General features: G+C 71.7%; 85 protein-coding genes. 50 read left to right on the top strand and 35 right to left on the bottom strand.

Going from position 1 to position 91,476, the window contains the following annotated elements:
• Positions 1-109: 109 nt before the first annotated feature.
• Positions 110-595: a peroxiredoxin gene (locus tag ACFWU3_RS09990; RefSeq protein WP_384433882.1), complete on the bottom strand. Its 486-nt coding sequence runs from the start codon at positions 593-595 to the stop codon at positions 110-112.
• 550 nt (positions 596-1,145) lie between these two features.
• Entirely contained in the window at positions 1,146-2,546 is a 1,401-nt protein-coding gene (locus tag ACFWU3_RS09985; RefSeq protein ID WP_384433879.1) for a hypothetical protein, read from the bottom strand.
• 113 nt (positions 2,547-2,659) lie between these two features.
• Here ACFWU3_RS09985 and ACFWU3_RS09980 point away from each other — a divergent pair, with 113 nt between their 5' ends.
• The gene (locus ACFWU3_RS09980) at positions 2,660-3,898 is read left to right on the top strand and encodes a molybdopterin-dependent oxidoreductase (protein WP_384433876.1); all 1,239 of its coding nucleotides are present in this window, start codon (positions 2,660-2,662) and stop codon (positions 3,896-3,898) included.
• A gap of 322 nt (positions 3,899-4,220) precedes the next feature.
• Here the strand turns inward: ACFWU3_RS09980 and ACFWU3_RS09975 are convergent, their stop codons facing one another.
• Genes ACFWU3_RS09975 through ACFWU3_RS09965 form a run of 3 tightly spaced genes read right to left on the bottom strand, consistent with a single transcriptional unit; the run spans position 4,221 to position 6,411 of the window.
• Positions 4,221-4,982 carry a class I SAM-dependent methyltransferase gene (locus ACFWU3_RS09975; RefSeq protein ID WP_384433873.1) on the bottom strand — a complete coding sequence of 254 codons (762 nt, stop codon included), beginning with the start codon at positions 4,980-4,982 and terminating at the stop codon, positions 4,221-4,223.
• Positions 4,979-5,701 (bottom strand): DUF2064 domain-containing protein, encoded by a 723-nt coding sequence (locus ACFWU3_RS09970; protein WP_384433871.1) that lies wholly within the window; start codon positions 5,699-5,701, stop codon positions 4,979-4,981. Before ACFWU3_RS09970 ends, ACFWU3_RS09975 begins: the two co-directional genes overlap by 4 nt.
• The gene (locus ACFWU3_RS09965) at positions 5,698-6,411 is read right to left on the bottom strand and encodes a glycosyltransferase family 2 protein (protein ID WP_384433868.1); all 714 of its coding nucleotides are present in this window, start codon (positions 6,409-6,411) and stop codon (positions 5,698-5,700) included. The genes ACFWU3_RS09970 and ACFWU3_RS09965 overlap by 4 nt, the downstream gene beginning before the upstream one ends.
• Positions 6,412-6,522: 111 nt before the next feature.
• On the opposite strand from ACFWU3_RS09965, the gene ACFWU3_RS09960 reads away from it, so the two are divergent.
• Both ACFWU3_RS09960 and ACFWU3_RS09955 read left to right on the top strand, forming a co-directional pair.
• Entirely contained in the window at positions 6,523-7,329 is an 807-nt protein-coding gene (locus ACFWU3_RS09960) for a response regulator transcription factor (protein WP_384433865.1), read from the top strand.
• A 2-nt stretch (positions 7,330-7,331) separates the two neighbouring features.
• Positions 7,332-8,441, top strand: coding sequence for a sensor histidine kinase (locus ACFWU3_RS09955; protein WP_384433862.1), 1,110 nt, complete (start codon positions 7,332-7,334; stop codon positions 8,439-8,441).
• A gap of 21 nt (positions 8,442-8,462) precedes the next feature.
• Here ACFWU3_RS09955 and ACFWU3_RS09950 read toward each other — a convergent pair whose 3' ends face one another.
• Complete coding sequence (locus ACFWU3_RS09950) at positions 8,463-9,464, bottom strand: NAD-dependent epimerase/dehydratase family protein (protein ID WP_384433859.1); 1,002 nt, start codon at positions 9,462-9,464, stop codon at positions 8,463-8,465.
• A 284-nt stretch (positions 9,465-9,748) separates the two neighbouring features.
• Here ACFWU3_RS09950 and ACFWU3_RS09945 point away from each other — a divergent pair, with 284 nt between their 5' ends.
• Entirely contained in the window at positions 9,749-10,168 is a 420-nt protein-coding gene (locus ACFWU3_RS09945) for a hypothetical protein (protein WP_384433856.1), read from the top strand.
• 49 nt (positions 10,169-10,217) lie between these two features.
• Here the strand turns inward: ACFWU3_RS09945 and ACFWU3_RS09940 are convergent, their stop codons facing one another.
• The 9 genes from ACFWU3_RS09940 to ACFWU3_RS09900 all read right to left on the bottom strand — a co-directional run bounded on the left by ACFWU3_RS09940 (position 10,218) and on the right by ACFWU3_RS09900 (position 18,841).
• Positions 10,218-11,027 (bottom strand): helix-turn-helix domain-containing protein, encoded by an 810-nt coding sequence (locus tag ACFWU3_RS09940; protein ID WP_384433853.1) that lies wholly within the window; start codon positions 11,025-11,027, stop codon positions 10,218-10,220.
• A 45-nt stretch (positions 11,028-11,072) separates the two neighbouring features.
• Positions 11,073-11,492 (bottom strand): SsgA family sporulation/cell division regulator, encoded by a 420-nt coding sequence (locus ACFWU3_RS09935; protein ID WP_384433850.1) that lies wholly within the window; start codon positions 11,490-11,492, stop codon positions 11,073-11,075.
• Positions 11,493-11,785: 293 nt separating this feature from the next.
• The gene (locus ACFWU3_RS09930) at positions 11,786-12,847 is read right to left on the bottom strand and encodes a phosphatidylinositol-specific phospholipase C domain-containing protein (RefSeq protein WP_384433847.1); all 1,062 of its coding nucleotides are present in this window, start codon (positions 12,845-12,847) and stop codon (positions 11,786-11,788) included.
• A 179-nt stretch (positions 12,848-13,026) separates the two neighbouring features.
• Positions 13,027-14,223: an MAB_1171c family putative transporter gene (locus ACFWU3_RS09925; RefSeq protein WP_384433844.1), complete on the bottom strand. Its 1,197-nt coding sequence runs from the start codon at positions 14,221-14,223 to the stop codon at positions 13,027-13,029.
• Positions 14,224-14,228: 5 nt separating this feature from the next.
• Complete coding sequence (locus tag ACFWU3_RS09920) at positions 14,229-14,774, bottom strand: hypothetical protein (protein ID WP_384433841.1); 546 nt, start codon at positions 14,772-14,774, stop codon at positions 14,229-14,231.
• 121 nt (positions 14,775-14,895) lie between these two features.
• On the bottom strand, positions 14,896-16,347 hold the full coding sequence (locus ACFWU3_RS09915; RefSeq protein ID WP_384433838.1) for an FAD-dependent monooxygenase: 1,452 nt from the start codon (positions 16,345-16,347) through the stop codon (positions 14,896-14,898).
• Positions 16,344-17,528, bottom strand: coding sequence for an MAB_1171c family putative transporter (locus ACFWU3_RS09910; protein WP_384433835.1), 1,185 nt, complete (start codon positions 17,526-17,528; stop codon positions 16,344-16,346). Before ACFWU3_RS09910 ends, ACFWU3_RS09915 begins: the two co-directional genes overlap by 4 nt.
• A gap of 94 nt (positions 17,529-17,622) precedes the next feature.
• On the bottom strand, positions 17,623-18,150 hold the full coding sequence (locus ACFWU3_RS09905; protein WP_384433832.1) for a toxin-antitoxin system, toxin component: 528 nt from the start codon (positions 18,148-18,150) through the stop codon (positions 17,623-17,625).
• 91 nt (positions 18,151-18,241) lie between these two features.
• Entirely contained in the window at positions 18,242-18,841 is a 600-nt protein-coding gene (locus tag ACFWU3_RS09900; RefSeq protein WP_384433829.1) for an XRE family transcriptional regulator, read from the bottom strand.
• Between the two features lie 203 nt (positions 18,842-19,044).
• Between ACFWU3_RS09900 and ACFWU3_RS09895 the strand changes: the two genes are divergently transcribed.
• From ACFWU3_RS09895 to ACFWU3_RS09885, 3 genes are all read left to right on the top strand, one after another.
• Positions 19,045-19,488 (top strand): hypothetical protein, encoded by a 444-nt coding sequence (locus ACFWU3_RS09895; RefSeq protein WP_384433826.1) that lies wholly within the window; start codon positions 19,045-19,047, stop codon positions 19,486-19,488.
• A complete protein-coding gene (locus ACFWU3_RS09890) occupies positions 19,485-20,033 on the top strand; it encodes a hypothetical protein (protein WP_384433823.1) in 549 nt (182 codons plus the stop codon). The genes ACFWU3_RS09895 and ACFWU3_RS09890 overlap by 4 nt, the downstream gene beginning before the upstream one ends.
• A 117-nt stretch (positions 20,034-20,150) precedes the next feature.
• On the top strand, positions 20,151-21,689 hold the full coding sequence (locus ACFWU3_RS09885) for an ATP-dependent DNA ligase (RefSeq protein WP_384433820.1): 1,539 nt from the start codon (positions 20,151-20,153) through the stop codon (positions 21,687-21,689).
• A 9-nt stretch (positions 21,690-21,698) separates the two neighbouring features.
• Here ACFWU3_RS09885 and ACFWU3_RS09880 read toward each other — a convergent pair whose 3' ends face one another.
• Entirely contained in the window at positions 21,699-22,205 is a 507-nt protein-coding gene (locus ACFWU3_RS09880) for an FBP domain-containing protein (protein ID WP_384433817.1), read from the bottom strand.
• Between the two features lie 96 nt (positions 22,206-22,301).
• Between ACFWU3_RS09880 and ACFWU3_RS09875 the strand changes: the two genes are divergently transcribed.
• A complete protein-coding gene (locus ACFWU3_RS09875) occupies positions 22,302-22,607 on the top strand; it encodes a 4a-hydroxytetrahydrobiopterin dehydratase (protein ID WP_384433814.1) in 306 nt (101 codons plus the stop codon).
• A gap of 190 nt (positions 22,608-22,797) precedes the next feature.
• Here the strand turns inward: ACFWU3_RS09875 and ACFWU3_RS09870 are convergent, their stop codons facing one another.
• On the bottom strand, positions 22,798-23,259 hold the full coding sequence (locus ACFWU3_RS09870; protein ID WP_384433811.1) for a hypothetical protein: 462 nt from the start codon (positions 23,257-23,259) through the stop codon (positions 22,798-22,800).
• Positions 23,256-23,708, bottom strand: a complete 453-nt coding sequence (locus tag ACFWU3_RS09865; RefSeq protein ID WP_384433808.1) for a hypothetical protein — start codon at positions 23,706-23,708, stop codon at positions 23,256-23,258. Before ACFWU3_RS09865 ends, ACFWU3_RS09870 begins: the two co-directional genes overlap by 4 nt.
• A 66-nt stretch (positions 23,709-23,774) precedes the next feature.
• Here ACFWU3_RS09865 and ACFWU3_RS09860 point away from each other — a divergent pair, with 66 nt between their 5' ends.
• Positions 23,775-24,731, top strand: a complete 957-nt coding sequence (locus ACFWU3_RS09860) for a helix-turn-helix transcriptional regulator (protein ID WP_384433805.1) — start codon at positions 23,775-23,777, stop codon at positions 24,729-24,731.
• 43 nt (positions 24,732-24,774) lie between these two features.
• Here ACFWU3_RS09860 and ACFWU3_RS09855 read toward each other — a convergent pair whose 3' ends face one another.
• Entirely contained in the window at positions 24,775-25,611 is an 837-nt protein-coding gene (locus ACFWU3_RS09855) for an NAD(P)H-binding protein (protein WP_384433802.1), read from the bottom strand.
• 80 nt (positions 25,612-25,691) lie between these two features.
• Here ACFWU3_RS09855 and ACFWU3_RS09850 point away from each other — a divergent pair, with 80 nt between their 5' ends.
• Complete coding sequence (locus ACFWU3_RS09850; protein ID WP_384433799.1) at positions 25,692-26,633, top strand: cupin domain-containing protein; 942 nt, start codon at positions 25,692-25,694, stop codon at positions 26,631-26,633.
• Between the two features lie 47 nt (positions 26,634-26,680).
• A complete protein-coding gene (locus ACFWU3_RS09845) occupies positions 26,681-27,547 on the top strand; it encodes a class I SAM-dependent methyltransferase (RefSeq protein WP_384433796.1) in 867 nt (288 codons plus the stop codon).
• A gap of 15 nt (positions 27,548-27,562) precedes the next feature.
• On the opposite strand, the gene ACFWU3_RS09840 is transcribed toward ACFWU3_RS09845, so the two are convergent.
• The 3 genes from ACFWU3_RS09840 to ACFWU3_RS09830 all read right to left on the bottom strand — a co-directional run bounded on the left by ACFWU3_RS09840 (position 27,563) and on the right by ACFWU3_RS09830 (position 29,634).
• Entirely contained in the window at positions 27,563-28,018 is a 456-nt protein-coding gene (locus tag ACFWU3_RS09840; protein ID WP_384433793.1) for an RICIN domain-containing protein, read from the bottom strand.
• A 138-nt stretch (positions 28,019-28,156) separates the two neighbouring features.
• Positions 28,157-28,567 carry a hypothetical protein gene (locus ACFWU3_RS09835; protein ID WP_384433790.1) on the bottom strand — a complete coding sequence of 137 codons (411 nt, stop codon included), beginning with the start codon at positions 28,565-28,567 and terminating at the stop codon, positions 28,157-28,159.
• A gap of 233 nt (positions 28,568-28,800) precedes the next feature.
• Complete coding sequence (locus ACFWU3_RS09830; protein ID WP_384433787.1) at positions 28,801-29,634, bottom strand: aldo/keto reductase; 834 nt, start codon at positions 29,632-29,634, stop codon at positions 28,801-28,803.
• A 270-nt stretch (positions 29,635-29,904) separates the two neighbouring features.
• Here ACFWU3_RS09830 and pqqA point away from each other — a divergent pair, with 270 nt between their 5' ends.
• The 3 genes from pqqA to ACFWU3_RS09815 are packed head-to-tail and all read left to right on the top strand — an operon-like array spanning position 29,905 to position 31,183.
• Positions 29,905-30,015: a pyrroloquinoline quinone precursor peptide PqqA gene (pqqA, locus tag ACFWU3_RS09825; protein WP_384433784.1), complete on the top strand. Its 111-nt coding sequence runs from the start codon at positions 29,905-29,907 to the stop codon at positions 30,013-30,015.
• Between the two features lie 10 nt (positions 30,016-30,025).
• Complete coding sequence (locus tag ACFWU3_RS09820; protein WP_384433781.1) at positions 30,026-30,370, top strand: hypothetical protein; 345 nt, start codon at positions 30,026-30,028, stop codon at positions 30,368-30,370.
• Between the two features lie 30 nt (positions 30,371-30,400).
• A complete protein-coding gene (locus tag ACFWU3_RS09815) occupies positions 30,401-31,183 on the top strand; it encodes a Tat pathway signal sequence domain protein (protein WP_384433778.1) in 783 nt (260 codons plus the stop codon).
• Positions 31,184-31,373: 190 nt separating this feature from the next.
• Here ACFWU3_RS09815 and ACFWU3_RS09810 read toward each other — a convergent pair whose 3' ends face one another.
• Together ACFWU3_RS09810 and ACFWU3_RS09805 are read right to left on the bottom strand one after the other, a co-directional pair.
• Entirely contained in the window at positions 31,374-33,173 is a 1,800-nt protein-coding gene (locus tag ACFWU3_RS09810) for an AMP-dependent synthetase/ligase (protein ID WP_384434295.1), read from the bottom strand.
• 399 nt (positions 33,174-33,572) lie between these two features.
• Positions 33,573-34,472 (bottom strand): LysR substrate-binding domain-containing protein, encoded by a 900-nt coding sequence (locus ACFWU3_RS09805; protein WP_384433775.1) that lies wholly within the window; start codon positions 34,470-34,472, stop codon positions 33,573-33,575.
• Between the two features lie 128 nt (positions 34,473-34,600).
• Between ACFWU3_RS09805 and ACFWU3_RS09800 the strand changes: the two genes are divergently transcribed.
• Positions 34,601-35,635 carry a bile acid:sodium symporter family protein gene (locus ACFWU3_RS09800; RefSeq protein ID WP_384433773.1) on the top strand — a complete coding sequence of 345 codons (1,035 nt, stop codon included), beginning with the start codon at positions 34,601-34,603 and terminating at the stop codon, positions 35,633-35,635.
• Positions 35,636-35,764: 129 nt separating this feature from the next.
• Positions 35,765-36,157, top strand: coding sequence for a (2Fe-2S) ferredoxin domain-containing protein (locus ACFWU3_RS09795; protein WP_384433770.1), 393 nt, complete (start codon positions 35,765-35,767; stop codon positions 36,155-36,157).
• Between the two features lie 358 nt (positions 36,158-36,515).
• On the opposite strand, the gene fdhD is transcribed toward ACFWU3_RS09795, so the two are convergent.
• Genes fdhD through ACFWU3_RS09770 form a run of 5 tightly spaced genes read right to left on the bottom strand, consistent with a single transcriptional unit; the run spans position 36,516 to position 42,955 of the window.
• On the bottom strand, positions 36,516-37,355 hold the full coding sequence (gene fdhD / locus ACFWU3_RS09790; RefSeq protein WP_327686695.1) for a formate dehydrogenase accessory sulfurtransferase FdhD: 840 nt from the start codon (positions 37,353-37,355) through the stop codon (positions 36,516-36,518).
• A gap of 5 nt (positions 37,356-37,360) precedes the next feature.
• Positions 37,361-38,221, bottom strand: coding sequence for a 2Fe-2S iron-sulfur cluster-binding protein (locus ACFWU3_RS09785; RefSeq protein WP_384433767.1), 861 nt, complete (start codon positions 38,219-38,221; stop codon positions 37,361-37,363).
• On the bottom strand, positions 38,218-40,056 hold the full coding sequence (locus tag ACFWU3_RS09780) for an NAD(P)H-dependent oxidoreductase subunit E (RefSeq protein WP_384433764.1): 1,839 nt from the start codon (positions 40,054-40,056) through the stop codon (positions 38,218-38,220). Before ACFWU3_RS09780 ends, ACFWU3_RS09785 begins: the two co-directional genes overlap by 4 nt.
• A complete protein-coding gene (locus ACFWU3_RS09775; RefSeq protein ID WP_384433761.1) occupies positions 40,047-41,975 on the bottom strand; it encodes a molybdopterin oxidoreductase family protein in 1,929 nt (642 codons plus the stop codon). The genes ACFWU3_RS09780 and ACFWU3_RS09775 overlap by 10 nt, the downstream gene beginning before the upstream one ends.
• Positions 41,972-42,955: a 2-dehydropantoate 2-reductase gene (locus tag ACFWU3_RS09770; RefSeq protein WP_384433759.1), complete on the bottom strand. Its 984-nt coding sequence runs from the start codon at positions 42,953-42,955 to the stop codon at positions 41,972-41,974. Before ACFWU3_RS09770 ends, ACFWU3_RS09775 begins: the two co-directional genes overlap by 4 nt.
• A gap of 226 nt (positions 42,956-43,181) precedes the next feature.
• Here ACFWU3_RS09770 and ACFWU3_RS09765 point away from each other — a divergent pair, with 226 nt between their 5' ends.
• The 3 genes from ACFWU3_RS09765 (at position 43,182) to ACFWU3_RS09755 (ending at position 45,532) form a co-directional block, all read left to right on the top strand.
• On the top strand, positions 43,182-44,129 hold the full coding sequence (locus ACFWU3_RS09765; RefSeq protein ID WP_384433756.1) for a beta-ketoacyl-ACP synthase III: 948 nt from the start codon (positions 43,182-43,184) through the stop codon (positions 44,127-44,129).
• Positions 44,130-44,217: 88 nt separating this feature from the next.
• Entirely contained in the window at positions 44,218-44,706 is a 489-nt protein-coding gene (locus ACFWU3_RS09760) for an NUDIX domain-containing protein (RefSeq protein WP_384433753.1), read from the top strand.
• 148 nt (positions 44,707-44,854) lie between these two features.
• Complete coding sequence (locus ACFWU3_RS09755; RefSeq protein WP_384433751.1) at positions 44,855-45,532, top strand: GntR family transcriptional regulator; 678 nt, start codon at positions 44,855-44,857, stop codon at positions 45,530-45,532.
• 175 nt (positions 45,533-45,707) lie between these two features.
• Here the strand turns inward: ACFWU3_RS09755 and ACFWU3_RS09750 are convergent, their stop codons facing one another.
• On the bottom strand, positions 45,708-46,991 hold the full coding sequence (locus tag ACFWU3_RS09750) for an MFS transporter (RefSeq protein ID WP_384433748.1): 1,284 nt from the start codon (positions 46,989-46,991) through the stop codon (positions 45,708-45,710).
• Positions 46,988-47,527 carry a helix-turn-helix domain-containing protein gene (locus ACFWU3_RS09745; RefSeq protein WP_384433745.1) on the bottom strand — a complete coding sequence of 180 codons (540 nt, stop codon included), beginning with the start codon at positions 47,525-47,527 and terminating at the stop codon, positions 46,988-46,990. Before ACFWU3_RS09745 ends, ACFWU3_RS09750 begins: the two co-directional genes overlap by 4 nt.
• Positions 47,528-47,738: 211 nt before the next feature.
• On the opposite strand from ACFWU3_RS09745, the gene ACFWU3_RS09740 reads away from it, so the two are divergent.
• The 16 genes from ACFWU3_RS09740 to ACFWU3_RS09665 all read left to right on the top strand — a co-directional run bounded on the left by ACFWU3_RS09740 (position 47,739) and on the right by ACFWU3_RS09665 (position 68,136).
• Positions 47,739-48,920, top strand: a complete 1,182-nt coding sequence (locus tag ACFWU3_RS09740) for an ROK family protein (protein WP_384434292.1) — start codon at positions 47,739-47,741, stop codon at positions 48,918-48,920.
• Between the two features lie 230 nt (positions 48,921-49,150).
• Positions 49,151-50,674, top strand: a complete 1,524-nt coding sequence (locus ACFWU3_RS09735) for a sugar ABC transporter ATP-binding protein (RefSeq protein ID WP_384433742.1) — start codon at positions 49,151-49,153, stop codon at positions 50,672-50,674.
• Positions 50,671-51,702, top strand: coding sequence for an ABC transporter permease (locus tag ACFWU3_RS09730; protein WP_384433739.1), 1,032 nt, complete (start codon positions 50,671-50,673; stop codon positions 51,700-51,702). The genes ACFWU3_RS09735 and ACFWU3_RS09730 overlap by 4 nt, the downstream gene beginning before the upstream one ends.
• 74 nt (positions 51,703-51,776) lie before the next feature.
• Positions 51,777-52,823: a substrate-binding domain-containing protein gene (locus ACFWU3_RS09725; protein ID WP_384433736.1), complete on the top strand. Its 1,047-nt coding sequence runs from the start codon at positions 51,777-51,779 to the stop codon at positions 52,821-52,823.
• A gap of 46 nt (positions 52,824-52,869) precedes the next feature.
• The gene (locus ACFWU3_RS09720) at positions 52,870-54,072 is read left to right on the top strand and encodes a Gfo/Idh/MocA family protein (protein WP_384433733.1); all 1,203 of its coding nucleotides are present in this window, start codon (positions 52,870-52,872) and stop codon (positions 54,070-54,072) included.
• A gap of 9 nt (positions 54,073-54,081) precedes the next feature.
• Positions 54,082-55,086 (top strand): sugar phosphate isomerase/epimerase family protein, encoded by a 1,005-nt coding sequence (locus ACFWU3_RS09715; protein WP_384433730.1) that lies wholly within the window; start codon positions 54,082-54,084, stop codon positions 55,084-55,086.
• A 285-nt stretch (positions 55,087-55,371) separates the two neighbouring features.
• Complete coding sequence (locus ACFWU3_RS09710) at positions 55,372-59,070, top strand: ThuA domain-containing protein (RefSeq protein WP_384433727.1); 3,699 nt, start codon at positions 55,372-55,374, stop codon at positions 59,068-59,070.
• An 85-nt stretch (positions 59,071-59,155) separates the two neighbouring features.
• Positions 59,156-60,274, top strand: a complete 1,119-nt coding sequence (locus ACFWU3_RS09705) for an inositol-3-phosphate synthase (protein WP_384433725.1) — start codon at positions 59,156-59,158, stop codon at positions 60,272-60,274.
• Positions 60,271-61,305, top strand: coding sequence for an SCO3242 family prenyltransferase (locus ACFWU3_RS09700; protein WP_384433722.1), 1,035 nt, complete (start codon positions 60,271-60,273; stop codon positions 61,303-61,305). The genes ACFWU3_RS09705 and ACFWU3_RS09700 overlap by 4 nt, the downstream gene beginning before the upstream one ends.
• Positions 61,302-62,168: a sugar phosphate isomerase/epimerase family protein gene (locus ACFWU3_RS09695; RefSeq protein WP_384433718.1), complete on the top strand. Its 867-nt coding sequence runs from the start codon at positions 61,302-61,304 to the stop codon at positions 62,166-62,168. Before ACFWU3_RS09700 ends, ACFWU3_RS09695 begins: the two co-directional genes overlap by 4 nt.
• Positions 62,162-62,785, top strand: a complete 624-nt coding sequence (locus tag ACFWU3_RS09690) for an EboA domain-containing protein (RefSeq protein ID WP_384433716.1) — start codon at positions 62,162-62,164, stop codon at positions 62,783-62,785. Before ACFWU3_RS09695 ends, ACFWU3_RS09690 begins: the two co-directional genes overlap by 7 nt.
• Positions 62,785-63,633, top strand: coding sequence for a TatD family hydrolase (locus tag ACFWU3_RS09685; RefSeq protein WP_384433713.1), 849 nt, complete (start codon positions 62,785-62,787; stop codon positions 63,631-63,633). Before ACFWU3_RS09690 ends, ACFWU3_RS09685 begins: the two co-directional genes overlap by 1 nt.
• A gap of 12 nt (positions 63,634-63,645) precedes the next feature.
• Entirely contained in the window at positions 63,646-64,815 is a 1,170-nt protein-coding gene (gene eboE, locus ACFWU3_RS09680; RefSeq protein WP_384433711.1) for a metabolite traffic protein EboE, read from the top strand.
• Positions 64,812-66,206, top strand: a complete 1,395-nt coding sequence (locus tag ACFWU3_RS09675; protein WP_384433708.1) for an alkaline phosphatase family protein — start codon at positions 64,812-64,814, stop codon at positions 66,204-66,206. The genes eboE and ACFWU3_RS09675 overlap by 4 nt, the downstream gene beginning before the upstream one ends.
• A 33-nt stretch (positions 66,207-66,239) precedes the next feature.
• Complete coding sequence (locus tag ACFWU3_RS09670; RefSeq protein WP_384433705.1) at positions 66,240-67,292, top strand: sugar phosphate isomerase/epimerase family protein; 1,053 nt, start codon at positions 66,240-66,242, stop codon at positions 67,290-67,292.
• 184 nt (positions 67,293-67,476) lie between these two features.
• The gene (locus ACFWU3_RS09665; protein WP_313943121.1) at positions 67,477-68,136 is read left to right on the top strand and encodes an HAD family acid phosphatase; all 660 of its coding nucleotides are present in this window, start codon (positions 67,477-67,479) and stop codon (positions 68,134-68,136) included.
• Between the two features lie 158 nt (positions 68,137-68,294).
• On the opposite strand, the gene ACFWU3_RS09660 is transcribed toward ACFWU3_RS09665, so the two are convergent.
• The gene (locus tag ACFWU3_RS09660) at positions 68,295-71,123 is read right to left on the bottom strand and encodes an AAA family ATPase (protein ID WP_384433702.1); all 2,829 of its coding nucleotides are present in this window, start codon (positions 71,121-71,123) and stop codon (positions 68,295-68,297) included.
• Positions 71,124-71,297: 174 nt separating this feature from the next.
• On the opposite strand from ACFWU3_RS09660, the gene ACFWU3_RS09655 reads away from it, so the two are divergent.
• The 3 genes from ACFWU3_RS09655 to ACFWU3_RS09645 all read left to right on the top strand — a co-directional run bounded on the left by ACFWU3_RS09655 (position 71,298) and on the right by ACFWU3_RS09645 (position 74,900).
• Positions 71,298-71,966 carry a response regulator transcription factor gene (locus tag ACFWU3_RS09655; protein WP_384433699.1) on the top strand — a complete coding sequence of 223 codons (669 nt, stop codon included), beginning with the start codon at positions 71,298-71,300 and terminating at the stop codon, positions 71,964-71,966.
• Between the two features lie 133 nt (positions 71,967-72,099).
• Positions 72,100-72,837 carry a DUF4255 domain-containing protein gene (locus ACFWU3_RS09650; RefSeq protein WP_384433696.1) on the top strand — a complete coding sequence of 246 codons (738 nt, stop codon included), beginning with the start codon at positions 72,100-72,102 and terminating at the stop codon, positions 72,835-72,837.
• Positions 72,834-74,900, top strand: coding sequence for an ATP-binding protein (locus ACFWU3_RS09645; protein WP_384433694.1), 2,067 nt, complete (start codon positions 72,834-72,836; stop codon positions 74,898-74,900). Before ACFWU3_RS09650 ends, ACFWU3_RS09645 begins: the two co-directional genes overlap by 4 nt.
• Before the next feature lie 84 nt (positions 74,901-74,984).
• On the opposite strand, the gene ACFWU3_RS09640 is transcribed toward ACFWU3_RS09645, so the two are convergent.
• Together ACFWU3_RS09640 and ACFWU3_RS09635 are read right to left on the bottom strand one after the other, a co-directional pair.
• Positions 74,985-76,406 (bottom strand): hydrolase, encoded by a 1,422-nt coding sequence (locus ACFWU3_RS09640; protein WP_384433691.1) that lies wholly within the window; start codon positions 76,404-76,406, stop codon positions 74,985-74,987.
• 110 nt (positions 76,407-76,516) lie between these two features.
• Entirely contained in the window at positions 76,517-77,401 is an 885-nt protein-coding gene (locus ACFWU3_RS09635) for a DUF4157 domain-containing protein (protein WP_384433688.1), read from the bottom strand.
• Positions 77,402-77,635: 234 nt separating this feature from the next.
• Here ACFWU3_RS09635 and ACFWU3_RS09630 point away from each other — a divergent pair, with 234 nt between their 5' ends.
• The 4 genes from ACFWU3_RS09630 (at position 77,636) to ACFWU3_RS09615 (ending at position 80,384) form a co-directional block, all read left to right on the top strand.
• Positions 77,636-79,216, top strand: coding sequence for a phage tail sheath subtilisin-like domain-containing protein (locus tag ACFWU3_RS09630; protein WP_384433685.1), 1,581 nt, complete (start codon positions 77,636-77,638; stop codon positions 79,214-79,216).
• A 66-nt stretch (positions 79,217-79,282) separates the two neighbouring features.
• Positions 79,283-79,726 carry a phage tail protein gene (locus tag ACFWU3_RS09625; RefSeq protein ID WP_313943113.1) on the top strand — a complete coding sequence of 148 codons (444 nt, stop codon included), beginning with the start codon at positions 79,283-79,285 and terminating at the stop codon, positions 79,724-79,726.
• Positions 79,726-80,229, top strand: coding sequence for a hypothetical protein (locus tag ACFWU3_RS09620; RefSeq protein WP_384433682.1), 504 nt, complete (start codon positions 79,726-79,728; stop codon positions 80,227-80,229). Before ACFWU3_RS09625 ends, ACFWU3_RS09620 begins: the two co-directional genes overlap by 1 nt.
• Positions 80,226-80,384, top strand: coding sequence for a DUF6760 family protein (locus tag ACFWU3_RS09615; protein WP_313943111.1), 159 nt, complete (start codon positions 80,226-80,228; stop codon positions 80,382-80,384). The genes ACFWU3_RS09620 and ACFWU3_RS09615 overlap by 4 nt, the downstream gene beginning before the upstream one ends.
• 977 nt (positions 80,385-81,361) lie before the next feature.
• On the opposite strand, the gene ACFWU3_RS09610 is transcribed toward ACFWU3_RS09615, so the two are convergent.
• Complete coding sequence (locus tag ACFWU3_RS09610; RefSeq protein WP_384433679.1) at positions 81,362-81,643, bottom strand: hypothetical protein; 282 nt, start codon at positions 81,641-81,643, stop codon at positions 81,362-81,364.
• A gap of 1,789 nt (positions 81,644-83,432) precedes the next feature.
• Here ACFWU3_RS09610 and ACFWU3_RS09605 point away from each other — a divergent pair.
• From ACFWU3_RS09605 to ACFWU3_RS09570, 8 genes are all read left to right on the top strand, one after another.
• Positions 83,433-83,810 (top strand): hypothetical protein, encoded by a 378-nt coding sequence (locus ACFWU3_RS09605; RefSeq protein ID WP_384433676.1) that lies wholly within the window; start codon positions 83,433-83,435, stop codon positions 83,808-83,810.
• Positions 83,811-83,876: 66 nt separating this feature from the next.
• Positions 83,877-84,302, top strand: coding sequence for a phage tail protein (locus ACFWU3_RS09600; protein WP_313943107.1), 426 nt, complete (start codon positions 83,877-83,879; stop codon positions 84,300-84,302).
• 15 nt (positions 84,303-84,317) lie between these two features.
• Positions 84,318-85,040: a peptidase M23 gene (locus ACFWU3_RS09595; RefSeq protein ID WP_384433673.1), complete on the top strand. Its 723-nt coding sequence runs from the start codon at positions 84,318-84,320 to the stop codon at positions 85,038-85,040.
• The gene (locus ACFWU3_RS09590) at positions 85,040-86,902 is read left to right on the top strand and encodes a VgrG-related protein (protein WP_384433670.1); all 1,863 of its coding nucleotides are present in this window, start codon (positions 85,040-85,042) and stop codon (positions 86,900-86,902) included. Before ACFWU3_RS09595 ends, ACFWU3_RS09590 begins: the two co-directional genes overlap by 1 nt.
• A complete protein-coding gene (locus ACFWU3_RS09585; protein WP_313943105.1) occupies positions 86,902-87,327 on the top strand; it encodes a GPW/gp25 family protein in 426 nt (141 codons plus the stop codon). Before ACFWU3_RS09590 ends, ACFWU3_RS09585 begins: the two co-directional genes overlap by 1 nt.
• Positions 87,327-89,285 carry a putative baseplate assembly protein gene (locus ACFWU3_RS09580; protein ID WP_384433667.1) on the top strand — a complete coding sequence of 653 codons (1,959 nt, stop codon included), beginning with the start codon at positions 87,327-87,329 and terminating at the stop codon, positions 89,283-89,285. The genes ACFWU3_RS09585 and ACFWU3_RS09580 overlap by 1 nt, the downstream gene beginning before the upstream one ends.
• Complete coding sequence (locus tag ACFWU3_RS09575) at positions 89,282-89,839, top strand: phage tail protein (RefSeq protein ID WP_384433664.1); 558 nt, start codon at positions 89,282-89,284, stop codon at positions 89,837-89,839. The genes ACFWU3_RS09580 and ACFWU3_RS09575 overlap by 4 nt, the downstream gene beginning before the upstream one ends.
• A complete protein-coding gene (locus tag ACFWU3_RS09570; protein WP_384433661.1) occupies positions 89,836-91,293 on the top strand; it encodes an NADase-type glycan-binding domain-containing protein in 1,458 nt (485 codons plus the stop codon). Before ACFWU3_RS09575 ends, ACFWU3_RS09570 begins: the two co-directional genes overlap by 4 nt.
• Positions 91,294-91,476 lie beyond the last annotated feature (183 nt).

Here is a 91,476-nt window from a genome sequence, read left to right as displayed (position 1 = left end):
CGGGCTACCCGCCCCCCCCCTCACCCGGGGGGGGGTGGGGGGCCCCCGGCCCCCCCCTCGCCCACGGACTACGCGACGACGACACGCAGCGCGGTGCCGTCCGCGTCGACTACGCCTCCTGGAGCGCGACGAGCTGCGCGGCCAGCGTCTCCTTCGACTGGAACGTCGCGCCGAGCAGGGCGACATGCTTCCAGTGCAGGGTCCCGTCCCCGGCGACGACGAACACCGCGCGCCGCAGCCCGATCCCCGGGGCCGCGACCCCGAACGCCCTGGAGACGGCCCGGTCGGTGTCCGCGAGCAGCGGCATCCGCAGCCCGTGCTTGCGCGCGAACGCCTCGTGGCTGTCCACCCCCTGGGGGCTGATCCCCCACACCTCGGCGCCGCACTCCGTGAACGACTCCAGACCGCTGGAGTACGAACACAGCTGCTTGGTGCAGACGGTGGTGTCGTCCCCGGGGTAGAACGCGAGCACGAGCGGCCGCCCCCGCACGGCGGAGAGCGAGAACTCACGCCGCTCGAAGGCGCCGTCCACGAGCACGCCTCCGGGGAGGGTGAAGTCGGGGACGGGCTTGCCGGGTTCAGGTGACGCTGCCAAGGGAACTCCTGCGGCTACGGGTACGGACGGAGGGGGTACGTGCTGCGCGGCGGCCCCTGGCGCCCCCCGGGGGCGGACCGCACACCCAGACAGTCCACGCCGACGAGGGGTCCGGATGGAAGACCAGGCGGCGATCGTGGCCGGGTTGCAATCGAAGACCGTCGGCAGCGCCGATGAGGTGGAACGCCAGCCGGGCGCCATCGGGGAACAACTCCCGTAACGCGTCGGCCGGTACGTCCCGGTCGTCGGCAAGCGTACTGACGTCCACGAAGAAGGCCGTGAACCCCTCGCCCACGCGCTCACGCAGCGCATGAGCGAGGGCGGGCAGGGTGCTCCGCGCCAGCCGCCCGCTCACGGCGATCCACACCTGAGGCCCGTCCGTGGCCAGTACCCGTACCCGTACCGTCGCTCGCATGTGCGCCCCCAGTACCCGGGTGATCCGCGCACCGCCGGTGGGCGCGCCGTCACCGTTGTCTTCGGAGCGGAAAGGGCATCGGATTGCTCGGGCCGCCGACCTTTCCCCACGCCGGTCCCGCGCCTCCGCCTCCGGTCACCAGCCGGTCAGCAGCAGGTGGTTGAGCAGCAGGGCCGGCAGCGCCTGGGCGACGAGCCAGCCGCGGGGACGAGGGAGGAACGCACAGGCCGGCAGCAGCCACAGGGCGAAGGGGAGCCAGATGCGTTCCGTCTCGGCCTTGCTCATTCCGGACAGGTCGGCGACCAGCAGGGCGAGGACGGCGGCGGCCACGAGGAACGCGAGACGGGCGTCGGCGAAAGGGGCGCCGGGCTGGGTGAACGCACCGCCGCGGCGCCGGAGGAGCAGGGCGCCGGTCCGCCGCAGACCCGCCGCCGTCGCCAGACCGGTGATGAGCACCGCGCACGCCAGGTTGCCCCACACCCAGTAGCCGTAGGGACGGATGCCGCCGGCGCCCTGGTAGTAGCGCGTGACCAGCATGTCGTACGCCTCCCACCAGGAGAACCCGGCGAGCGTGAACGCGGCCGGGACCACCGCCAGTCCCGCCAGCAGCGCCACCGGCAGTCCGGGGCGCTCCCGGATTCCGCGCCGGCCGAGCACCAGCACCGCCGCCGCGATCAGGGCGAAGAGCGTGAGGCCGTACGAAAGACAGCAGGTCAGACCGAACAGCAGACCCGACGCCGCCGCCCGCAGCACCGAGCGCCTCGTGACCGCCAGCGCCAGCAGCGCCACCGCCCACGCCGCCACCGCCGCGAAGTACGCGTCGGCCGAGGTGCCCATCCACACCGCGGCCGGGGCGAGGACGAGGAACGGCGCGGCCCTGCGAGCGAGTGACTCGTCGGCCAGGGCGCGGATCGTCACCAGCACGGCCACGCAGGCCGTCGCCCCGACGGTGATGCACCACACCCCGGCCCAGGTCCCGCCGCCCAGCCCGACACGGTCGAGCAGCACGAAGGTGAGCGTGGCGCCGGGCGGGTGGCCGGCGACGTGGGCGGGCCAGTTGTCGGGGGAGCCGATCAGGATGTGCGAGGTGAAGCCCCGCAGGGCCGCCGGGATGTCGTGGAAACGGTCGACGACCCGGAGGTACTCGTGGCGGGTGGTGAGCCGGGCGGCGATGCCCCGGTGCCACCCGTCGATCAGCGCGAGGGCGAAGATCCAGGCCGTCGCCGTGGCCCACGTCAGGGGGAGCAGCGCCCGCCAGGGCAGACGGGCCGCGAGCGTAGGGCCGTACGCCACGGTGGCGATCGCCACGAGGACGGCCGCCGGTGTGCCTGGGCCGACGTGGGGTCCCCAGGACGCCAGCAGCGGGGGCCAGTTGACGAGCAGCGTCCCGCTGGTCCCCTGGATGTGGTGGCCGACCAGAGCCGCCGCGGTCACGAGCAGCACGGCGGCCCCGGCGGCGTACAGGTCACGGCGGCGGCCGCGGGCCGCGGCGGAGCGTGCGGCGTCGGGCTCGGCGGGGGGCGGGGTGTGGATCACACCGGCACGCTAGGCCGCGAGACCGCTCCAGGGACCGCCGTCCGGGCCGATGTCAGCGTTTCGTCATGGGTCGCGCACCCGTTCGCGGGGTGGTCCCGGCCTACCGTCGGGACATGCCCGCCCCCGACGCCCCACGGCTTCCCTCCTCGCCCGGCTTCTGGCGCAGCCCTCTGCGCGGCCCCTGGTTCACCTCGGTGCTGGGCCTCGTCCTGCTCGTCGGCATCACCGTGCTGTTCGTGACGGGCCTGGTCTCGTACGCCGCGTACAACCCGGATCTGTCGCCGGTGAACGACACGACGCCCGACAAGGGCATCCTCGGCTTCTACCTCTTCTCCTGGCCGACGGACCCGCACTGGCTGTACCGGCTCAACCAGGGCGTCCACGTCACCCTCGGCATCACGGTGATCCCCGTCCTGCTCGCCAAGCTGTGGTCCGTGGTGCCGAGGCTGTTCGCGCTGCCGCCGGCCCGCTCGCTCGCCCACGCCCTCGAACGGATCTCGCTGCTGCTCCTGGTGGGCGGGGCGCTGTTCGAGTTCGTGACCGGTGTGCTCAACGTCCAGCTCGACTACGTCTTCCCCGGCTCCTTCTATCCGCTGCACTTCTACGGAGCGTGGGTCTTCTTCGCCGCGTTCATCGCCCACGCGCTGCTGAAGACGCCCACGGCGCTGCGCAATCTGCGGCACCTGCGGGAGGAGAAGAACGACCTGGTGTCTCCGCGCCCGGCCGAGCCGACCGTCTCCCGGCGGGGCGCTCTGTGGTTCGTCGGGGGCGGCTCGCTGCTGCTGTTCGCGACGACCGTGGGACAGAACTTCGACGGCCTGCCGCGGCGCACCGCCCTCCTCGCACCGCACGGCGGCGCCGACCCCGGCAGCGGCCCGAACGGCTTCCAGATCAACAAGACCGCGCGGTACGCCGGGATCGTCGCGACGGAGACCCACGAGGACGCGTGGCGACTCGTCGTGACGGGACGCTCGGGCACCGTCCGCCTCAGCCGTGACCGGCTGCTCCAGCTCCCGCTGCACAGCGCCGCGTTGCCCATCGCCTGCGTCGAGGGCTGGTCGACCTCGGACCAGTGGTGGCGCGGGGTACGGCTGCGCGACCTCGCGGCGCTCGTCGGTCACGACGGCGACCCGCCCGACGTGTTCGTCGAGTCCCTCCAGCGCAGCGGCGCCTTCCGGCGGGCCGCCCTGCGTGCCAACCAGGTGGCCGACCCGCGTTCCCTGCTCGCCCTGTACGTCAACGGCGAGCAGCTCTCGCCCGACCACGGCTACCCGGCGCGCATCATCGTGCCCGCGGCTCCCGGTGTGCTGAACACCAAGTGGGTGGCCCGGATGACGTTCGGAGACCTCTGATGCTTCCGCCGTTTCGGCGCGTTCCCCTCGGCAGCCCCGTACAACTGCTGCTGCTCACCTGCTCGTTCGCCCTCGCCGCCTATGCGGGTGTGCGGCTGCTCGCGGACGACTGGCTGGGCGTCGCCCTCTGGTTCGTGGGAGCGGCGCTGCTGCACGATCTCGTGCTGCTGCCCCTGTACTCGGTCGCCGACCGGGCACTCGTCCGAAGGCTCGGGGCCTTCCGGCGCCGGGAGTGGGTCCCGTACGTGCGCGTACCGGCGGCCCTCTCCGGGCTGCTTCTGCTCGTGTGGTTCCCGCTGATCAGCGGGACGGCGGAGGCACGCTACCGGTCCGCCACCGGGCTTCCCCCGGACGTGTTCCTCGCCCGCTGGCTCCTGATCACGGCCGTCCTCTTCGGCGGCTCGGCGCTGCTCCTGGTGCTGCGGCCGTGGTTGCGCAGGGAGACGAAGCACCGTCCGCCGGCCGTCCACTGACCGGTCGGCTCCCAGCCCTGTGCGTACCGGAGCAGCGCGCGTGTGCCGAGCCGCGCCCAGGGAAACAGGGTGTCGGTTCCGGCGGTGTCGCCGACGCCGACGACCTGCACCCGGGCGCGTTCGTCGATGTCCGACGGGACGGTCTCGGCGATCAGCAGACCGCCGGGGCGCAGGAGTCCGGCCATCCGGTCCAGCAGGGCGATCGGGTCGCCGCCGATGCCGACGTTGCCGTCCATGAGCAGAGCCGTGCCCCAGCGGCCCGCACCGGGCAGCGGCTCGAAGACCGAGCGCCGCAGGGCCTGACCGCCGAGCCGCACGGTGTTTTCGACGGCGGCCTCGCTGACGTCGATACCGAGGACGGCCCGTCCCCGGGCGGCGAGTTCGGCCACCAGCCGCCCGGGCCCGCACCCCACATCGAGCACGGCTTCCTCGCACCGGTCCAGCACGCTCCGGTCGACGGCGTCGGCGCGGGCGCACCAGCGTTCCACTTCCAGCGGCAGCAGCGATCCGTCGGCGCGGCGCAGGAACAGCGGGCCGCGGCCGGCGCGCAGGGCGGCGGCGTAGGGGTCGGCGGTCGCCCAGGGGAGGGCGGTGGCGGGAGGCGCGCTCATCGGGGTGGCGCCGGTCGCGGGTGCGGGTGCGGGGCCGGCTCGGAGCCGGCGTCCGGTCGGCCGTACGGTGCGGACTCCGACCCCGTGATCGCTGTTCCTGTCGGGGCCGACGCGACTGCCACGCACCGCGCCAGCCGGGCCGCGAACCGGCCGTGCGGGGCCAGCGCGGCGACGGCTTGCGCGTCGGCGGCCGTATCGACGTCCCGCAGGCACGGGAGGTCGCGCACCCGCAGCCCGGCGGCGACGAGCCGGTCCCGTTGGACCGCCCCCGTCTCGGCGGTCGACATCGGCACGCCCCGCAGCAGGGCGGGATCGGGGCGCGCCAGGCCGAGGGCCCAGAAGCCGCCGTCCTGGGCCGGGCCGAAGTGGGCGTCGCAGTCGGTGAAATCGACGCTGAGCAGCTCGGGCGTCACCTGCGGGGTGTCCATGCCGATGAGCAGCGCCGGACCGCCGCAGCCGGCGAAAGCCTCCGCCAGCCGCTCGTCGAGCCCGCCCGCACACTGCGGTACGACATCGAAACCGGCAGGCAGCCAGGGGCCGGGGGAGCCGTCGAGGACGAGGACGCGCCGGGAGGCGGGCGTGGCCGCCACGGTGTGCAGGGTGTCGGCGAGGGCCGCCTCGGCCAGCTCCGCCGCCTCCTGCGGTGTGAACGGCGGAGTCAGCCGGGTCTTGACCCGTCCCGGCCGCGGCTCCTTGGCGATGACGAGGAGTGTGGTCAACGGACGGTTCCTCCTGGAGATGCGACGCCGCCCGAGTGCACGGGGGTCTCGCCCAGCACGCGGCTCATGTCCCGTACGGCCTGCCAGGTCCCGCGCCAGGTGCCGGTCACCTTCGAGGCTCCGGTGCGCGGCAGGTACGGCACGTCGTGCTCGGCGATCCGCCAGCCGGCGTCGGACGCGCGGACGACCATCTGGAGCGGATAGCCGCTGCGCCGGTCGGTGAGACCGAGGGCGAGCAACGGCTCCCGGCGGGCGGCGCGCAGCGGGCCGAGATCGTGCAGACGCAGTCCGGTGCGGCGGCGCAGTATCCGGGAGAGCGCGAGGTTGCCCGCCCGGGCGTGCGCGGGCCAGGCGCCCCGGCCCTGCGGACGCCGTCGGCCGAGCACCAGGTCCGCCTCGCCGTCGCGTACTTCGCGGACGAAGGGGACGAGGAGCGACGGGTCGAGGGAGGCGTCGCAGTCGCAGAAGCACACCACGTCGGCGGTGGCGGCGGTCAACCCGGTGTGGCAGGCGGCGCCGAAGCCCCGGCGCGGCTCGTGCACGACGGTGGCGCCGCACGCGCGGGCGACGGCGGCCGAGCCGTCGGTGGAACCGTTGTCGACGACGATGGCGCGCCAGCCCGGTGGAATCCGTTCGAGCACCCAGGGAAGGGCCTCGGCCTCGTTCAGGCAGGGCAGCACCACATCGACGTCCGAAGGTGTTGTGGTCACGGCTTCACCCTACGAACGCGAACCGGGCATACCGGACTCCCGCTCCTTACGAAACGCGGACGTCGGAGGCCGGCGTGCCGTTCACCGGCGCCGCGGTGCCAGGCTGGGGGCATGCAGCAACAGCCGTACGAGTCCCAGGGCACGCAGGCAAACGACGGGTCCACTGGGGCGCGGGCAGTCGACGAGTCCGTGGGGGCGCAGGCCGCCGACCGGGCCTCCCGGGTCCTCGGTGGGTCCCTCCGGGTCCTGGTCGTCGACGACGATCCGACCGTCGCCGAGGTCGTCGCCGGGTATCTGGACCGCGCCGGTTATGTCGTCGACCGCGCCGACGACGGTCCGACGGCCCTCATCCGCGCCGCCTCGCACCGGCCGGACCTGGTGGTGCTCGACCTGATGCTGCCCGGTATGGACGGCCTGGAGGTCTGCCGGAGGATCCGCGACCGGGGCCCCGTGCCGGTCATCATGCTCACCGCCCGCGGTGACGAGGACGACCGCATCCTGGGGCTGGAGGTCGGCGCCGACGACTACGTCACCAAGCCCTTCAGCCCCCGCGAACTGGTGCTGCGCGTCGAGTCGGTGCTGCGCCGCAGCGGGCCAGCGGCCGGACAGCGGCTGGGGGCGGCCGGCCTGACCGTCGACCCCGCGGCCCGCCGCGCCACCAGGAACGGAACCGAACTCGCCCTCACTCTCCGGGAGTTCGATCTGCTCTGCTTCTTCCTGCGCAACCCCGGGCGGGCCTTCAGCCGCGAGGACCTGATGCGCGAGGTGTGGGGCTGGGACTTCGGCGACCTGTCGACCGTCACCGTCCACATCCGACGGCTGCGCGGCAAGGTCGAGACCGACCAGGCCCGGCCCCGTCTGATCCAGACCGTGTGGGGCGTGGGCTACCGCTTCGACCCCGCCGCCGAGGAGAACTGACCGTGCGCGACACCCTGCTCATCGCCCTGTACGCCTTCGCCGGTGCCGCGGCCACCGGTCTTGCCGGAGCGGGCCTCCTGCGCCTGATCCGGCGCCGCTCGCTCACCGCCTCGCTCGCCGTCGTCGCGGCGGTCGGCGTCGTCGCGATGCTCGCGGGCACACTCGCCGTCGCCTGGGCGATGTTCCTGTCGCCGCACGACCTGACCGTCGTCACGACCGTCGTCGCGATGGCGGCCGTCGTCTCCCTCGCCACCGCGCTGCTGCTGGGCCGCTGGGTCGTCGCCCGCAGCCACGAACTCGCCGTGGCCGCACGCTCGTTCGGCGACGGAGGAGACTTCGCGGCCCCCGACGGCCCGGCGACCGCCGAACTGGAGTCCCTGAGCCGCGAACTCGCGGCCACCAGCGCCCGGCTCGCCCGGTCCCGTGAGCGGGAACGCGCCCTGGAGGCTTCCCGGCGCGAACTCGTCGCCTGGATCTCGCACGACCTGCGCACCCCGCTGGCCGGTCTGCGCGCCATGTCGGAGGCCCTGGAGGACGGCGTCGCCGCCGACCCCGACCGCTATCTGAAGCAGATGCGTACCGAGGTCGAACGCCTCAACGACATGGTCGGGGACCTCTTCGAACTCTCCCGCATCCAGGCCGGGACCCTGCCCCTGATGCCCACCCGGATCTCCCTGTACGACCTGGTCGGCGACGCGCTGGCCGGAGTCGACCCGCTCGCGCGGCAGCACGGCGTACGGCTGGTCGGCGGCCGCATCGAGCCGGTACCGGTGGAGGTGGACGGCAAGGAGATGAGCCGGGTCCTGGGCAACCTCCTGGTCAACGCCATCCGCCGGACCCCGGCCGACGGCACGGTCGCGGTCTCGGTGGAACGTTCCCCCGAGGGCGTGGTGCTGTCGGTGTCGGACGGCTGCGGCGGCATCCCCGAGGAGGATCTGCCGCGCGTCTTCGACACCGGCTGGCGCGGCACCCACGCACGGACGCCCCCGGCCGGCGCGGGCCTGGGCCTTGCCATCGTCCGGGGGATCGTGGAGGCGCATCAGGGCCGGGCCGGCGTACGCAACATCCCCGGCGGCTGCCGCTTCGAGGTCGTGCTGCCCGCCGCCTCCTGACACGGACGATCCCGCCGGGCCCTACGCCTGCCGCATCCCGGCCCGTGCGAACTCCGCCATGCCATCCGCGAATCCGACCTCCGGCCTCCACCCCAGCTCGTCCCGCAGCCGCGAGGAGTCAGCGGTGATGTGCCGGACGTCGCCGAGCCGGTACTCCCCGGTGACGACCGGCTCGGGCCCGCCATGGGCGGCGGCCAGCGCCCGCGCCATCTCGCCGACGGTGTGCGGGTCACCGCTGCCGGTGTTGTACACGGCGAGAGCCCCGGGGGCGGTCTCCGCCTCCAACGCCACCAGGTTGGCCGCGGCCACGTCCCGGACATGCACGAAGTCCCGCCGCTGCCGCCCGTCCTCGAACACACGCGGAGCCTCGCCCCGGGCGAGTGCCGAGCGGAAGAAGGAGGCGACACCGGCGTACGGGGTGTCGCGCGGCATTCCCGGCCCGTAGACGTTGTGATACCGCAACGCCACAGCCGATCCGCCGGTACAGCGGGCCCAGACGGCGGCCAGATGCTCCTGGGCGAGCTTGGTCGTCGCGTACACGTTCCGCGGATCGGCCGGGGCGTCCTCCCCGACCAGCCCGGGGGAGAGACCTTCCCCGCACACCGGGCAGGTGGGCTCGAACCGCCCCGCGTCGAGATCGGCGACATCCCGCGCCCCGGGCCGTACGACTCCGTGCAGCGGGCACACGTACCGCCCTTCCCCGTACACGACCATCGACCCGGCGAGCACGAGCCGCCGTACACCGGCCTCGGCCATGCCGGCGAGCAGCACGGCGGTGCCGAGGTCGTTGCGCGACACGTACTCGGCGGCGTCGGCGACCCCGTTGCCGAGCCCGACCATCGCGGCCTGATGACACACGGCATCCACCCCGCCGAGCGCCCGCCCGACGGCCGCGGGATCCCGCACATCGGCTCCGGGATCCGCTCTGACGTCGAACACGACAGGCTCGTGCCCCCGCTCCCGGAGAGCATCGACGACATGGGACCCGATGAACCCGGCACCGCCGGTGACCAGTACACGCATACGGCCACGCTAGCTCCGCCGGGACGGTGCGCCGGGGTGCGGCGGCCGTACGTCATGACTCCGTAAGACGGGGACGCGGGTCGCTCCCACTGGGGTCCCCTGCCTGCGTCGCCCTTCCACCCCTGGCGGTGACCTGAGCAGACGGCGCGCACCATTACCCCCGACGTAATCGACCACCCCCGCCCCCGCCCGGCACCCTTGCGGTACCGGAACTCGGGCGGCGCACTCCGTCCGAGCTCCGGGTCCCCCGCAGGCCCTACGACCTCGATGGAGGCTGATTCGTCATGTCCGCAACTCTGCTCGCCGGTATCTCCCGCACCACCGAACCGCGGACCATGCTGCGCCGGTTCCTCGCGCTCGACGCCCTGGTGACCGGGGTCAACGGGCTGGCGTACGCCGTGGCTTCCGGACCCCTCGGGCGATTGCTCGGGGTCGACGCCGGGGTGGTGCTGGGGCTCGGGGTTTTTCTCGTCGTCTACGGGGGCGGGGTCGGGTATCTCGCCTCGCGGCCGCAGCCACCGGCCGCCGCCGTGACGTTCGTCGTCGAGGCCAACCTCGCGTGGGCGGTCCTCAGCATCGCCGCGCTCGCCCTCTGGCTGGAGCCCAGCACCGCCGGTGCCGTGTGGATCCCGTTGCAGGCGATGACCGTCGCCGCCTTCGCCGTACTCCAGTGGTCCGCCCTGCGTGTCATGTCCAGGGACTGACGGCCAGGGACTGACGGCCGGCACCTGACGGCCAGGAACTGATCAGCCCTCAGGGCGTCAGGGACTGGAGATACTTCACCGTCGCCGGGTCCGCCGGGAGCAGGGTTTCGATGGCCAGTTCCGCGACCGTCACGTCCATCGGGGTGTTGAACGTGGAGATCGTGGACACGAACGACAGAACGCGGCCCTCGTGCTCGATCCGCAGCGGCAGGGCCAACACAGGCGCGGGCGCCGGGTCGGCCGGGGGCGGCTCGGTGGCGGGTGGGTCCGGAACGGGGTAGGCCGCGACCTCGTCGTAGAGCTCGCGCAGTTCCGTGGAGCGGGCCAGGGCGATCTGGCGTTCCATCTGGGCCAGCAGATGGCCGCGCCACTCCCGCAGATTGCGGATCTTCGGGGCCAGCCCTTCGGGGTGGAGCGTGATCCGCATGGCGTTCAACGGGGGCGTGAGCAGGTGCTCGGGGAGGCCGTCCAGCAGCATCGCGATGCCGCGGTTCGCCGCGACCACGGTGTAGGTGCCGTCCACGATGATCGCCGGATAGGGCTCGTATCCGTGCAGCAGCTGTTCCAGCCCTTCGCGCAGGGCCGCGAGCGACGGGTCGTCAAGAGAGGTCTCGGCGTACCGGGGCGCGTAACCGGCCGCCAGCAGAAGGGCGTTGCGCTCCCGTACGGGCACCTCCAGGTGTTCCGCGAGGCGCAGGATCATCTCTTCGCTCGGGCGCGAGCGGCCCGTCTCGATGAAGCTGATGTGGCGGGCCGAGGAGTCGGCGCGCAGGGCCAGCTCCAGCTGGCTCACCCGGCGGCGCTCCCGCCAGCCGCGCAGCAGTGGTCCTACTCCTGTGCCGGGCGCAACAGTTGCCATACCGGAACCGTAGTACGGCGGACGGGCGGGAGGCGGGCGCCTCCGTCAGCCGCGCGCCTCGCCCAGCAGGGACGCCAGCCCGCTGTCGATGTCGATGGTCCGCGTCTCCAGCTCGGCGGGCACGGTCGCGTACGAGTGCAGTAAGAAGTGACGCAGCCGGCCGGTCGCGAACCGCAGCAGCGCCACCCCCTCGGGAGAGCGCAGCTCGACCATCGTCTGGGTGCGTCCGCACGGCCAGACGTGCACATCGCCCGTGCCGGACGGGGTGTGCAGGCCGGCGTCCAGCAGACCGCGGGCAAAGGTCCAGGTCACCGTGGTGCCGCTGAGGGAGACCGCCGCGGGGAAGACCATCCGGACGGCCAGTGGATCATCGGCGCGGTAGGTCAGGGTGACCGGCAGGGGGGCGGGCTGCGGGGCGTCGCTGATGAGGTGGGCCGGCACGGACTGTTCGACGGTCGGGAACATCGGCATCGCTCCTCTGCGGGTGCTGCGGCTGGTGGCTGTTCAGCTCCTCATGCCTCTACGACGCAGCGGGGGTCCCTGCCACTTCTCGACACCGGCACTGTCCAATGTGACCTGTGTCACATGACGTGAGGGTGGAGCGGCCGGGCAAGGAGAAGCCCCGGCCAGACGGGGGTTCTGGCCGGGGCGGCAAAGGGGCGGTGGGCACGTCCGTGCGCGCATCCGCTTGTAGATGAACGGTAAACCATCGTAGACGGTTCCCGCACGTGGTTCCGCTGAGACGGGAGTGACGTCTGTTACTGCGCTCCGGCCCGCGGTACCACCGTCGCGAGGACGGAGGGCAGGGGGTACCAGTCGGCCGACACCACGCTCGCGCCGCGTCCCGCCAGCAGGCCGACCCGGTCACGCGCCTGTGTCTCGGTCGGGTTCGTGCCGTCGATGGCGGGCGCCACGTTGTGCGCGTCCGTCATCACGACGAGATACCTGTTGCGCTGGTACCAGGCCGTGTCGATGGTCCCGCCGGAGTAGGTCCCCGCGTCCCCGTCGAAGAGGACGAACCACGGACGGATGGTCGTGTCCGCGTACCGCGTGCGCGGATCGCCGGCGGCCGCGCCGTGCACCGCCGGGAAAGCGGCCGCGTCGCGCAGCCGGCCCGCCGCCGCGAGGGACCTGAGGTGCGTCGCGTACTCGCGGTCGGTCCACAGGGTGTCGAGCGGGTTGCTCTCCTCCACCGTGCCGGGAATCAGCTCGATCACGAACTTGCCCGCGAGCGCGGACCGCGTCGGCCAGCCGTTCGTCCGCACCGCGGTGTCGAGGTCCGGCTGTCCGCCCGCGAGGTCCGCCGGCCGGTACAGCGCGTCACCGAGCCGGGCCGTGAGGAGGGCGTCGAGGGCGGCGGGGCCGCGCCCGTTCTGCCCCTGGAAGCCGTCCTTCATCTCGATCTTGACGAGGATGGGACGGTGGCCCGGGTGGGCGTCGTGCCAGGCCCTCATGTCGGACAGGCACCCGCCGAGGTCCTGGTTTCTCGCCTTGGTCCGCAGCTGGGCCGCCGTCGCGGCGTTCTCGCAGTTGTTGTCGTTGCCGAGCGGGTTGCTGTGCGAGACCCGCCAGGAGCGCCCGAACACATTGGTCCACACGTCGAGTTCGAGCATGCCGGCGCCGGAGTCGAGCGCATCCGCGAAGTACCCGTACTTGGTCTTCTCGTACGCGTTGTGCACACCGACCCAGGTCGCCGAGGAGTACGGCAGCTGCCCCGGGTCCGCCGCCCGGTCCGTGGCCGCCCGGGCCGGTGCGAGAGCGACGCCGAGCAGACCGGCCGCGACCGCTGTCGTCACGGCCGCGCGCGAGAGCTTCCCCATGGTGGGTTCCCTGCCTCTGTGTCGGTGGCGTCGACGACGCCGGTTCGATCAAGTCGAGGGAAGGTTAGGGGAGTTGAGTGAACCGTGGGGAGACTGGACTCGGCCGTTGAAGGCGTTGAAGGCGTTGAAGGCATGGAAAGCGGGGATCGGGGGAGCGGCGAGGGCGAGGCCCCTCGGCCTCACCGCGAACCGGTCCCCGCCGGTGCGGCGTGCCGGCCCGCCTCCGCCACATACGGGGACCGCAGCGCGCGGGAGAGCTGTACGAGGCGCTCGCGCCCCGGACTCAGCGCCGCCGTCAGGGCGTCGGCGCCGGCCGGTCCACGCTCGGCCGCCTCCGGTTCCGTGCCGCGGCGGCGCTCCTCCACCGCGGCCACCACCATCGCGGCGACGCCCACCACATGGGCCTGCCCGGCCGGTACACCACTGCCGGTCGCCGTCTCGTACGCCCGCTGCCGTACGAGATCGTCCAGATGCGGCTGGAGCCTCAGGAGCTCGTCGTGGATGGCGGTCTCGCGGACGGTCAGGCGCAGTTCGGGATCCGACCACCAGGCGACCTGCGGCAGAGGGGTGTGGTCGCCGGGGGTGGAACGCAACTGCCGCCACAGCGCGCCGAGTCGGGTGTAGCTGATCCACGCCCGGCACACGTCGCTGACCTGCGGCCCCAGCAGCGGAAGCAGGAAACCGACGGTCGTGATCAGTCCGCCGGCGGCGGCCATCGGCGGTGCCACCGTCGTACTGAGGGCGTCCCAGTCGTGCCCCGCCCACCGGGCGAAGACCGCGGTCAGTTTGGTGAGACCGAAGAACAGATTGAACAGGAACCCGACGACGAGCACGATGAGCCCCAGGCGGAGCCACTGACCGACCTCACGCGCCCAGCGCAGACACATGGCGGTGGTCACCGCGGCGGACACGATGTGCGCCGCGAGATAGATCACGATCATCTCGCGGACGAAGGGGGTGTTCGCGTAGTACGTGTCCAGGTCCCGCAGCCGCTCGACCGGGGCGTCCCCCAGGGCGAAGAGCACGGGCAGTGCGACGACGGCCGCCGCGTACGCGGTGATCCAGATGTACGAACTGCGCCGGACCACCTCCTGCGGGCCGCCTCGCCAGTTGACGATGAGCACCAGGCACGCGCAGCTGAAGGCGCACATGATGCAGTAGACGAGCGGGCCCGAGAAGTTCGGGGTGTCGGTCAGCCGGTTGACCGCGGTGATGGTGGGCGGGGCGGCGAAGAAGAAGCAGATGGCCGCCGTGAAGAGCAGGAAGTGGACAGAACGCACCAGCGGATCGCGCCAACCGCGCCACAGGGACGGCAGTTTGGTGATGAACGCGATGCCCAGCGCGATGGCCGGAAGGTAGTAGTCGGAGTTCCTCATGGGGGTCAGGTCCGGCGTCGGCCGAGCGACTGCTGGATGCGCTCCGCCAGTTCGTTGCGCGGCGCGGCGGTGGCCGTGCCCTCCAGCCAGCCCCGCAGATGGGTCCCGAGCTCCAGCCCGAAGGTCTCCGCCTCGGTCTCCTCCGCCTGCCGGAAGTCCGTCCGCGCCGCCAGGTTCTGCACGGTGGCATCGATGTCGGCGCCGTCCGTGACGAGGCGCGCCGCGACCGACGTGCCCCCCTCGCCGTGCCCCGTGCGACTCCCGTGCCCGGCCATCATGTGCCACACCTCGTGGCCGAAGATGACCAGTTGGTGGAAGGGCCGGGTGTTGGCCTGGACGCAGATGATGTCCCGGTCGGCCATGTCCAGGTACAGCCCGCTGGCCGTCTCCGGCGGAAAGTCCACCAGGCGGTGGATCACCGGTCTGCCGCGCCGTTTGCCGAGTTGGGCGCACATGGCGGCGAACACCTCGTCGGGTTCGGACGGCCGGGCCTGCTCCAGTGCGCGCGCCAGGTCGTTGCGGAGCTCGCGCATGGCGCTCTTTCGGCTCACTTCACTCCCCCCGGTTGAGAGTTGTCGTCGGGACGGCGGCGGTGCGGCGAACGCCCGCGTGAGACCACACGGTACCGACCCGGTCCGGCCCCTCGCAGCAGCCTGGCGAACCGGGTCCCGGTCACGGGGCCCCCGGCGCGGGAGAGGGGTCCGCGCCGGTGTCGCCGGACGTGAGGATGGCGAGCTCCTCGGCCGTCAGCGGCGGTCCCTCCAGCCGGGGGCGCTGCGGTCCGCGCAGCGCCGCCAGCAGCACACCGGGCGTCACCAGCCGGCCGAGCCCGGCCTGCAGAGTCATCACGTCCGAGACCGCCTTGGCCATGTAGTAGGAACCGGTGGACGTCTCGGCCAGCCGGTTCACATACCGGCTCAGCAGTCTGTCGAGGGAATGCGGCCGCCGGCCCCGGGAGCCGGGGAAGAAGATGTCCTGCCCCGTCGCCAGTGCCCAGGCCACGCCGGCGGGGCGGGCGACGGCCCGCTGGGCCCGGCGGGCGAAGCCGGGCGCCGCGACCCCCGAGCGCCTCAGCTCGCCGCGCAGCGCGAGCGCGCCCAGCGCCGCGACCGACATGCCGTGTCCGTAGACGGGGTTGAGGGCGGTCAGGGCGTCACCGAGCGCCACATAGCCCTCGGGGGCGTTGCGGAGCCTTTCGAAGAGCCGGCGCCGGTTCACGGTGCTGCGGGTCACCGCGATCTCGCTCAACGGCTCCGCGTGTGCGAGGAGTTCGCCCACCAGTGGGTGCCGGACGCTCTTGGCGAAGTCCACATACGCCGACTCGTCGTCGGTGGGCTGTCCGCCCCGGGTGCCCGAGAGGCTCACCAGCCACTGCTGGTTCTCGATCGGGATGATCGTGGCGACCTGGCCGGGCCGGGGCAGCCGCGGGTCCGCCTGGATGCTGATGATCGGGCAGTTCTCGCTGCCCTTGGGGGCGCGGTAGAAGCGGCTCGCGTACACGACGCCCGCGTCGACGGTGAGTTCTCGCACGGGGCCGGCTCCCAGCTCCCCGAGCCACTGCGGACCGCGGGAGGCACGGCCGCCCGCGTCGACGACCAGGGTGGCCGCCAGCCGCTGTTCGGTCCCGTCGGCCAGCCGCAGGCGTACGCCGTCGACTCTGCTCGTGTCACCGGTCAGGCCCAGCAGTTCGGCCCGGGAGATCACCTGGATGCGCTCGTCGCGCAGCACCCGCTCGCGAACCGCCCAGTCCAGCAGGTCGCGGCTGCACCCCATGACGTAGTGGGACTCCGGCCAGCGGCGGTACCAGCCCTCCGGCGACAGGGTGACCACACCGGAGGGCAGGGGTATGCGCCGCGCTCCGGCGTCCAGCAGCCCGCCCGTCACGCCCGGGACGAGTGCCTCGATGGCGTCGGCGCCACCGGACCACAGCATGTGCGCATGGCGCGCCTGCGGGAGTCCTTTGCGGGGCTCCGGTCCGCTCGGCAGCACATCGCGTTCCACGATGGTGACGTCGTCCACGAACGCCCGGCAAGCGGCCGCGGCCAGCAGTCCGGCGAGTCCTCCTCCGACAATGACCGCCCTGCGGGGCGTGCCGGTCCGGGTGGGTCTGGAGGGTTCACTCATGGGCTGCTGCTTCCGGACAGTGCCGTGCGGCGGCACGCTTCGTGGACGAGTGGCGAGCGGCGCAGCGCACGGGACATCTGCACAAGATCGTCCGCCCGTGTGGAAGGTTGCACGCTTTCCGCGCCTTCGGCAAGGGTTGTCCGCCCCGGATCCGCCGTCTGCGCCTTGCCGGCGACCGCGATCATGGCGGCGTCGGCGACGATCCTCGCCTGGGTGGGGGAGTGCCCCTGTGCCAGTGCGGAATCGGTGATGTCGCGGTGCAGGGCCCGGTCGAAGTACGGTCGCAGATGGATGATGGCGTCGTGGATGGCGGCTTCGCGCTGCGTCAGCCGCAGTTCCAGTGAGGCCCACCGTCCGATGGCCACCCCGGGTGAGCCGTAGCCCGTCGTGCCGCCCAACTCGTACGCCAGTGGGCCGAGTTGCCGGAATCGGGCAGCCGTACGCCAACTGATGCCGAGACGCTGCCCCAGGTGGGGCAGGACGAAGCCGATGCCGATCAGCACGGCCGACACCGATGCGATGGGGCGGGCCACATGGGTGCTCAGGCTGTCCCAGTCGTGCCCGGCCCACCGCGCGCCGATCGCGCTGAACTTGGCCGCGTCGTACCCCAGGTTGAGCAGGTAGCCGACGACGATCAGCACCAGACCCGCCCGCAGTACGCCACCGACGCGGAGCGACCATCGCCAGCACAGGACCGTCACGACCACGGCCGCGACGGTGTGCGCCAGCAGATACAGGACGATCATCTCGCGGATGAACGGGGTGTTCGCGTAGTAGGTGTCCAGGTCCCGCAGCCGCTCGACCGGTGCGTCCCCGAGCAGGAACAGGCCGTTGAGCGACACGATCACGGCGCCGTAGCCGATGAGGCACAGACGGCAGGCGCGCATCGTCCGCGGGGTCGGACCGGTGCGCCAGATCAGGACGAGGACGACACAGGCACCGCTGAACGCGCTCAGCACGCTGTACACCAGCGGCGCCGCGAGGTTCGGGACGCCGGTGACGCGGTTGACCGCGGCGATCACCGGCACCGCCCCCAGCAGGAACACCAGGCCCGCCACGAGCAGCAGTCCGCAGACCGCCCTCAGGAGCACGTCCTGCGGATTGCGCCGCAGGGCCGGCAGCTTCAGCAGGAGTGCGGCGAAGACGAACGACGCCGGGATCGTCATGCTCAGATCGCCCATGTGCCACCGCCGTGCACCGCAGGCGGTGTCCGTGTCGCGCCCGGTGTACGGTGCCGGCCCGCGGTCGTGTTCGTGACGGTTCGCTCCCCGTCGTTCACCGTCGTCCCTGGACGCCGTGGCGGCCCAAGGACGCCTGGAGCCGGCCGGCCAGGCCCTCCGGAGCCGCGCCGCCGGGATGCCCCTCCAGCCACGGACGGAGTTCGGCCCCCAGCATGATGCCGAACAACTCCGCCGCCCTCTCCTCCTTGTCGGCGAAGTCCGTCCGGGCGGCGGCACGCACGATGACCTCCTGGAGATCCCTCCCCTCGGTGACGGACCGTGCCGCGGCGGAAGCGCCCGCGTGTCCGACTCCGTGACCGGCGTGCATGTGCCAGATCTCGTGGCCCAGGATGACGAGTTGATGCTGCGGCGCGGCGGCCTCCTCGACCGCGATCAGGTCGTGGTCGCCCCGGTCCGCCCAGATCCCGCTCACCGTTCCCGGAGGGAACGCGACGAATCGCAGGCGGAGTTCGCGCTGCCGGTGGGAGCTCAGCGTCGCCGCGAGCTCCTCGAACAGGCGCGCCGGATCGGCGGGAACGGGCAGCTCCAGGCTCGTGGACAACAGCGCGCATAACCGGCGCATCTCCCTGGCTCTGCCGCCCACAGCCCACTCCCCGCTCGAAGCCCGCCCCGGCGTGGGCCCACGTCCGGCCCCCGCTCTGCACAGGGCAACGCTACTGGCCCTTGCTGTCGCGTTCGAAGAGGGCGTCCAGAGTCTCCCAGAGCAACCGCCTGCTGTCGTCGGACAGACCCTTCAACTTGCCCGACCGCAGAGCGATCTCCTGGATGTCGTGACTGGCCATCAGAGCCGTGAGCGGGTGCAGTTCCCGCAGGTCCTTCAGGACCGACTGGAGGGCCCGGTCGAGCGCCGGGACCGCCTCGGTCGTCAGGAACCCGGTGGGGACGCCGAAGAACTTCTCGATGCTGAAGGCGTGTTGGAGGCCCGGCTTGCCGGTTCCCTTGGCCAGCGGCGTCAGCGACTGCCGGGACGCGCCGAACGACGCGGCGATCTCGGGAAGTGAGTACTCCTTGCCGTCGCCGGGCCGCGGCCGGGTCTCCCGGAGGAATCTGAACCGCTGGCTCACCCGTTCGCCGAGCTCCACCTCGTCGATGGACTCGCCGTTCAGGAGCGCCGAGACCGTCTCCTCGGGGATGCCGGTCTCGAACGACAGCGCCGCCACGTCGAGGACGTCCTCGCGGCGCAGCCCCGCTTCGTCGGCGATCGCGTGAATCGTCCTCAGGGTCTCGCCCAGCGCGGCGCGTGCATCACTCACCGGTGCGTCTCCCTGGGTCCGAGGGCTGATCCGTGCGATACGGCGGCTGCGCCCGGAGAATATCCGCTCCGGACGCGAGCGAGCCACCGGGGATGACAGAAATTATTACCCAGCAGGGTAAGAGAAGTTGACATTCGTGTGCCGTGGATACGAGGATCACGCTGCAGAGTGCAGTCCCAAGTGCTGTCGGCGTGAGGGGGGACATGCCCACACTCAGACACTTGGCCGAGGAATGCTCGGAGCTTCAACTGCGGTTCGTCGAGCGACACGGGGCGCTGCGGGCGGCGACCGAGGTGAGAAGCCTGGTCACTGTCGGGCAGGACGAACTGCTCGCGGTGCGGAGCGATTTCTCGCATTCTGCGGGCGCCCTCGTGATCCTCAGGATCACCGAGCCGGCGCTCGAGGGGGCCACCGCCTCGGCCGTCGACCGGATGCTGTGCGATCTCGCGCAGCACAGGGCGGCCGGGCTGGTGGTGGCCGTTGCCTCGCACGGCCCACGGGTCTGCCCCGCAGCGACCCGCAGCTTCGCCGGCCGTATGGGCGTCCCGCTGCTCACGACCACCGCCGAGCCCGCCGCCTGGGAGAGCGTGAAGAACGGCATCCGCGCATGCCGTGCCCGCGCGGGCACGGCGAAGCCGCCCGCATGACCTTCCGCCACGCGACCGTGCTGGGATCCGCGGGCGACGCACCGCGGGTCTCGGACGAACTGCGCGCGGCGGGCGTGGAGGTCGGCACCTGGATCCTGCCGGAGGAACTGGACGGGGACGCGGCGGCGGCGATCGCCCGGAAGGCAGGCAGGGGCGGGGAGTGGGCGGACCGGCTGGCCGGGACGGAGATCACCGTCACCGTGTGCCGCAATCCGGAGATCCTCGCGCGGGCCGTCGTCCCCTATGTACTGCCGCAGCTGCCCATCGGGTCCGTCTGGCTCCAGGTGGGCCGGACCAGCGACGACGAGCGGGAATGCCTCGCGGACGCGGCCGCCGACCATGAGATCGGATTCCTGTGCCCCCGGCCGTGGGGCGAGCCTGCCCGGGGTCCGTCCGCCCGACGGACCGTCCCCCGGCTCCTCGCCTGCGAGCCCTTCCTGTCCGCGGGCCGGGCAGGTGAACCGGGAGACCTGCCGCCGTCCGGGGAGCAGCCGTGGGTGCCCGGCGCGGCGTCCGGCCGGGAGCCCGCGCTCCGGCGGGCCTGACCCGCTGCCTGCGCGCCGGCCCCGGGAGCCGTTCCTGCGCCCGGCCGTGTGCCCGGGCGCAGGAACGGCTGCCCTTCTGCGCGTGCGTCCCGCGCCCCTTCGGGGCACCATGGCCGCATGCTGCTGGCTCGAGTCGCCAACGTGTCCAGGGACGTGGCCGCCACCTCCGCACGCTCACGGAAGATCGCTCTCCTCGCCGAGCTGTTCGCGGACGCCCGGCCCGAGCATGTCGCGCTCGTGATCTCGTACCTGTCCGGGCGGGTCCCGCAGGGCCGTATCGGCATCGGCTGGAGCGTGCTCAAGGAGCGGCCCGCGCCCGCGGAGACCGCCGCGCTCACCGTTCCCGGGACCGATGCGGCACTCACCGCGCTCGCCGGCCTGCAGGGCGCCGGTTCCCAGAACGAGCGGAAGCGCCTCGTACGCGATCTGATGGCGGCCGCCACAGCCGAGGAGCAGCAGTTCCTGACACGCCTGCTGACGGGCGAGGTGCGGCAGGGCGCGCTGGACGCCGTGGCTCTGGAGGCCGTCGCCAAGGCGGCGGGCGCGCCCGCCGAGGACGTACGCAGGGCGGTGATGCTGGACGGGTCGCTGCCACGCGTCGCCGGCGCGCTGTTCGCCGACGGGCCGGCGGCGCTCGCGGAGTTCCGGCTGCGCGTCGGCAGCCCCGTGCAGCCGATGCTCGCCCACACGGCGAAGTCGGTCACCGAGGCCGTCATGACCCTCGGCGTGCCCTGTGTGGTCGAGGAGAAGCTCGACGGCATCCGCGTCCAGGTGCACCGCAGCGGTGACCGGATCAGGATCTACACCCGCTCGCTGGACGACATCACCGACCGGCTGCCCGAAGTCGTGGACGCGGCACGGGACATGACCGGTGATCGGTTCATCCTCGACGGCGAGGTGATCGCGCTCGACGGGGACGGCCGCCCCTCCTCCTTCCAGGAGATCGCCTCCCGCGTCGGCTCGCGGCTCGACGTCGAGGCGGCCCGCGCCACACTGCCCCTCTCTCCTGTCTTCTTCGACGTACTGGCGGCCGACGGCGAGGAGACGCTCGACCTCCCCGGAGGCGAGCGGCACACCGTCCTCGCCCGCCTCGTGCCGGAGCCCATGCGGGTCCGCCGGCAGGTCGTCGCCGACCCCGGTGACGCCGAACAGGTAGCCGCCGCCGAGGAGTTCTTCGCCGAGACGCTGCGCCGCGGTCATGAAGGCGTCCTGGTCAAGGCGCTCGACGCCGCCTACGTCGCGGGCCGGCGCGGCCGCTCATGGCTGAAGGTCAAGCCCGTCCACACCCTCGACCTCGTCGTCCTGGCCGCCGAATGGGGCCACGGCCGCCGCACGGGCCTGCTGTCCAACCTCCACCTCGGCGCCCGCGCCTCCGACGGCACCCACGTCATGCTCGGCAAGACCTTCAAGGGGCTGACCGACGAGATGCTGCGCTGGCAGACGGACCGGCTCCGTGAACTCGCCGTCGAGGACGACGGGTTCACCGTCCGGGTCCGTCCCGAACTGGTCGTGGAGATCGCGTACGACGGAATCCAGCGCTCTCCCCGCTACCCCGCGGGTGTCACGCTCCGCTTCGCCCGAGTGCTGCGCCACCGCACCGACAAGGCGGCGCAGGAGGCCGACACCATCGAGCAGGTCCTCCGGTCCCGGGGCTGAGGGCCGCGGTCAGCGCGTGCCCAGCACCTTCTCCGCGAAGGCCGTCAGATGGGCGACCGTACGGTCGATGCGCTCCTGTTCGGTGAGGGTCTCCGCGTCCACCCCGGTCCGCAGCTTCGGCTGCCGCTTGCCGCGGATGTAGAGCGAGCAGGCGAGGTCGGAGCAGAGGTAGGTGCCCACGGTGTTGCCCTCCCGCCCGGCCCTGCCCGCCAGCGGGGCGGCGAACAGGGTCACCCCGGACGACGCGTGCGGGGTGAGGCACACATGGCACATGCTCGACTTGATGGCACTGGTCCGCCCGGCGGAGGGCACGCGAAGCGTGATGCCCACCGGGCCGTCCGCGCGGGGGAGCACGACATGGGCCCGCAGCGGAGCCCCCGGATCGGTCCAGCCCAGAAAGTCGAGATCGTCCCAGGGCAGTTGCCCGAAGTCGGCGGGGAGCTTCAGGCGCGTCGCCTCGCCCTTGGTGCAGTTGACGAACGAGCCGCGGATCTGTTTTTCGGTCAGCGCTTCCACCGGTGGAAGGTACACAGATCGCAGGGGAGCGGGCATCCCCTTTATGGTGGCCGAAGCCGCCTCCGCCCACCCATCCGCTGCCGAAGGGACCTGGTCATGCCTACAGAGCCGTTGTCGCAGAAGGAGATCGAGGACCGGCTGGCGGAGCTGCCCGGCTGGTCGCTGGAGGGCGACCGCATCGCCCGCTCCTACCGGCTCGCCGACCACTTCGCGGCCACCGCCATGGTCGTGCACATCGCGCAGGTCCAGCAGGAGCTGGACCACCACTCCGATCTGACGCTCGGCTACCGCAGCGTCTCGCTGACGGTGCACACCCATGACGCGGGCGGCGCGGTCACGGAGAAGGACTTCACGCTGGCGCGGCGGGTGGAACAGCTCGCGCCCGGGCACGGCGCGAGCTGACCGCGCAGCGTGCCGGGCACGGCTGCCGGCAGGCAGGGCAGGTGTGCCGGGCGGCCGGGTCGCCCGTCGGCCGGGCGGCCGGGCGGCCGGGCCGCCGGGTCCGTGGTCGGCACCTGCGCTGGGCACAGGCGCCGGGCATCGGCCCCGCGGCATCAGCCGAGCCGGTGGAACCGGCCCGCCCGCACTCCGTCTAACCCGGCCGCGACAGGTCCATCACCCAGTTCGTCACCCAGGTCCGCTCCCCGTCCACCGAGAACGCCTGCTCCCAGCGCGCCGTCGTGTCGCTGATGCCGGACCAGACGAACCGCACCCGCACGTCCTTGCCGTCGTGCGTGTCGTCCCCGTAGAACTCACCGCGCCCGTCCGCGTCGAAGCGCCCCACCACCGGCGGGAACAGCGCGCCGGAGCGGTCGTTCGCCCAGTGCAGCGACCACTCGTCGCGGTCCGGGTCGTACAGCCGCAGCGTCAGACCGCGGAACCCCAGCGACGGGAAGACGATCTCGTCGAAGTTCGCCCCGCCGTCGAAGTGGCGTGACGCCCGGCTCATCGCCGTGAACTCCTCCCACGCGCTCGTCCCGTCCAGGAAGTCCGTGCGGCGGCGGTTCGCGACGACCCACTCACCGACCAGGAAGTCGAAGTCGGTCGTGCTCATGAGCGTCCCCCGGTCGTTCCCTCGGTCAGCGAGTCGGCGAGATAGGCGTCCAGGTCGGGACGCTCCGGCGTGAGCACATGCCGTACCCAGGCGTCCCGCTCGTGCGCCACCGGCGGCAGCTCGTACACACAGCCGATCCAGGGCTTGGACAGCCTGACGAAGTGGGTCGGATCACGGTCCGGGCAGTCCAGCACGGGCTGTCCGGCCGCCGCGCCCGCGAAGTGCACGGCGTTGTCCCACACCCAGCTGTACGCGTTGAGGTACGCGCCGTCGTCCTCTCCCCTGTGGAGGACGACGAACGCGGCCGCCGGCGTACCGTCCGGCTCCGGCAGCAGTGTCGGCAGGATCTCGTACGCGGCCTTCTCGACCGCGGGCGCTATCCCGGCCGGATCGCTCGTGACGTGATAGCGCTTGATCCGACGGCCACCCACCTCGATCGGTGGCGGCACGAAGAGCAACTTCTCGGCGAACTCATGGGCAGGACGCTAGAGCCGCTTCACTGACATCCTGTGTCAGTGAAGTCCAGCCGTCTTGTGTCGATCCTTCTTCTGCTCCAGACCCGGGGCCGGATGACCGCCGCCGCCCTCGCGGCGGAGCTGGAGGTGTCGGTCCGGACCGTCTACCGGGACATCGAGGCCCTGCACGCGTCCGGTGTGCCGCTGTACGGGGACGCCGGCCACGCCGGTGGGTACCAACTGCTCGCCGGCTACCGCACCCGGCTGACCGGGCTGTCCGCCGGCGAGGCGGAAGCCCTGTTCCTGTCCGGCGTCCCCGGACCCGCCGCCGAACTCGGCCTGGGCTCGGACCTCGCCGCCGCCCAGCTCAAACTGCGGGCCGCGCTGCCCGCCGAACTGCGCGACCAGGCCGACCGGATGCGCTCGCGCTTCCATCTGGACGCCCCCGGCTGGTACGCCCCCGACGAAGAGGTGCCGTATCTGACCCAGGTCGCCGAGGCGGTCTGGCACAGCCGGGTGATCGATGTCCGCTACCGCCGCTGGAAGGAGCCGACCGATGTGGACCGTCGTCTGGAGCCGTACGGTCTGGTGCTCAAAGCGGGGCGCTGGTACGTCGTCGCGGCCCCCGGCCCGCGCACGTACCGCGTCGACCGGATTCTTCAACTCTCCTGCGACGGGGAGGTGTTCGAGCCGCCGCCCGGGTTCGATCTGGCCGCCCACTGGCAGCGCCACCAGGCCGACTTCCATGCCCGGCTGTACACCGGCCGGGCGCTCGTGCGGATCTCGCCCGCCGCCGCCGAGGGGCTGAGCGGGCCCGTGGCGCGGGCCTTCGCCGACACCGGCACGGCCGAACCGGACGGCTGGATCCGCGCGTCGCTTCCCATCGAGTCCCTCGACCACGCGCACCGCGAGTTCCTCGCGATGGGCACGGGCGTCGAGGTCCTCGAACCCGCCGGGCTCCGTGCCCGGCTGGCGGGGACGGTCCGCGAACTGGCGGCGCGGTACGCCACCGGCTGACCGGCGGCGTACCGACCGAGCTCGTGCCCCGTGAACGGACGGCTCACGCGCCCCAGGCGCCGGCCTTCGCCGCATCCCGGGCGTAGTCCGCGAAGTCCCTCGGCGCACGGCCCAGTACCTGCCGTACCCCGTCCGTGGTCGAGGCGTTGTGCCCGTCCATCAGCATCGTGAACAGCTCGACCAGCCACGCGGCGTCCTGCGCGGGAAGCCCGACCTGCTGGAGCATCCCCTGGTACTCCTCGCCGGACACCGGCACGTAGCGCACCTCGCGGCCGGTCGCCCGCCCGATCTCCTCGGCCGCCTCCTGGAAGGTCAGCAGCCGTGAGCCCGTCACCTCGTACGTCTCGCCGGTGTGGCCCTCCTCGGTGAGCACGGCGACCATCACGTCCGCCAGGTCGTCCGCGTCGATGAACGGCTCGGCCGTGCCGCCCGCCGGGAAGACCAGCTCGCCGTGGGCCACGCCCTCGGCCATCGGGCCCTCGCTGAAGTTCTGCGCGAAGAAGCTGGCCCGCACGACCGTGAGCGGCACGCCCGCCTCACGCAGCGCGCTCTCGGCCCGCACGGCGTCCGGCTCGCCACGGCCGGAGAGGAGCACCAGTCGGCCCACGCCGGCTGCTGTCGCCGCCCGACCGAAGGCCCGCATCGCCTCGGTGGCGCCGGGACCCGCGAGGTCGGGGTAGTAGGTCACGTATGCCGCGTCCGCGCCGCCGAGCGCCGGGGCCCAGGTCGACGGGTCCTCCCAGTCGAAGGGGACCGCGCCGCGGCGCGAGCCCGCCCGCACCTGCACACCGCGCTCCGTGAGCCGCTCCGCCACCCGGTGACCCGTCTTGCCCGTGGCCGCCGTCACCAACACCGTTTCCTGCTTCTGGTTCTCTGTCATGCCTCCAGATTCGGGGCTGCGCTCTGGACTCTCCATGCTGCACAGGCTCAATGGCATGTCTCTGCGTCTACGCTGGAGGCATGGACGCTCTTGCCGGGCTGCTCGACGGACCGCGTGCCCGAGGCGCATTCCTGCTGCGGATGGTGATGGAGCCGCCCTGGTCCGTGCGGATCGAGGACCAGGCACCGCTCTCCCTGATGTGTGTCACCGAGGGGCAGACATGGATCAGTTCCGACGCCGGCGACGAGGTGCTGCTGCGGCCCGGTGACGTGGCGATCGCCCGCGGCCCGGGCGGCTACACCACGGGCGACGACCTGCGGACCGAGCCGCTGGCGCTGATCGGCCCCGGCGGCACCTGCCACACCCTGCGCGGCGAACCGCTCGCCACCTCCATGGCCCTGGGCGTGCGGAGCTGGGGGAACGACCCCGACGGCTCGTCCGTGATGCTGGTCGGCACCTACCAGATGAAGGGCGAGGTCTCCGCGAGACTGCTGGACGCCCTGCCCCCGCTCGTCCATCTCACCGCCGACCAGTGGAACTGCCCGCTCATGCCGGTGCTCGACGACGAGATCTCACGGGACGAGCCCGGCCAGAGCGTGGTGCTCGACCGCATCCTCGACCTGATGCTCATCGCCGTACTGCGGGCCTGGTTCTCCCGGCCCGACGCGAAGGCACCGGCCTGGTACGTGGCCATGGGCGACCCCGTGGTGGGGCGTGCGCTGCGCCTGCTCCAGGATGACCCCGCCCACCCCTGGACGGTCGCCTCCCTCGCCGCCAAGTGCGGGGTGTCGCGTGCTCAACTCGCGCGCCGCTTCCACGAGTTGGTGGGAGAGCCGCCGATGGGATACCTCACCACCTGGCGGCTCGACCTGGCCGCGGACCTGCTGCGCGAGACCGATGCCACCATCGAGGCGGTGGCCAGGAAGGTCGGCTACAGCGGTTCCTTCGCGCTGAGTGCCGCTTTCAAACGGGTCCGCGGGGTGAGCCCGATGGCGCACCGCGCGCACAGTGTTTTGCCGTAACCGCAACAAAGCTCGCCGAATCGGCACCGTCGCGACAGGGTGAGGACATGAGCAGTCACCACCACGACAAGAGCCACATCGACTGGGACGAGATGAGCCCGCTGCTGGAACGCGGCGCGGAGCTCCAGGGGCCCGTGAACCGCCAGGCCGTGGCCTGGCTCGGAGAGCAGGTGCCCGCGGCGGGCGTCCGGCGGATCATCGACGTCGGCAGCGGACCGGGAGTGATGAGCCTGGTGCTCGCCGAGGCCTTTGAGTACGCCGAGGTCGTGGCGGTCGACGCGACCGTCCCCCTTCTGGAGCTCGCACAGGCTCGTGCCGAGAGGGCCGGCCTCGGTGGCCGGGTCCGTACCCTGCACGCCGAACTGCCTGACGGCTTCGACGCGTTGGGCGAGGCGGACCTGATCTGGGCGGGCTCCTCGCTGCACCACATCGGGGACCAGCGCGCGGCTCTCGCCGGCTTCTCCCGGCTGCTGCGCCCGGGCGGTCTGCTGGCCGTCGTGGAGGGCGGACTGCCGGCCCGCCATCTGCCGCGCGACATCGGCATCGGACGCCCGGGGCTGGAGGCCCGCCTGGACGCGGCCGCCGCCGACTGGTTCGTCGGCATGCGCGCCGAACTGCCGGGTGCGAAGGACGAGATCGAGGACTGGCGGGCGCTGATGGCGCTGGCGGGTCTCACGCCGAGCGGCACACGGTCCTTCCTCCTCGACATCCCCGCGCCGGTGCCCCTGACGGTACGCGAGCAGCTGGCCTCGGCCTTCGCCTGGCAACGGAAGGTGCTCGACGGGCTGTTGGCTCCGGACGACATCGCCGTACTGGACCGGCTGCTCGACCCGCAGGACGAACAAGGTCTGGCGCAGCGCCCGGACGTATTTCTGCTCACCGCGCGCACGGTGCACACCGCCCGTCGCGGCTGACGGCCGCCGGCCCGGTCAGGGGCAGGGTTCGAGACGCCACCACTGACCGGGCGAGTCGGTGTCCTCCCACTGCTGCACCCGTGCGCCGTCCTCGGTGCTGCCGTCGGCGACTTCGAGGAGCAGTCCGCTGATGAAGCTGACGATCGTGACGGTGCCCGGCGCGTCGAGATGCTGCTCGATGATCCACTCCTGGGCGCCGAAGTTGTTGGGCCGCCACTGCTGGATACGGGCGCCTTTCTCGGTGGAGGCGTCGGCGACGTCGAGCCGTTTGCCGCTGACGACGCTCACGAAGTGGTGGAGTCCGCTGCCGTTCGGCACCGGGTCGATCTGCCACTGCTGTCCGGGTGCACCGGTCTCCTCGCCCTGCTGGACGACGGCCCCGCTGCCCCGGACCCCGCCGTACACCTCCAGGAGCAGCCCGCTGCCGACATTGCGCACCAGATGACGGCCAGGTCTGAATGCCCCGCTCAATTCCCGTACTCCTTGTCCGGCGCCGTGATGTTCACGCGGACCGATCGTACGAGAGGGGCGCGGAAGGACATACGGAATGCCCTTGTCGCCGCTGCCGCGGCCGACGAGGGCATGGTCCGTTTCCGGGAAGGGACCGGATCAGCGCACCGTGACGGAGAAGGGGGCCGACGCCATGCCGCCGCCGACGATGCGCAGCGTGTTGCGGCCCTTGAAGCCGAGGTAGACGCGCATCTTGTAAGTGGCCTTGCGCGTCGTGTTCATCGACGCGGGGAGGGTCGTCCACTGACCGCCCTGCCGCTGCTGGAGACGCACCCGGGTGCCGGGGGGAAGCTGCTTGGCCGAGCCGTACACACGGAACTGCTGCCACGCGGCGACGCCGCGCATGGTGGTTCTCGCCGTGAGGGCCGGGCGTTCGTCGCGTCCGTTGTCGCGAGCGGTCACGGTCTTCGAGGGTGCCGAGTCGACGACGGCCATGGAAACGCCGACCGACCCGGCCAGCAGGGCGGCGGTGGTGATGCCGGTGACGGTCGCCTTCTTGATGCGCTCCATCGGACTGCCTCCAGGGGGTGCAGGTTCGTTCGGAGCGCCAAAAATAGGCATACCGCCAGTAAATATGACGAGACGACGCGCAAGCGCTGCGAGGAATACCACGACCGGCGGAATCCCGCCATTCGGGGAGGGCCGTTCCGGGGGTTCCGGGGGGTGCCGGGCGGCCCGGAACAGCGAAGCGCCGCCCGGCGGGAGCCGGGCGGCGCCGAGCACCGCGGGTGGAGCGGCCGGGGTCAGCCGACGTTGAACGTCGCCGGGTCCGGGCCCAGTCGCTTGCCCTCGTCCAGTGCGGCGAAGGCCGCCAGGTCGTCGCCGTCGAGCTCGAAGTCGAAGACGTCGAGGTTCTCCTGGATGCGCGAGGGGGTCACGGACTTGGGGATGACCACATTGCCGAGCTGGAGGTGCCAGCGGAGCACCACCTGGGCCGGAGTGCGGTCGTGCTTCCGGGCGACGGCGACCACCGTCGGGATGTCCAGCAGGCCCTTGCCCGAACCGAGCGGCGACCACGCCTCGGTGGCGATGCCGTGCTGGGTGTGGAAGTCGCGGGACGCGGTCTGCTGAAGCTGGGGATGCAGTTCGATCTGGTTCACCGCGGGCACGATCGAGGTCTCCGCGATCAGGTGCTCGAGGTGCTCCGGAAGGAAGTTGGAGACACCGATGGCCCTGGTGCGGCCGTCCGCGAGAAGCTTCTCGAAGGCCTTGTACGTCTCCACGTACAGCCCCTTCGACGGCATCGGCCAGTGGATGAGATACAGGTCCACGTGGTCGAGGCCGAGCTTCGCCAGCGAGGTGTCGAAGGCGCGGAGAGTCGCGTCGTAACCCTGGTCGCCGTTCCACAGCTTGGTGGTGACGAAGAGGTCCTCGCGCGGGATGCCGGAATCGGCGATGGCCTGGCCGGTGCCTTCCTCGTTCTCGTAGATGGCCGCGGTGTCGATGCTGCGGTATCCGGCTTCCAGAGCAGTGGAGACCGCCTGCGCCGCCTCGTCGTCCGGTACCTGCCAGACACCGAAGCCGAGCTGCGGCATCTCGACGCCATTGTTGAGGGTGATGGAGGGGACCTTGCTCACGAGCGGTCGATCCTTACGTCGTCGGTTGGTACTCCCATCGTCAACGATCAACCTGCCGAGCGCATTCCCGCCAGGGAAGTTGGCCGATACAGCTCCGACCTTCTCGGTCCAGACCATTGACCGCGTCCCGTCAAGGCGGAACGCTGTGGCACATGGATGAACTCCGGTCGCGCTTGTGAACGGACGTTCCAGCGCACCGCCCTGTGACACCGAGCAGCAGAGACCTGGACCAATCCTGACCCCCACACCGCGGGAAGGCAGGCACCGCTCATGAACGACGCCGAGGAGTCATCGGAGGAGACGGTCAACTGGCAGACTCCCGAGTTCGAGGTCGTCGAGACCGCGCTCGAAGTCACCGCCTACGCCCTCACCGAGCGATAGCCCCGCCGCCATGCTGCTGCAGGTGCTCGGCACCGCGGCGGGCGGCGTGCGGCCCCAGTGCTGGATCCGGCGCGACTCGAAGGCGTTCAGCGCCTACCGCGGCGAGAGCTGGATGCAGGAGCCGTGCCGCGGCTGCGAGCTGCGCGCCCAGGACTTCGGCGGGTGCCGGTGCCAGGCGTACGCCCTGACCGGCGACGCCACCCGCACGGACCCGGTCTGCTCGCCCGCGCCCGGCCACGCTCTCGTACGCGATCTCGTCGACCGCACGCATCCGCCCGAGTCCGCGGTCGCCCCCGCGTACGTCTACCGCGCGGAACAGCCGACGTCCACGGCCTCGGCGCACATCCCGTCATGACCGGACAACTCGCAATGAGGTGAAGGAAGAATGACCGCATCACGCAGGGCAGTCCTGGGAGCGGCACTCGGCGGCGCCGTCACGGCCGGTCTGCCCCCACTCATGTCACGGGCCGCCGCCGCCGACTGGCAGCTGCGCTGGTCCCCGTCGGCACGCACCGACAAACTGCGTGCCTTCGAGACCATCGAGGACGACCGGGCCGACTCGCACACCTCGGCCGCGCCCCACATCACCACCGAGGGCGACAACTACCGGTTCACGATGCACACCGTGGACCGTGACACCGCGACCGACCGGCAGCGCCACGAGGTCACCGGCTGCCGCACCGGCAACGCGTCCTTGCAGTGGAAGCCGGGTCAGACCTGGCGGGTCACCTACGGGATGTTCATCCCGAGCACGCTGAAGGCGACCACCAGCTTCACGCACATCATGCAGATGAAGCAGCCGGGCACCGGATCGTCCCCGATCGTCGTGCAGTCCCTGCGCCGGGTGAACGGCGTCCAGACCATCGAGCTGAAGGTCATATCCGGCGACGTCCTCGTCGGCCGGACCAACCTCGAACCACTGCACAACAAGTGGATCGACGTCGATTTCCAGATCAGGATCGGCAACGGCACGGCCGGCTTCGTCCGCTGGATCCTCAAGAACGGCGGGACCACGGTGCTCGACGCGTCGAAGTCGGGTGTCGACACCTTCCTCGCGGACCGGGTGCGCCCCAAGTGGGGCATCTACCGCTCCCTGGGCGACAGTTCGGGCTCCCTCCAGAACTGCCACATGCTCCTCACCGGCATGCGCGGCTATCAGCTCGTCTGACGAGGACGGCATGATCGGCGTTCGCGGAACCGCCGCCCTCGCGTGACGAGGATCTTCCGCGTCATGATCGGCCGGCACACACAGCCCGGTCGGCCGCGGCCTCACCGGCCACTGCCCGGCGCGGACTTCCTGCCCCGCGCCGGGCAGTTCGCCGTGCCGTGCATTGCCGTCGTGCGTGTGGCGCTCGCCCTCAGTGGTAGAGCGCGTCGACCTCGACCGCGTACGCCGCCTCGATCGCCTTCCGCTTCAGCTTCAGCGACGGTGTGAGCAGCCCGTGTTCCTCGCTGAAGGGGTGGGCCAGGATGCGGAACGTGCGGATCGACTCCGCCTGCGACACCAGGGTGTTGGCGGCCACCACAGCCCGGCGGACCTCCATCTCCAGGTCCGGGTCGCGCACCAGATCCGCCGGAGCCAGCGGTGCCTTGTCCTGCATCGCCAGCCAGTGGTCGACCGCCTCCTGGTCGACGGTGACCAGCGCCGCGATGTACGGACGGTCGTTGCCGACCACGATGCACTGGTTGACCAGCGGATGCGCCCGTACGCGCTCCTCCAGCCCCACCGGCGACACACTCTTGCCGCCGGAAGTCACCAGAATCTCCTTCTTGCGGCCCGTGATCGTCAGATAGCCGTCCTCGTCCAGCGCGCCGAGGTCGCCGGTCGCCAGCCAGCCGTCGTGCAGCACCGCGTCGGTGGACTTGGGGTCGCCCAGATAGCCCGCGAAGACGTGCTCGCCGTGGAGCCACACCTCGCCGTCCTCCGCGATGTGGACCGTGGTTCCCGGGATCGGCTGGCCGACCGTGCCGTAGCGGGTGCGTTCCGGGGGGTTCGCCGTCGCCGCGGCGCTCGACTCGGTGAGTCCGTAGCCCTCGAAGACCGTGACGCCCGCCCCTTCGAAGAAGAGGCCGAGCCGCCGGTCCATGGCCGAGCCGCCGGACATGGCATGGCGCACCCGGCCGCCCATCGCTTCGCGGACCTTGCCGTACACCATCTTCTCGAAGAACTGGTGCTGCATCCGCAGTCCGGCGGAGGGGCCGGGGCCCAGGCCGAAGGCGCGGTGTTCCATGGCCTCCGCATAGCGCACCGCCACATCGACGGCCTTCTCGAACGGGCCCGTCTTCCCGTCGACCTCCGCCCTGCGGTGCGCCGCGTTGTAGATCTTCTCCAGGATGTACGGAACCGCCAGGATGAACGTCGGTCTGAACGCCACCAGATCGGGCAGCAACGCCTTCGCCTGGAGCGCCGGCTGGTGGCCGAGCTTGACCCGGCCGCGGATCGCCGCGATCTCCACCATGCGTCCGAAGACGTGGGCGAGCGGCAGGAACAGCAGCGTCGCCGCTTCGTCGCCCGGCTTGGAGTGGAAGACCGGTTCCCAGCGCTTGATGAGGGTGTCGGTCTCGAACATGAAGTTGGCGTGCGTGATGACGCAGCCCTTCGGGCGTCCGGTGGTCCCGGAGGTGTAGATCACCGTGGCCATCGAGTCGGGCGTCACCGCGCGCCGGTGCCGGTGCACCACCTCGTCGTCGATGTGCGCGCCCGCCGCGTTGAGCTCCGCCACGGCACCGGCGTCCAGCTGCCACAGCCGTTTCAGCTGCGGAAGCCGGTCGATGACCGAGCCGACCGTCATGGAGTGGTCCTCGTGCTCGACCATGCACGCGGTGACCTCGGAGTCGTGCAGCATCCAGAAGACCTGCTCCGCCGAGGAGGTGGGGTAGATGGGCACCGAGTGCGCGCCGACCGTCCAGACGGCGAAGTCGAAGAGGGTCCACTCGTAGCGGGTACGGGACATCAGGGCGACCCGGTCACCGAACCGCACCCCGTGCGCCAGCAGCCCCTTGGCCAGGGCGAGCACCTCGTCGCGGAACTGCGCGGACGTCACATCGTGCCAGTGCCCTTCCGCGTCCTTGCGTCCGAGGACGACGCGATCGGGATCCTCCTGGGCATAGTCGAACACCGCATCCGCCAGTCCACCGACCTGAGGCGCTGCGTCCAGCGGGGGGACAGTGAACTCGCGCAATGGCCTGCTCCTTGTGGCGCTCCGCACAGCGCCGCGACGCTACCCCACCGCGCTGGCCGGCGGGAGGGCCTTGCAGAACTGTGGACGAATGGCATCACCACAGGTCAGACGCGGATGTCCGGCCACACGAAAGAGAGTTGGACCACAGTTCTGACCGATGAGTAAGTATGCCGGTGACGAATCTCCACGGAATCTCGACGCTGCACGCACCGTCGCTTTACGGAGTCGAGAAGCTTTGGTCCGTACCAGGCCGGTGAGCGGTTCACGACCAGGTCCGGCGGGTGACGGTACGCGAACGGCCGGGCGCGGGGTCACGATCGAGCCACCGGACCCACCTCGCACGACGGAGCCGCGGGGCCGCCGAACCGTCGTGTGTCACCGCCGGCGCGTGCCGCCTCCCCGGTGCAGCCGGTCGGCGCCCGCCAGGATCGACGCCGCCAGCGCGGCCGCCGCCTCCTGCGCCGCGTGGCCCGCGCCCGCCCGGCGGCCGTGCAGCAGGACGAAGTCCACATCGCCCAGTTCGGGCAGACCGGCACGGGACGGCACCGGCACCAGGCCCGGCGGGATCAGCCCGCGGCTGTGCGCCATCACACCGAGCCCGGCCCGCGCCGCCGCGATCAGCCCGCTCAGGCTGGTGCTGGTGCACGCGATCCGCCAGGCCCGTCCTTCCGCCTCCAGCACCTCCAGCGCGCGGGCGCGCGTGATGCCGGGCGGCGGATAGACGATCAGCGGCACGGGGAGAGCGGGGTCGAGCCTCAGCTGAGGGGCGCCGATCCACGAGAGCGTGTCCTGCCAGACCAGCTCGCCGTGGGTGTCGCCGGTCCGCCGCTTGGCCAGTACCAGATCGAGCCGCCCCGCCTCCAGCCGTCGGTGCAGCGTGCCCGACAGCTCCACGGAGAGCTCCAGGTCCACCTCGGGGTGATCCCGCCGGAAGGACTCCAGGATCTCCGGCAGCCGGGTCAGTACGAAGTCCTCGGAGGCGCCGAACCGCAGGCGGCCGCGCAGCCGCTTGCCCGTGAAGAACGCGGACGCGCGCTCGTGCGCCTGGAGGATCGTCCGGGCGAAGCCGAGCATGGCCTCCCCGTCCTCGGTGAGCTCCACGCTGTGCGTGTCCCGGGTGAACAGCTGCCGGCCGGTGGCCTCCTCCAGCTTGCGCACGTGCTGGCTCACGGTCGACTGGCGCAGCCCGAGCCGGCGGGCGGCCTGGGTGAAGCTGAGGGTTTGGGCGACCGCGAGGAAGGTACGCAGTTGTGCGGGGTCGTACATGCCCTCCACGGTAGGCCTTTTCCCCGCACCCATCACGAAACGCGATGACAGTGAGCGTGGTGTACGGGATTCCCGATCGGTCGTGTCAGGAGCACCATGGGGAGGGCACGACCCTGAACCGAGAGCAAGTGGAGCACATGAGCCGCCGCACGTTGTCGCTGCCGTCCTGGCTGCCCGTCGACCCGTACATCCTGGCGCTCCTCGGGACGGTGGTGCTCGCGGCTCTCCTGCCTGCCTCCGGACGCGCCGCCGATGTCGCGGGCGGTGCGTCGACCGGCGCCGTGGCCCTGCTGTTCTTTCTGTACGGCGCGCGGCTGTCGACCCGGGAGGCGGTCGACGGCCTGCGGCACTGGCGCCTGCATGTGACGGTGCTCGCCGCGACGTTCCTCGTCTTCCCGCTGCTGGGGCTGGCCGCGCGGGGTCTCGAACCCTGGCTGCTGACACCGCAGCTCTCCAGCGGACTGCTGTTCCTGTGCCTCGTGCCGTCGACGATCCAGTCGTCGATCGCCTTCACCTCGATGGCGCGCGGGAACGTTCCCGCGGCGATCTGCGCCGGCTCCTTCTCCAGCATCGCCGGCATCGTGCTCACCCCGCTGCTCGCGGCGATCGTGCTCGGCGGCCGGGCCGGCGGTTTCTCCGCGGACTCACTGCTGCGGATCGTGCTGCAACTGCTCGTGCCCTTCCTGGCGGGCCAGTTGCTGCGACGGTGGGTCGGGGGCTTCCTCACCCGCCACAAGAAGGTGCTCGGGTACGTCGACCGCGGCTCGATCCTGCTCGTCGTCTACACGGCCTTCAGCGCCGGCATGAACGCGGGTGTCTGGCACCAGGTCACTCCGGTGCGCCTCGGCGCTCTGCTGCTGGTCGAGGCAGCGCTCCTGGCGGCGATGCTGACACTCACCTGGTACGGCTCCGGGCGGCTCGGTTTCGAGCGGGCGGACCGCGTCGCGATCCAGTTCGCCGGCTCGAAGAAGAGCCTGGCGGCCGGTCTGCCCATGGCCACGGTGCTGTTCGGAGCCCATGCGAGCCTCGCCGTCCTGCCGTTGATGCTCTTCCACCAGATGCAACTGATGGTCTGCGCCGTCATCGCCAAGCGCCGCAGCCGTGAGGTGCCGGCAGAGGTGACCCCCGCGCCCGATGCGAGGGTCATGTCGGGAGCGCGGTCGGCGCCCTGAACAGCGGCACGGATGTGGCCTGTTCGTGTCGCGGGTGACCGGCACGGGCTTCGGTACGTGACCAACGCCTCGCGGCAGAGCCCGCGTCCGGACCTCCGCGAGGCCGCCCGCGCCTGACAGGATCTCCGGGTGACGACGTACGCGATTCGCCCCTTCGGCGCCCGCCCCTGCACCCTGGTCGTCTGCCGCGGCTGCTGCTGCGGGGACGCGGCCAAGCACCCCGGCACCGACCACCAGGGCCAACTTGCCCGGCTGCGCGCGGCGGCCGGGGCGTCGGACGGCAGGTTCGCGGTCCGCACGAGCGACTGCCTGGGGCCGTGCGGCCAGGCGAACGTGATCGTGGTCCAGCCCTCGACGGAGGGCCGCCGCCGGGGCGCCAGGGCGACCTGGATCGGCTGGGCGCTCGACGACGAGGCGACGGATGACGTCCTGGCCTGGGCACAGGCGGGCGGCCCGGGCTTCGCCGACCCCTCGCCGACGCTGGAACTCCAGGTGATCCCGGCACCGGCGACGCGCAGATGAGGCGGGCGCCGGCGGGTTGAAGGCCGGGCGCGCTGCCCTGCCCGCCTGCCTCTCGCCGGGTCGGGCATGAGCCTCGGCGCACCGCGAGATCTCCCGCCGGGCTTCAATCCCCCTCAGCCGCAGGCGTTCACCCAGTCTTCGCCCGGGGGACGCCGTCCGGGCTTCCGCCCGCACACGGCCCCCGCTTATCGGCCAGGCAACGGTGACCCGTGGCTCGACACGTGGTGCTACACGAACCCGGTGTTCGTGGACGTGGTGCGCTGAAGCACCGGCTCGCAGGGGCGCCGCACGGAAGGACCCGGCCGGCGCAGGGGGCGCTCCCCGCCGGCCGGGCCCGTATCCCGTGCAGCGGGGAGCGTCAGACCCCGGTGCCCAGGGCGATCCGCTCGTCGCCCGCGTACACGTTCATATTGGCGCCCCGCAGAAACCCGACCAGCGTCAGTCCCGTCTCGGCGGCCAGGTCCACGGCCAGTGAGGAGGGTGCCGAGACGGCGGCAAGGACCGGGATTCCGGCCATCACCGCCTTCTGGGCCAGCTCGAACGAGGCGCGGCCCGAGACCAGCAGGATCGCCCGGGACAGCGGCAGATCGCCGTTCTGCAGCGCGCGGCCGATCAGCTTGTCCACGGCGTTGTGCCGTCCGACGTCCTCCCGGATGTCGAGCAGCTCGCCCTCTTCGGAGAAGAGTGCCGCAGCGTGAAGCCCCCCGGTCCGGTCGAAGACCCGCTGTGCGGCGCGCAGCCGGTCGGGGAGGCCCGCCAGCAGAGCGGGCTCGATGCGGACCGGGGGAGTGTCGGCGATCGGGAAGCGTGCGGTCGTGCGCACGGCGTCGAGGCTGGCCTTGCCGCACAGGCCGCACGACGAGGTGGTGTAGACGTTCCGTTCGAGGGTGATGTCGGGCAGCTCGACCCCGGGGGCGAGCCGCACGTCCACCACGTTGTACGTGTTCGAGCCGTCGGCCGTCGCGCCCGCGCAGTAGACGATCGACTGGAGTTCGTCGGCCGCCCCCAGGACGCCCTCGCTCACCAGGAACCCGGCGGCGAGGGCGAAGTCGTCGCCGGGGGTGCGCATGGTGATGGCGAGCGGTTTGCCGCCCAGACGGATCTCCAGCGGTTCCTCGGCCACCAGGGTGTCCGGGCGGGACGTCACCGCCCCGTCCCTGATGCGGATGGTGCGTCGGCGCTCGGTGACCCGTCCCATGGCGATCAAATCCGATTCTGTACGTGTTGGTAGCCGAAGCGACCCTTGATGCAGAGGTTGCCGTGGGTCACCGGGTTGTCGTGCGGCGAGGTGACCTTGACGATCTCATTCTCCTGCACATGGAGCGTGAGGTTGCAGCCGACACCGCAGTACGCGCAGACCGTGGTCGTCTCCGTCTGCGCCGACTCGTCCCAGGTACCCGCCGCGCGCATGTCGAACTCCGACTTGAAGGAGAGCGCACCCGTCGGGCACACCTCGATGCAGTTGCCGCAGTAGACACAGGCCGAGTCGGTGAGCGGGGCGTCGTGCTCGGTGGAGATGCGGGCGTCGAAACCGCGGCCCGCCACCGCGATGGCGAAGGTGTTCTGCCACTGCTCGCCGCACGCGTCCACGCACTTGTAGCAGAGGATGCACTTGTCGTAGTCGCGGACGTACAGGTCGTTGTCGACCTTCGGTTCCTCGTTGACCGTCGCCGCGTCCGGGCCGAACCGGGCGGGCTTCGCCTCGTACTCCTTGATCCACTCGGCCGCCCGGGGGGTGGTCGACAGATCGGTGGAGGAGGCCAGCAGCTCCAGCACGACCTTGCGGCTGTGCCGGGCGCGTTCGGTGTCCGTACGCACCGTCATGCCGGGCTCGGCGCGGCGCGAACAGGCCGGCGCGAGCGTCCGGGCACCCTCCACCTCCACCACACACACCCGGCAGGCGTTCTTCGGTGTGAGCGTGTCGCCCTGGCACAGCGTGGGGATGTCCTTGCCGGCGGTCCGGCAGGCGTCCAGGATCGTGTCTCCCTCGGGGACCGTGACGGGGGCGTCGTCGAGGGTGAACTCGACCAGCCGCCTCGGCGGCCCGAGCGGTATCGCGGTCATTCGTAGGCTCCCAGCCGGTCGATGGCGGATTCGACGGCGTTCCAGGCGGTCTGTCCCAGACCGCAGATCGAGGCGTCGCGCATGGCCCGGCCGACCTCACGCAGCAGGGCGATGTCGTCCGCCGCCGCTGCGCCCGTACGGTCCTTGATGCGGTGCAGGGCCTCCTCCTGGCGGACCGTGCCGACCCGGCAGGGCACGCACTGACCGCAGGACTCGTCCCGGAAGAACTCCGCGATCCGCAGCAGGACGCGCGGCAGCTCGACGGTGTCGTCGAGCACGAGGATCACCCCCGAACCGAGCGTCGTGCCCGCGGCCCGTGTCCCTTCGAAGGTGAGCGGGATGTCCAGCTCGTCGGGCCGGACGAAGCTGCCGGCCGCGCCGCCGAGCAGGACGGCGCGGATGGTGCGCGGCGGTCCCGCGCGTTCGATGAGCTCGCCGAGCGTGGCCCCGAAGGGCAGTTCGTACACGCCCGGCCGTGTCACGTTCCCCGAGAGGCAGAAGAGCTTGGTCTCCTCGGCGCGCCCGGTGAGGATCGGCAGGACGTTGACGAGCGTCTCCACGTTGTTGACCGCCGTCGGCTTGCCGAAGAGGCCCTTCTCGACGGGGAACGGCGGCTTGCTGCGCGGCTCGCCGCGGTAGCCCTCGATCGAGTTGAAGATCGCGGTCTCCTCGCCGCAGATGTACGCGCCCGCGCCGCGCCGTATCTCGATGTCGAAGGCGTACCCCTGGCCGAGGATGTCGTCGCCGAGCAGACCGCGGGACCGGGCCTGGTCGATGGCGTTCGTGAGGTGTGCCAGCGCGCGGGGGTACTCGCCGCGGAGATAGAGATAACCCCGGCGGGCGCCGATGGCGTACCCGGCGACGGTCATCGCCTCGATCAGGGCGTACGGATCGCCCTCCATCAGGACCCGGTCCTTGAAGGTCCCCGGTTCGCTCTCGTCCGCGTTGCACACCAGGTAGTGGGGGTGGTCGGGCTGCGAGGCGGTCGCCTGCCACTTGCGCCCGGTGGGGAACGCGGCACCGCCGCGCCCGACGAGCCCGGAGTCGGTGACCTCCCGGATGACACCGGCCGGGCCGAGGGCGAAGGCGCGGCGGAGGGCGGCGTAACCGCCGTGCGAGCGGTAGTCGTCGATGCTCAGCGGATCGACGACGCCGACCCGCCTCAGCAGCGTCAACCCGGGGTCGCCGGCCTGGGGCACGGCCGTGCGGGCGTCCGCCTCGGCGGGGGCGCCGGCCACGGAGGCGACCGCGGTCATGACGGCCTCCGCCGTCGCGGGGGCGACGACGGCCGTCGCGTATCCGGTTCGGCCGTCGGCGGGTTCCTCGCTCGCGGGCCGGGCCGGATCACCCTGCCCCGCCTGCACGACCAGTGCCGCCGGGGCACGTTCGCACAGTCCCAGGCACGGGCTCGGCTGGTAGGCCACATCGGGCCCGAGCCGGTCCCGGAGCGCGGCCGTCAGCGGGGCCGAGCCCTTCGCCGCGCACGCCAGGTCGGTGCACACGTGCAGCACCTTCGACGCCCGCGGCCTCACCGAGAACAGTGAGTAGAACGTCGCGACGCCGTACGCCTCGGCCGGCGGCACCGTCAGACGCCGGCAGATGTAGTCGAGCGCCCCCTCGCTCAGCCAGCCCACCCGGTCGTTCACCGCGTGCAGGGCCGGCAGCAGCAGGTCCCGCCGCTCGCGCGCGGCCGCACCGCCGCGCGCCCATCGCAGGTCCTCGTCGGTGCGCTCCGTGCCGCCCTCCCAGCCTGTTCCGGCCGGGCCCAGCAGGGCGTCCACCGCGTCCCGTTCGTCGTCGGTCACCTTCGCCGCGTCGGCGAACTTCAGGTCCATGCCGGTACCAGCTTCTCGATACGGATCGCGGACGCCTTGAACTCGGCCGTGCCCGCGATCGGGCAGTTCGCCTCGATGGTGAGCTGGTTGGTGTCGACCTCGTCCGGAAAGTGCATGGTCATGAACGCGAGCCCCGGCCGCAGCCCGGGGTCGATCCACACGGGCGCCGTGACCGAGCCGCGCCGCGAGGAGATCCGCACCTCCTCGTCCGCCTCGACCCCGTAGGCAGCCGCGTCCTCGGGACACAGCTCGATGTACTCACCACGGCGCAGCGGAGAGGCGAAACCGCCGCTCTGCACACCGGTGTTGTACGAGTCGAGCCGCCGGCCGGTCGTCAGCCGCAGCGGGTACTCCTCGTCGGTCAGGTCCACCGGCGGATCGTGATGGACGAGCCCGAAAGCCGCCGGGGTGCCGCGCTTGACCGGGTCGGTCTCCCACAGCCGCGCGTGCAGGAAGCTGGAGGGCAGTGCGTCCACGTCGGGGCAGGGCCACTGGAGGCCGGCGTGCTCGTCGAGGCGGTCGTACGTCATGCCGAAGTGGTCGGGGGACAGGGAGCGCAGCTCGTTCCACACCGCCTCCGAGTCGGCGAACTTCCAGCCGTCGTGGCCGAGGCGTTCGGCCATCGCGCAGAGGATGTCGATGTCCTCGCGGGCCTCGCCCGGCGGTACGAGCGCGGCCCGTACCCGCTGCACCCGGCGCTCGCTGTTCGTCGTCGTGCCCTCCGTCTCGGCCCAGGACGCTGTCGCCGGCAGGACCACATCCGCCATCTCCGCGGTCTTCGTCAGGAAGATGTCCTGCACCACCAGGTGGTCGAGCGACTTCAGCCGCCGTACCGCCTGTTCGCTGTCGGCCTCGGACTGCGCGGGGTTCTCGCCGATGCAGTACACGGCGCGCAGTTCCCGGCTCTCCATCGCCTCGAACATCTCGGTGAGCGTCATGCCGTACCGGGGCTGGATGACCGCGTCCCAGGTCCGCTCGAACTTGGTGCGGGCCACCGGATCGAGGATGTCCTGGAAGCCGGGCAGCCGGTTGGGGATGGCGCCCATGTCGCCGCCGCCCTGGACGTTGTTCTGGCCGCGCAGCGGCTGGACCCCGGCTCCGTAGCGCCCCACCTGGCCGGTCAGGAGCGACAGGTTGATCAGCGCCCGCACGTTGTCGGTGCCGTTGTGGTGCTCGGTGATGCCGAGGGTCCAGCACAACTGGGCCCGTTCGGCCGTGGCGTAGGCGTGCGCCAGCTCACGGATCGCGGCGGCCGGCACGCCCGTCACCTTCTCCGCGGCCGTCAGGGTCCAGGGCTCGACGAGTGCGGCGTACTCCTCGAAACCGGTCGTCGCCCGTTCCACGAAAGCCCGGTTGACCAGGCCGGCGTGGATGATCTCCCGGCCGACGGCGTGCGCGAGCGGGATGTCGGTGCCGACGTTGAGACCGAGCCAGCTCTCCGCCCACTCGGCCGTCGAGGTGCGCCGCGGATCGACGGCGTACATGCGCGCGCCGTTGCGTATCCCCTTGAGCACGTGCTGGAAGAAGATCGGGTGGGCGAAGCGCGCGTTGGAGCCCCACATCACGATGAGATCGGTGTGGTCGATCTCCTCGTACGACGAGGTCCCCCCGCCGGAGCCGAAGACGGCCGAGAGGCCGGCCACGCTCGGCGCGTGACAGGTGCGGTTGCAGGAGTCGACGTTGTTCGTGCCCATCACCACGCGGGTGAACTTCTGCGCCACGTAGTTCATTTCATTGGTGGCACGGGCGCAGGAGAGCATCGCGAAGGCGTCGGGGCCGTGCTGTTCCCGGGCTTGGCGGAAGCCGGCCGCGGCCCGGTCCAGTGCCTCGTCCCAACTGGCCCTGCGCAACTGTCCGTCGTCGTCGCGCACCAGCGGATGGGTGAGCCTCGGATACGTCTTCTGCGGCTTCTTCTTCATGCTGCACTTCCTGCTGAGGCGGTGGTGGCGAGGAGATCGGCGAGCGCGTGCACGGCGCACAGTTTCGGCACCGGGGTCCTGGTCAGTGCGGCGAGCTCGACGACTGCCGCGAGCAGCACGTCCAGTTCGAGCGGCTTGCCCTTCTCCAGGTCCTGGAGGGTGGAGGTCTTGTGGTCGCCGACGCGCTCGGCGCCGGCGATGCGCTTCTCCACGGAGATCTTGGGGTGGCAGCCGACAGCGGCCGCGACGTCGAGGGTTTCCCGCATCATCGTCTCGACCAGGGCTTTCGTGTCCCGGTGGCGGCAGATCTGCGCCATGGTGGCCCGGGAGAGGGCGCTGATCGGGTTGAAGGAGATGTTGCCGAGCAGCTTGATCCAGATGTCGTTGCGCAGGTCGGGTTCGACCGGACACTTCAGTCCGCCCGCGACCATGGCCTCGCTGAATTCGAGGCAGCGCCGCGACACGCTCAGATCGGGTTCGCCGATGGAGAACCGCGTGCCCTCCAAGTGACGTACGACGCCGGGTGCTTCGAGTTCGGTCGCCGCGTAGACGACACACCCGATGGCGCGCTCCGGCGGCAGCGTCGCACTCACCGAACCGCCCGGGTCGACGCTCTCGACACGGCGTCCGGTGTACGGACCGGGCAGCCCGTGGAAGTACCACCACGGGATGCCGTTCTGGGCGGCGACCACCGAGGTGTGCTCGTGCAGCAGGGGATGGACCAGCGGGCCCGACGCCGCGTAGGAGTTCGCCTTGAGGCCGAGGAAGACATGGTCGACGGGCCCGACGGAGGCGGGGTCGTCGGTGGCGTTGGGCCGCGCGGTGAAGTCGCCGCGCGGGCTGAGGACACGGACTCCGTCGCGGCGCATGGCCGCGAGGTGCGCGCCGCGGGCGATGAGGTGGACTTCGGCGCCGGCGCGGTGCAGCGCGGCCCCGACGTATGCGCCGATGGCTCCGGCGCCGACAACTGCGACTTTCACGGGGGCTCTCCGTTCGGTTGAGCGACCGAGCGAGGGCGGAGGTGACGAGGGTTGAGTCGACAGAATATTGTCTACAGTATGCCTTTCGGCCGGTCAATACTCGTCACACCCCTTCGGGAAAGCTCCAAAAACCGCCCCCCGAATCCTGTGGGGTCACGTGCCGTCGTACCGGGTGGTAGCAGCCAAGACTGGGTCGTTCCATCTGCCTCTAGGACGGGATCTCTATATGACCGGCACGCGCATCACCGCGCTGGGGCACTACCAGCCCGCCAAGGTGCTCACCAACGAGGACCTGGCGGCCATGGTCGACACCAGTGACGAGTGGATCCGCTCGCGCGTCGGCATCCGGACCCGTCACGTCGCGGCGGAGGACGAGCCCGTCGACGAGCTCGCCGCGCACGCCGCGGCCAAGGCCCTGGCCGCGGCGGGCCTCACCCCGGGGGACATCGATCTCGTCCTGGTCGCCACCTCCACCGCGATCGACCGGTCGCCGAACATGGCGGCGCGCGTCGCGGCCCGGCTCGGCATGGGCTCACCCGCCGTGATGGACCTCAACGTCGTCTGTGCGGGCTTCACCCACGCCCTCGCCACCGCCGACCACGCCCTGCGCGCCGGATCGGCCGAGCGAGCCCTGGTCATCGGCGCCGACAAGATGGCCGCGGTGGCCGACTGGAGCGACCGCACCAGCTGCGTCCTCGTCGGCGACGGCGCGGGGGCCGCGGTCGTCGAGGCGACCCAGGAGGGTGAGCGCCCGGGCATCGGTCCCGTGCTGTGGGGCTCGGTCCCCGAGATGGGTCATGCCGTACGGATCGAGGGCACCCCGCCTCGCTTCGCGCAGGAGGGCCAGTCCGTCTACCGGTGGGCCACCACGCAGCTGCCGCCCATCGCCCGCAAGGTGTGCGAGCGGGGCGGCGTCACTCCGGAGGAGCTGGCGGCGGTCGTCCTCCACCAGGCCAATCTGCGGATCATCGAACCCGTCGCCCAGAAGATCGGCGCCGTGAACGCCGTCATCGCGCGCGATGTGGTCGAGTCCGGCAACACCTCGGCCGCCTCCATCCCGCTGGCGCTGTCGAAGCTGATCGAGCGCGGGGAGATCGAGTCCGGCGATCCGGTGCTGCTGTTCGGCTTCGGAGGCAACCTCTCCTACGCGGGGCAGATCGTGCGCTGCCCCTGAGATCCGCCGCCCCTGTTCCCTGTCGCCTTTTCCCTTCCGCCGAGCGTCGGCGCGCCGGGCGGCCGGCTTCCCGGGCAGACTGAACGGCATGGTGGCGAAGCGAAGCGCGGGACTTCTGCTGTTCCGCGGCACGGGCACGGAGGCCGAGGTGCTCATCGGGCACATGGGAGGCCCGTACTGGGAGGGCCGGGACGAGAAGGCCTGGTCGGTGCCGAAGGGGGAGTACCTCGCCGAGGAGCAGCCGATGGCCGCGGCCCGTCGGGAGTTCGAGGAGGAACTGGGGCTCGCGCCGCCCGACGGCGAGTGGCTGCCGCTCGGCGACGCCCGCCAGTCCAGCGGGAAGATCGTGATCGCCTGGGCGATGGAGGGCGACCTCGACATCGGCCTGGTGGTGCCGGGCACATTCACCATGGAGTGGCCCCCTCGCTCGGGCCGGATGCAGGAGTTCCCGGAGATCGACCGGGTCGCATGGCTCCGGCTGGACGAGGCGCGCGAGAAGCTGGTCGCCGGCCAGCAGGTCTTCATCGACCGCCTGAGGGACCTGCTCGACGGTCGCCAGGAGCCCGGCACGGCGTGATTCCCGCCCGAAGTGCCCCTGGATGCAAGGGATTTCAGCCAGGGTGACGTGTATCTCGGTGCGGTTTCCGCATGAGGGGATTGCGCTCGGTAGACTGTAGACGATAACCAATTGTGTCTCGCCGCCGTCGGCCGCAAGGGGGACCGTGATGTTGTCCGCAGGACTGCCGCAGGGCGCCGTGCCCAAGCTGGAACGACCTGGTCCGCTGCGTGAGCGCGTGTACGAGGCGTTGCTCGAGCTGATCACGACGCGCGCGCTGCGCCCCGGCCAGCATCTGGTCGAGAGCGAACTCGCCGGTCATCTCGGGGTCTCCCGGCAGCCCGTGCGCGAGGCGTTGCAGCGGCTGAACACCGAGGGATGGGTCGATCTGCGGCCGGCGCAGGGTGCGTTCGTCCACGAACCCACCGAGGACGAGGCGGACCAACTGCTCTCCGTGCGCACCCTGCTGGAGGCCGAGGCCGCCCGGCTCGCGGCGGCGAACTCCGGCTCCGCGGGCATCGCCGAGCTGGAAGGGCTGTGCGCGCAAGGCGAACGGGCCGTCGCGGACGACGACGTGGATCTGGCTGTGGCCACCAACGCCGCGTTCCACGCCAAGGTGATGGAGCTCGCCGGAAACGTCGTCCTGCGGGAACTGGCCGCCCAGGTGGACCGTCGCGTCCGCTGGTACTACACGCCCGTGGCGCGGCAGCGTGGCCGGCAGTCGTGGATCGAGCACCGCGAACTGATCGCGGCGATCGCGGACCGCGACGAGCGGCGTGCGACCGAGGTCATGAAAGCGCACACCGAGCACACCCGCCAGACGTACCACCAGCGCGAACAGGCGTAGGCGGCGGCGCACGGTCCGCGAGCGGCGGTCCGCGGCCACGGGTCCGGCTCCGGGTGGGGCGGGGTGCGTTCGGGTCGGGCCGGGGTCCCGTGGGGCCCGGGCGTCCGACGCTCCGAGGGGCGGGGCGGGGAACGCCCGGCCCGGCTCAGCACCGGCCCACCGACCTCACGGAGTCTCACGCACGCTCCTGAACGGGTGCCCGGAATTCCGGGTGATCCGGATCATCGGCCGGGGCGGCGGCGCGCAGTGCCGCCTCGACCCGGCGGTTGCTGGTCATGGTCGCGGTGATGGTGGTCATGGTGAGGAGGAGGCCGGCGGCGGCGTACAGCGGGGTTCGCACGTCGTAGGCGGTGGCCAGCCAGCCGCCGAGGAAGGCACCGAAGGGGGCGGCGCACATGGCGAGCATGCGGGAGGTGGAGGCGACCCGGCCCATCAGGTGGGCGGGGACGATCGCCTGCCGGAGGGAGGGCGCGAGCACCATCGTGGCGCCCATGCCCGCTCCGCAGACGGCGAGCGCGAGGCCGGCGAGATACGGGTTCGGGGCGGCGGCAAGGCCCAGAATGGCGAGTCCCTCGACTGCTGCCGTGCACGTCAACGCGGCGCCGGTGCCGAGTCGTCGGCCGAGGAAGGAGGCGATGCCTGCGCCGAGCAGACCGCCGGTGGCCTCCGCCGTGAGCAGCAGGCCGAAGCCGAAGGCGTCGATGCCGAGACGATCGTGCGCGAAGAGGGCGAGCACGGTCTCCACGGCGAGGAAGGCGATGTTCCCGACCGCCGGACGCAGCGCGAGCCCGAGCAGCAGCTGATCCCGGAACACGTACGAGGCGCCGGCCCGCGCCTGCCGCAGCAGCGACTCACGCGCCTGCGGTGCGGGCCGGGGCGTGGCGGGCAGCGTACGGACGAGCAGCGCGGAGAACAGGAACGACACCGCGTCGGCGAGCAGGGGAACCGCCCGCCCGAGCGCGAGCAGCGCACTGCCCGCCGGCGGCCCCGCGAAACCGGACATGGCGGTCTGGGCGCCGCGCAGGCGGGAGTTGGCGCGCTCCAGGAGCGCGGGGTCGCGGCGGAGCAGATCCGGCAGGTAGGCCGTGGCGGCCGTATCGAAGAACAGCCCGCCGAGGCCGAGCAGGAAGGCGACGCCCGCGAGCAGCGGAATGCTCAGCACGTCGAGCACGGCCGCTGCCGCCGGTATCGCGAGCAGCGCCGCACGCGCCGCGTCCGCGACCCACATCGTGCGCCGACGGTCCCAGCGATCCACCAGCGCACCGCCGAGCACCCCGAAGAGCAGCCACGGCAGCGTCCCGGCGGCCGTGACGGCGGCGAGCGCCATCGGATCCCGCGTCAACGTCAACGCGAGCAGCGGCAGCGCGGCATGCGACACCCCGTCACCGAGCGAGGACACGGTCTGTGCCGTCCACAGCCGCCCGAAGCCGGTCGGCAACTTCCGAACGTCCGTCGTCACTTGGTGTCCCCTCCGGTCTGCCGGCGCTGTGCCGGGTGGAACAGTGCGAAGACGAGCGACGCGTCCGGCAGTGACGGATCCGACAGCTCCCGGTACTCGTCCGCCAGTTCCTCGAGCCGCGCTCCCAGCTCCGCGAACTGCTCCTCGGTGAGCCGCAGATGCGCCATCCGCACGTGCCGCTCGCCGTCCGCCGACGACGCTTCCAGGTCCGCCACCGCATGGCGCATCAGCACATCCGGCCCTCCTTCGCCCGGATCCGGCAGCGTGACCGACCGCGCGGCCATCGCGTAGTACCGCTCGGTGACCCCCCGCACCTTTCGTGTCCGGACCACCTTCACCAGGCCGGCCCGCTCCAGCAGCCGCACGTGGTAGCTGGAACTTCCCTTCGCGAGGCCCACTCGCTCGGCGATCTGCGTGATCGTCGCGGGCTCGAAGCGGAGCACGGCCATGATCCTGTGGCGCGTGAGATTGGAGACGGCACGCAACTGCTCGTCGGTGGTGACGTGAAACGTCTCGGGGAGATCATCGGTAGGCATGCGAGTAATGGTCAACGACTCTTGACCATTGCGCAAGGGGATTCACGAACTGGTCTTTGTCCCGAGTGTGGAGAAAGTTGGACCGGAACTCTGCGCAAGTTCTTCCCACTTGGGGAAAGCGCTGCTACGTTCCCCTCGAAAGCACGACAAGACGGAGCCGCATCAGGTGCCCCGTGCCGATGGCCAGGGGAGGGAGGGGTTCGTGAGACGCATGACCGCTCGACCCGCGAACGCGCATCAGGCGCGACTCCTCAAGCTGCTGCGTGACGGGGGCCCCAACTCCCGTGCACAGCTCGGCGATCAGGTCGATCTCTCCCGGTCCAAGCTCGCCGTCGAGGTCGACCGGCTGCTGGAGACCGGACTCGTGGTCGCCGACGGACTCGCCGCCTCGCGCGGCGGCCGGCGCTCCCACAACATCCGGCTCGCGCCCGAACTGCGCTTCCTCGGTGTGGACATCGGCGCCACGTCCATCGACGTGGCCGTCACCAACGCCGAACTGGAAGTTCTCGGACACCTCAACCACCCGATGGACGTGCGCGAGGGCCCGGTCGCCGTCTTCGAGCAGGTGCTGTCGATGGCCGCCAAGCTGAGGGCCACCGGGCTCGCCGAGGGCTTCGACGGTGCGGGCATCGGTGTGCCGGGTCCGGTCCGCTTCCCCGAGGGCGTGCCGGTCGCGCCGCCGATCATGCCCGGCTGGGACGGCTTCCCGGTCCGCGAGGCGCTGAGCCAGGACCTCGGCTGCCCCGTGATGGTCGACAACGACGTGAACCTCATGGCGATGGGGGAGCAGCACGCGGGCGTCGCGCGCTCCGTCGTGGACTTCCTCTGCGTCAAGATCGGCACCGGTATCGGCTGCGGCATCGTCGTCGGCGGAGAGGTCTACCGCGGCACGACGGGCAGCGCGGGCGACATCGGCCACATCCAGGTCGAGCCCGACGGCCGCCCCTGCGCCTGCGGCAACAAGGGCTGTCTGGAGGCCCACTTCAGCGGTGCCGCACTGGCGAGCGACGCCGAGGAGGCAGCCCGCAGCGGCCGCTCCGAAGAACTCGCCGCACGGCTGGAGACGGCCGGACGGCTCACCGCCGTCGACGTCGCGGCCGCGGCGGCCGCCGGTGACACCACCTCGATCGAGCTGATCCGTGAGGGAGGCAATCGCGTCGGCCAGGTCATCGCCGGCCTCGTCAGCTTCTTCAACCCGGGTCTCGTGGTGATCGGCGGCGGAGTGACCGGACTCGGCCACACGCTGCTGGCCAGCGTCCGGACCCAGGTCTACCGCCAGTCGCTGCCCCTGGCCACCGGGAACCTGCCCATTGTGCTGGGCGAGTTGGGCCCGACCGCCGGAGTCATCGGCGCGGCCCGGCTCATCAGCGACCACCTCTTCTCACCGGCCTGATCCCGGGCCGGGACGCCCGGGCAACCGCCGCACGGAACCAGCACCACGAGCACTGCCAGGCACCGCGAGCACCACCGGAAGCACTGCCACCGTCAGCACCACCGGCACGTTCAGCAACACCGCACCGCCGGCACCACGGCACCACCAGCTCTCTCGCTCCACCCGCCCTGCCGCACCCACGCACCACGGACTGCCCGACTCACCGGCCGCACCCGCCGAGGGGATTTGTCATGGCACCAGAACCACCCCTGCTCACCATGTCCGGAATCACCAAGTCGTTCCCGGGCGTCCGCGCACTCGACGGCGTCGACCTGGAGGTCCAGGCAGGCGAAGTGCAGTGCCTGCTCGGCCAGAACGGCGCGGGCAAGTCCACCCTGATCAAGGTCCTCGCCGGAGTCCACCAGCCCGACGGCGGCGCCATCACCTGGCAGGGCGAGACCGTCTCGCTGAAGTCGCCCATCGCGGCCATGCGGCTCGGCATCGCCACCATCTATCAGGAACTCGACCTGGTGGAGGGCCTGTCGGTCGCCGAGAACGTCTTCCTGGGCCATGAGCCCACCGCGGCCGGCTTCGTCGTACGCGGCGGCGAGGCCCGTGCGTCGGCGAGCCGGCTCCTCAAGCGGCTCGGCCACCCGGAGATCGACCCCGCCCGCCTCGTCGGCGACCTGTCCGCCGCCCAGCAGCAGATCGTCTCGATGGCCCGCGCGCTCTCCCACGACGTACGGCTGATCGTGATGGACGAGCCGTCCGCGGCGCTCGACCCCGACGAGGTCGCCAACCTCTTCCGTATCGTCGGCGACCTCACCGCCGAGGGCGTCGCGGTCGTCTACATCTCCCACCGCCTCGAGGAGATCCGCACCATCGGCGACCGGGTCACCGTCCTCAAGGACGGTCGCGCGGTCGCGGTCGGACTGCCGGCGAAGACCACGCCGACCCGCGAGGTCGTCGCGCTGATGACCGGACGGAACGTCGAGTACGTCTTCCCCGAGCGCCCCGAACCGGTCGTGGCCGACAGCCGGCCGCCCGTGCTGCGGGTCGAAGGGCTCACCAGGAAAGGCGAGTTCGCGCCCGTCGACCTCGAACTGCGGCCGGGCGAGATCGTCGGGCTCGCCGGTCTGGTCGGCTCGGGGCGCTCCGAGATCCTGGAGACGATCTACGGCGCCCGCAGGCCCACCGCCGGACGCGTCGTCGTCGACGGGACCCCGCTGCGGACCGGCAGCGTCCGCTCCGCGGTGCGCGCCGGCATCGGGCTCGCGCCCGAGGAGCGCAAGGCGCAGGCGCTGCTGATGCTCGAATCGGTCACCCGCAATGTGTCGGTCTCCACGCTCTCCCGCTTCTCCCGCGGCGGCTGGCTCGACGGGCGTGCCGAGCGGTCCGCGGCGCAGCAGGCGACCAGGGAACTCTCCCTGCGCCCCGACAACCCCGACGCCCGTATCCGAACGCTCTCCGGCGGCAACCAGCAGAAGGCCGTGCTCGCGCGCTGGCTGCTGCGCGGCTGCAAGGTCCTGCTGCTGGACGAGCCGACCCGAGGCGTGGACGTCGGCGCACGCGCCGAGCTCTACGCCGTGATCCGGCGGCTGGCCGACGAAGGCCTCGCCGTCCTGCTCGTCTCCAGCGAAGTGCCCGAGGTCCTGGGCCTCGCCGACCGGGTCCTCGTCCTGCGCGAGGGCAGCGTCGTGCACACCGCCGACGCCCGGGAGCTGGACGAGCACCGCGTACTCGACCTTGTGATGGAAGGGAGCCCGACGGCATGACGCAGCCAGCCACCCCTGCGAAGCAGGACGCGCCGCCACCCACTGCCAAGACAGCACCGGACACCGGGGGCCGGCGACCGCTCGGACTGCGCGCCGATGTCCGCAACCTCTCTCTGCTCGGTGTGCTGGCCGTGCTGGTCCTGGTCGGCGGCATCACCAAGCCCGATCAGTTCCTCGCCGTCAGCAACCTCCAACTCGTCCTCACCCAGGCGTCCGTCATCGGAGTCGTCACCGTCGGCATGACGTTCGTGATCATCAGCGGCGGCATCGACCTGTCGGTCGGCGCGATCGTGGCGCTGGCATCGGTGTGGGCGACCACCCTGGCCACCCAGGAGTACGGCTTCGCCGGCATCCTGTTCACCGCCGTGATCGTGGGCGTCGCCTGCGGACTGGTGAACGGGGTACTGATCGCCTACGGGCGGATGGTTCCCTTCATCGCCACCCTGGCCATGCTCGCCTCGGCCCGCGGACTCGCTCTGCAGATCACCGACGGCAACACCCAGATCGTCACGGTGAACTCGGTGCTCGACCTTGGGGTCAAGGACGCGTACGTCCTCGGCATCCCGCCGCTGGTGATCGTGTTCGCCGCGGTCACCGTCGTCGGCTGGCTGGTGCTGAACCGTACGACGTTCGGACGCCGCAGTGTCGCCGTCGGCGGCAACGCGGAAGCCGCCCGGCTCGCCGGTATCGACGTCCGTAGGCAGCGGCTGTACCTCTACCTGCTCTCCGGACTGTGCTGCGGCATCGCCGCCTTCATGCTGATCGTCCTCGCCGGCTCCGGTCAGAACACCAACGGCAACCTCTACGAACTCGACGCCATCGCTGCCGCGATCATCGGCGGCACCCTGCTGAGCGGAGGCCGCGGCACCATCGTCGGCTCCGTCCTCGGTGTCCTCGTCTTCACCACGATCACCAACATCTTCGCCCTCAACAACCTGGAGACCGCCGTCCAGCAGATCGCCAAGGGCGCGATCATCGTCGCGGCCGTCCTGGTGCAGCACCGCACCCTGCGCGGCGGGGACGCCTGACCACCAGGCCGTCCACGCCACCCCCGTCCCCCATCCCCCATCTGTCGCACCGCCCAGCGAAGGGTTGATCCGCCATGCCAGAAATCCCCGTCCCCAGCCGCAGAGGACTCCTCTTCGGCACCGCCGCCATCGGCGCCGGTGCGTTGCTGACCGCCTGCACCAGCAACGAGCCCGAATCGAAGGGCGAGGCCACCAACAACGCGCCGGTGGCCGACGACAAGCCCGGCAAGGCCGTCACCATCGGCTTCGCCGGACCGCAGGCCGACCACGGCTGGCTGAACGCGATCAACCAGAACGCCAGGTCACGGGCGAAGAAGTACTCCGACGTGACGCTCGACATCACCGAGGGCTCCAACGACACGGCCACCCAGATCGGTCAGATCCAGACGCTGATCAACAAGAAGGTCGACGTGCTCGTCGTCCTCCCGGCCGACGGAAAGGCCCTGACCCAGGTCGGCCTCCAGGCCATGAAGGCGGGCATCCCCGTCATCAACCTGGACCGCATCTTCGCCTCCCCGCAGGCCTACCGCTGCTGGATCGGCGGCGACAACTACGGCATGGGCCTCAACGCCGGCCGGTACATCGGCGAGCAGCTCAAGAACAAGCCGAACGCCAAGGTCATCGAGCTGGCGGGCATCGACAACCTCGAGCTCACCAAGCAGCGCACCCAGGGCTTCGACGACGCGCTCAAGAACTACCCCAACATCAAGAAGGTGGCCCGCCAGGCCGCCGACTTCACCGTCGAGTCCGGCCAGGCCAAGATGGCCCAACTCCTCCAGGCACAGAGCCAGTTCGACGCTCTGTGGAACCACGACGACGACCAGGGTGTGGGCGCGCTGCGCGCCATCGCGCAGGCCGGCCGCGACAACTTCCTGATGGTCGGCGGCGCCGGCGCCAAGTCGGCGATGGACGCCATCAAGGCCGACAACAGCGTGCTGAAGGCCACCGTGCTCTACCCGCCGACGATGGCCGCCTCCGCCATCGACATCGCCCGCGCCCTCGGACAGGCCAAGGGCGTCAGCGGCCTCGCCGAACTCGAGATCCCCGCCTCGCTCACCCTGTACTCGGCCGTCGTCACCAAGGAGAACGTCGACCAGTACCTGCCCACCGGCTTCAGCTGACCGGCGCGCCCGCCCCCACCGAGCAGACCGACGAGGAGGAATCCGTATGGAACAGAGGGACAGTGGAGCCGCGCCGCCGACACTCGGTGTCGGCATGGTCGGATACGCGTTCATGGGCGCCGCCCACTCCCAGGGGTGGCGCACCGTGGGACGGGTCTTCGACCTGCCGATGCGGCCCGTCCTCGCCGCGATAGCCGGCCGCGACCCGTCTGCGGTGCGAGCCGCGGCGGACCGGCACGGCTGGGCCGCGGCGGAGACCGACTGGCGCCACCTCATCACCCGGGACGACGTACAGCTCGTCGACGTCTGCACCCCGGGTGACAGCCATGCGGAGATCGCCATCGCGGCCCTGGAGGCGGGCAAGCACGTCCTGTGCGAGAAGCCGCTCGCGAACTCGGTCGCCGAGGCCGAGGCGATGACGGCGGCGGCCGAACGCGCCCGCGAGCGCGGCCAGGTGGCGATGGTCGGCTTCAACTACCGGCGGGTGCCGGCCATCGCCTATGCACGCAAGCTGATCGGTGAGGGGCGTCTCGGCACCCTCCGCCATCTGCGCTTCACCTATCTTCAGGACTGGCTGGTCGACCCGGAGTTCCCGCTGACCTGGCGGCTCCAGCGCGAGCACGCGGGCTCCGGGGCGCTCGGGGATCTGGGGGCGCACATCGTCGACCTCGCGCAGTATCTGGCGGGGGAGCACCTCGTCGGGGTGTCGGCACTCTCCGAGACCTTCGTACGGGAGCGTCCGCTGCTCGCCGGCGCGTCGACCGGGCTGTCCGCGGCCGGCGGCGCCGAGCGGGGTCCGGTCACGGTCGACGACGCTGCCCTGTTCACCGGGCGGCTGGCGTCGGGCGCGCTCGCCTCCTTCGAGGCCACCCGGATGGCGTCCGGCCGCAAGAACGCTCTCCGGCTGGAGATCAACGGCGAGCTGGGAGCGATTGCGTTCGATCTGGAGCGGCTCAACGAGCTCTCCTTCCACGACAACACCGAGCCCGCCGCCACCGCCGGGTTCCGCCGGATCCTGGTGACCGAGTCGGAGCATCCGTACCTCGAGGCGTGGTGGCCGCCGGGTCACGCCCTCGGCTACGAGCACACCTTCACCCACCAGGCGCGCGACCTGGTCGAGGCCATCGCCACGGGCCGTCAGCCCGCACCGTCGTTCGCGGACGGGCTCCAGGTGCAGCGGGTCCTCGCGGCGGTGGAGGAGAGCGCCGAGAAGAACGCCGTCTACACCCCCGTACAGGCGCACGATTAGGAGGCCTCCATGCCACGTCCGTTCACGCTCTTCACCGGCCAGTGGGCCGATCTGCCCCTCGAGGAGGTGTGCCGGCTCGCCCGCGACTTCGGATACGACGGGCTCGAACTGGCCTGCTGGGGAGACCACTTCGAGGTCGACAAGGCGCTCGCCGACCCGTCCTACCTGGACGGCCGGCACGCGCTGCTCGACAAGTACGGACTGAAGTGCTGGGCGATCTCGAACCACCTCGTCGGCCAGGCCGTCTGCGACAACCCCATCGACGAGCGGCACCAGGGAATCCTGCCCGCCCGCATCTGGGGCGACGGCGAGCCCGAGGGGGTGCGCCGCCGGGCCGCCGCGGAGCTGAAGGACACGGCCCGGGCAGCGGCCGCCTTCGGCGTGCGGACAGTCATCGGCTTCACCGGATCCTCGATCTGGCATCTGGTGGCGATGTTCCCGCCGGTGCCGGAACGGATGATCGAGCGCGGCTACGAGGATTTCGCCGAGCGCTGGAACCCGATTCTCGATGTCTTCGACGCCGAGGGGGTGCGGTTCGCGCACGAGGTGCACCCGAGCGAGATCGCGTACGACTACTGGACCACCAAGCGGGCGCTGGAGGCCGTCGGCAACCGGCCCGCCTTCGGACTGAACTTCGACCCGAGCCACTTCGTCTGGCAGGACCTGGACCCGGTCGGCTTCCTCTACGACTTCCGCGACCGGATCTACCACGTCGACTGCAAGGAGGCGCGCAAGCGTCTCGACGGACGGAACGGACGCCTCGGCTCGCATCTGCCCTGGGGCGACCCGCGCCGCGGCTGGGACTTCGTCTCGGCCGGACACGGCGACGTCCCCTGGGAGGACGTGTTCCGGATGCTCCGCTCGATCGGCTACGACGGGCCGATCTCGGTGGAGTGGGAGGACGCCGGCATGGACCGGCTGGCGGGCGCTCCGGAAGCGCTTGCCGACCTCAAGCGGTTCGATTTCGACCCGCCCACCGCTTCCTTCGACGCGGCCTTCGGGGGCGGCGACTAGCTCTCCGAGCAGCATTCAGGCAGTTCAGCGCCCGGCGGCAGATCCGCCGCCGGGCCTGTCCGGCCTGCCCGGGTTCGCCTTTGTCCTGCGGTAGGAAAAAGTTGAACTTCCCTTCTGCGCAAGGGCTTTCCGTCCAGGACGAACCCGACTACCGTCCCATGAGGTGTACAGGACATAGGTGGTCCCCGGCGTGACGGCGCACTCCGGTTCCACGATCAGCCCGCCCGGCGGTTGAGGGCAGAACACCGCCCCGCCCGTTCGACCGGCCCATCCCGGAGGACATTCGTGCACAGGAAAAGGCCCAGAGCAAGAAAATCGCTCGCACTCCTCACCGGCAGCCTCCTCGCCGCAACCTCGCTTCTCTTCACCGCACCCCAGATCGCGGCCGCCGCCGATCCCGAGCCGGCGCCGGCCGCCGAGGAGTTCCAGCAGGTCACTCTCGCCAAGGGGGGCGAGGAGACCGGCGAACCCATGTCGCTGGCCGTGCTGCCCGACCGCAGCGTGCTGCACACGTCCCGCAACGGCGAGCTGCGGATGACCGACAGCGCCGGCAACACCCGCGTGGTCGGGACCATCCCGGTCTACTCGCACGACGAAGAGGGTCTCCAAGGCATCGGCCTGGACCCGAAGTTCAGTGAGAACCGCTTCATCTACCTCTATTACGCACCCCCGATGGACACCCCCGCGGGCGACGCCCCCAACGAGGGCACCCCCGCCGACTTCGCCAAGTTCGACGGCGTCAACCGGCTCTCCCGCTTCGTCCTCAAGGCCGACGGCACCCTCGACAACGCCAGCGAGAAGAAGATCCTCGACGTCCCGGCGACGCGCGGCATCTGCTGCCACGTCGGCGGCGACATCGACTTCGACGCACAGGGCAACCTCTATCTGTCGACCGGAGACGACTCCAACCCCTTCGCCTCCGACGGATACACCCCCATCGACGACCGCCCCGGCCGCAACCCCGCGTACGACGCCCGCCGGACCTCGGGCAACACCAACGACCTGCGCGGCAAGATCCTGCGCATCAAGGTGAACGACGACGCGACCTACTCGGTCCCCGAGGGCAACCTCTTCGCGCCCGGGACCGACAAGACCCGGCCCGAGATCTACGCGATGGGCTTCCGCAACCCCTTCCGCTTCAGCGTCGACAAGAAGACGGGCATCGTCTACGTCGGCGACTACGGGCCCGACGCGGGCGCGGCCGACCCCAAGCGCGGTCCGGCCGGTCAGGTCGAGTTCGCCCGGGTGACCAAGCCCGGCAACTACGGCTGGCCGTTCTGCACCGGCAACAACGACGCCTACGTCGACTACGACTTCGCGACCAAGGAGTCCGGCGCGGCCTTCGACTGCGCGGCACCCAAGAACGAGTCGCCGCACAACACCGGCCTGGTCGACCTCCCGCCCGCGCAGGCCGCCTGGATCCCCTACGACGGCGGATCGGTGCCCGAGTTCGGCAGTGGCTCCGAGTCCCCGATGGGCGGACCCGTCTACCGCTACGACGCCGCGTCCGACTCCCCGGTGAAGTTCCCGGAGGCCTACGACGGCGACTTCTTCGCCGGTGAGTTCGGCCGCCGCTGGATCAAGCGGATCGAGCAGGGTGAGGACGGCGCGGTCCAGTCCATCAACGCCGTGCCGTGGACCGGTACGCAGATCATGGACATGGCCTTCGGCCCGGACGGTGCCCTGTACGTACTCGACTACGGAACCGCCTGGTTCGGCGGTGACGAGAACTCCGGCCTCTACCGGATCGAGAACGCCACCGGCGGACGCTCACCCGTCGCCGAGGCCTCGGCCGGCAAGACCTCCGGCAAGGCGCCCCTGAAGGTCGCCTTCTCCTCGGCCGGCACCACCGACGGTGACGGCGACGCCCTCACCTACGCCTGGGACTTCGGCGACGGCGGCACGTCCACCGACGCCAACCCCAGCCACACGTACAAGAAGAACGGCACCTACACCGCGACCGTCACCGCCAAGGACCCGACCGGCCGCACCGGCTCCGCCAGCGTGCACATCGTCGTCGGCAACACCGCACCGAAGGTGACACTCGAACTGCCCGCCGAGGGAACCCTGTTCAGCTTCGGCGACGAGATCCCCTTCAAGGTCACGGTCACCGATCCCGAAGACGGCGCCGCCGGTGCCATCGACTGCGCCAAGGTCAAGGTGACGTACATCCTCGGCCATGACAGCCACGGGCACCCCGTGACCTCGGCCAACGGCTGCACCGGCACCATCAAGACCTCCTCCGACGGCGGACACGACCCCAACGCCAACATCTTCGGAGTCTTCGACGCCGAGTACACCGACGGCGGAGGCGGCGGCCAGGCCGCGCTCACCTCGCACGACCAGGCGCAGCTCCAGCCGCGCCACCGGCAGGCCGAGCACTTCACCGGCTCCTCCGGCATCAAGGTCTACGACAAGGCGAGCGCCAACGGCGGCAAGACCGTCGGTGACATTGACAACGACGACTGGATCTCCTTCAAGCCGTACAACCTGACCGGCTCCACCAAGCTCACCGCCCGGATCTCCTCCGGCGGGGCCGGCGGCTTCCTCGAGGTGCGCACCGGTTCGGCGAAGGGCCCGATCCTCGGCTCCGCGCCCGTGCCGGTCACCGGAAGCTGGGACACCTTCCAGGACATCGACGTGCCCCTGCGGGCCGTGCCCAAGAAGACCACCGAACTCTTCCTGGTCTTCAAGGGCGGTGCCGGAGCGCTCTACGACGTCGACGACTTCGAGCTCTCCAACAGCGCGCCCGACCGGACCGCCAAGCGCGTCCTCGTCTTCTCCAAGACCGCCGGCTTCCGTCACGACTCCATCGCCACCGGAGTCGCGGCCCTGAAGGAACTCGGCAAGTCCAGCAACATCACGGTCGACGCGACGGAGGAGGCCGGGCAGTTCACCACCAGCAACCTCGCCCGCTACGACGCCGTCGCTTTCCTCTCCACCACCGGTGACGTCCTGAACGCCGACCAGCAGAAGGCGTTCGAGAACTACGTCGCCACCGGCGGCGGGTACATGGGCATCCACGCGGCCGCCGACACCGAGTACGACTGGAAGTTCTACGGCGGGCTCGTCGGCGCCTACTTCGCCTCGCACCCGCAGATCCAGCCGGCGACGGTGCGGGTCGAGGACCACACCCACCCCTCGACCGCGCACCTCGACGAGGCATGGGAGCGCACCGACGAGTGGTACAACTACCGCACCAACCCGCGGGACCAGGCCCGGGTGCTGGCGACCCTGGACGAGACCACCTACCAGGGCGGCACGATGAAGGGCGATCACCCGATCGCCTGGTGCCAGACCTACGAGGGCGGCCGTGCCTTCTACACCGGCGGCGGCCACACCAAGGAGTCGTACGCCGAGCCGGCCTTCAAGCAGCATCTGCTGGGCGGACTGCGCTACGCCTCCGGCCAGGTCAAGGCCGACTGCAAGCCCTCGACCGGCTACCGCTCCATCTTCAACGGCAAGACGCTGGAGGGCTGGAAGCAGGCCGGGCCCGGCAAGTTCAACGTCGTCGACGGTGAGATGCGCACCGAGGGCGGCATGGGCATGGCCTGGTACCAGGCCAAGGAGCTGAAGTCGTACTCCCTCAAGCTCGACTGGAAGCTCGACGGCGACGACAACTCCGGTGTCTTCGTTGGCTTCCCGGCCTCCGACGACCCCTGGTCGGCCGTGAACAACGGCTACGAGGTGCAGATCGACGCCACCGACGCCGCCGACCGCACCACGGGTGCCGTCTACGGCTTCAAGTCGGCGGACATCAAGGCCCGCGACCGCGTCCTGCGGCCGCCGGGGCAGTGGAACAGCTACGAGATCAAGGTCCAGGGTGAACGTCTCCAGGTCTTCCTGAACGGCGTGAAGATCAACGACTACACCAACACGGACCCGGCCCGCAGCCTGAAGGACGGCTACATCGGTCTCCAGAACCACGGAGCCGGCGACCAGGCGTCCTTCCGCAACATCCAACTCAGGGAGCTGCCCTCCTAGGCGCCCCCCAGACGGCGGCGGGCGGGGAGGCGCCGTACCCCCCGCCCGCCGTCCTCCACCCCATCGCAAGGCAGGGAGGCAGTCCGTGACGAACGAGAATGTACGCACCGGAGTCTGGTTCGTCGGAGCCCGCGGCTCCGTCGCCACCACGGCCGTCGCAGGATGCGCCGCGGTCAGCGCGGGCCTGCATCCGCCGACGGGCATGGTCACCGAGACACCGCCCTTCGCGGCATCGCGGCTGCCCGCCCTGCCGTCGCTGGTCTTCGGCGGCCACGACACCGCACACTGCCCGCTGCCCAAGCGGGCCGAGGAGCTCACCGCGGCCGGGGTGCTTCCGCACGGACTCGCGGCCGCCGTACGCGGTGAACTGACCGCCGCCGACGCCGAGATACGGCCCGGCGGCCCGCAGTCCGGCGACACCCGCGGCGACGAGGAACTCATCGCCGCCTTCGCCGCCGACATACGCGACTTCCGGGAGCGGCACGCACTCGCCCGGGTCGTCGTCATCAACGTCTCCTCCACCGAACCCCTGCCGGAACCGGGTGCGGTGCGGCTGCCGCCCAGCTCCCTCTACGCGGCCGCGGCCGTCCGCGCCGACTGCCCCTTCGTGAACTTCACCCCCTCCACCGGGCTGCGCACCGAGGCCCTCATGGACGCCGCCGCCGCCGGTGGACTTCCCCACGCCGGCCGTGACGGCAAGACAGGCCAGACGCTGCTCCGTTCCGTGCTCGCCCCGATGTTCGTGCAACGCGCCCTGTCCGTACGGGCCTGGTCGGGCACCAACCTGCTGGGCGGCGGGGACGGAGCGGCGCTGGCCGACCCGGCCGCCGCGGCGGCGAAGAACGCCGGCAAGGAACGCGTCCTCGCCGACGCCCTCGGCCACACCCCGCAGGGCGAGGTGCACATCGACGACGTGCCCGCGCTCGGCGACTGGAAGACCGCCTGGGACCACATCGCCTTCGACGGCTTCCTCGGTTCGCGGATGATCCTCCAGACGATCTGGCAGGGCTGCGACTCGGCGCTTGCCGCGCCACTCGTACTGGACCTGGCGCGGCTCGTCGCCCGGGCCCACGAGGTGGGCGTCGAGGGACCCCTGCCGGAGCTGGGCTTCTACTTCAAGGACCCCGACGGAGGCCCCGCCGGACTGTCCGAGCAGTTCGAGGCACTTCTGACGTTCGCCGCGCGGCTGCGGGAGACGGCGTGAGGAAGAGGGACCTGGGAGCCTGGGCCGAACTGCTCCGTGTCTCGGCCCTGTTCACCGTCCCGGGAGACGCACTCGCCGGTGCGGCGGCCCTCGGTGTGGCCCCCAACCGCGGCACGGCCCTCGCCCTCGGGTCCTCGCTCTGCCTGTACGAGGCGGGTATGGCCCTCAACGACTGGGCGGACCGCGACGAGGACGCGATCGACCGTCCGCACCGGCCCATCCCCTCGGGCCGTATCGCCCCGCGGTCCGCACTGGCGGCGGCAGCGGTCCTGACGGGAGCGGGCCTCGCCCTGTCGGCGGCCGCCGGCCGTCGGCCACTCGCCCTGGCCACCGCGCTCGCGGCGACGGTCTGGTCGTACGACCTGCGTGTCAAGCACACCCGCGGAGGCCCGGCGGCGATGGCGGCGGCACGGAGCCTGGACGTACTGCTGGGAGCGGCCGCGACACGAACGGCGGCGACATCCGGTACGGCTGCGCGCGCCGCGTCGGGTATGGGTACGGCGGCCACCGGCATGGCGCGTGCCAGGTCGGTCGTCGGTGCGCCGGCCCGCGGCAGTTCCGTGATCGGCAAGGCGGTACGCGGCGCAGGCGCCACCACGGTCCCGACGACCCGCTCCGCCCTGCCCGGTGCCGTGGTGATGGGCGCGCACACCTACGCCGTCACCTCCGTGTCACGACACGAGGCCCACGGCGGATCGACGCTCGTACCCCTCGCCGCGCTCGCCGCCACCCTGGGCCTCGGGGCGCTCGGTATCCGCGAACAGCGCACATCCCCGGGTACACCGCCGGCACGGCTGCTGGTCACCGCACTCGCGGGCGCATACGTCCGCACCGCGGCGAAGCCCTTCCTGCACGCCGCCCTGAACCCGTCCCCGCCGCTCACCCAGCGCGCCGTGGGCGGCGGTATCCGGGCGATGATCCCGCTCCAGGCCGCGCTGGCCGCCCGCGCGGGCGGCGGCGCGTCGGCCCTGGCCCTGATGGGACTCGTCCCGCTCGCCCGCAAGCTCGCACGGAAGGTGAGCCCCACATGAGCCGAAGCCCCGCTCCCTCCATCCGTCTCGGCTACGGCACGAACGGGCTGACGGACCTGCGTCTGTCCGACGCGCTCGCCCTGCTGGCCGACCTCGGCTACGACGGCGTCGGTCTCACCCTCGACCACATGCACCTGGACCCGCTGGCCTCCGATCTGGCCGCCCGCACCCGCCAGGTGGCCGGCCGGCTGGGGGAGCTGGGCCTGGAGGTCACGGTCGAGACGGGCGCCCGGTATGTGCTCGACCCGCGGCGCAAGCACGGACCGTCGCTGCTCGACGCCGATCCGGACCAGCGGGCGGCCCGGACCGCGCTGCTCATCACCGCGGTGCAGGTCGCCGCCGACCTGGGCGCTCACGCCGTCCACTGCTTCAGCGGCATCACCCCGGCCGGAACCGACGACGACACGGCGTGGAAACGCCTCACCGAGGCCCTCACCCCGGTGCTGGACGCCGCGGAACGCGCCGGAGTGCCCCTCGCCATCGAACCGGAACCGGGTCATCTGCTCGCCACCCTCGCCGACTTCCACCACCTCCGAGGTCTTCTCGACAGCCCCGCCCCGCTCGGCCTCACGCTCGACATCGGCCACTGCCAGTGCCTGGAGGCGGCACCGCCCGCCGACTGCATCCGCGACGCGGCCCCCTGGCTGCGGCACGTCCAGATCGAGGACATGCGCCGGGGCGTCCACGAGCACCTCCCGTTCGGTGACGGCGAGATCGACTTCCCGCCCGTACTCGCGGCCCTCGCGGCCACCGGCTACCAGGGCCTGACGGTCGTCGAACTGCCCCGCCACTCCCACGCGGGCCCCGAACTCGCCCGCACCTCCATCGAGTTCCTGCGCACCAAGGGGGCGGCGGCATGCTGATGACCCGCAAGGAGTTGGACAGCCGGCTAGGCGGAGCCGCCCGCGCCTGGCTCGACGAGTCGCTCGCCGAGGCCGCGCACGCCGCCGACGCCGGCGAGGACGCCACGACCGTGTACGCGGCGCGCTCATGGGAGATGCGCTTCGCCGCCGCGGGCCGTCAGTGCGGCCAGGACAACGCCGACACCGTCCGCGCCCTGCTGCTCGTCGAGGCACGCGCCGACGCCGCCACCCTGACCCGCCTCTACCAGCAGGGCAGCGCCGCCGAACGCCGAGCCGTCCTCCTGGCGCTGCCCCGGCTCGCCCCACCGCCCTCCGCCGGCCTCCCGCTGGTGGAGGACGCGCTGCGCACCAACGACACCCGGCTGGTCGCCGCCGCCGTCGGCCCCTACGCCTGCGAGCACCTCGACCCCCACGCCTGGCGCCACGCCCTGCTGAAGTGCCTGTTCACCGGTGTGCCCGTGGACAGCGCTCACGGACTCGAACGGCGCGTCCGCGGCGATGCGGAACTCGCCAGGATGCTCGGCGACTACGCCGCCGAGCGCACCGCGGCCGGCCGTCCCGTACCCGCCGACCTCCACCGCGTCCTCGCCCTGACGTCCCCCACGGAGGAGATCTGATGCGCATCTTCGACCCCCACATCCATATGACCTCCCGCACCACCAACGACTACGAGGCGATGTACGCGGCGGGAGTCCGCGCACTCGTCGAGCCGTCGTTCTGGCTCGGGCAGCCCCGCACCTCGGTCGCCTCCTTCACCGACTACTTCGACGCCCTGCTGGGCTGGGAGCCGTTCCGTGCGGCCCAGTACGGCATCGCGCACCACTGCACCATCGCGCTGAACCCCAAGGAGGCGAACGACCCGCGCTGTGTGCCGGTGCTCGACGAACTGCCCCGCTATCTCGTCAAGGACAACGTCGTCGCCGTCGGTGAGATCGGCTACGACTCCATGACCCCGGCGGAGGACACCGCACTGGCAGCCCAGCTCCAGTTGGCGGCCGACCACGGCCTGCCCGCCCTCGTCCACACCCCGCACCGCGACAAGCTCGCGGGACTGCACCGCACCGTCGACGTCATCCGCGAATCCGCCCTGCCGACGGAGCGCGTCCTGCTCGACCACCTCAACGAGACCACCATGAAGCACGCCGTCGACAGCGGCTGCTGGATGGGCTTCTCCATCTACCCCGACACCAAGATGGACGAGGACCGCATGGTCGCCGTGCTCAAGGAGTACGGAACCGAGAAGATCCTGGTCAACTCGGCCGCGGACTGGGGTAAGAGCGACCCGCTCAAGACCCGCAGCACCGGCGACGCCATGCTCGCCGCGGGGTTCGGCGAGGACGACGTCGACAAGGTGCTGTGGCGCAACCCCGTCGCCTTCTACGGCCTCAGCGGCCGCCTCCAGCTCGACACCCCGGAACCGGAGCCCCTGCACGAGGGCAACTCCATCCTCCGCGGCGGGGAATGAGGAGGCAGCCGGATGCGCTTCCGCCACCCCGACGGCACCACCGTCCACCTCGGCTACTGCACCAACGTCCATCCCGCCGAGACCCTCGACGGCGTCCTCGCCCAGCTCCGCGACCACTGCGAACCGGTGCGCCGCCGTCTCGGCCGCGACCGGCTGGGCATCGGCCTCTGGCTGGCCAAGGACGCGGCCCGCGCCCTCGTCACCGATCCCGCCGCGCTGCGGGGCCTGCGCGGCGAACTCGACCGGCGGGGCCTGGAGGTGGTCACCCTCAACGGCTTCCCGTACGAGGGGTTCGGCGCCGAAGAGGTCAAGTACCGCGTCTACAAGCCGGACTGGACGGATCCCGAACGCCTCTCCCACACCACGGATCTCGCCCGGCTGCTGGCCGGCCTCCTGCCCGACGACGTCACCGAGGGCACCATCTCCACCCTGCCGCTGGCATGGCGCACCCCCTTCGACAACGTTGCCGCCGAGAACGCCCGCGCGGCGCTCACCACCCTCGCCGAACGGCTCGACGCCCTCGAGGACCTCACGGGCAAGTCCGTCCGTATCGCCGTCGAGCCCGAACCGGGCTGCATCGTCGAGACCACCGCCGACGCCATCGCGCCCCTGAGCGGCATCGCCTCCCACCGGATCGGCGTCTGCATCGACACCTGCCACCTCGCCACCTCCTTCGAAGATCCGGAGACCGCCCTGGCCGCCCTCACCGCGGCCGGTGTCACCGTCCCCAAGGCCCAGCTGTCCGCGGCCCTGCATGCCGAGGAGCCTCATCTGCCCGATGTGCGCGCCGCGTTGGCCGCGTTCGCCGAACCCCGCTTCCTGCACCAGACCCGCACCCGGACGAGCGCCGGCCTGCGCGGCACCGACGACCTCCCGGAAGCCGTCGCCGGCGAGGCACTGCCCGACGGCGCACCCTGGCGATCGCACTTCCACGTCCCGCTGCACGCCCCGCCCGCCCCGCCCCTCACCTCCACCCTTCCCGTCCTGAAGGACACGCTGTCCCGGCTCGTCGGGGGACCGGCGCCCCTGACCCGTCACCTGGAAGTGGAGACATACACCTGGCAGGCCCTGCCCGCCGAGCTGCGCCCCCGCAACCGCACCCAGCTCGCCGACGGCATCGCCGCCGAACTCACCCTCGCCCGCGACCTCCTGGTCGACCTCGGCCTCAAGGAGCTGCCATGACCGATGCCGGACAGACCGCGCCCACCCCTCTCCTGGTCCTGGACGTCGTCGGCCTCACCCCTCAGCTCCTCGCGCACATGCCCAACCTGCGGGCACTGGCCGGCTCCGGCTCCCAGGCCCCGCTGTCCACCGTGCTGCCGGCCGTGACCTGCGCCGCTCAGTCGACGTTCCTGACGGGCACCCTGCCCGCCGAGCACGGCATCGTCGGCAACGGCTGGTACTTCCGCGACCTGGGCGATGTGCTGCTGTGGCGGCAGCACAACGGACTGGTCGGCGGCGACAAGCTGTGGGACGCCGCCCGGCGCGCGCACCCCGGCTACACGGTGGCCAACATCTGCTGGTGGTACGCGATGGGCGCGGACACCGACTTCATCGTCACCCCCCGGCCCGTCTACTACGCCGACGGCCGCAAGGAACCCGACTGCTACACCCGCCCCCCGGAGCTCCACGACGAACTCACCGGTGAGCTCGGCACCTTCCCGTTGTTCCACTTCTGGGGCCCCGGCGCCGACCTGGTGTCCAGCCAGTGGATCATCGACGCCACCCGTCACATCATGGCCACCCGCCATCCCGATCTGACCCTGTGCTACCTCCCTCATCTCGACTACGACCTCCAGCGCTTCGGCCCCGACGACCCCCGGTCCCACCAGGCGGCCACCGACCTGGACGCGGCCCTCGCCCCGCTCCTGGCCGACGCCCACCGGGAGGGCCGCACGGTCGTCGCACTGTCGGAGTACGGCATCACCCGGGTCAGCCGCACCGTCGACATCAACCGGGCCCTGCGCCGCGCCGGGCTGCTCGAAGTCCACACCCAGGACGGCATGGAGTACCTGGACGCGATGGCCTCCCGTGCCTTCGCGGTGGCCGACCACCAGATCGCCCACGTCTACGTCCGCCGCCCCGAGGATCTGGAGGCCACCCGCCAGGCACTGGCGGAACTCCCCGGCATCGAGCAACTCCTGGACGACGAGGGCAAGAAGGCCCACGGCCTGGACCACCCCCGGGCCGGTGAGCTCGTCGCGGTCGCCGAACCGGACGCCTGGTTCACCTACTACTACTGGCTCGACGACAACCGGGCGCCCGACTTCGCACAGCTGGTCGAGATCCACCGCAAGCCCGGCTACGACCCCGTCGAACTTTTCATGGATCCCCAGGATCCGTACGTCAGGGTCAAGGCGGCCACGGCGATCGCGCGCAAGAAGCTCGGCATGCGCTACCGGCTCGCCGTCGTCCCCCTCGACCCGTCACCTATTCGTGGCAGCCACGGCCGGCTGCCCGCACACGACGACGAAGGCCCGCTCATCATCTGCTCCACCCCCCAGGCAGTCACCGGCCGCGTCGAAGCCACCGAGGTGAAGTCCCTGCTGCTCCACCTCGCTGGACTCCACTGAACCAGACGGCACTGACAACGAGGAGTTATCCACATGAGCCGCACCTCCAAGAACCACGACCCGGAGCTCTCCCACCGTCTCAGCAGACGAGGCATGCTCGGCGTCGCCGCCGGTGCCAGTGCCGCCGCCCTGCTCGGCGCGGCCGTCCCCGCGTCCGCGGCCCCCGTCACGGCGGCCCAGGACAGGGGACACGGCCGCGGCCGTCCCGTCCTGCCGCCCGGGCGTCTCGGCATCCAGCTCTACTCGCTGCGGGACAAGGTCTCCACCCTCGGCTTCGCGCCGGTGTTCGCCGAGCTGGCCAAGAACGGCTACGACGAGGTCGAGTTCGCCGGCTACACCCAGGGCTCCGCGGGCCCCATCACGCTCGCCCAGCTCAAGCGGCTTGCCAGGGACCACGGCCTGAACCCCATCGGCAGTCACGTCAACTACTACGACGACAACAACCCGGGTGCCTACAGCTTCGCGCAGAACCTGGAGAAGGTGCTCGACGACGCCCAGGCCCTGGGGCTCAAGCACATCGGCACCGCGTCCGGCCCCTGGCGCTACGGCGCCACCGTCGACGGCTGGAAGCGCGCGGCCGAGGACTTCAACACCTACGGCGCCGCCGCGCGGAGGCGCGGCATGAAGTTCTACCAGCACAACCACGCCGAGGAGTTCTCCTTCGCGACCGACAAGCCGAAGGTCCGTCTCTACGACGTGCTGCTCGCCGAGACCGACCCGAGCCTCGTCTATCTGGAGATGGACATCTACTGGGCGTATGTGGGCCAGTTCCGCTTCGGCAAGCGGGTCGACGGCACCCCCGCGCCCTTCGACCCGCTGCGCTACGTCCTCAAGCAGCCGCACCGTTACCCGCTCTTCCACGTCAAGGACGGCGAGCGCAACGAGGCGGCCCGTGACGGGTACGACATGGTCGACGTCGGTGACGGCGACATCGACTACAAGCGCTTCATCTCGGCGGTGAACAAGACCCACGGCGGCCGCCGCGACCACCACTGGCAGGCGGAGCACGACAACCCGGTCGAGTCCTTCGCGTTCGCCCGCAAGTCCAGCGCCCATCTCCACTCGCTGCGTGAGAAGGACTGCTAGTCCGTCCGCGTCATCTCTCGTTCGGTTCGCGGACCGTTCCCGGAGGTCCGTCGAGAATCTTGCTACCGGCCAGTAGAGGGAACGTAAGGTTCCGTCCATCATGGGACGCGAGCATGTCAAGGCCCTCCGTCCGTACCGGACGGGGGGCTTTCCCTGAGCTGTTCCGAGACCAGGAGAACCCCCCATGCATGCAGGCAAGTGGAGAGTCCGGTCGGTGGCGGGCGTCGCCGCACTGGCGTTCACCGTGGCCACACCCGTGGCCACCGCCGCGACCCCGGCACCGTCGGACGGCCCGGCGGCCAAGGCCGCTTCCACGGCGCAGAAGTCAAACGGTCCGTTCCTCGCCGATGTCGACTACGCGACGTGGCAGCGTGACGTGAAGGCCGTCATCGATGTGGCGCGTCCCTACATCGAGCAGCGCACCGCGAACCCCGGTGGCAAGAAGCAGGCCATCGTCCTCGACATCGACAACACGTCGCTGGAGACGGACTTCCACTACTTCTGGGAGATCCCGACCCCCGCGGTGAAGCCGGTGCTGGACCTCGCCACGTACGCGGAGTCCCGCGGCGTGGACATCTTCTTCGTCACCGCGCGCCCGGGCATCATCTACTCGCTCACCGAGTACAACCTGGAGCGGGTCGGCTTCCCGGTCGACGGTCTGTACGTACGTGACCTGCCGGACCTCTTCCACGAGGTCAGCAAGTACAAGACCGACAAGCGCACCGAGATCGAGGCCAAGGGCTACACGATCATCGCCAACATCGGCAACAACACCACCGACCTGGTGGGCGGGCACGCCGAGAAGACGTTCAAGCTGCCCGACTACGACGGCGACCTCTCCTAGGGCCTGATCCGAACGACGGGCCCGAGACCCCATCCGCGGGTCTGCCGTTCCGCGGGTTTGCCGTGCACGACGAGGGGGCCGTCACGACCGGAGCGAACGGTCGTGGCGGCCCCCTCGGTGCTCTGCCGCCTCTCCCGCCCGCCTCTCCCGCCGAGGAATCAGTCGGCCGGCCCGGTATCGCTCTGCTCCGGTTCGGCCGACTCCGCATCCGCGGGCCCTTCGTCGAGCGCGCCGGCGAGTTCCGTCCGGCGCCGGATGCCCAGCTTGCGGTAGGCGCTGGTCAGATGGGTCTCGACGGTGCGCCGAGCGAGGTGGAGCAGTTCGGCGATCTCGGCGTTCGTCATGCCGCCGGCGGCGAGCGCGGCGATCCGCCGCTCACTTCCGGTGAGCGCCTCGGCCCCGGTGAGCGCCGTCGCGACACGGCGCGCGCCGCCCTCGCGCAGGGCCTCCTCCGCCAGGGACCGCAGCCGCACGGCGCCCAGCCGCTCAGCGAGCTCGGACGCCTCCCGCAGAGAGTCGCGCGCCCGCGCCCGCTCTCCGGCGGCGTTGAGCTGCCGCCCCCGCGCGACCAGCGCCGGCAGCAACTCCCTCTCCACCGACGCGTCCCGCAGCAGCCGCACCGCCCGGTCCGTGAGCTCCAGTCCGCGCCGCCCGCCCGTCGCCGTGCCGAGGACACGCAGCGCCCTGCCCACGCAGCGCGGTGTGTTCCACACCCTGGCGAGCCGCAGTTCCTCGTCCGCGAGCGCGAGCGCCTCGTCCGGCCTGCCGAGCGCCAGCCGGCATTCGGCCGCCGCGGTCCGCCACGGTGTGACGACGGGCGCGACCACATGGCGCGCCGTCTGCCGGCGCCCGCACTCCAGGAAGTCCTCGAGAGCGCCTTCCATGTCTCCCCGGGCCGCGCGCAACGCGCCGCGCGCGTAGCGGAACCGGTGCAGTTCCCAGGACTCCGGCGCGGCCCGCAGATCGAAACCGTCCGTGAGCCGTGCGGCCTCCTCCGTGCGGCCCGTCTCCACCAGCGCGATGACCGCGTGGGCCTGGGCGTTGGAGGGCGCGCTCCGGCCCACCTGTGCCGGGCCTGCCTGCGGGGCGGCGGGGGCGGCGATCAGTTCGGCGTAGCGCCCCCGGGCCGCGGCGATGTCCGTCCGCACGTTCAGCAGCGCCTCGTGCATGGGGTGCAGCAGGGACGCGCGCTGTCCGGTCAGGCCGCGCCGGATGAGCCGTTCGGCCTCGTCGAGTTCGTCGGCCCACTGGGCGACGGCCGCCGCGGTGCCCAGCAGGAACGGTTCCGCCAGCGGGTCGGGCGGTGACTCCAGCAGCGCGCGGATCCGTTTCATCGCGGAGTCCGCCGACGTCAGACCGGCTGTCGCCTCGTACCGCACCAACAGCGCCTGCCCCGCCGCGCCCACCAGGTCCGGTGTCCGCTCGGCGATCTCCCGCAGCCAGCGGTACACCTCCTCGCGTATCCCCGGGTCGTGGTCCGACAGCAGCGCCGAGGCGGCCTGCACGGTACGGATCAGGTTCGGATGGTCCCGCAGGGGTTCGTCCAGCGCGCGCAGGATGTCGATCGCGGTGCGCGCCTCGCCCCGCCGGGCGAGGGCGGTGCCGAGAGCCACCGCCGCACGCACCCGGTCGTGCGGCATGCCCGGCAGCCGCACCGCCTCGGTCAGCCGCGGTATGCCGGTGGCCGACCGCACGGTGGCGAATTCGAGGGAGCCCAGTTCGGTGAGGACCGAGGCGCGGCGGGCCGCCGGCATCGGTTCGTCCAGCACCCGGCGCAGATAGGCCAGAGCGTCGTCCGTGCGGTCCTCGGAGACGGCGACGGTGGCGGCGTCCAGCAGCGCGCTCGTCGCCCAGGCATCGCCGATCGCGTCGGTGCGCAACAACTGCCGGGCCACCCCCTCGGCCCGGTCGCCCCGGCGCAGCATCACCTCGGCCGCCGTACGGTGCGCCTGCTGCCGCCGGGCGCCGGACCACCCGCTCAACACGGCGTCGCGCAACAGCGGATGGGCGTACCGGGGGCGGCCGTCCGCGTCCGGGCGCAGCAAGCCGAGAAGGGTCATGGCGGTGAGCCAGCCCGAGACGCGGGCAGGGTCGGCGCCCACCATCCCGGCGGCCAGACCGGCGTGGTCATCCGCGTCCCCGGGGACGTCGTCCACGACGGCGAGCGCGCGGGCGACGTCGGCGGTGGCCTGCCCCGCGCTGTCCAGCCACCAGGAGACCGCGGACGGGTAGGCGCCCGGGTACAGGGCGGCGCAGGTGTCCGGCACGGCGGCCGGAAGGTCGTCCGGGGCCTCGGCGCGCAGATCGTCCAGCAGAGCGCGCAGCAGGAGCGGGCTGCCCGCGCCGGCGCGTACGCAGGCGTCAGCCCAGTCCTCCGGGACGGTGACGCCGACGGCCGAACGGACCGCGTCGGTCGCCGCGTTCGCGCCGAGGGGCGCGAGGGTGTGGCCGCGTACGAGGGCCGGCGAGAGGGTGTGGTCCAGGCAGTCCGCGGGCGGCTCGATGTCGTACTGGCTGCGTTCGGTCACCACGAGCAGCACCGGTAATCGGTCGACGTGCCGCGCCGCCTCGACGAGCCAGCGGCGCGAGGGCTCGTCGGCGAGGTGCACGTCGTCCACGGCGACCAGAAGCGGTGCCTCGGCCGCGTGTTCGCGCAGCAGCCGCCACAGCCGGGCGGCCCCGTTCCGGTCGTACGTGGTGCCGGACGACTTCGGCGGCTCATCGACGCACCCGAACTCATGACCGGGCTGGAGCAGTTGGCGTACGACGGCGAGGGGCGCGGCGCCGGGGGAGCAGCGGGCGCGCAGCACCCGCATGCCCCGCCCCGACGCATGGTCCGCGGCGGCTTCCAGCAGTGCGCTGCGGCCGGTGCCGGTGGCGCCTTTGAACAACACCAGGCGACCGGAGCCGCGTCGGGCGCGTTCGACCTCGGAGGTCACCAGGGCCAGCGCCTCCCGGCGTTCGCGAAGGGGTCCGGGGCCGCGCATCAGTGCCTCCTGCCGTCGACGGGCTCGTGGCCGATCTCGTGGTCCGTCTCGTGGTCCTCCACGATTGCGGGTGACACCCCTGGCGCACGAGTGTGGAATGCGCCCGCTTGCCACCCGTGCCACAGAGGTGGCGAGCAACCGACCGGGCGCGTACGGGGACAGGGGAGAAACGGTTTGCACAGCTCATTACGGACCACAGACACCGCCGCGGGCGAACCGGCGCACCGGATACCCGTCGTGGTCAACGCGGCGGATCCCGTGTCCCGTGCGGGCGCGATGAGTCTGCTGCGGCAACAGCCGGTGATCGACTTCGTCGAGGACACGGAGGTCGGGCCGGGCACCGTGGTCGTGCTGATCAGCGAGACCCCGGACGAGACCACACTGGCGAGACTGCGCAGGCTGGTACGCAGCGACGGCGCCCGTGCCGTGCTCGTGGTGGGTGTGATCCGGGAGGCGCAGCTGCTCGACGTCATCGAGTGCGGCATCGGCACCATCGTCTGGCGGCAGGAAGCCACCGCACAGCGGCTGTTGCAGGCCGTACTCGCGGCGTCCCGGGGTGACGGAGACCTCCCCGGCGACCTGCTGGGGCGGTTGATCAGCCAAGTAGGAACGTTGCAGCGGACGGCCGCCAACCACTCGGGTGTTCCTTCCTCCGGTCTGGCGCCACGCGAGGTCGACGTCCTGCGACTGGTCGCGGAAGGGCTCGACACCGGAGAGATAGCGAGCAAGCTCGCCTACTCCGAACGGACCGTCAAGAACGTCGTGCACGGACTGACCACGCGTCTGCACCTCCGAAACCGGGCACATGCCGTGGCATATGCCCTGCGAGAAGGCTACATCTGACCCAACAGGCGGGCGAACAGGGCTACTCGGGCACCGCGCTCTGCCCCCTCGACGTCCCCGGCGTGCCCTGCGGAGTCGGCGCTCCTGAGGGCACGATCGGCGGACAGACTCACGACGGGGCAGGAGCACGACGGTGATCCACGAGGTGGACGAGGTCCTCAAGCGACTGATCGGGGGTGGCGCCCTGGCCGGATCGGGCATCGAGGTCTCCTTCGAAGCCCCGACCCGCGACTGGGCCGCACGGCGCAACCAGCCCGCCGTCAACGCCTATCTGTACGACATCCGCGAGGACGTGAAGCGGCGCGAACGCGGCGCCGTCGCCGTCCTCGACGAACGGGGACTCGTCGTGCGCCGCCGCCAGCCTCCCCGCTGGTTCCGGCTGTCCTACCTGGTCACGGCCTGGACCAAGCGGCCCGAGGACGAACACCGGCTGCTGTCCGCGGTGCTGGCCACCCTGATCCCCCGCGAGATCCTGCCCGCCGACGAACTCCCCGGAGCGCTCGGCGAACTGGGCCTGTCCGTGCCCCTCACGGTCGCCGGCCTGCACACCGAGGCGCGCTCCATGGCGGAGATCTGGAGCGCGCTGGGCGGTGAACTGAAGCCGTCCCTGGACCTCGTGGTGACGGCCCCCTTCCCGGCGTACCCCGAGTACGACGCGGGCCCGCCCGTCACGGAGGGCGCGGGAGTGCGTATACGCGGCATCGACGGCACCCTGGAGGGCTCGCCCGAGCGGCGGCACCGGCCGCATCACCTGGCCTCCGCGACGGCCGCCCGCGCCGCGGCGACGGCGGCCCCGGACGAATACGGCGACGGGCCACCGTCCGCGTCGGAGGAAGCAGACGGCCGGGGCCGGAGGAAGCAGGGCACGTGAGCACGTACACCCCGACGGAGACCGCCGGCGAGACGGCTTCCACCGCACAGCCGACGGCACCCGGACACAGCACGGCGACAGCGGAGGATGCCGACCTCGGCGCTCTCCTCAGCCGTCTTTCCCGACTACGCCGGAACGTCGCCCGGTTGGTCGACCACCGCGCCGCCGCCGACCCCACCGCCACCGACCCCCTGCGCGGGCTCTATCTGTCCGAGGAGGCCGTACGGCATCTGCTGCGGCCCCTCGCGCCGGACCCCGCCGGACCCGCCCCCGACCACGAAGGGCCCGAGGACCGACTGGCGCGACTCGCTGGACGGTTCGGGCTCACCGGGCTGGACGTCCGGATCCTGCTCATCGCCCTCGCCCCCGATCTCGACCGCACCTTCGAGCCCCTGTACGGCTACCTCAACGACGATGTCAGCCGTCGGCGCGCCACTGCCGGACTCGCCCTCGACCTGTGCGGACTGCCCGCGCACAACTCCGGAGCGCGGGCGAGGTTCCATCCGTCGGCGCCCCTGTCCACGCTCGGGCTGCTCGTGGTCGAGGAGGCCGAACGGCCCTTTCTCAGCCGTACGTTGCGCGTCCCGGGCCGAGTCGTCGCCCATCTCCTCGGCGACGACACCCCGGACGCCGCGCTCGCGGATCACCTCCGCCCGCTCGCGGCGGCCTCGGGAACGTACGACGAGGGGTTCACCCGCAGGCTCGCCGAGCGGCTCAGCAGCCGGCCGGCCGTCGTGCATCTGCGCGAACACCGGGAGGGCGACGGGCTCGTGTACGCCGCGGCAGCCCTGCGCGCGGCGGGTGCCGAGGCCCTGCACTTCACCCCCTCGACGGCGAAGGACGCGCTCCCGGACCTGCTCCCTCGTCTGCTCCGCGAAGCCCGTCTGCGTGACTGTGCCGTCGTGGTGTCACCGCTGCCCGAGCAACCGGGCTCGCTCCTGAGGGCGTTGACCTCGCCCGACGTGGCGGTTCTGTTCGCAGGGACCCGCCCGTACGACCCGCAGTGGTGCGAGCGCGATCCGCTGGTCCTCGACGTGCCCCGGCTGCGTGCGGGCGCCGTGGACGTCTGGTCCGCCGCGCTCGGTCCCGCGGCGGAGAGTCCGGGGCTCGATCTGGCGGCCACCGTCGCCCCCTACCGGCTCGGCGGGGACCGTATCGGGCGAGCCGCCCGCGCGGCTGTGGACCTCGCCGCGTTCGACGGCACCCCGGTGACCGACGCCCATCTGCGGCTCGCCGCACGGCAGCAGACCGCGTCCGGTCTGGAGCGCCACGCGCGCCGGATCCGCCCCGAGGTCGGCTGGGACGATCTCGTCCTGCCGGACATGCCGCTCGGCCAACTGCACGAACTCGCCCTGCGGGCCCGCCACCGCGACCAGGTCCTCGGCGACTGGCGCCTGAGCGCCGGGGGAGGCCGGGGCCGAGGTGTCCTCGGGCTCTTCGCGGGCGAGTCCGGCACCGGCAAGACCCTGTCCGCCGAGGTCGTCGCCTCCGAACTCGGCCTGGATCTCTACGTCGTCCAGCTCTCGTCCATCGTCGACAAGTACGTCGGCGAGACCGAGAAGAACCTCGAACGGATCTTCACCGAGGCCGACCGCACCGACGCCGTCCTGCTCTTCGACGAGGCGGACGCCGTGTTCGGCAAGCGCTCGGAGGTCAAGGACTCCCACGACAAACACGCCAACATGGAGAGCGCGTACCTGCTCCAGCGCCTGGAGTCCTTCGAGGGCATCGCCCTGCTCACCACCAACCTCCGGGCCAACATCGACGAGGCGTTCACCCGGCGCCTCGACCTGGTGGTCGACTTCCCGTTCCCCGACGCCGGTCAGCGGCTGGCCCTGTGGCGCCACAGTCTCAGCTCGGTGCCGTGCGCGGACAACACGGAACCGGCCGCGGTCGCCCGCGACTTCGAGCTCGCCGGCGGCTCCATCCGCAGTGCCGTCGTCACCGCCGCCTACGCCGCCGCGGGCCGCTCCGGACGGGTGACGACGGCCGACCTGCGGGAGGGCGCCGAGCGCGAGTACCGCAAGGCCGGCCGTCTGGTTCCGGGCGAGGGAAACTGGTGACCCACCTGGTTCCGGGCGAGGCAACCGGTGACTCCCGGCGTCCCCCGCGAGGGCAACAGGTGACCGCCGGGACGCCGGGTCACCTCACACGGTGAACCGGACCGCCTCCAGCCAGAGCGAGTTCGTCAGGGTGCCCCCGAAGATGAAGCCCTCGCCGCTGTCCGGCTCGTCACAGCCCAGGCCGTGCCAGCCCTCGTCGCGGACGTGGGCGGTCTGGCAGACGCGGTTCTTGCCCTCGCCGACGTTGATGACGAACCCCAGCATGTCCGGAGCACCCTTCTTCCGGCTGCCGATGTAGTTGTCGACGCCGTCGGGCGCGCCCGACCACGGAGCGTTGTAGTGGCCCCGGTCGTTGGTCGACTCGGGGTCGTGGACGAAAGCACTGCCGGCCGTGCCATTGGTACCGGACACCGCGATGTTGAGCTTCTTGATCGGCTTGCCCTTGCCCACTGTGCCCGCCGTCTTGCCGTCGCACGCGGGGTCCGTCCAGCCGTCGCCCTCGACGTACGCCCGATAGCAGATGTGCCGGCCCGACTTCTCGGCGGCCAGCCGCGTGACGGCGTCCGCCGCGGTGTCCTCGGGGGCCTTGGACTCCTTCTTCTCCTCGGAGCCACCGCCACCGCCTCCGGCCCCGTCGTTCGCCGGGGGCGGCGACTGCTGCGGGGCCGGCGTGGGGGAGGGAGGCGCCGGGGCCGGCGCGGACACCGAAGGGCTGGGCGGCAGCGTGCTGACGCCGGCCTCCTGGAGCTTCTCCGTGGCGGCGCTGCGCACCTGGGGCTTGTACGCGATCCACAGCATCACGAAGGTGATCGCGAGGGCCAGGAAGACACCGAGGAAGGTGAGGAGCCAGCCGGGCAGGAACCCGCGCTGGACGTAGGTGCCCTCGACGTCCAGCGGCACGGTTCCCGAGCGCTGCACGGCGAGCGTGTAGGGCCGCTCCTCCTTGGACCCGAACCAGATGACCTGGCGCGGCTTGAGCGTGGTCCTCACGAAGGCCGCGCGGCCGGGTTCGATCTGGATGTTGCTCGGGTGGATGTCGTAGGACAGCTGGTCGCCGGTGTCGCTGCCGCTGACGGAAGCCGTGAGCTTCGTGTTCCCGAGGTTGTCGACGGCGAGCCGCGGACGCCCGCGGAACCGCCCCTTGACGGTGGGCGGGACGAGTTCGGTCCGTATCTCCGTGAAGGGCGTGATGGTCAGATTGCCCTCGGGGACGGTCGTCGCCTCCGGGTGCTCGGTCGGGGTGATGCGCACGGCGTACGGGTTCGGGCCCGCGGTCGCGTCCGGGGTGCGCGGTGGCGCGAACCGCAGCTCCACCGTGCCCGTCGTACCGGGGTAGATGCGGAGCGTCTGAGGCTCGACGGTGGTCCAGGGCGCGATGTCGCCGACCGGCTCGAAGCGGTACTCGTCGACCACATCACCGGTATTGCGCACGCGCAGCCGTACCGTCGTGCTGCCGCCGGGGTCCACCGTGGCCGACGCGGGTTCGAGGGAAGTCCAAAGGCTCACACGCCCACGGTAGGCGGGGAGTTCGGCGGGAGTCAGGAGTCGCAGGGGCACACCGGATGTCCTCGCGGACCTCCCGGCTGCCCCTCCCGTGCGGCGCGGTCCTGGCTTCCCTACCGCTTCTCGCTGTCGCTCTCCGAGGACCACTCGGAGTGCGAGGAGTCCGGGTCGTGGCCGACGGTCCTCTCCGCGTTCGTGCCGACGATGGTCCGCAGAGCGATACGGGACATGCGGTCCAGCATGCGCAGGGTCACGTCCCGGTCCTCGGCGGCGGTCGGCTCCTTCTGCCGGTACGTGCCCTTGGCCTCCTCCTCGGTACCGGAGGAGGCCCGCTGCACGTTGAGCGTGCCCGCACCCCGCCCCCTCCCACCCGCACCGCGTGCGGAGCCGGGTGACCCGGCCCCGCCGCCCGCGGTCTCCACGGCCCGCTGCACCGGCGCCGGCCCGCTCATCACCTGCCGCGCGGTCTCCTTCGCCTCGACCTCCGCCCAGTCACGGGGGTCGGAGATCATCAGACCGTCGCCGTTGTCGGTGCCGGGTACGGGCCCCCGGCTCTGCCGGCCGATGTGGTGCAGTTCTTCGGCGAGGACCTGCTTGTCCCGGCCGTCCCACACCACATGCGGAAAGGAGGTGTACGCCTGCGCGCCGATCTCCTCCGCGGAGCGAAGGGCCTCCGAGTCCGTGTGGAGACGTACGCCGCTGAAGTCCTCGCCGCCGAAACGGCTCTCCATCTCGTCATGGAGCGGTGCGTCCATCGTCCGCCCCGGCGAACGCAGCACGTCGTGCACCGAGGAACGCTGGACCGCAGGGCCGTGCCCGCAGTTCGCGTCGTGCCGGTGGCGCTGCTCCTCGACCGCACGGGACACCGCCGCGTTGCCCGCCGCGCGCTGCAACGCCAGGATCCCGGAGACGGGCCCCTGTGCGGGCACGCGCCCTGCCGGGCGGCCCGCGCCGGCCCGCCCGCGGGCCTTGTCGGTGTCCTTGTCCTGCGCGCGCACGGGACCTCCCCTCGAAGACGGGTACACCGGTCTCCAAGACGTAGTGCGCAACACCGGGGCCACGGAAGGTACTTCGGGGCAGTCCCGAGGGCAGCCGGCCGCAGCGGGTGACCGCGCTTGCCCCTCGGGGCAGAAGTCCTGCCCCCGAACGGGTACCGGAGGCCGTTTCGGTGGACGCGCTTCGCGCGTGAGGGTGAGAGACGTCCTGTCTCGTACCCCCGAGGAGCGCAGAGCATGCCGTCCTACCTGTCGCCCGGCGTATACGTCGAGGAGGTGGCCAGCGGCTCCCGTCCCATCGAAGGGGTGGGTACCTCGGTGGCGGCCTTCGTCGGCCTGGCCCCGACCGGTCCGCTGAACGAACCGACCCTGGTCACCAACTGGTCCCAGTACGTCGCGGCCTTCGGCGAGTTCACCGACGGGTACTACCTGGCGCACTCCGTGTACGGGTTCTTCAACAACGGCGGCAGCGCCGCGTACGTCGTCCGCGTGGGCGGTACGCCGGGCGGCGCGTCGTCCGACGGCTCTCCGGCCGCGCTGCGCGGCTCCGCACAGCGGGCCGCGCTCCCGGCGGGCGACCCGAAGCAGCTCGGCACCTTCAGCGTGACCGCCGTCGCCGGCGGTTCGCTCAGTGTCGAGGTCGCCGACCCCGAGGGCGAGGGCCCCGCCGAGCGGTTCAAGCTGATCGTCAAGGACGGCGACAAGGCCGTCGAGACCTTCGACGTGACCGCCAAGAAGGGCGGCCGCAACTACGTCGTCACCCAGGTCAAGGAACGCTCCAAGCTCATCGCGGTCCAGGAGTCGGCGCCCGCCGGGCAGCTCGCGCGCCCCGACAATCAGACCGTGGCCCTGGCAGCACCGGCACCGGCCCCCGCGCCCGCTGCCCCCGCCGGCGCGAGCGACTCCCAGCCCGGCCCCGCCGAGTACCTCGGCGACTCCGCCGACCGCACCGGCTTCGGCGGCCTGGAGGCCGTGGACGAGATCGCCATGGTCGCCGTCCCCGACCTGATGGCCGCCTACCAGCGCGGCGCCATCGACCTGGAGGCCGTCAAGGCGGTCCAGCTCGGTCTGATCGCGCACTGCGAGCTGATGGGCGACCGGGTCGCGATCATCGACCCGCCGCCCGGTCTGAATGCCCGTCAGATCCGCGTCTGGCGCCAGGAGACCGCGGGCTACGACTCCAAGTACGCGGCCCTGTACTACCCCTGGGTCAAGGTCTTCGACCCGGCCTCGGGCCAGTCGACGCTGGTCCCGCCGAGCGGTCACATCTCCGGTATCTGGGCCCGCAACGACTTCGAGCGCGGTGTGCACAAGGCGCCCGCCAACGAGGTCGTCCGGGGAGCGGTCGACCTGGAGATCCAGATCACCCGAGGCGAGCAGGATCTGCTCAACCCCATCGGCGTCAACTGCATCCGCGCCTTCCCGGGCCGCGGCATCCGCGTCTGGGGCGCCCGCACGATGTCCTCCGACCCTGCCTGGCGCTACCTGAACGTGCGCCGGTACTTCAACTACCTGGAGGAGTCGATCCTGCTCGGCACCCAGTGGGTGGTGTTCGAGCCGAACGACCACAATCTGTGGGCCCGCATCCGGCGCAACGTGTCGGCGTTCCTCGTCAACGAGTGGCGCAGCGGCGCCCTCTTCGGCCAGCGGCCGGAGGAGGCGTACTACGTCAAGTGTGACGCGGAGACCAACACCCCGGAGTCGGTCGACCTCGGCCGGGTCATCTGCGAGATCGGCATCGCGCCGGTCAAGCCCGCGGAGTTCGTGATCTTCCGGCTGGCTCAGTTCTCCAGCGGCAGCGGGGAGCTGGAGGAGTAGGCCACCGGCCTACTCCCCAGCCCACGCCCGCCTTCCTCCGCAACCCCTCACAAGGACAGAGAACAGATGAGCCTCAGCCCGGGTGACTCCCTCACCTCACACAATTTCGGCCTCCAGATCGACGGAGTGATGGTCGAGTACCTCGCCGAGGTCAGCGGTCTGACCATCGAGCAGGACGTCATCAAGAGCCCGCAGAACTCGGCGCAGGGCAGGCCCGAGATCAGTCTCATGCCGGGTGTGCAGAAGGACGGTCAGTGCACCGTCGTACGTGGCATGACCCAGTCGCCCGCGTTCACGACGTGGATCAACGACTCGATCTCCGGCCGGATGAGCACCGCCCGCAAGGACGCCTCGATCATTCTGATGGACTACGAGAACAACCCGGTCAAGCGCTACAACATGCGCAAGGCATGGTGCAGCAAGATCGACGCCAGCACCCTCAAGGCGGGCGAGGCCTCGGCGCTCACCGAGACCGTGACCATCGTCTTCGAAGAACTGGTCATCGAGTAATGCGGCGTACGACGGCCAGAACGGGCGCCGGCCCGGTCGTGGACGTACCGGCCCCGGAGGCGGCCGCGGGACCGGAGCAGACGGCTGCTCCGGTGCCCGCGCCCGCCCCGGCTCCGGCCCCGGTCGAGCAGCGGCTGCGGACGGAGTTCCCCTTCCAACTGCCCCGCGGCTACGTCGACGGGACCGGCACGGTCCACCGGGACGGCGTCATGCGTCTCGCCACGGCCCGGGACGAACTGATCCCGCTGCGGGACGTCAGAGTGCAGGAGAACCCCGCCTATCTGTCGGTGGTCCTGCTGGGCCGGGTCATCACCGGCCTCGGCACGCTTCCGTCGGTGCACGACGGCGTGGTGGAGAACATGTTCGCCTCCGACCTCGCGTTCCTCCAGGACTTCTACCGTCAGGTGAACGCCGAGGGCCACACGCGGGCCGCCGTGCAGTGCCCGCACTGTTCGGAGCCGTTCGAGGTCGAACTCGGCGGGAGCCGCCTGGGGGAATCGTGACGTACGCGACCGACCGGCTGCACGAGGAGATCGCGTACGTCGCCTACCACTTCCACTGGAGCATGGAGGAGATCCTGGACCTCGAACACCACGATCGCCGCCGCTATACGGAACAGATCGCGTCCCTGGTGGCGCGGGGCGGGGCGGAGGGCTGAGGGATGGGGTTCTTCGAACGGCTCAGGGGTGGATCGGCGGCTGCCGCAGGCCGCCGAGGCGGCGACGCGGCCGCGGTTGCGAGCCCGGCCGTGGGGACGAACTCGGCTGTGGGGGGCGGGAGTTCGTCGGGCGCGGGCGCTGATGCGGGCGCGGGCGCGGAGGGTACGGGCACGGGTTCTGAGGCCGCGGTCGCGGTGACGGCCGGCTGGGCGGGGCTGGCTCCGATGCAGCGGGCTGTCGGCAGACAGCCCGGTGTCGCGGACGCCGGCTTCGGCGGGCGGCTGAGCACCTGGCAGAACCCCTCCTTCACCGGGACCCTGTCCCACGCCGTCCTGGACGGGGCCCCGGGAGGGCTGGTCAAGGACGTGCTCACCACGTCGGCGCAACCGGTCCCCGGACTCGAACTGCCCTCGCGGACCCTGCCGGTGGCGGTGGCCGAACCCGAGGAGCCGGAGGCGGAGCCGGGCGCTGCGCTGCCGGTACAGCGCGCGTCCTGGGAGGTCACGGCGTCGCGCCCGGAGGGGCCGCGCGTGACTCCCGTGGTGCCTCGGTCCGACCGGCCGACCCTGTTGACGAGCGCGAGGGCGACGCCAGTCGTGCAGCGGCGTGCACTGCCGGTGGCGCGCCGCGAACGCGCGGGCGGTGGCGGCTCGGTGGGCCGCGAGCCGGTGGTCGCAGCCCCTTCGGCCGCTGAGGCGGTCGGTCCGGTCCTCCCGGCCGATTCGGTGGCGGGCTCGGTCGGTGCGGAGGTGGACCCGCTCGCGGCGGCCCGGGCCGTGGCCGGCGGTGACCTGGACGCCCCGAGGGCCGGGGCGGCCGGCGTCCCGGTCGGCGTTGCTCCGGACACCTCCGGCAGCCGGCCCGCCGAGTCCCGTCGAGCGGTGGCTGGTTCCGATGCGACCGCGACCGGTCCAGCGCTTCCCCCGGTCATCCCCGAACGCAAGGCGGCAGGCCCCGCCGGAGCCGAGACCGACATTCAGCGGGCGACGGCCGAGCCGCACGGCACGGCGACGACGCGCCCAGGCACGGACGCGCCCGGCGGAGGGGCGCAGCGCACGGGCGGTACGGCAGACGGCTCCAGTGGGGCTTCGGCCGATGTCCGGCGGTCGACGGCGAGCCGCGGCGTCACCGCCTCCGAGGCCACCGGGACGACGGCCGGAGGCAACACGGGGGCGGTCGCACCCGGCATGCCGGCGGCAGGCGCGGGGGAGGCGGTGGCACGTATCCAGAGGGCGGAGACACCCCCGAGCACCAGCATGTCGACCCCTCGCACGGGCACGGCGGCTGACACCATTGGGGCCGCAACGCCCCCTGGCGGGGCGGTAGTCGACGCCCGTGGGACGGCCGTCGCGACTCCCGGTCCCGCACCCGCACCCGGCGAGCGCGGCGGTGCGGCGACCGGCCCCGGCGACTCGGTGCTCAATGTCCAACGGGCGGCGACAGGACACCGTGCTGCGGCGACCGCCGCCGACGCGGACATGGGCCATACCGAACGGTCGACAGAGCCCACCGGGTCGGCGGACGGCGCGAGCGGGACGAGAGCGACGATCACCCCTCTCGGCACCGCGACCCCTCCCGCCGGAACCACGGCAGAGCCCACGCCTTCGGCGGCCCCCGCGCCCGTCCGGCCGGTGGCCGACCGGGGCATCCAGACGCCTCGCCCGGCTCCGGCAATCAACTCTCCCGGCCCGTACCAGGGTTCGGGCTCGGCATCGGCACCAGCAGCTTCGGCAGCCGCCGGCCCTGTTGCCACCACCCCCAGCGCGATCACCCCGGCGGTCACCGGCGCCCACAGCCCGGAAGCCGGCTCCCCGCGTACGACAACCGGCTCCGACACCACGGCGGCCTCGTCGCGTGCGGATATGAACTCGTATGGTTCCGAGGGGAGTCGAGGCGTACCCGCAGTCCCGAGCCCTCCGCCCGTCCCGAGCCCTCCGCCTGTCCCGAGCCCTCCGCCCGTCCCGGGCGCGCCCCCGGTACAGCGGAGCCTCCCCGACAAGGTCCGGCGTACGGGCCTCGGAGCGCCGCTCGCACGGAACGCACCCTCAGCCGGCACGCCCTCTGTCCGCCCGGCGTCTGCGACGCCGCCACGCGGATCGGCCACACCTCGGCCCCAGAGTCCCTCGGCCCGGCCCACCGGCCCAGCCTCATCTTCGCGCCCGGCGGACCGGCCCGACTCGTCGGCCGTTTCCGAGGTACCGACACCGTCGCCCGCACCCGCCGTCAGCGCTCCGCCGCCTGCTCCCGTACAGCGCGCCACGACCCCCACCCCCCAGCGGCGGCCCCTCCTCGGCGCACCTCTCTCCGCCCTGCCCCCGGGAGCCGAACCCCTTGCGGGACGTACCGATTCCGGCGGCTCGCGGAGCCTCGCAGGGCCGCATCCCGCACAGCCCGTACCGCCCCTCCAGCGAGCGGCGACCACACGCCAGGCGGCGCCGGATCGTACGGGCGTACCGGTCGCGCGGGCCCTTCACCAGCCGTCGACCGGTTCCGGGGCACCGTCCGACCACCCACCGGCCGTCCCTCTGGCGAGCCCCGCGGGCACCTCCCGTGCCGTGGAGCGCAAAGCCACCACCGCCCCCGCGCCGTCCCCGGCCGCTCCGGTCCGTGCCCTGACTCCCGCACGTGCCCTCACCTCGGCGGTTCCACCCCCGGTACCCGCTGTCCAACGCCAGGCGGCCCCGGCCGCCGTACCCCTGCGCCGTCCCGCGCCCACGCCTGCGACAGACCGACGGGCACCTTCCGCGGGTGGTGGGCCGACCGTGCAGCGATCCACCGCCCCCGGCCCCCGCCCCGCTGCCCAACGACTGACGTCAGCCGGTCCCGGGCTCAGGCCGACGACGACCACGCCCCCGGCAACCCCGCTCCCCACCCGCCTCGCGCCGCTGTCGCAGGCGACAGCGGTTCCGCCGAGCGCGCGCCCCGTACCGGCAGTGGTCCAGCGACACGCCCACCAAGCACCCGCACCGGCACACACGACGACCACCGCCGCGGCATCCGTACCCACGCCCGCGCGCACCACGACCACCGCCGCAGCATCCGTACCCATGCCCGCGCGCACCGCAGCACCCGTCCCCGTCCAACGCGACCCCAAGAACCCGCTTCTTCCGACTCCCGCCACAACCACCACCGCCGTCGCGCCCGTTACCTCCCACCACACCACGTCCCACGGCTCCGGCTCCTCGGCCTCCGGTTCCTCCGCCTCCGGCTCCACCGGTGTCCCGCCCGGCCGGGACACCGCCGCAGGCGAGCCCCCGCCCGCGTACACCCCGGTCGCCAAGGGCCAGTTCGACCCCCGATCCCTGACCGACTTCCAGCTCGACGAGCTCACGCACAGGCTGATCGGCCGCATCACCCGGCTGATCCGTACCGAACTGCGCCTCGACCGGGAGCGGGTCGGCAAGCTCCGCGACCCCCGTCGCTGAGCCGCCCCACGCCCACCGCAACAAGCACCGCACGCACCACCGACGTCCGCAGAAAGGCCGCCCCCGATGTCCCGCGATCTCGACCCGGGCTCCACCATCTTCTTCACCCTCACCATCGACGGCGAGAGCCTCGGCTACTTCAACGGGTGCGAAGGGCTCTCGTCCGCGGTGGAGGTCGAGCAGCACCAGGAGGGCGGCAACAACGGGTTCGTGTGGCAACTCCCGTCGCGCGTCACCTTCTCCACCATCCGCCTGACCCGACCGCTCACCCCGGACACCACCAAGGTCGCGGCCTGGATCTCCTCCGTGGCCACCGGGATCAAGCGGCCGACCGCGCAGATCGCCGCGTTGCGCGCGGACGGTTCGGAAGTGGCCCACTGGGGGCTGATCGACGTGCTGCCGGTCAGCTGGCAGGGCCCCACCCTGGACCCGGCCAACCCGGGCGTGGCCACGGAGGTCCTGGAGATCACCCACCACGGGTTCACGGACTGAGGGGCGGCACACGACATGGCACAGGGCAAGAAGGGCGCCGGCAAGAGCCTGGTGCGCGCCACGCTCGCCATCCACGAGCCGCCCGTCGGAACCAGCACCACCCCGGGCGCTCTGATCAAGACGTTCACCTTCGACTTCAACCCCGCTCAGTTGCAGCTGAGCCGCCGCGCCCAGTGGAAGTCCACGCCCGCGGCGGCCGTGCGTGACGGCACGGTCCCCGAGTTCATGGGGCCCGAGCCCCGGGAGATGACGGTCGAGGTCTTCCTGGATTCGTCCGGCAAACCGAGCGGCACCTCGGTGCTGAAGAAGGTGGAGTCCCTGCTCGACTGCTGCGAGGTGACGGGCAAGAGTATCGCCGCCAAGCAGCCGTCGCCGCCATGGGTGGTGTTCCAGTGGGGCTCGTTCTCCACGGCCCGCTTCACCGCGTACGTGAGTTCCGTCGACGTCACGTACTCCCTGTTCGGCACGACCGGTGTGCCGATCCGTGCCACCTGCCAGGTGTCGCTGCACGAGATCCCCGCCAAGACCAAGGGACAGAACCCGACATCGGGCGCGCTGACCGCGCGCAGCGTGCACCGGGTCGTGGCGGGCGACTCGCTCCCGTCACTGGCCTGGCGCGAGTACGGCAACGCCTCCGCCTGGCGGTCGATCGCCGAGGCCAATGACATCGACGACCCGTCCCGTCTGCCCACCGGCATCGAACTCGTCCTTCCGGCCGCCGAGGAGGTGGGACTCTGATGGTGAAGCCCTCCTTCTCCAACGTCATCCACGTCACCATCGACAGCAAGAAGCTGCCGCCCGCATACGCGGACCTGCTCGTCGGCGGCTGGGTCGACCTCGGGGCCGGGGTGCCCGGCGCGTTCCGGCTCACCTTCCGCGACCCGCATGGGCAGTTGCTCGGCAAACTGAACATCAGGTTCGGCTCCAAGGTGGTCCTGGCACCTGTCTCCGACGGCCAGGGAGCGGCGTCCCCGCTGCTCACCGGTGAGGTCACCGGCATGGAGACCGACTACGACGGCACCGGCACCTTCACCGTCATCCGCGGCTACGACCCGGGCCACCGGCTGATGCGGGTGCGCAGAGTGGCCGCGTACCGCAACCAGACCGCCTCCGACATCGCCCGGAAACTGGCCGGGACGAACGGCATCCCGATCGGCGAGGTCCAGGGCACCAAGGGCGTCTACGAGTTCGTCAGCCAGTCCCATGTGACGGACTGGGACTTCCTGGCGCGGCTCGCCGACGAGAACGAGATGGTGATGTCGCTTGACCCCAAGGGGAAGTTCCGGTTCGTGAAACCGGACCCGGCGTCCGGGGCGCCCCCGACGAGCACACCCGGCGAGAAGAGCCCGTTCGTGCTCCAGGGCGGCATCGACGTGCTGCGCTGCCGGGCCGCCGTCACCGCCGCCGACCAGGTCGACAAGGTCGAGGCACGCGGCTGGGACGTCAGGACCAAGAAGAAGATCGTGGAGTTGGCGAAGGCGAGCAGCAACCCGGGCATCGCCATCGGCACCACCCCGGGGAAGGCGGCCACGGCCTTCAAGGCCGCCAAACTGGTCGAGACCGACACCCCGTACGACCGGCAGACCGAGGTCAGGTTCGCCGCCGGCTCCCTCGCCGACGACATCACCTCCTCCTTCGCCGAACTCGAGGTCACGGTGCGCGGCAACCCCCAGCTGCGTCCTGGTGTGCCCGTCACGCTCACCGAGGTGGGCACACCGTTCGAGGGCAAGTACACGGTCACCTCCGTACGGCACACCTTCGGCGACGGCAGTCACTACGAGACGTGGGTGACCGTCAGCGGCCGGCAGTGGCGCTCGCTGTTCGGTCTGACCTCCGGCGGCGGCACGGCGGCCCCTCGGCTGCCGAGTGTGGCCAACGCGCTGGTCACCGACGTACAGGACCCGCTGAAGCAGGGGCGCGTGAAACTGCAGTTCCCGTGGCTGGACGACGCGTACGTCAGCGACTGGACCCGCACCGTGCAGTTGGGCGGTTCGGGCGGCGGCGGGGTCTTCCCGGCGGACGTCGGCGACGAGGTGCTGGTGGCTTTCGACCGGGGCGCCCTCGACCATCCCTTCGTCATCGGCGGGCTCTACAACGGCCGGGACCAGCCGACCGTCGTCAAGGACGTGCCGCTGCACGACGGACTCAAGAAACAGGCGATCCGGCACACCCTGTCCGACCGGCAGGGCAACCGCGTGGACCTGCTCAGCCAGAAGACCGGCGCCCGCAAGCAGGGGGTGCGCATCGTCACCGGCAACGACCGGCTGACCATCGACCTCGACCGCACCCGGACCGAGATCACCGTGGACAGCAAGGGCGCCGTCACCATCACCGGCGGCACCTCGGTGTCCGTCGAGGCCGGCAACGACCTGACCCTCTCGGCGGGCAAATCCCTCACCATCAAGAGCGGCGGCCTCATGAACATCCGGGCGCGGTCCGCCCTCAACGTCAGCTCGACCGCCGGGGTCCTCGCCCTCGGGGCGCTCGGACCCTCGGGCAGTGTGCAGCTCCGGACCACCGGACCGGGCGGTGTGAACGTGCAGTCCCCGTTCATCCGCATGCTGGGCCTGGTCACCGCCAACGGGAAGCCGGTGATCTGATGGCCGAGCAGTTCGTCGGATCGGGCTGGGCGTTCCCGCTGCGGATCGGGCCCACCGGAGGCATCGCCCTGGTCAGCGGAGAGCGCGAGATCGAGGAGGCGATCCGGCTCGTGCTGGCCACCGCCCCGGGTGAGCGGCCGATGCGCCCCGAGTTCGGCTGCGCCATCCACGACCTGGTGTTCGCACCGGTCAACGAGGCGACCGCGGGCCGCATCCAGCACGAGGTGTACGCCGGCCTCGACCGCTGGGAACCGCGCATCGAGGTCCATGACGTCGAGGTCACCGCGGGCACCGAGCAGGGCGTGCTCTTCATCGACGTCCGCTACTCGATCCGTGGGACCAACAACCCGCGCAGCCTGGTCTTCCCGTTCTATGTCATCCCCTCCCACGACGAGCCGGACCCGGCTCCCGAAAGCGACCGCTGATGGCTCTGCCCTCCCCGAACCTCGACGACCGCCGCTTCCAGCAGTTCGTCGACGATGCCAAGCGCTACATCCAGCAGCGCGCCCCGGAGTGGACGGACCACAACGTCTCCGACCCCGGTGTCACCCTCGTGGAAACGGTCGCCCACATGGCCGACCAGATCGTCTACCGGCTCAACCGGGTGCCGGAGAAGAACCACCTGGCCTTCCTGGACCTCGTCGGCATCACCCTCTTCCCGCCCTCGGCCGCCCGCACCGATGTCACGTTCTGGCTGTCCGCACCGCAGGAGGACCATGTCCTGCTGCCCGTCGGCACCGAGGTGGCCACCACGCGCACCGAGAGCGAGGAAGCGGTCGTGTTCGCGACCGAGCGTGAACTGACCGTCGTGCCGTGCGAGTTGAGGAACCTCGTGGTCCAGCAGAGCGGTGAGGCCCGCGCCGACAGGACCGCCGACCTCGCCGAGGGCAAGGACGTGATGTGCTTCGCCGAGTCGCCCCGGCCCGGTGACTGCATGCTGCTCGGCCTCAGCGCCGCCGTACCGCACTGCGCGCTCGCGATGGAACTGGACAGCCGGGTCGACGGAGTCGGTGTCGACCCGCGACAGCCGCCGCTGGTCTGGGAGGCCTGGACCGAGGACGGCTGGGCGGCCTGCGAGGTCGACCGTGACGGCACCGGCGGACTGAACAGGCCGGGCGAGGTGGTCCTGCACATTCCCGGCGGGCACACCGTCTCCCGCACCGGCGGCCAGGAAGCCGGCTGGCTGCGCTGCCGGGTCACCGAGCCGCTGCCCGACCAGCCCTTCTACACGACCTCCCCGACCGTACAGTCCGCGGAGGCGTTCACCATCGGCGGCACCACCACCGCCGTCCACGCGGAGACCGTGTACGACGAGGCGCTCGGCGAGTCCACCGGCCTGCCCGGACAGCGGTTGCGCCTGGCCCACGCACCCGTGGTCGGCGACACCCCGCCGGTGCTGCTCCAGACCGCCGAGCGCGACGGGTGGGCCGACTGGGACGTCGTGCCGTCCTTCGCCGCGACCGCCCCGCACGACCGGCACATCACCCTCGACGCCGCCACCGGCGAGATCGCCTTCGGCCCCGCGGTCCGGGAACCCGACGGCACACTGCGCCAGTACGGTGCCGTGGCCGCCAAGGGCGCCGTCATCCGTGCCCTGCGCTACCGCACCGGAGGAGGCAGGGCCGGCAACGTCGCCCGCGGCGCCGTCCGGGTGCTGCGCACCTCCGTCCCGTACGTCTCCGAGGTCGTCAACCGGGAGGCCGCGCGCGGCGGGGTCGACGGCGAGACGGTGGCGGAGGCGAAGACCAGGGCGCCCATCACCCTGCGCGCCCAGGAGCGGGCGGTGACCCTGCGCGACTACGAGGAACTCGCCCGCCGTGCCGCCCCCGAGACGGCCCGCATCACCTGCCTGGAGGGCGACGAGGGAGAGCACGGGGCGTACGCGGTACGGGTGTTGGTGGTCCCGCAGGCGGTACCGGACCCCGGCGGCCGGCTGCGTTTCGAGCAACTGGTCCCCGGCGACGCGCTGCTGCGGCGCATCACCCGGTACCTCGACGAACGCCGTCTGATCGGCACCCGGCTGGCCGTGGGCCCGCCCTTCTACCAGGGCGTCACGGTGGTCGCGACGCTGCACGCGTTCCGGGGCACCGACACCGACCGGGTCCGGCGCCAGGCACACGACGCCCTCTACCGCCATCTCGACCCGCTGACCGGCGGCGCCGACGGGCAGGGCTGGCCCTTCGGCCGCCCCGTGCAGTCCGGCGAGGTCTTCGCTGTCCTCCAGCGCGTCCCCGGCGTCGAACTCGTCGACGAGGTCCAGCTCCACCCCGCCGACCCCCTCACCGGGAAGCGCGGCGAGGCCACCAACCGGATCGATCTCACCCCGCCCTCCCTGGTGTTCTCCTTCGACCACCGGGTCCGCGTGATCGGGGACGGGGCGTGAGGGGCTCCGTCGACGGGCTGGAATCCTCCGCACCGATCGGCGCGATGCTGCCCGCGGTCTTCGCCGACGACGACCTCGCGCAGCGTTTCGTCGCCGGGCTCGACGAGGTGATCGCGCCGATCCTGAACGTTCTCGACTGCCTGGACTCCTACTTCACACCGACCCTCGCCCCGGTGGACTTCACCCACTGGCTCGGCGGCTGGGTCGGGGCCGAGACCGACGGCACGGAACCGGAGGTCCGGCTGCGCGAGGCCGTCGCCGCCGCCGCGTATCTGCACCGCGTCCGCGGTACCCGCCGCGGTCTCGCCGAGGCGATCCGGCTCGCCTTCGGCGTGGAGCCCGAGATCACCGAGAGCGGCGCCGCCGACTGGGACGCACGCCCGCTCGGTCCGGTCCCCGGCGAGCGCCGACCGCGACTGAACGTCACGCTGCGGCTGCCCGACCCGACCCCTTCGGACGAACACCGTCTGGACAGCCTCGTCGCGGCCGCCCGGCCCGCCCACATGCCCTACGCGGTCCAGGTGATCGCCGCCGAAAGGAATCCCGAGAGATGACCAGCCAGACCTCCGGCACCGGCCCCGGACGGGAAGGGGTCCCGAGCTGCGCCGAGTGCGGAACCCGGGCCGAACCCGGACAGTCCTTCTGCGACTCCTGCGGCGCGGTGCTCGGCTGGACCGCGTCCCCGTCCGCCGCATCGTCATCGTCCACGCCGGCGTCCGCGTCCGCCGGGCCGGTGGCAACGGCCGTGCCCGCGGCTGCCGTTCCGGACCGGGCCCGGAGCGCCGAGGGCGGGACGGCCCACGTGCCGGACCGGGGCGCCGCGTCCCGGACCCCGGTCGCGGGCGGCTCCGGCACGACGGCCGACAGCGAGCGCGGACACGACGCATCAACCCCGCCCCCGCGGGCCGGCGGAGCGACACCTGCCGCGACGGGCGGCCCGCACGAGCCGAGGACCGACAGCCCGCACGACGGAGGCGGACGGACCACGGCACGCCGAGGGGACGCCGACCCCGACGCCACCGCGGACACCGCCCCCACCCGGCCCGTGCCGTCAGCCGCCCCCGACTCCGCTCCGCCCGCCGCTCATGACCCTGTTCCCGCACCGGACGCGGCGTCCGAGCGCGCCAGGTCCCTGCTCGTACCGGTCGCCGACCCCGAACACCGGGCTCCGGCCGAGCCGGCCGTGGCACCCGTGCTGCCGGGCCGCCCGGTCGCCGCCCGTCCGCAGGTCCGGGCCCCGGAACCGGACCACGGAACCACCGGCGGAGTGCGCTGCCCCTGGTGCTCCACCGCCAACCGGCCGGACCGGCACTTCTGCGGACGCTGCGCCATGCCCATGGCCGAGAGGCCGCATACGCCAGGCCAACTGCCGTGGTGGCGGCGCCTGTTCGCGTCCCGCGACGGTGCGGCCCCGTGGGCCGGCGACCGCCCGCGCCTGCGCCGGGGCTTCGGCCGTGTCCTCAACTGGGTGGTGGCGGCGCTGGTCCTCGCCCTGCTCATCACCGCCCTGGTCAAGGCCGACGACGGTGTACAGGCGACACGCGATCACTTCGCCAAGCGGGCACCCCTCTCGCCGGACCGGGTCACGGCCTCCCGCTCGTACCCCGGGCACGGCCCGCAGCTGTTGGTCGACAAGCTCAACAACACCTGGTGGGGCCCGGGTATCTCGCAGTCCGGCAAGGGGGAGTGGGTGGAGGCACACTTCGACCGCCCGACCCGCCTGCTGGACCTCGTGATCACCTCAGGTGTCTCGGCCCGCGCCGACCAGCTGTCCTCGTCGGCGCTCCCGCACCGTGTCGAGGCACGGATCACCACCGCCGACGGCAGGACGACGACGCGCCACATCACCCTCGACCAGAGTGCCGGGGGCCAGCGGCGCCCCTTCCGCGTCGGTGAGGTCACCGCGGTGCGCTTCACACTGGAGTCGGCACACGGAGCCTCGGGCGCCAAGCAGATATCCCTCGCCGAGATCGAGTTCTTCGGCCCGTCCAGCAGCGGCGTCTCGTAAGGCCGGGACGCGGGAGCCCGCCGTCCCGCAACTCCCGGGCCTGCGGGGGGAGCGGATGGCGGGCGCGGACGAGGGGGGCCGGGGGGGCCCGGCGCGGCCCGCGGGCCCCCCCCCCCCCCCCCCCCCCCCCCCCCCCCCCCCCCCACCCCCCCCCCCCCTCCGGGACGCGGGGTGGGCGCCCCC

The sequence above is a fragment of the Streptomyces sp. NPDC058685 genome, from assembly GCF_042714725.1.
Classification (GTDB): domain Bacteria; phylum Actinomycetota; class Actinomycetes; order Streptomycetales; family Streptomycetaceae; genus Streptomyces.
This window is presented reverse-complemented; position numbering and strand designations above follow the sequence as displayed.

Coding starts and splice junctions, on each gene's coding strand:
- ACFWU3_RS09570 (WP_384433661.1), top strand. CDS start 89,836: ATGACCAGCCAGACCTCCGGCACCGGCCCCGGACGGGAAGGGGTCCCG.
- ACFWU3_RS09630 (WP_384433685.1), top strand. CDS start 77,636: ATGCCGTCCTACCTGTCGCCCGGCGTATACGTCGAGGAGGTGGCCAGC.
- ACFWU3_RS09740 (WP_384434292.1), top strand. CDS start 47,739: ATGACCGCTCGACCCGCGAACGCGCATCAGGCGCGACTCCTCAAGCTG.
- ACFWU3_RS09585 (WP_313943105.1), top strand. CDS start 86,902: ATGGCCGAGCAGTTCGTCGGATCGGGCTGGGCGTTCCCGCTGCGGATC.
- ACFWU3_RS09775 (WP_384433761.1), bottom strand. CDS start 41,975: ATGAAGAAGAAGCCGCAGAAGACGTATCCGAGGCTCACCCATCCGCTG.
- ACFWU3_RS09595 (WP_384433673.1), top strand. CDS start 84,318: ATGGCACAGGGCAAGAAGGGCGCCGGCAAGAGCCTGGTGCGCGCCACG.
- ACFWU3_RS09715 (WP_384433730.1), top strand. CDS start 54,082: ATGCCACGTCCGTTCACGCTCTTCACCGGCCAGTGGGCCGATCTGCCC.
- ACFWU3_RS09925 (WP_384433844.1), bottom strand. CDS start 14,223: ATGAGGAACTCCGACTACTACCTTCCGGCCATCGCGCTGGGCATCGCG.
- ACFWU3_RS09940 (WP_384433853.1), bottom strand. CDS start 11,027: ATGGCAACTGTTGCGCCCGGCACAGGAGTAGGACCACTGCTGCGCGGC.
- ACFWU3_RS09675 (WP_384433708.1), top strand. CDS start 64,812: ATGACCGATGCCGGACAGACCGCGCCCACCCCTCTCCTGGTCCTGGAC.
- ACFWU3_RS09620 (WP_384433682.1), top strand. CDS start 79,726: ATGCGGCGTACGACGGCCAGAACGGGCGCCGGCCCGGTCGTGGACGTA.
- ACFWU3_RS09695 (WP_384433718.1), top strand. CDS start 61,302: ATGAGCCGAAGCCCCGCTCCCTCCATCCGTCTCGGCTACGGCACGAAC.
- ACFWU3_RS09870 (WP_384433811.1), bottom strand. CDS start 23,259: ATGAGCACGACCGACTTCGACTTCCTGGTCGGTGAGTGGGTCGTCGCG.
- ACFWU3_RS09720 (WP_384433733.1), top strand. CDS start 52,870: ATGGAACAGAGGGACAGTGGAGCCGCGCCGCCGACACTCGGTGTCGGC.
- ACFWU3_RS09760 (WP_384433753.1), top strand. CDS start 44,218: ATGGTGGCGAAGCGAAGCGCGGGACTTCTGCTGTTCCGCGGCACGGGC.
- ACFWU3_RS09730 (WP_384433739.1), top strand. CDS start 50,671: ATGACGCAGCCAGCCACCCCTGCGAAGCAGGACGCGCCGCCACCCACT.
- ACFWU3_RS09580 (WP_384433667.1), top strand. CDS start 87,327: ATGGCTCTGCCCTCCCCGAACCTCGACGACCGCCGCTTCCAGCAGTTC.
- ACFWU3_RS09815 (WP_384433778.1), top strand. CDS start 30,401: ATGACCGCATCACGCAGGGCAGTCCTGGGAGCGGCACTCGGCGGCGCC.
- ACFWU3_RS09665 (WP_313943121.1), top strand. CDS start 67,477: ATGCATGCAGGCAAGTGGAGAGTCCGGTCGGTGGCGGGCGTCGCCGCA.
- ACFWU3_RS09875 (WP_384433814.1), top strand. CDS start 22,302: ATGCCTACAGAGCCGTTGTCGCAGAAGGAGATCGAGGACCGGCTGGCG.
- pqqA (WP_384433784.1), top strand. CDS start 29,905: ATGAACGACGCCGAGGAGTCATCGGAGGAGACGGTCAACTGGCAGACT.
- ACFWU3_RS09835 (WP_384433790.1), bottom strand. CDS start 28,567: ATGGAGCGCATCAAGAAGGCGACCGTCACCGGCATCACCACCGCCGCC.
- ACFWU3_RS09780 (WP_384433764.1), bottom strand. CDS start 40,056: ATGGACCTGAAGTTCGCCGACGCGGCGAAGGTGACCGACGACGAACGG.
- ACFWU3_RS09785 (WP_384433767.1), bottom strand. CDS start 38,221: ATGACCGCGATACCGCTCGGGCCGCCGAGGCGGCTGGTCGAGTTCACC.
- ACFWU3_RS09910 (WP_384433835.1), bottom strand. CDS start 17,528: ATGGGCGATCTGAGCATGACGATCCCGGCGTCGTTCGTCTTCGCCGCA.
- ACFWU3_RS09935 (WP_384433850.1), bottom strand. CDS start 11,492: ATGTTCCCGACCGTCGAACAGTCCGTGCCGGCCCACCTCATCAGCGAC.
- ACFWU3_RS09820 (WP_384433781.1), top strand. CDS start 30,026: ATGCTGCTGCAGGTGCTCGGCACCGCGGCGGGCGGCGTGCGGCCCCAG.
- ACFWU3_RS09975 (WP_384433873.1), bottom strand. CDS start 4,982: ATGAGCGCGCCTCCCGCCACCGCCCTCCCCTGGGCGACCGCCGACCCC.
- ACFWU3_RS09605 (WP_384433676.1), top strand. CDS start 83,433: ATGCCCGCGCGCACCGCAGCACCCGTCCCCGTCCAACGCGACCCCAAG.
- ACFWU3_RS09765 (WP_384433756.1), top strand. CDS start 43,182: ATGACCGGCACGCGCATCACCGCGCTGGGGCACTACCAGCCCGCCAAG.
- ACFWU3_RS09590 (WP_384433670.1), top strand. CDS start 85,040: ATGGTGAAGCCCTCCTTCTCCAACGTCATCCACGTCACCATCGACAGC.
- ACFWU3_RS09745 (WP_384433745.1), bottom strand. CDS start 47,527: ATGCCTACCGATGATCTCCCCGAGACGTTTCACGTCACCACCGACGAG.
- ACFWU3_RS09850 (WP_384433799.1), top strand. CDS start 25,692: ATGGACGCTCTTGCCGGGCTGCTCGACGGACCGCGTGCCCGAGGCGCA.
- fdhD (WP_327686695.1), bottom strand. CDS start 37,355: ATGGGACGGGTCACCGAGCGCCGACGCACCATCCGCATCAGGGACGGG.
- ACFWU3_RS09885 (WP_384433820.1), top strand. CDS start 20,151: ATGCTGCTGGCTCGAGTCGCCAACGTGTCCAGGGACGTGGCCGCCACC.
- ACFWU3_RS09930 (WP_384433847.1), bottom strand. CDS start 12,847: ATGGGGAAGCTCTCGCGCGCGGCCGTGACGACAGCGGTCGCGGCCGGT.
- eboE (WP_384433711.1), top strand. CDS start 63,646: ATGCGCTTCCGCCACCCCGACGGCACCACCGTCCACCTCGGCTACTGC.
- ACFWU3_RS09600 (WP_313943107.1), top strand. CDS start 83,877: ATGTCCCGCGATCTCGACCCGGGCTCCACCATCTTCTTCACCCTCACC.
- ACFWU3_RS09755 (WP_384433751.1), top strand. CDS start 44,855: ATGTTGTCCGCAGGACTGCCGCAGGGCGCCGTGCCCAAGCTGGAACGA.
- ACFWU3_RS09960 (WP_384433865.1), top strand. CDS start 6,523: ATGCAGCAACAGCCGTACGAGTCCCAGGGCACGCAGGCAAACGACGGG.
- ACFWU3_RS09670 (WP_384433705.1), top strand. CDS start 66,240: ATGAGCCGCACCTCCAAGAACCACGACCCGGAGCTCTCCCACCGTCTC.
- ACFWU3_RS09735 (WP_384433742.1), top strand. CDS start 49,151: ATGGCACCAGAACCACCCCTGCTCACCATGTCCGGAATCACCAAGTCG.
- ACFWU3_RS09725 (WP_384433736.1), top strand. CDS start 51,777: ATGCCAGAAATCCCCGTCCCCAGCCGCAGAGGACTCCTCTTCGGCACC.
- ACFWU3_RS09625 (WP_313943113.1), top strand. CDS start 79,283: ATGAGCCTCAGCCCGGGTGACTCCCTCACCTCACACAATTTCGGCCTC.
- ACFWU3_RS09945 (WP_384433856.1), top strand. CDS start 9,749: ATGTCCGCAACTCTGCTCGCCGGTATCTCCCGCACCACCGAACCGCGG.
- ACFWU3_RS09915 (WP_384433838.1), bottom strand. CDS start 16,347: ATGAGTGAACCCTCCAGACCCACCCGGACCGGCACGCCCCGCAGGGCG.
- ACFWU3_RS09610 (WP_384433679.1), bottom strand. CDS start 81,643: ATGCTGGTGCTCGGGGGTGTCTCCGCCCTCTGGATACGTGCCACCGCC.
- ACFWU3_RS09690 (WP_384433716.1), top strand. CDS start 62,162: ATGCTGATGACCCGCAAGGAGTTGGACAGCCGGCTAGGCGGAGCCGCC.
- ACFWU3_RS09800 (WP_384433773.1), top strand. CDS start 34,601: ATGAGCCGCCGCACGTTGTCGCTGCCGTCCTGGCTGCCCGTCGACCCG.
- ACFWU3_RS09950 (WP_384433859.1), bottom strand. CDS start 9,464: ATGCGTGTACTGGTCACCGGCGGTGCCGGGTTCATCGGGTCCCATGTC.
- ACFWU3_RS09660 (WP_384433702.1), bottom strand. CDS start 71,123: ATGCGCGGCCCCGGACCCCTTCGCGAACGCCGGGAGGCGCTGGCCCTG.
- ACFWU3_RS09890 (WP_384433823.1), top strand. CDS start 19,485: ATGACCTTCCGCCACGCGACCGTGCTGGGATCCGCGGGCGACGCACCG.
- ACFWU3_RS09980 (WP_384433876.1), top strand. CDS start 2,660: ATGCCCGCCCCCGACGCCCCACGGCTTCCCTCCTCGCCCGGCTTCTGG.
- ACFWU3_RS09905 (WP_384433832.1), bottom strand. CDS start 18,150: ATGCGCCGGTTATGCGCGCTGTTGTCCACGAGCCTGGAGCTGCCCGTT.
- ACFWU3_RS09855 (WP_384433802.1), bottom strand. CDS start 25,611: ATGACAGAGAACCAGAAGCAGGAAACGGTGTTGGTGACGGCGGCCACG.
- ACFWU3_RS09895 (WP_384433826.1), top strand. CDS start 19,045: ATGCCCACACTCAGACACTTGGCCGAGGAATGCTCGGAGCTTCAACTG.
- ACFWU3_RS09685 (WP_384433713.1), top strand. CDS start 62,785: ATGCGCATCTTCGACCCCCACATCCATATGACCTCCCGCACCACCAAC.
- ACFWU3_RS09845 (WP_384433796.1), top strand. CDS start 26,681: ATGAGCAGTCACCACCACGACAAGAGCCACATCGACTGGGACGAGATG.